General features: G+C 72.4%; 112 protein-coding genes, 2 tRNA genes, 1 other RNA gene and 1 pseudogene (1 of these 116 only partly in view). 59 read left to right on the forward strand and 57 right to left on the reverse strand.

All coding sequences use genetic code 11. The features are described 5' to 3' along the window. Window positions 1-44: 44 nt before the first annotated feature. Window positions 45-458, reverse strand: coding sequence for a VOC family protein (locus CTE05_RS12490; protein WP_146846617.1), 414 nt, complete (start codon window positions 456-458; stop codon window positions 45-47). 84 nt (window positions 459-542) lie between these two features. Between CTE05_RS12490 and CTE05_RS12495 the strand changes: the two genes are divergently transcribed. Beyond that, window positions 543-1,496: a helix-turn-helix transcriptional regulator gene (locus tag CTE05_RS12495; RefSeq protein ID WP_146846619.1), complete on the forward strand. Its 954-nt coding sequence runs from the start codon at window positions 543-545 to the stop codon at window positions 1,494-1,496. Here CTE05_RS12495 and CTE05_RS12500 read toward each other — a convergent pair. After that, window positions 1,493-1,834: a DUF6223 family protein gene (locus CTE05_RS12500; protein ID WP_146846621.1), complete on the reverse strand. Its 342-nt coding sequence runs from the start codon at window positions 1,832-1,834 to the stop codon at window positions 1,493-1,495. The two genes, CTE05_RS12495 and CTE05_RS12500, sit on opposite strands and share 4 nt — an antisense overlap. 193 nt (window positions 1,835-2,027) lie before the next feature. Here CTE05_RS12500 and CTE05_RS12505 point away from each other — a divergent pair, with 193 nt between their 5' ends. Together CTE05_RS12505 and CTE05_RS12510 are read left to right on the forward strand one after the other, a co-directional pair. Then, window positions 2,028-3,143: a sensor histidine kinase gene (locus tag CTE05_RS12505; RefSeq protein ID WP_146846623.1), complete on the forward strand. Its 1,116-nt coding sequence runs from the start codon at window positions 2,028-2,030 to the stop codon at window positions 3,141-3,143. Continuing rightward, a complete protein-coding gene (locus CTE05_RS12510; protein ID WP_146846625.1) occupies window positions 3,140-3,805 on the forward strand; it encodes a response regulator in 666 nt (221 codons plus the stop codon). Before CTE05_RS12505 ends, CTE05_RS12510 begins: the two co-directional genes overlap by 4 nt. Here CTE05_RS12510 and CTE05_RS12515 read toward each other — a convergent pair. After that, window positions 3,802-4,443 (reverse strand): NADPH-dependent F420 reductase, encoded by a 642-nt coding sequence (locus CTE05_RS12515; protein WP_146846627.1) that lies wholly within the window; start codon window positions 4,441-4,443, stop codon window positions 3,802-3,804. The genes CTE05_RS12510 and CTE05_RS12515 overlap by 4 nt on opposite strands. After that, window positions 4,440-5,474, reverse strand: coding sequence for an LLM class flavin-dependent oxidoreductase (locus CTE05_RS12520; RefSeq protein WP_146846629.1), 1,035 nt, complete (start codon window positions 5,472-5,474; stop codon window positions 4,440-4,442). The genes CTE05_RS12515 and CTE05_RS12520 overlap by 4 nt, the downstream gene beginning before the upstream one ends. A 76-nt stretch (window positions 5,475-5,550) precedes the next feature. Here CTE05_RS12520 and CTE05_RS12525 point away from each other — a divergent pair, with 76 nt between their 5' ends. Beyond that, window positions 5,551-6,045 carry a putative immunity protein gene (locus CTE05_RS12525; protein ID WP_146846631.1) on the forward strand — a complete coding sequence of 165 codons (495 nt, stop codon included), beginning with the start codon at window positions 5,551-5,553 and terminating at the stop codon, window positions 6,043-6,045. A gap of 2 nt (window positions 6,046-6,047) precedes the next feature. Here the strand turns inward: CTE05_RS12525 and CTE05_RS20310 are convergent, their stop codons facing one another. After that, a complete protein-coding gene (locus tag CTE05_RS20310; RefSeq protein ID WP_186814855.1) occupies window positions 6,048-6,200 on the reverse strand; it encodes a hypothetical protein in 153 nt (50 codons plus the stop codon). 190 nt (window positions 6,201-6,390) lie between these two features. Between CTE05_RS20310 and yiaA the strand changes: the two genes are divergently transcribed. Then, window positions 6,391-6,855: an inner membrane protein YiaA gene (gene yiaA / locus CTE05_RS12535; protein WP_146846633.1), complete on the forward strand. Its 465-nt coding sequence runs from the start codon at window positions 6,391-6,393 to the stop codon at window positions 6,853-6,855. Window positions 6,856-6,878: 23 nt separating this feature from the next. On the opposite strand, the gene CTE05_RS12540 is transcribed toward yiaA, so the two are convergent. Continuing rightward, window positions 6,879-7,868 (reverse strand): helix-turn-helix transcriptional regulator, encoded by a 990-nt coding sequence (locus tag CTE05_RS12540; RefSeq protein ID WP_146846635.1) that lies wholly within the window; start codon window positions 7,866-7,868, stop codon window positions 6,879-6,881. Window positions 7,869-7,964: 96 nt separating this feature from the next. On the opposite strand from CTE05_RS12540, the gene CTE05_RS12545 reads away from it, so the two are divergent. The 3 genes from CTE05_RS12545 (at window position 7,965) to CTE05_RS12555 (ending at window position 11,979) form a co-directional block, all read left to right on the forward strand. After that, the gene (locus CTE05_RS12545; protein ID WP_222595481.1) at window positions 7,965-8,360 is read left to right on the forward strand and encodes a RidA family protein; all 396 of its coding nucleotides are present in this window, start codon (window positions 7,965-7,967) and stop codon (window positions 8,358-8,360) included. 127 nt (window positions 8,361-8,487) lie between these two features. Further along, window positions 8,488-9,390 carry a CPBP family glutamic-type intramembrane protease gene (locus CTE05_RS12550; RefSeq protein ID WP_146846639.1) on the forward strand — a complete coding sequence of 301 codons (903 nt, stop codon included), beginning with the start codon at window positions 8,488-8,490 and terminating at the stop codon, window positions 9,388-9,390. Between the two features lie 108 nt (window positions 9,391-9,498). Then, window positions 9,499-11,979, forward strand: a complete 2,481-nt coding sequence (locus CTE05_RS12555; RefSeq protein ID WP_146846641.1) for an NHL repeat-containing protein — start codon at window positions 9,499-9,501, stop codon at window positions 11,977-11,979. Window positions 11,980-11,986: 7 nt separating this feature from the next. Here the strand turns inward: CTE05_RS12555 and CTE05_RS12560 are convergent, their stop codons facing one another. Beyond that, window positions 11,987-12,412 (reverse strand): hypothetical protein, encoded by a 426-nt coding sequence (locus CTE05_RS12560; RefSeq protein ID WP_146846643.1) that lies wholly within the window; start codon window positions 12,410-12,412, stop codon window positions 11,987-11,989. A 221-nt stretch (window positions 12,413-12,633) separates the two neighbouring features. Here CTE05_RS12560 and CTE05_RS12565 point away from each other — a divergent pair, with 221 nt between their 5' ends. Beyond that, a complete protein-coding gene (locus CTE05_RS12565) occupies window positions 12,634-13,503 on the forward strand; it encodes an AraC family transcriptional regulator (RefSeq protein WP_146846645.1) in 870 nt (289 codons plus the stop codon). An 86-nt stretch (window positions 13,504-13,589) separates the two neighbouring features. Further along, window positions 13,590-14,825 (forward strand): glycosyltransferase, encoded by a 1,236-nt coding sequence (locus tag CTE05_RS12570; protein WP_146846647.1) that lies wholly within the window; start codon window positions 13,590-13,592, stop codon window positions 14,823-14,825. Window positions 14,826-14,884: 59 nt separating this feature from the next. On the opposite strand, the gene CTE05_RS12575 is transcribed toward CTE05_RS12570, so the two are convergent. After that, window positions 14,885-17,338, reverse strand: a complete 2,454-nt coding sequence (locus tag CTE05_RS12575) for a hemopexin repeat-containing protein (RefSeq protein WP_146846649.1) — start codon at window positions 17,336-17,338, stop codon at window positions 14,885-14,887. 135 nt (window positions 17,339-17,473) lie between these two features. Continuing rightward, window positions 17,474-18,754 carry a CE1 family esterase gene (locus CTE05_RS12580; RefSeq protein ID WP_146846651.1) on the reverse strand — a complete coding sequence of 427 codons (1,281 nt, stop codon included), beginning with the start codon at window positions 18,752-18,754 and terminating at the stop codon, window positions 17,474-17,476. A gap of 254 nt (window positions 18,755-19,008) precedes the next feature. Between CTE05_RS12580 and CTE05_RS12585 the strand changes: the two genes are divergently transcribed. Together CTE05_RS12585 and CTE05_RS12590 are read left to right on the forward strand one after the other, a co-directional pair. Continuing rightward, entirely contained in the window at window positions 19,009-19,698 is a 690-nt protein-coding gene (locus CTE05_RS12585) for an LmeA family phospholipid-binding protein (protein ID WP_146846653.1), read from the forward strand. 195 nt (window positions 19,699-19,893) lie between these two features. Continuing rightward, on the forward strand, window positions 19,894-20,820 hold the full coding sequence (locus CTE05_RS12590) for a cold-shock protein (RefSeq protein ID WP_146846655.1): 927 nt from the start codon (window positions 19,894-19,896) through the stop codon (window positions 20,818-20,820). A gap of 117 nt (window positions 20,821-20,937) precedes the next feature. On the opposite strand, the gene CTE05_RS12595 is transcribed toward CTE05_RS12590, so the two are convergent. The 5 genes from CTE05_RS12595 to CTE05_RS12615 all read right to left on the reverse strand — a co-directional run bounded on the left by CTE05_RS12595 (window position 20,938) and on the right by CTE05_RS12615 (window position 27,932). After that, a complete protein-coding gene (locus tag CTE05_RS12595) occupies window positions 20,938-22,533 on the reverse strand; it encodes a cellulase family glycosylhydrolase (protein ID WP_222595478.1) in 1,596 nt (531 codons plus the stop codon). Window positions 22,534-22,656: 123 nt separating this feature from the next. Beyond that, window positions 22,657-23,532, reverse strand: a complete 876-nt coding sequence (locus tag CTE05_RS12600) for a hypothetical protein (protein WP_146846657.1) — start codon at window positions 23,530-23,532, stop codon at window positions 22,657-22,659. 283 nt (window positions 23,533-23,815) lie between these two features. Further along, complete coding sequence (locus tag CTE05_RS12605) at window positions 23,816-26,566, reverse strand: glycoside hydrolase family 9 protein (RefSeq protein ID WP_146846659.1); 2,751 nt, start codon at window positions 26,564-26,566, stop codon at window positions 23,816-23,818. 168 nt (window positions 26,567-26,734) lie between these two features. Further along, window positions 26,735-27,301, reverse strand: a complete 567-nt coding sequence (locus CTE05_RS12610; RefSeq protein WP_146846661.1) for a dihydrofolate reductase family protein — start codon at window positions 27,299-27,301, stop codon at window positions 26,735-26,737. Between the two features lie 106 nt (window positions 27,302-27,407). Beyond that, the gene (locus CTE05_RS12615) at window positions 27,408-27,932 is read right to left on the reverse strand and encodes an allene oxide cyclase barrel-like domain-containing protein (RefSeq protein ID WP_146846663.1); all 525 of its coding nucleotides are present in this window, start codon (window positions 27,930-27,932) and stop codon (window positions 27,408-27,410) included. A 184-nt stretch (window positions 27,933-28,116) separates the two neighbouring features. On the opposite strand from CTE05_RS12615, the gene CTE05_RS12620 reads away from it, so the two are divergent. After that, a complete protein-coding gene (locus CTE05_RS12620) occupies window positions 28,117-28,458 on the forward strand; it encodes a YciI family protein (protein WP_146846665.1) in 342 nt (113 codons plus the stop codon). Window positions 28,459-28,546: 88 nt separating this feature from the next. Here the strand turns inward: CTE05_RS12620 and CTE05_RS12625 are convergent, their stop codons facing one another. Then, window positions 28,547-28,939 carry a DUF6578 domain-containing protein gene (locus CTE05_RS12625; RefSeq protein ID WP_146846667.1) on the reverse strand — a complete coding sequence of 131 codons (393 nt, stop codon included), beginning with the start codon at window positions 28,937-28,939 and terminating at the stop codon, window positions 28,547-28,549. Between the two features lie 203 nt (window positions 28,940-29,142). Between CTE05_RS12625 and CTE05_RS12630 the strand changes: the two genes are divergently transcribed. Continuing rightward, on the forward strand, window positions 29,143-30,456 hold the full coding sequence (locus CTE05_RS12630; protein ID WP_146846669.1) for an eCIS core domain-containing protein: 1,314 nt from the start codon (window positions 29,143-29,145) through the stop codon (window positions 30,454-30,456). A gap of 69 nt (window positions 30,457-30,525) precedes the next feature. Here the strand turns inward: CTE05_RS12630 and CTE05_RS12635 are convergent, their stop codons facing one another. Continuing rightward, complete coding sequence (locus CTE05_RS12635) at window positions 30,526-31,920, reverse strand: hypothetical protein (RefSeq protein ID WP_146846671.1); 1,395 nt, start codon at window positions 31,918-31,920, stop codon at window positions 30,526-30,528. Window positions 31,921-32,227: 307 nt separating this feature from the next. Between CTE05_RS12635 and CTE05_RS12640 the strand changes: the two genes are divergently transcribed. Next, window positions 32,228-32,731: a hypothetical protein gene (locus CTE05_RS12640; RefSeq protein WP_146846673.1), complete on the forward strand. Its 504-nt coding sequence runs from the start codon at window positions 32,228-32,230 to the stop codon at window positions 32,729-32,731. A 172-nt stretch (window positions 32,732-32,903) separates the two neighbouring features. On the opposite strand, the gene CTE05_RS12645 is transcribed toward CTE05_RS12640, so the two are convergent. The 3 genes from CTE05_RS12645 to CTE05_RS12655 all read right to left on the reverse strand — a co-directional run bounded on the left by CTE05_RS12645 (window position 32,904) and on the right by CTE05_RS12655 (window position 35,376). After that, window positions 32,904-33,290: a hypothetical protein gene (locus CTE05_RS12645; protein ID WP_146846675.1), complete on the reverse strand. Its 387-nt coding sequence runs from the start codon at window positions 33,288-33,290 to the stop codon at window positions 32,904-32,906. 612 nt (window positions 33,291-33,902) lie between these two features. Then, a complete protein-coding gene (locus CTE05_RS12650; protein WP_146846676.1) occupies window positions 33,903-34,301 on the reverse strand; it encodes an MmcQ/YjbR family DNA-binding protein in 399 nt (132 codons plus the stop codon). Between the two features lie 334 nt (window positions 34,302-34,635). Further along, window positions 34,636-35,376 (reverse strand): hypothetical protein, encoded by a 741-nt coding sequence (locus CTE05_RS12655; RefSeq protein ID WP_146846678.1) that lies wholly within the window; start codon window positions 35,374-35,376, stop codon window positions 34,636-34,638. A 653-nt stretch (window positions 35,377-36,029) separates the two neighbouring features. On the opposite strand from CTE05_RS12655, the gene CTE05_RS12660 reads away from it, so the two are divergent. After that, entirely contained in the window at window positions 36,030-36,668 is a 639-nt protein-coding gene (locus CTE05_RS12660) for a hypothetical protein (protein WP_146846680.1), read from the forward strand. Between the two features lie 319 nt (window positions 36,669-36,987). Here CTE05_RS12660 and CTE05_RS12665 read toward each other — a convergent pair whose 3' ends face one another. The 3 genes from CTE05_RS12665 to CTE05_RS12675 all read right to left on the reverse strand — a co-directional run bounded on the left by CTE05_RS12665 (window position 36,988) and on the right by CTE05_RS12675 (window position 38,543). Next, the gene (locus tag CTE05_RS12665) at window positions 36,988-37,464 is read right to left on the reverse strand and encodes a DUF7674 family protein (protein ID WP_146846682.1); all 477 of its coding nucleotides are present in this window, start codon (window positions 37,462-37,464) and stop codon (window positions 36,988-36,990) included. A 266-nt stretch (window positions 37,465-37,730) separates the two neighbouring features. After that, entirely contained in the window at window positions 37,731-38,150 is a 420-nt protein-coding gene (locus CTE05_RS12670; protein WP_246123570.1) for a barstar family protein, read from the reverse strand. Window positions 38,151-38,201: 51 nt separating this feature from the next. After that, window positions 38,202-38,543: a hypothetical protein gene (locus CTE05_RS12675; RefSeq protein WP_146846684.1), complete on the reverse strand. Its 342-nt coding sequence runs from the start codon at window positions 38,541-38,543 to the stop codon at window positions 38,202-38,204. A gap of 259 nt (window positions 38,544-38,802) precedes the next feature. On the opposite strand from CTE05_RS12675, the gene CTE05_RS12680 reads away from it, so the two are divergent. Together CTE05_RS12680 and CTE05_RS12685 are read left to right on the forward strand one after the other, a co-directional pair. After that, window positions 38,803-39,687, forward strand: a complete 885-nt coding sequence (locus CTE05_RS12680; protein ID WP_146846686.1) for a hypothetical protein — start codon at window positions 38,803-38,805, stop codon at window positions 39,685-39,687. Next, on the forward strand, window positions 39,620-40,774 hold the full coding sequence (locus CTE05_RS12685) for an RNA-binding protein (RefSeq protein ID WP_186814857.1): 1,155 nt from the start codon (window positions 39,620-39,622) through the stop codon (window positions 40,772-40,774). Before CTE05_RS12680 ends, CTE05_RS12685 begins: the two co-directional genes overlap by 68 nt. A 387-nt stretch (window positions 40,775-41,161) precedes the next feature. Here the strand turns inward: CTE05_RS12685 and CTE05_RS12690 are convergent, their stop codons facing one another. Beyond that, complete coding sequence (locus CTE05_RS12690; protein WP_146846690.1) at window positions 41,162-41,590, reverse strand: hypothetical protein; 429 nt, start codon at window positions 41,588-41,590, stop codon at window positions 41,162-41,164. Between the two features lie 266 nt (window positions 41,591-41,856). Then, window positions 41,857-42,204 carry a hypothetical protein gene (locus CTE05_RS12695; RefSeq protein WP_146846691.1) on the reverse strand — a complete coding sequence of 116 codons (348 nt, stop codon included), beginning with the start codon at window positions 42,202-42,204 and terminating at the stop codon, window positions 41,857-41,859. A gap of 287 nt (window positions 42,205-42,491) precedes the next feature. Between CTE05_RS12695 and dnaK the strand changes: the two genes are divergently transcribed. The 7 genes and pseudogenes from dnaK to CTE05_RS12730 all read left to right on the forward strand — a co-directional run bounded on the left by dnaK (window position 42,492) and on the right by CTE05_RS12730 (window position 49,583). Next, window positions 42,492-44,354 carry a molecular chaperone DnaK gene (dnaK, locus tag CTE05_RS12700; RefSeq protein WP_146846692.1) on the forward strand — a complete coding sequence of 621 codons (1,863 nt, stop codon included), beginning with the start codon at window positions 42,492-42,494 and terminating at the stop codon, window positions 44,352-44,354. After that, entirely contained in the window at window positions 44,351-44,911 is a 561-nt protein-coding gene (grpE, locus tag CTE05_RS12705) for a nucleotide exchange factor GrpE (protein ID WP_146846693.1), read from the forward strand. Before dnaK ends, grpE begins: the two co-directional genes overlap by 4 nt. A gap of 71 nt (window positions 44,912-44,982) precedes the next feature. Next, entirely contained in the window at window positions 44,983-45,945 is a 963-nt protein-coding gene (locus CTE05_RS12710; protein WP_146846694.1) for a DnaJ C-terminal domain-containing protein, read from the forward strand. Between the two features lie 2 nt (window positions 45,946-45,947). Further along, entirely contained in the window at window positions 45,948-46,370 is a 423-nt protein-coding gene (locus CTE05_RS12715) for a heat shock protein transcriptional repressor HspR (RefSeq protein ID WP_146846695.1), read from the forward strand. Between the two features lie 223 nt (window positions 46,371-46,593). After that, window positions 46,594-47,663: pseudogene (locus tag CTE05_RS12720) on the forward strand (aminotransferase class V-fold PLP-dependent enzyme). A 115-nt stretch (window positions 47,664-47,778) separates the two neighbouring features. After that, window positions 47,779-48,756: an ATP-binding cassette domain-containing protein gene (locus CTE05_RS12725; protein ID WP_146846696.1), complete on the forward strand. Its 978-nt coding sequence runs from the start codon at window positions 47,779-47,781 to the stop codon at window positions 48,754-48,756. After that, window positions 48,756-49,583 carry an ABC transporter permease gene (locus tag CTE05_RS12730; RefSeq protein WP_146846697.1) on the forward strand — a complete coding sequence of 276 codons (828 nt, stop codon included), beginning with the start codon at window positions 48,756-48,758 and terminating at the stop codon, window positions 49,581-49,583. The genes CTE05_RS12725 and CTE05_RS12730 overlap by 1 nt, the downstream gene beginning before the upstream one ends. Before the next feature lie 25 nt (window positions 49,584-49,608). Here the strand turns inward: CTE05_RS12730 and CTE05_RS12735 are convergent, their stop codons facing one another. After that, window positions 49,609-52,788, reverse strand: a complete 3,180-nt coding sequence (locus CTE05_RS12735) for an ATP-binding protein (protein WP_146846698.1) — start codon at window positions 52,786-52,788, stop codon at window positions 49,609-49,611. 468 nt (window positions 52,789-53,256) lie between these two features. Between CTE05_RS12735 and nrdH the strand changes: the two genes are divergently transcribed. The 4 genes from nrdH (at window position 53,257) to nrdF (ending at window position 57,150) form a co-directional block, all read left to right on the forward strand. Next, window positions 53,257-53,502 (forward strand): glutaredoxin-like protein NrdH, encoded by a 246-nt coding sequence (gene nrdH / locus CTE05_RS12740; protein WP_146846699.1) that lies wholly within the window; start codon window positions 53,257-53,259, stop codon window positions 53,500-53,502. A 105-nt stretch (window positions 53,503-53,607) separates the two neighbouring features. Continuing rightward, window positions 53,608-54,024: a class Ib ribonucleoside-diphosphate reductase assembly flavoprotein NrdI gene (nrdI, locus tag CTE05_RS12745; protein WP_146846700.1), complete on the forward strand. Its 417-nt coding sequence runs from the start codon at window positions 53,608-53,610 to the stop codon at window positions 54,022-54,024. Continuing rightward, a complete protein-coding gene (nrdE, locus tag CTE05_RS12750; protein ID WP_146846701.1) occupies window positions 53,994-56,141 on the forward strand; it encodes a class 1b ribonucleoside-diphosphate reductase subunit alpha in 2,148 nt (715 codons plus the stop codon). Before nrdI ends, nrdE begins: the two co-directional genes overlap by 31 nt. 34 nt (window positions 56,142-56,175) lie before the next feature. Next, window positions 56,176-57,150, forward strand: a complete 975-nt coding sequence (gene nrdF, locus CTE05_RS12755; protein ID WP_146846702.1) for a class 1b ribonucleoside-diphosphate reductase subunit beta — start codon at window positions 56,176-56,178, stop codon at window positions 57,148-57,150. A gap of 97 nt (window positions 57,151-57,247) precedes the next feature. Here nrdF and CTE05_RS12760 read toward each other — a convergent pair whose 3' ends face one another. Beyond that, window positions 57,248-57,718 (reverse strand): hypothetical protein, encoded by a 471-nt coding sequence (locus CTE05_RS12760; RefSeq protein ID WP_146846703.1) that lies wholly within the window; start codon window positions 57,716-57,718, stop codon window positions 57,248-57,250. A 171-nt stretch (window positions 57,719-57,889) separates the two neighbouring features. Here CTE05_RS12760 and CTE05_RS12765 point away from each other — a divergent pair, with 171 nt between their 5' ends. Together CTE05_RS12765 and CTE05_RS12770 are read left to right on the forward strand one after the other, a co-directional pair. Continuing rightward, on the forward strand, window positions 57,890-58,744 hold the full coding sequence (locus CTE05_RS12765) for a DUF2510 domain-containing protein (protein WP_146846704.1): 855 nt from the start codon (window positions 57,890-57,892) through the stop codon (window positions 58,742-58,744). A gap of 95 nt (window positions 58,745-58,839) precedes the next feature. Continuing rightward, entirely contained in the window at window positions 58,840-59,139 is a 300-nt protein-coding gene (locus CTE05_RS12770) for a DUF1540 domain-containing protein (RefSeq protein ID WP_146846705.1), read from the forward strand. A gap of 58 nt (window positions 59,140-59,197) precedes the next feature. On the opposite strand, the gene CTE05_RS12775 is transcribed toward CTE05_RS12770, so the two are convergent. After that, window positions 59,198-60,076: a phosphotransferase gene (locus CTE05_RS12775; RefSeq protein WP_146846706.1), complete on the reverse strand. Its 879-nt coding sequence runs from the start codon at window positions 60,074-60,076 to the stop codon at window positions 59,198-59,200. A 100-nt stretch (window positions 60,077-60,176) separates the two neighbouring features. Then, complete coding sequence (locus CTE05_RS12780; RefSeq protein WP_246123574.1) at window positions 60,177-60,980, reverse strand: hypothetical protein; 804 nt, start codon at window positions 60,978-60,980, stop codon at window positions 60,177-60,179. Window positions 60,981-61,119: 139 nt separating this feature from the next. On the opposite strand from CTE05_RS12780, the gene CTE05_RS12785 reads away from it, so the two are divergent. Further along, window positions 61,120-64,983 carry a sigma-70 family RNA polymerase sigma factor gene (locus CTE05_RS12785; RefSeq protein WP_146846707.1) on the forward strand — a complete coding sequence of 1,288 codons (3,864 nt, stop codon included), beginning with the start codon at window positions 61,120-61,122 and terminating at the stop codon, window positions 64,981-64,983. Window positions 64,984-64,990: 7 nt separating this feature from the next. On the opposite strand, the gene CTE05_RS12790 is transcribed toward CTE05_RS12785, so the two are convergent. From CTE05_RS12790 to upp, 3 genes are all read right to left on the reverse strand, one after another. Further along, on the reverse strand, window positions 64,991-65,656 hold the full coding sequence (locus tag CTE05_RS12790) for an SDR family oxidoreductase (protein WP_146846708.1): 666 nt from the start codon (window positions 65,654-65,656) through the stop codon (window positions 64,991-64,993). A 48-nt stretch (window positions 65,657-65,704) separates the two neighbouring features. After that, window positions 65,705-65,971 carry a hypothetical protein gene (locus CTE05_RS12795; RefSeq protein WP_146846709.1) on the reverse strand — a complete coding sequence of 89 codons (267 nt, stop codon included), beginning with the start codon at window positions 65,969-65,971 and terminating at the stop codon, window positions 65,705-65,707. A gap of 197 nt (window positions 65,972-66,168) precedes the next feature. Continuing rightward, window positions 66,169-66,804 carry a uracil phosphoribosyltransferase gene (gene upp / locus CTE05_RS12800; RefSeq protein ID WP_146846710.1) on the reverse strand — a complete coding sequence of 212 codons (636 nt, stop codon included), beginning with the start codon at window positions 66,802-66,804 and terminating at the stop codon, window positions 66,169-66,171. Between the two features lie 41 nt (window positions 66,805-66,845). Between upp and CTE05_RS12805 the strand changes: the two genes are divergently transcribed. Then, window positions 66,846-67,331, forward strand: a complete 486-nt coding sequence (locus CTE05_RS12805) for a nucleoside deaminase (RefSeq protein WP_246123576.1) — start codon at window positions 66,846-66,848, stop codon at window positions 67,329-67,331. Here the strand turns inward: CTE05_RS12805 and CTE05_RS12810 are convergent. Genes CTE05_RS12810 through CTE05_RS12820 form a run of 3 tightly spaced genes read right to left on the reverse strand, consistent with a single transcriptional unit; the run spans window position 67,307 to window position 68,811 of the window. Next, window positions 67,307-68,149, reverse strand: a complete 843-nt coding sequence (locus tag CTE05_RS12810) for an NAD-dependent protein deacetylase (RefSeq protein ID WP_222595480.1) — start codon at window positions 68,147-68,149, stop codon at window positions 67,307-67,309. The genes CTE05_RS12805 and CTE05_RS12810 overlap by 25 nt on opposite strands. Before the next feature lie 19 nt (window positions 68,150-68,168). Further along, window positions 68,169-68,552: a type II toxin-antitoxin system VapC family toxin gene (locus CTE05_RS12815; RefSeq protein ID WP_146846711.1), complete on the reverse strand. Its 384-nt coding sequence runs from the start codon at window positions 68,550-68,552 to the stop codon at window positions 68,169-68,171. Between the two features lies 1 nt (window position 68,553). Next, a complete protein-coding gene (locus tag CTE05_RS12820; protein ID WP_146846712.1) occupies window positions 68,554-68,811 on the reverse strand; it encodes a FitA-like ribbon-helix-helix domain-containing protein in 258 nt (85 codons plus the stop codon). A gap of 82 nt (window positions 68,812-68,893) precedes the next feature. Here CTE05_RS12820 and CTE05_RS12825 point away from each other — a divergent pair. Next, window positions 68,894-68,983: transfer RNA gene (locus tag CTE05_RS12825), tRNA-Ser, on the forward strand. 265 nt (window positions 68,984-69,248) lie between these two features. After that, a complete protein-coding gene (locus tag CTE05_RS12830; RefSeq protein ID WP_146846713.1) occupies window positions 69,249-69,776 on the forward strand; it encodes a hypothetical protein in 528 nt (175 codons plus the stop codon). Window positions 69,777-69,876: 100 nt separating this feature from the next. On the opposite strand, the gene CTE05_RS12835 is transcribed toward CTE05_RS12830, so the two are convergent. From CTE05_RS12835 to CTE05_RS12845, 3 genes are read right to left on the reverse strand one after another with little or no spacing between them, the layout of a single operon-like run. Next, window positions 69,877-70,776, reverse strand: a complete 900-nt coding sequence (locus tag CTE05_RS12835) for a hypothetical protein (protein WP_146846714.1) — start codon at window positions 70,774-70,776, stop codon at window positions 69,877-69,879. 5 nt (window positions 70,777-70,781) lie between these two features. Further along, window positions 70,782-71,342, reverse strand: a complete 561-nt coding sequence (locus CTE05_RS12840) for a hypothetical protein (protein ID WP_146846715.1) — start codon at window positions 71,340-71,342, stop codon at window positions 70,782-70,784. A gap of 38 nt (window positions 71,343-71,380) precedes the next feature. Continuing rightward, window positions 71,381-71,917, reverse strand: coding sequence for a P-loop nucleotide/nucleoside kinase family protein (locus CTE05_RS12845; RefSeq protein WP_246123578.1), 537 nt, complete (start codon window positions 71,915-71,917; stop codon window positions 71,381-71,383). 63 nt (window positions 71,918-71,980) lie between these two features. Between CTE05_RS12845 and CTE05_RS12850 the strand changes: the two genes are divergently transcribed. Further along, a complete protein-coding gene (locus tag CTE05_RS12850; RefSeq protein WP_146846716.1) occupies window positions 71,981-72,586 on the forward strand; it encodes a hypothetical protein in 606 nt (201 codons plus the stop codon). On the opposite strand, the gene CTE05_RS12855 is transcribed toward CTE05_RS12850, so the two are convergent. From CTE05_RS12855 to CTE05_RS12865, 3 genes are read right to left on the reverse strand one after another with little or no spacing between them, the layout of a single operon-like run. Then, window positions 72,569-73,312 (reverse strand): phosphatase PAP2 family protein, encoded by a 744-nt coding sequence (locus CTE05_RS12855; protein WP_146846717.1) that lies wholly within the window; start codon window positions 73,310-73,312, stop codon window positions 72,569-72,571. The two genes, CTE05_RS12850 and CTE05_RS12855, sit on opposite strands and share 18 nt — an antisense overlap. Beyond that, window positions 73,312-73,986 (reverse strand): phosphatase PAP2 family protein, encoded by a 675-nt coding sequence (locus CTE05_RS12860; RefSeq protein WP_146846718.1) that lies wholly within the window; start codon window positions 73,984-73,986, stop codon window positions 73,312-73,314. The genes CTE05_RS12855 and CTE05_RS12860 overlap by 1 nt, the downstream gene beginning before the upstream one ends. Before the next feature lie 44 nt (window positions 73,987-74,030). Beyond that, complete coding sequence (locus CTE05_RS12865; RefSeq protein ID WP_146846719.1) at window positions 74,031-74,906, reverse strand: L,D-transpeptidase family protein; 876 nt, start codon at window positions 74,904-74,906, stop codon at window positions 74,031-74,033. Window positions 74,907-75,056: 150 nt separating this feature from the next. Here CTE05_RS12865 and CTE05_RS12870 point away from each other — a divergent pair, with 150 nt between their 5' ends. The 5 genes from CTE05_RS12870 (at window position 75,057) to CTE05_RS12890 (ending at window position 80,404) form a co-directional block, all read left to right on the forward strand. Further along, entirely contained in the window at window positions 75,057-75,443 is a 387-nt protein-coding gene (locus tag CTE05_RS12870; RefSeq protein WP_146846764.1) for a YciI family protein, read from the forward strand. A gap of 19 nt (window positions 75,444-75,462) precedes the next feature. Beyond that, window positions 75,463-76,659 carry an RNA polymerase sigma factor gene (locus CTE05_RS12875; protein WP_281286184.1) on the forward strand — a complete coding sequence of 399 codons (1,197 nt, stop codon included), beginning with the start codon at window positions 75,463-75,465 and terminating at the stop codon, window positions 76,657-76,659. A gap of 5 nt (window positions 76,660-76,664) precedes the next feature. Beyond that, window positions 76,665-77,459 (forward strand): tyrosine-protein phosphatase, encoded by a 795-nt coding sequence (locus CTE05_RS12880; protein WP_146846721.1) that lies wholly within the window; start codon window positions 76,665-76,667, stop codon window positions 77,457-77,459. 130 nt (window positions 77,460-77,589) lie between these two features. Then, on the forward strand, window positions 77,590-79,476 hold the full coding sequence (locus CTE05_RS12885; RefSeq protein ID WP_146846722.1) for an AAA family ATPase: 1,887 nt from the start codon (window positions 77,590-77,592) through the stop codon (window positions 79,474-79,476). 10 nt (window positions 79,477-79,486) lie between these two features. Further along, complete coding sequence (locus CTE05_RS12890) at window positions 79,487-80,404, forward strand: Fpg/Nei family DNA glycosylase (RefSeq protein WP_146846723.1); 918 nt, start codon at window positions 79,487-79,489, stop codon at window positions 80,402-80,404. 87 nt (window positions 80,405-80,491) lie between these two features. Here the strand turns inward: CTE05_RS12890 and CTE05_RS12895 are convergent, their stop codons facing one another. Together CTE05_RS12895 and CTE05_RS12900 are read right to left on the reverse strand one after the other, a co-directional pair. Beyond that, on the reverse strand, window positions 80,492-81,310 hold the full coding sequence (locus CTE05_RS12895) for a hypothetical protein (RefSeq protein WP_146846724.1): 819 nt from the start codon (window positions 81,308-81,310) through the stop codon (window positions 80,492-80,494). After that, entirely contained in the window at window positions 81,307-81,951 is a 645-nt protein-coding gene (locus CTE05_RS12900; protein WP_246123582.1) for a DUF1684 domain-containing protein, read from the reverse strand. The genes CTE05_RS12895 and CTE05_RS12900 overlap by 4 nt, the downstream gene beginning before the upstream one ends. Before the next feature lie 56 nt (window positions 81,952-82,007). On the opposite strand from CTE05_RS12900, the gene CTE05_RS12905 reads away from it, so the two are divergent. From CTE05_RS12905 to CTE05_RS12920, 4 genes are read left to right on the forward strand one after another with little or no spacing between them, the layout of a single operon-like run. Continuing rightward, window positions 82,008-82,931, forward strand: a complete 924-nt coding sequence (locus tag CTE05_RS12905) for an LLM class F420-dependent oxidoreductase (protein ID WP_146846725.1) — start codon at window positions 82,008-82,010, stop codon at window positions 82,929-82,931. A 50-nt stretch (window positions 82,932-82,981) separates the two neighbouring features. Continuing rightward, entirely contained in the window at window positions 82,982-83,566 is a 585-nt protein-coding gene (locus tag CTE05_RS12910; RefSeq protein ID WP_146846726.1) for a CDP-alcohol phosphatidyltransferase family protein, read from the forward strand. Next, window positions 83,563-84,441: a phosphatidate cytidylyltransferase gene (locus tag CTE05_RS12915; RefSeq protein ID WP_146846727.1), complete on the forward strand. Its 879-nt coding sequence runs from the start codon at window positions 83,563-83,565 to the stop codon at window positions 84,439-84,441. The genes CTE05_RS12910 and CTE05_RS12915 overlap by 4 nt, the downstream gene beginning before the upstream one ends. Then, window positions 84,438-85,658 (forward strand): lysophospholipid acyltransferase family protein, encoded by a 1,221-nt coding sequence (locus CTE05_RS12920; RefSeq protein ID WP_146846728.1) that lies wholly within the window; start codon window positions 84,438-84,440, stop codon window positions 85,656-85,658. Before CTE05_RS12915 ends, CTE05_RS12920 begins: the two co-directional genes overlap by 4 nt. Here the strand turns inward: CTE05_RS12920 and CTE05_RS12925 are convergent. The 4 genes from CTE05_RS12925 to CTE05_RS12940 all read right to left on the reverse strand — a co-directional run bounded on the left by CTE05_RS12925 (window position 85,601) and on the right by CTE05_RS12940 (window position 88,189). Next, complete coding sequence (locus tag CTE05_RS12925) at window positions 85,601-86,851, reverse strand: glycosyltransferase 87 family protein (protein ID WP_146846729.1); 1,251 nt, start codon at window positions 86,849-86,851, stop codon at window positions 85,601-85,603. The genes CTE05_RS12920 and CTE05_RS12925 overlap by 58 nt on opposite strands. Before the next feature lie 154 nt (window positions 86,852-87,005). Next, window positions 87,006-87,188 carry a hypothetical protein gene (locus tag CTE05_RS12930; protein WP_146846730.1) on the reverse strand — a complete coding sequence of 61 codons (183 nt, stop codon included), beginning with the start codon at window positions 87,186-87,188 and terminating at the stop codon, window positions 87,006-87,008. Window positions 87,189-87,272: 84 nt separating this feature from the next. Continuing rightward, a complete protein-coding gene (locus CTE05_RS12935; protein ID WP_146846731.1) occupies window positions 87,273-87,896 on the reverse strand; it encodes a LytR C-terminal domain-containing protein in 624 nt (207 codons plus the stop codon). Beyond that, window positions 87,893-88,189, reverse strand: coding sequence for a type II toxin-antitoxin system VapB family antitoxin (locus tag CTE05_RS12940; protein WP_146846732.1), 297 nt, complete (start codon window positions 88,187-88,189; stop codon window positions 87,893-87,895). The genes CTE05_RS12935 and CTE05_RS12940 overlap by 4 nt, the downstream gene beginning before the upstream one ends. Window positions 88,190-88,482: 293 nt before the next feature. On the opposite strand from CTE05_RS12940, the gene CTE05_RS12945 reads away from it, so the two are divergent. Continuing rightward, complete coding sequence (locus CTE05_RS12945; RefSeq protein ID WP_146846733.1) at window positions 88,483-91,074, forward strand: rhamnogalacturonan lyase; 2,592 nt, start codon at window positions 88,483-88,485, stop codon at window positions 91,072-91,074. A gap of 294 nt (window positions 91,075-91,368) precedes the next feature. On the opposite strand, the gene CTE05_RS12950 is transcribed toward CTE05_RS12945, so the two are convergent. Next, window positions 91,369-92,448 carry a fatty acid desaturase family protein gene (locus CTE05_RS12950; protein WP_146846734.1) on the reverse strand — a complete coding sequence of 360 codons (1,080 nt, stop codon included), beginning with the start codon at window positions 92,446-92,448 and terminating at the stop codon, window positions 91,369-91,371. A gap of 148 nt (window positions 92,449-92,596) precedes the next feature. Beyond that, window positions 92,597-92,800: a cold-shock protein gene (locus tag CTE05_RS12955; protein WP_028049733.1), complete on the reverse strand. Its 204-nt coding sequence runs from the start codon at window positions 92,798-92,800 to the stop codon at window positions 92,597-92,599. Between the two features lie 264 nt (window positions 92,801-93,064). On the opposite strand from CTE05_RS12955, the gene CTE05_RS12960 reads away from it, so the two are divergent. The 4 genes from CTE05_RS12960 (at window position 93,065) to CTE05_RS12975 (ending at window position 96,668) form a co-directional block, all read left to right on the forward strand. Continuing rightward, entirely contained in the window at window positions 93,065-93,460 is a 396-nt protein-coding gene (locus CTE05_RS12960) for a YchJ family protein (RefSeq protein ID WP_146846735.1), read from the forward strand. A 57-nt stretch (window positions 93,461-93,517) separates the two neighbouring features. After that, complete coding sequence (locus tag CTE05_RS12965; RefSeq protein ID WP_146846736.1) at window positions 93,518-95,041, forward strand: ATP-dependent DNA ligase; 1,524 nt, start codon at window positions 93,518-93,520, stop codon at window positions 95,039-95,041. Then, a complete protein-coding gene (locus CTE05_RS12970) occupies window positions 95,038-95,346 on the forward strand; it encodes a DUF2314 domain-containing protein (RefSeq protein ID WP_146846737.1) in 309 nt (102 codons plus the stop codon). Before CTE05_RS12965 ends, CTE05_RS12970 begins: the two co-directional genes overlap by 4 nt. Before the next feature lie 110 nt (window positions 95,347-95,456). Continuing rightward, window positions 95,457-96,668, forward strand: coding sequence for a BaiN/RdsA family NAD(P)/FAD-dependent oxidoreductase (locus CTE05_RS12975; protein WP_146846738.1), 1,212 nt, complete (start codon window positions 95,457-95,459; stop codon window positions 96,666-96,668). Window positions 96,669-96,671: 3 nt separating this feature from the next. Here CTE05_RS12975 and CTE05_RS12980 read toward each other — a convergent pair whose 3' ends face one another. The 5 genes from CTE05_RS12980 to sthA form a co-directional block, all read right to left on the reverse strand. Next, complete coding sequence (locus tag CTE05_RS12980; protein ID WP_146846739.1) at window positions 96,672-97,109, reverse strand: ScoMcrA-related endonuclease; 438 nt, start codon at window positions 97,107-97,109, stop codon at window positions 96,672-96,674. Between the two features lie 40 nt (window positions 97,110-97,149). After that, window positions 97,150-98,595, reverse strand: coding sequence for a hypothetical protein (locus CTE05_RS12985; RefSeq protein WP_146846740.1), 1,446 nt, complete (start codon window positions 98,593-98,595; stop codon window positions 97,150-97,152). 209 nt (window positions 98,596-98,804) lie between these two features. Beyond that, a tRNA-Ser gene (locus CTE05_RS12990) sits at window positions 98,805-98,889 on the reverse strand. Window positions 98,890-98,937: 48 nt separating this feature from the next. Continuing rightward, a complete protein-coding gene (gene tsaA / locus CTE05_RS12995) occupies window positions 98,938-99,348 on the reverse strand; it encodes a tRNA (N6-threonylcarbamoyladenosine(37)-N6)-methyltransferase TrmO (RefSeq protein WP_146846741.1) in 411 nt (136 codons plus the stop codon). Beyond that, entirely contained in the window at window positions 99,345-100,772 is a 1,428-nt protein-coding gene (gene sthA / locus CTE05_RS13000) for a Si-specific NAD(P)(+) transhydrogenase (RefSeq protein ID WP_146846742.1), read from the reverse strand. Before sthA ends, tsaA begins: the two co-directional genes overlap by 4 nt. A gap of 88 nt (window positions 100,773-100,860) precedes the next feature. On the opposite strand from sthA, the gene ffs reads away from it, so the two are divergent. Then, an RNA gene (ffs, locus tag CTE05_RS13005) (signal recognition particle sRNA small type) lies at window positions 100,861-100,957 on the forward strand. Here the strand turns inward: ffs and CTE05_RS13010 are convergent. After that, entirely contained in the window at window positions 100,957-101,385 is a 429-nt protein-coding gene (locus tag CTE05_RS13010) for an Lrp/AsnC family transcriptional regulator (protein WP_146846743.1), read from the reverse strand. The genes ffs and CTE05_RS13010 overlap by 1 nt on opposite strands. A 78-nt stretch (window positions 101,386-101,463) precedes the next feature. On the opposite strand from CTE05_RS13010, the gene CTE05_RS13015 reads away from it, so the two are divergent. Next, window positions 101,464-102,078, forward strand: coding sequence for a LysE family transporter (locus tag CTE05_RS13015; RefSeq protein WP_186814858.1), 615 nt, complete (start codon window positions 101,464-101,466; stop codon window positions 102,076-102,078). Between the two features lie 5 nt (window positions 102,079-102,083). Here the strand turns inward: CTE05_RS13015 and CTE05_RS13020 are convergent, their stop codons facing one another. Continuing rightward, entirely contained in the window at window positions 102,084-102,458 is a 375-nt protein-coding gene (locus CTE05_RS13020; RefSeq protein WP_186814859.1) for a roadblock/LC7 domain-containing protein, read from the reverse strand. Between the two features lie 77 nt (window positions 102,459-102,535). Further along, the gene (locus tag CTE05_RS13025; protein WP_146846745.1) at window positions 102,536-102,904 is read right to left on the reverse strand and encodes a hypothetical protein; all 369 of its coding nucleotides are present in this window, start codon (window positions 102,902-102,904) and stop codon (window positions 102,536-102,538) included. A 268-nt stretch (window positions 102,905-103,172) separates the two neighbouring features. On the opposite strand from CTE05_RS13025, the gene CTE05_RS13030 reads away from it, so the two are divergent. From CTE05_RS13030 to CTE05_RS13055, 6 genes are all read left to right on the forward strand, one after another. Further along, window positions 103,173-103,859, forward strand: coding sequence for an ABC transporter ATP-binding protein (locus tag CTE05_RS13030; RefSeq protein ID WP_146846746.1), 687 nt, complete (start codon window positions 103,173-103,175; stop codon window positions 103,857-103,859). Then, window positions 103,856-105,214, forward strand: coding sequence for an FtsX-like permease family protein (locus tag CTE05_RS13035; protein WP_146846747.1), 1,359 nt, complete (start codon window positions 103,856-103,858; stop codon window positions 105,212-105,214). The genes CTE05_RS13030 and CTE05_RS13035 overlap by 4 nt, the downstream gene beginning before the upstream one ends. Before the next feature lie 103 nt (window positions 105,215-105,317). After that, window positions 105,318-106,670 (forward strand): FAD-binding oxidoreductase, encoded by a 1,353-nt coding sequence (locus CTE05_RS13040; RefSeq protein ID WP_146846748.1) that lies wholly within the window; start codon window positions 105,318-105,320, stop codon window positions 106,668-106,670. Window positions 106,671-106,709: 39 nt separating this feature from the next. Beyond that, window positions 106,710-108,899 (forward strand): DNA polymerase III subunit gamma and tau, encoded by a 2,190-nt coding sequence (locus CTE05_RS13045; protein ID WP_146846749.1) that lies wholly within the window; start codon window positions 106,710-106,712, stop codon window positions 108,897-108,899. A gap of 65 nt (window positions 108,900-108,964) precedes the next feature. After that, the gene (gene recR / locus CTE05_RS13050) at window positions 108,965-109,564 is read left to right on the forward strand and encodes a recombination mediator RecR (RefSeq protein WP_146846750.1); all 600 of its coding nucleotides are present in this window, start codon (window positions 108,965-108,967) and stop codon (window positions 109,562-109,564) included. Between the two features lie 10 nt (window positions 109,565-109,574). Further along, window positions 109,575-110,138, forward strand: coding sequence for a DUF5063 domain-containing protein (locus tag CTE05_RS13055; protein WP_146846751.1), 564 nt, complete (start codon window positions 109,575-109,577; stop codon window positions 110,136-110,138). Between the two features lie 25 nt (window positions 110,139-110,163). Here the strand turns inward: CTE05_RS13055 and CTE05_RS13060 are convergent, their stop codons facing one another. Continuing rightward, complete coding sequence (locus tag CTE05_RS13060) at window positions 110,164-111,333, reverse strand: cellulose-binding domain-containing protein (RefSeq protein WP_146846752.1); 1,170 nt, start codon at window positions 111,331-111,333, stop codon at window positions 110,164-110,166. Between the two features lie 205 nt (window positions 111,334-111,538). Here CTE05_RS13060 and CTE05_RS13065 point away from each other — a divergent pair, with 205 nt between their 5' ends. Beyond that, window positions 111,539-112,143, forward strand: partial view of an aspartate kinase gene (locus CTE05_RS13065; RefSeq protein ID WP_146846753.1) — the 5' portion only. 667 nt of this gene lie beyond the right edge of the window; the window shows 605 of its 1,272 coding nt (coding positions 1-605); the start codon lies at window positions 111,539-111,541; the stop codon falls past the right edge of the window.

Consider the following 112,143-nt stretch of genomic DNA (forward strand, 5'->3'; position numbering starts at 1 on the left):
CCGTCGACCGGGGTTCGACCCGGTCGACGGGCCAGCAGAGCCGGCTAGGACGCGGCCACGTCGAGCACCCAGACCACCCCGAACCGGTCCCGGAGCATGCCGTACAGGGGCGACCAGCCGGCCGGAGCGAGGTCCTGGACGACCGTGGCGCCCTCGGACAGTCCCGTCCAGTACGCGGTGAGCTCGTCGGCGTCGGTACCCCGGACGGAGACGAACACCGGATTGACGCCGGGCTCGTGCGGGAGTCGGCCGGGGACGTCGTAGGCCATGACGTGGAAGCCGTTGTCGCCCTGGACCTGGCCCCACATGATCTGGGCGGCCTCGGCGGGGTCCTGGGCGGCGTGCGCGTCCTCGTACGTGACGAGCGCGAGCTCGCCCCCGAAGACGGACCGGTAGAGCTCCAGGGCGGCGCGCGCGTCGCCACGGAAGTTCAGGTGCGTGGTCGTCGTGATGGTCAAGGGAAGGTCCTCTCGGTAGGTGACAGGACGACGCTACGAACCATTGCGGCCACTTCCTGACCGCGTTGCTGCCATCCTGGAGGCATGGCGAACACCAGCTCCCGCACGTTGCGGCTGCTCTCCCTGCTGCAGGCCCGCCGGTACTGGCCCGGTCCACGGCTGGCCGAGGAGCTGGGCGTCTCCGCACGGACCCTGCGCCGGGACGTCGACCGGCTGCGCGAGCTCGGCTACCCCGTGGACGCGCAGCCGGGCGTGGACGGCGGGTACGCGCTCGCGGCGGGCGCGGCGTTGCCGCCGCTCGTGGTGGACGACGACGAGGCGATGGCGCTGGCGGTCGCGATCCAGTCGCACCTGGCGACGGGCGACGGCGGCGACTCGGCCCTGCGCGCCCTGACGAAGGTGGTCCAGGTGATGCCCCGGCGGCTGCGCGCACGCCTCGACGCGGTCCGCTCGTCGACGACGTCGGCCATCTGGGCCGCCGAAGTCGGCGCGCCGCTGGACCACGCCGTCCTCTCGACCGTCGCGCTCGGCTGCCGCGACCGGGAACGGATCCGGTTCGACTACGTCGCAGCCGCCGGGTCGCCGTCCTCCCGGCTGGTCGAGCCGGCCCAGCTCGTGGCGCTCGGCCCACGGTGGTACCTCGTCGGCTACGACCTCGACCGGCACGACTGGCGGACGTTCCGCATCGACCGGATCGTCACGGCCGACAGCACGGGCACCTCGTTCGCGCCGCGCACCCCGCCGTTCGACGACGTCGCGACCTACGTCCGGAGCCGCGTCCTCGGCGACTCGCACGCCGGTCGGCACCGCGTCGAGGTGGTGGTCGAGGCCTCGGCCGACGCCGTGCGCGCTCGCGTCGGTCGCTGGGCCGCGGTCCGCTCGGACTCGCCGACGCGCTGCACGATGACGATGGAGACGGACTCGCTCGAGGGGCCGCTGTTCGCGCTGGGCTCCGTCGGCGCGCAGTTCTCGGTCGTCTCGCCGCCGGAGCTGGCCGCGCTGGCGCACGACTGGGGCGCGCGCTTCGGGCGTGCCTAGACCGGTGGGCGTGCCGCCGACCGGGACCGGGCGAGGGCCAGCCCACCGAGAGCGGCCGCGAGCGCCCCGAGGACCACGGCCACGATCGCTCCGCCGAGCCCGTTGCCCGTGCCCAGGCCGCCGTCGGCGGTCACCGCGAACGCCGCGCCGGCGACGGCGCCGAGCAGGCCGAGCACGAGAGCCGCGACGGCGCCGGCGCGCCCCGTCCGGCGGGTGAGGGCGAGCCAGCCGATGACCACGGCGACGAGCGCCACGACGGCGACGACGGTGGGCCCGATCCGGCCGGGGGTGAGGCCGGTGACTGCTGCGGCTGCGTACGTGACGGGTGCCTCGTGCATGATCTGTCTCCTCGTCGGTCGGGTGCGTGTCCTGGGAAGCCTGTCTCTCCCCAGGTCGGCGGTCGTCCCGCAGGCGCGGGCTCTTCGTGCTGCCGCGTCGGCAGTCGACGGTGCCCCCCTACCGCAGCCGCGGTAGCCGAGGGTCCTTCCCGGGCGGGATCCGTCCCGGGTGGTGTCCGGCTACGGTGCCGGGATGGGCTCGCGACGGTTCGACGTCCCGGCTCCCGTCAGGGACGCGGCGGTCGCCGTCGGCGTGGCCGGTGCGCAGGTGGCCGCCGGGCTGTCGGGCGAGCCCCCGGCCGGCGCCCTCGGTCTCGCGCTGCTCGCGGGTGGCGGCCTGGCGCTCGGCGTCGCACGTCGGGCACAGGTCCTCGTGCTGGCCGTCACGGGCCTGTGTGCCGTGGGCGTCCAGGTCGCCGGGGTCGACGTGCCGGCCGTGGCCTTCCTGGTCGCGGTGTACGCGGCGATGCGTGCCGGACGCCGTGCGGCCACCGTGATCGCGAGCGTGGCCGTGCTCGCCGCGCTCCCGGTGGTGGCCCTGCTCTCCGGTCAGGACGCAGGAACGGCGTTCGAGCAGGCGCGCGACGTGCTCGAGCTGGCGTGGCTCGTCGCGGCGGCCGCGGCCGGGGAGGCGCTCCGGCAGGCCGAGCGGCGGGCCGACGAGGCGGAGCGCACGCGGGAGGAGGTCGCGCGGCGCCGTGCTGACGCCGAACGGCTGCACATCGCCCGCGAGCTGCACGACTCGCTCACCCACCAGATCGCGATCATCAAGGTGCAGTCCGAGGTCGCGGTCCACGTCGCCCGGCGCCGAGGCGAGCAGGTGCCGGAGGCTCTGCTGGCCATCCAGGCGGCCGGCCGGGAAGCGACGCGCGAGCTGCGCGCGACGCTGACGGCGCTGCGCGAGGACGACACGACCGTGCCCCGCGGCCTGGACGACGTCCACGAGCTCGTGCGGGACGCCCGGTCCATCGGTCTGGACGCGACGCTGACGATGGCGGGGGAGCGTCCCGACGTCCCGGCCGCCGTGAGCAGGACCGTGTACCGGATCGTCCAGGAGGCCCTCACCAACGTCGCCCGGCACGCCGAGGCGAGGACGGCGGCGGTCACGATCGACTGCCGTCGGGACGTGCTCACGGTGCAGGTCGACGACGACGGACGCGCCGCGCCCGACACGGTCCCGGTGCTGGGGGTGGGGCTGCTCGGGATGCAGGAGCGCGTCGCTGCCCTCGGCGGGCTCCTGCGGGCGCGGCCACGCGACGAGGGTGGTTTCACCGTGCGGGCCGAGCTGCCGGTGGGTGGCACGCCGTGATCCGCGTCCTGCTCGTCGACGACCAGCCGCTGCTGCGGAGCGGGTTCCGGGCGCTCCTGGACCTCGAGGACGACATCGAGGTGGTCGGCGAGGCGGGCGACGGGGAGCACGCCGTCGCGCTCGCGCGCGAGCTGCTGCCGGACGTCGCGCTGGTCGACGTCCAGATGCCGGTCGTCGACGGCATCGAGGCCACCCGGCGCATCGCCCGGGACCCGGGGCTCGCCGGGGTGCACGTCGTCATCCTGACCAGCTACGGGTTCGACGAGTACGTCCTCGACGCCCTCCGCGCGGGGGCGGCGGGGTTCCTGGTCAAGGACATCGAGCCGGAGGACCTGCTGCACGCCGTCCGGGTCGCGGCCCGTGGCGACGCGCTGCTCTCGCCGTCGATCACCCGCCGGCTGATCGACCGGTACGTCTCGCGACCGCCACGCCGGGACGTCGGCACGGCGTTGCACGCGCTCACCAACCGCGAGCGGGAGGCGGTCGCGCTCGTCGCCGAGGGGCTGTCCAACGACGAGGTGGCCGCCAGCATGGTGATCACGCCGATGACCGCGAAGACCCACATCAACCGCGCCATGACCAAGCTGCACGCCCGTGACCGCGGCCAGCTCGTCGTCCTCGCCTACGAGTCAGGGCTGGTGACCCCCGGCGGCCGCGCCTAGACCGGGTCGAGGCTCGGGTCGTCGACGAGGGCGGTGAGCGCCGGCGCGGTGACGTTGGCGCCGAACGCCGGGGTGCCCGGCTGCAGGCGGGCGCCGGCGCGGAGCGGTCCGACGACGACGGGGTCGAACCCGAGGCGGTCGACCAGCTCGGAGATCGCCGCGGTGTCGTCGGGGTCGTCGCCGGCGACGGCGATCGCCTTGCGCTCGGGGGTCCCGGCCGGCCGGGCCTCGCCGTCGAGGTCGTGGTAGCCCATGTGGTTGAAGGCCTTCACGACGCGCGACCCGGTCAGGTGCTCCTGGACGAGCTCGCTGGTGGTGGTCCGGGGGTCGGTGAGGTCGTCGCGGAGGCCGTCGATCTCCCACCAGTAGTTCATGGCGTCGACGACGAGCTTTCCTGCGAGCGGCTCGACGGGCAGGTCGCGGTACTTGCCCAGCGGCAGCGCGAGGATCACGACGTCCGCGGACGCCGCGTCGGCGGCGGTGACCGCGGACGCGCCGGGGGCGAGGACCTCGACGGTCAGGGCGATCTTCGCCGGGTCTCCCGAGCCCGCCACGAGGACGCGGTACCCGGCGGCGACGGCCAGCCGCGCGAGGACGGTGCCGACCTTGCCGGCGCCGAGGATGCCGAGCGTGGTCACGCGTCCGCCACGAGGTCGCGGACCATCGGGACGACCTTGGTGCCGTACAGCTCGACGTTGCGAAGACGCGCGTCGGCGGGCTGGGCGCCGGTGGTGTAGATGAGGTCGAACCGGCCGACCCCGAGGGCGGTGACGGCTCGGGCGATCTTCTGGGCGACGGTCTGCGGCGACCCGACGTACAGGGAGCCGTGCGCGACCTCGGCGTCGAACTCCTCGCGCCGCACCGGTGGCCAGCCGCGCAGCGCGCCGATCCGGTCCCGCTGGAGGCGGTAGTGCGGCCAGAAGATCTCGACGGCCTCCTCGTCGGTGTCCGCGACGAACCCGGGGGAGTGCATGCCGACGGGGTGGGCGGTGGTGCCGAACTGCTCGGCGGCCCGCCGGTACAGGTCGAGGTAGGGGGCGAAGCGCCGCGGGTCGCCGCCGATGATCGCGAGCATGAGCGGCATCCCGTACTGGGCGGTGCGGACGACGGACTGCGGCGAGCCGCCGACCCCGACCCAGGTGGTCAGGTGGCCGGACTCGGTCTTGGGGAAGACGTCGGCGTCCTGCAGGGCCGGGCGCGTGGTGCCGGACCAGGTGACCGGCTGCTCGGTGAGGAGCCGGGAGAACAGCTCGATCTTCTCCTCGAAGAGGACGTCGTAGTCGGCCAGGTCGTAGCCGAAGAGCGGGAACGACTCCGTGAAGGAGCCGCGGCCGAGGATGACCTCCGCGCGTCCCTCGGAGATCGCGTCGAGCGTGGCGAAGCGCTGGAAGACGCGCACCGGGTCGTCGGAGCTGAGCACCGTGACCCCGGAGCCGAGCCGGAGGCGGGAGGTGCGGGCGGCGATGGCGGCCAGCACGGTCTCGGGGGAGGAGACGGAGTACTCGGGGCGGTGGTGCTCGCCGAGCGCGACGACGTCGACGCCGACCTGGTCGGCGAGGACGGCCTCCTCGACGACCTGGCGGATTGCGGCGGCGTGCGAGACGAGCTCGCCGTCGGGTCCCTGGGGGCGGTCGCCGAACGAGTCCAGGCCGAGCTGGAGGGTGGTCATCACGTTCTCCTCGTGCGTCAGTAGTTGACTCTTCAACCATACCTGACCGTCATCGATTCCTGAGGTAGGAACGGGTGTGCCCATCCTCCCGACCGTCCGCGACCCCCGCCTGATCACCGTCCGACGCGGAGGCGCGCTCACCGACGAGCACCACCGCCTCCTCGCCGAGTGGGCGGTGCTGTGCGCCGAGCACGTGCTCCACCTGTTCGAGGACGACCACGCGGACGACCACCGGCCCCGCGACGCCCTCGCCGTCGCGCACGCCTGGATCCGCGGCGAGGTGCCCATGAAGACGGCTCATGCCGCGGCGTTCCAGGCGAACGCCGCAGCGCGCGGGCTGCCCGACCCCGCGAGGTTCGCCGCCCTGTCCGCGGGGCAGGCGGTCGCGGTGGCGCACGTCGCCGCACACGACCTGGGCGCCGCCGCCTACGCGATCAGAGCCGTCGGTCCGGCAGCACGGCTCTCCGAGCGGGACTGGCAGCGCGAGCAGCTGCCCGCCGCGGTCCGCGAGCTCGTCCTCGACGACCAACGTCGACGGAGCGCGATCTGCTGGCACGTGTTCGACGACTGACGTCAGGCGCCGTCGAGTCGCAGGAGGCCGGCCTCGGTGTGCCGCAGCCCGCACGCGCCCTCGTAGAAGTCGACGAGGCCCGGCTCGTAGTCGGCGTGCAGCGCACCGAGCTCCGCGTCGTGCAGGTCACCTCGGACGTGCAGCGCGATGTCCACAGGCGCACATCCTGCCGGACGAACCCACGAGCGCGTGGCCGGGGCGTGACCCGAGCGTTGCGCAGTCGTTGTGGAGAACTAGCCCGACCGGGGGGTGTCGGACGAGATGCTTGCGCACGACCGTCCCGGACCCGCACCATCGGGGCCGCGGCCGGCACGGTTGCCGTCACCTCGACCCTCGGAGCCCGCCATGTCGCAGATCCCCGTCCCCGCCCGACCGACCGCCGCGTTCGTCGGGGCGTCCTGGGTGGCGCTCCTGATCGCCCTGCTGGCCTACGGCGTCGGCTTGTGGAACGCGGAGCTGGACCCGTCGGAGAAGGGCTTCCTGGGCACCCTGATCCTGCTCGGCCTGTTCTCCGCGATCGCCGTGCAGAAGTCGGTCCGCGACCGCGCCGAGGGGGTCCCGGTGACGTCGATCTTCCTGGGCCTGTCCTGGGCGATGGTCCTGACGTCGCTGGTGCTCGTGACGACCGCGCTGGTCAACGCGCCCATCGAGCTCTCGGAGAAGGGCTTCTTCGGGCTGAGCTTCACGATGGCGCTGTTCTCGGTGGTCGCCGTCCAGAAGAACGTCCGCGACCTGGCCGCTGCCGGTCCTGCGCCCGTCGTCCCGAAGCCGCAGAACGAGCCGGAGGTCAAGACGACCGTCTGGCAGTGATCGACGGGCGACGACGTCGCCCTTCAGCCTGTCGTCCTCTCTCGAGGCTCGGCGTACCAGGTAGCCAGTGCGCTGGCCCGCTCGTGCAGGTCCGTGCGCAACCACGGCGGGTCCAGCACCTCGGCACCGGTCGCGAGCTGCCACAGCGCCCACCGGGCGTGCCGCCGGTCCTGGAACGTGACCTCCAGCCGCGACCAGCCGTCGGGCTCGGACTCGTCGGACAGCACGGCCACCGCGGTGCGCACGAGCTCGTCGCGCCGGGCGGCGTCCACCCGCACCCGCACCGCGACGAGCTCGCCGCCGGCCCGGAACTGCGCGCTGCGGTCCTGCCACACCTGGTCCAGGTCGACCCGGTCGGGCCGCTGCGCCGGCTCGGCGAGGACCTCGGCCGCCAGGATCCGGGACAGCCGGTACGTGCGGTCCGCGCCGGACCTCGTCGCCAGCAGGTAGCCCTGGTCCCGGACGGTGACCAGGCCGATCGGGTCCACGGTGCGCCATCGCGGGTCGTGGCCGACCGCCTCGTAGTGGATCCGCAGCCGGTGCCCGGTCACGACGGCGCGCCGGACCTCGGAGGCGACGGCGTCGGGGGCCTCGTCGACCGCGACCCCGCGGGCCAGGAGGTCGGTCCCCGGGTCGATCAGGAGCCGCCGGGTGGCGCCCGCCGCGGTGGCCCGGTGGCCCTCGGGCAGGGCGTCGACCACCTTGAGCATGGCCGACGCGAGCGCGGAGCCCAGGCCGAACGACTGCCCACCGCGGCGGGACCCCGCGACCAGCAGGGCGAGCGCCTCGTCGTGACTCAGGCCGGTGAGCTCGGTGCGGAACCTGGGCAGCAGCGCGAACCCGCCGTGGCGGCCGCGCTCGGCGTACACCGGGACGCCCGCCGACGACAGCGCCTCGATGTCGCGCAGCACCGTGCGGGTCGAGACCTCGAGCTCGCCGGCCAGCGCGGACGCGGACATCCGGCCGTGCTGACGCAGGAGCAGGACGAGCGAGACCAGCCTGTCGGCGCGCACCTCACCAGCCTACGGCGATACACGACACAGGGTGTCATGTATTTCCGGAAGGCTGACCAGCACGACGTCCCACGACGAACGGAGCGGAAGATGGCGATCGAGCGCACGGCAGTCAACCCGGTGGAGTGGTCGCTGGAGCTGGGGTTCTCCCAGGGGGAGATCGTCTCCGGGCACACCCGGACCCTTCACTGCTCGGGGCAGACGGCGGTGGGCGCCGACGGGGCCCCGCGGCACGACGGCGACATGGCGGCGCAGCTGGCGCTGAGCGTGGACAACCTGGAGGCAGTGCTCGACGCGGCCGGCATGTCCCTGAAGGACCTCGTCCGGCTCGCCGTCTACACCACCGACGTCGACCAGCTCCTGGCCCACTACGGCGTCCTGGCGGGGCGGCTGGGCGCCGCCGGGGTCGTCCCGACGATGACGATGCTCGGGGTGAGCCGGCTGGCGATCCCGGGCCAGCTGGTCGAGCTCGAGGGCACCGCCGTCGCCTGACGGCACCCGTGCCGCCCCCGTCAGACCTTCGATGGACGCGGCCGCCGTCGGGCGCCCGGAGCATGGGGCGCACGGCGCAGGTCCGGCGGAGGAAGTGGTGGCGATGGGCGATGGTCGTGGGCGGTCCGTGACGCGAGGAGTGCTCGGCTGGCTCGTGCTCGGCGTGGGCATCGGCGTCGCGATCGGCGTGGCCGAGGCCGTGGGCCGGTGGGCCTCGCTCGGGACGGCCGGCGTGATGGTGCTGCAGGCGCTGCTCGCGTCCGCGCTCGTCGTGCCCGCCGTCGTGCTCCTGCGCACGCGCGCCGACCGCCGCTCGCTCCCGGGCCTCGGGCTCGACCGGTCGGTGGCGCTGCCGGTCGGGCTCGGGCTCGGGGTGGGTCTGGGGACCGGGGCGATCGTCTGGGTCCCCGCGTGGCTGGTCGGCTGGGTCGAGGTCGGGGACGTCGAGCCGGGTGCGCTCGTCCGGTTCCTGCTGCTGAACACCCTCGTGCTCCTGCTGTTCGAGGCGTTCCCGGAGGAGCTGGCGCTGCGCGGCTACACGTGGTCGACGATCCGCGACGGCTGGCGCGTCGCCGCCGCGACGCTGGTCACGACAGCGCTGTTCCCGTGCACGAGCCTGGTCATCAACGCGGCGAGCTGGGCGTCGGCGACCGTGCTCGGGTCGGCACCGGACGCACCGACCGTGTTCCCGGCCGGGGCGGACCCCGTCGCGTACGTCGTGCAGCTCGTCGTGTTCGGGCTCGTGCTCGTCGCGGCACGTCGCGTCCCCGTGCGAGGCGCGCTGCTGGTCGCGGTCGCGTTCCACCTCGCGCAGCTGACCGTGAACCGGCTCGTGCTCGGCGGCACGAGCTGGCTGCCGACCGGGGTCGACGTGGAGCTCGCGCACCCCGACGTGATCGCCCTCGTGCTGGTGCACCTCGCCCTCAGCGGACTCGTGCTCGTCCTCCTGCGTCGACGGGTCCACCCACCCGCCGGTGGAGCGCCGGACACCACGCACCTCGTCCTGCAGGGCGACGGCCAGCACGTTTAGCACCGGCAGGCCACACGTCCGGCGCCCGGCGGTATCAGCCGACCCCGGCGGGCGCTCCTGCTGTCGCGCGGGCCGCCCGGTCCGGCGCCGAGCGCATCGGGAGGGGTCGTGGGCTCCAGCAGGGGTGTCCTGTCGAGGGGCGGCTCGATCCTGTCCGGGCGGCGCACCGCGGCCTGGCTCTCGGCGTTCGCCGTCGCCGCGACCGCGCTCGTCTCGCCCACGCTGCTCGGACGCGGGACGCCGGTCGAGCGGTTCGCGCACCGGGCGGGCTCCGTCTGGGTCGTCTCACCGGCGGCCGGCCTGCTGACGCTGCTCGACGGCGCGTCGGAGCAGGTCGTCGCGAGCGTGCGGGTCGGCGGTGCCGGGCACGACCTCGGTGTGGTGCAGGCAGGGACCGACGCGTACCTGACCGACTCCACCGCCGGTGCGGTGTCGCGCATCGACGGCGCGACGCTCGACGTGTCGGAACCGGTGACGTTCGCGTCGGGCGACGGCGGTGACGTGCGCGTGCTGAGCGGCGGCGGCGAGCTGTACGTGCTCGACCCGGCGGGCGCCCGCGCGCGGCTGGTCGACCCGCGCGAGCTCCGGGTGCGTTCCGACCTCTCGCTCGCCGCGACACCGGGTCCGGGGCAGGCGGTCGTGGACGACGCCGGACGGCTGTGGCTGGTCGACGAGGCGCGCGGCGGTCTGACGTGGTTCGACTCGGACAAGCACGTCCTGCGCGACGTCGCCGGCCCCGACGACCGGCTCGTGCTCGTGCAGGGCAGGCCCGTGCTCGTCGACACGGCGCGGGCGCTCGTGCAGACGCTCGACGCGCAGGGCCGGCCCGCGGTGCAGTCCTGCCTCGACGTGCGCGACGACGACGTGCGGCTGCTCGGCTCGTCGACCGGCGCGGAGCTGTACGCGGCACAGTCGGCGACGGGCTCCTTGGTGACGGCCGCCGTCGGGCGCGACGACTGCGAGCGCGTCGTCGAGCTGGCGGCGCCCGGCGAGGCGGACTTCGGGGAGCTCGTGCAGTCCGGTCCGTTCGTCTTCGTCCCGGACCGGGCATCGGGCCGCGCGAACGTGGTGGACACGCGTGACGGGCAGGTCACGAGGCTCGACCTCGTCGACCCCGGGCACGACGTCGAGCTCGTCGCCGCCGGCGGCTTCGTGTTCTACAACGACCGGGACGGTGAGGAGGCCGGCGTCCTGCGGCACGCCGACGGGCGGTGGAGCGTCTCCGACGCGGTGCAGAAGTTCGACCCGGGCACGGGCGAGCCGCCACCGGCACCGACCCCGTCGCCGCAGCCGGCACCGGCCCCGCCGGCCGACGCCGCCCCGTCGCCCGAGCCGCTGGTGAACGAGGCGGACCCGACGTCACCACCGACTGCTCAGCGACCGCTCACGCCTCCCCCCACGGGTGGTACGCCGAGAGGCGGTGCCGGAGCCCAGCCGTCCGCCCCACCACCGCCACCGGTGCCGGTGCCGCCGACCGTCGGACCGATCACGGTGTCGCCCGCCGTCCCGATGCTCGGCGAGGCGGCGACCTTCACCGCGACGGCGAGCGGTGCCGACGGTGCGACGTGGGCGTGGTCGGTCGCCGCGGGGTCCGGGGCGCCCGTCGCCACCGGTGCGGACGCCGGTTCGTTCACCGTGACCCTGCCGACCGACCAGGGCCTCGCGTTCGTCGTGACGCTCACGGTCACGACCGCGGCAGGCGCTCAGGCGGCACCGCCGCTGACGGTCACCGCGACACCGTCGACGGCACCCACGATCTCGTCGGTGACGTCGAACGAGAGCGTCTACTACCCGTACACCAGCGCCAGCCTCACGGCCGTGCACTCCGCAGTCCCTCCGGGCGGCACCGTCGAGTGGTCGATCACCCGGGACGGCGTGCCGTTCGCGGGGCCGGTGCCCACCGCTCCCGGCGAGCCGTTCGGGACGTCCGTCGGGGAGCCGGGGCTCTACCGCGCGACGGTCACGGTCACGGTCGACGGCCGGAGCGCGAGGGGGTCGGTGGACTTCAAGGTCGAGTACGTGTGCGGCCCCACCCTGTCGACCGACGTCATCGACCTGCGGGCCGAGACGTCGAGGGTCGTGACGGTCACGTCCGACTGCATCGGCACGAACGTGTTCGAGGTCGCCGTCGCCCCGTGGCTGTCCGCACCGGGGAGCGTCACGGTGCCGCAGGGCGGATCGGGCACGTTCACCGTCGTCCGCTCGACCGGTCAGCCTCCGAGCGACGGTGACCACCCGGAGTCCGTCGTCGTCACCTACGCGTCGGGCAGCATCGGCTCCATGCAGGACCGGGCGACCGTCCAGGCGTACCGGTCCCCGGACCTGTCCTTCCCGTTCGCGCCCGACGGGTGCCGCAACATGGACACGTTCGGCATCGCGTTCTTCGCGACGGTGGCGGACGACAACATCGCGAGCGTCACGCTCTCCGTCAACGGGGCCAGCTACCCGATGCTCGACATCGCACCGCCGGGCGGCTACCGCGCGGTCGTCGACCCGGCACTGCTGGGGTCGGCGACGACGTGGCAGATCATCGCGGTCGACGCGTTCGGCCTCCCGAGCACCCTCAGCGGCGCGAGCCCCTGCTGGTGAGCGGGTCTCAGGCCGTCGCGAGCCCGTCGGCCAGGTGGCGCAGGACCAGGCGGCCGGTCCGCGCGGCAGGCGGGGTGGTCGCCGGGGCGTAGGCCACCCGTCGGATCACCCGTCGGCCTGTCGTCTCGCGTCGGGTCAGCCACCGCACGACCAGGAGGTGCCCGACCCCGGCGACGGCCTCGTCGGGCCGCGGTCCCGTGACGACCTCGCGTGCACGGCCCGCGACGCGCAGCCGTCGGGCCTGCTCGGCCACGACGTGCTCGATGAGCGAGGCGACGTTCCGGGGGGTGTCGGGGACCTCGTCGAGCAGTGCGGTGACCTCGCCGTGGCCCGCGACCGTGAGCCGCTCCTGGAACGTCGCGAGGCGGTCCTCGGACCAGTCGTCCGCGTGGTCCGGGAGCGGGTCGACGAGGGCGGTGCGGCTGCCGAACACGGGACGGTCCTCCAGGCTTGACGACGGCGCGCTCCGCGCCAGGGTCGAGTGTGCGGGTGCGCCGGCCGGCGCGTGCCCGATTCGCACCCTTTTCGCCCGATTGATCGACTCGGTCCCGTCGCCGCACCCGTTGGGGTGACGCGCCGCTGATCGCATCGGACCGCGATGATCGGGCCGCGCCGCTCGCGCGTGCCCGAGAGTGGAGCGCGGAAGGGAGCACCGTGATCGCCTCGCTCAACCGGCTCGTGGACCTCGTGGAGGACGACCTCACCGAGGAGCTCGACGTCGTCTCCGTCGCCGCGTCGCTCGGGACGACCGAGTACCACCTGCGCCGCCTGTTCTCGTCGCTGGCCGGGATGCCGCTGTCGGAGTACGTGCGCCGCCGGCGGATGACGGTCGCCGCGGCGGAGGTCGTGAGCGGCTCCGGGGACCTGCTGGGCATCGCCGTACGTCACGGCTACGGCTCGACCGAGGCCTTCGGCCGGGCGTTCCGGTCCGTGCACGGCATCGGTCCCGGCCAGGCCCGGCGTGACGGTGGGCCCCTCCGCACCCAGCCACGCCTCAGGTTCCGCCTGACCGTCGAAGGAGCAGACCCCATGGACGTCCGGATCGTCACCCGACCCGCCTTCCGCCTCGCCGGGCACGCCGCCCGTGTCCCGCTCGTGCACCACGGCGTCAACCCCGCCATCGCACAGCACGTCGGCTCCCTCCCGCCGCAGGAGCACCTGCGGCTGAAGGCGCTCGGGGACACCGAGCCGCGCGGCCTGCTCGCCGTGAGCACCGACCTCGACCCGGACCGTCGGGAGGGCACGGAGCTCACGTACCTGCACGGCGTCGCCGTGACCGACGCGGCGGAGGTGCCCGACGACCTCGACCTCGTGCCGGTGGAGGCCGGTTCGTGGGCGGTCTTCCGCGCCGCCGGTCCGTACCCGGACACCCTGCAGGCGGTGTGGGCGGCCACCGCGACGGAGTGGTTCCCGTCGAACCCGTGGCGGCTCCGCCCCGGCCCCGAGGTGGTCGCCGTCGTCGACCGTGCGGACGACTTCAGCACCGCCACCGTCGAGCTCTGGCTGCCCGTCGAGGCGGGCTGAGGCCGACCAGGCGTCGTCGCGCCCTCGCCGCGCTACCTTGCAGACAGGATGCACCGCCCGTCCGCCGCACCGAGAGGCGACCCCGAGTGGCCACCGTCCTGTTCTGCCCGGTGACCTTCAACCTCGCCGAGACCACCCGGATGATCCAGGTGGCGCGAGCGCTCGACCCCGCACACCGCGTGCTGTTCCTGGGCTACGAGGACGACTACGTCCCCCTCGTCCGGGACGCCGGCTTCGAGTACGTCCCGGGCCGGCCGGCATGGACCCGTGCGCAGCGTGAGCAGGCGCTGGCGTTCGACCAGGGCCGCTCGGTCCGCAGCCCGTTCACCCGTGAGCTGGTCGGTGCGCGGGTCGACCTCGAGCGGCGGCTCATCCGGGAGTCTGCCGCACGCGCCGTGGTGACCGGGTCGAACCTGACGTCCTTCCTCTCGGCACGGGCCGAGAGGGTTCCACTGTTCTTCCCCGTCCCGTTCGCGCTCACCGGACCGCACGTCGCGCAGACGCGCACCCTGTACCTGGTACCGGGGAAGGGTCGTCCCGCCCGGTGGGCCGACCGGGCCGTCACCTCGGCGTTCCGCTGGGTCTACACCTCCGCACCGCTCGCGCCCCACGCCTTCACGCAGGTCGCGCGCGCCCACGGGGTCCCTCCGCTCAGGACGATCGCGTCGCTGCTGACGGCCGACCGCAACCTGGTCACCGAGATGCCGTGGGAGCTCGACGGGTTCGACCTGCCGGAGACGTTCGAGCGGGTCGGGCCGATCTTCGCGCACATCGACAGCCCTCTGCCTCCCGTCGTCGGCGAGCTCGCAGCCCAGCCGGAGCCGCTCGTCTACCTGGGTCTCGGCTCCTCGGCCGACCGGTCCCTCGCTCTCGATGCGGCTCACGTCCTGGGCTCGCTGCCCGTCAACGTGGTCGCGCCGATCCGGCACTACCTCGCCGACGGGGACGTCGTCCCGCCGAACGTCCACGTCACGGACCTGCTCCCGGCGCACCTGCTCGGCGGGCTCGTCGACGCCGCCGTCCTCCACGGCGGGCAGGGCACCGTGCAGACCGCCTGCGCGACGGGCGTGCCGTTCGTCGGCATGGGTCTGCAACCGGAGCAGACCTGGCACGTGCAGATGTGCGCCGCCCGGGGCAACGCCGTCGCCGTCCGGCCGAGACGGGTCCGCGCCGACCTCGCAGGCGCCCTGCGGCGGGTCCTGACCGATCCCGCGGTCCGACGGGCCGCCGACGAGGTCCGGGACGCCTACACCCACGAGGACGGCGCCGCGGCGACGGCCCGGATCATCGAGGCCACCCTGCGGGACGACGCGACGACGTAGCGTCCGCGGACGCGGGACCGTCGGGCGTCCCTCGGCAGTGCCCGACGGCCCCGCGGACGTCACCGCGGGAACGGCATCCAGTTCTTGTCGATCCAGTTCGGGTAGCCGGCGTCCATCGCCGACGTCTCCCCGTCGATCCGCACATAGCGCGTGCCACGGAAGAAGTAGATCTTGTGGTTGTCGCGACGCATGAGTGCGGCGTCGATGCCGCCGGTGAACGAGGCGGGCAGCCCGGTCCAGTTCCCGGCGATCGGCTTCGGGTACCCGGCGTCCATGGTGGCGGTCGCCGTGGTGAGCCGCGCGTACTGGTTGCCCTTGAAGAAGTAGATCTTGTCGTTGGACTCGCGCCAGAACGCGGCGTCGATCCCGCTCGTGAACGACGCCGGCAGGCCGTTCCAGTTCCCGGCGATCGGCTTCGGGTACCCGGCGTCCATCGTCGCGTTCGAGCCTTCCAGCCGCACGTACTGGTCGCCCTTGAACAGGTAGATCTTCCCGTTCGACTCACGCCACAGGGCCGCGTCGATGTTCGACTGGAAGGCCGTCGGGATGCCGACCCACGCGCCCTTGATGCGTCGCGGGTAGCCGTCGTCCCGACCGTCGCCGACGTCGGTGTACCGGATGTACTCGTCGCCGCTGAACAGGTAGACGGCATCGTTCGACCCGCGCCACAGGGCCGCGTCGACGGACGTCTGGAACGGCCCCCACCCGAGGTGCTTCGGGGTGAACGAGCAGACGGCGAGCGAGTTCGACTTCATGATGCACGCGACGGTCGCGCCGTCGCAGTTGGCGCAGTTGCCGTTCGCGAGCGTGTAGAACCGACCGGCCGTCGAGTCGCACCTGCAGTTGCTGCTCGCGTACTCGTCGGGGGCGCCGAAGATGTGCCCCGTCTCGTGCGCGAAGACGCTGTCGATGTTGGACCGGCCCCAGCCGTCGTTGTCGAGGTGCATGACCAGGCGCGGGTACCCGGCGTACCCGAACCACCCGACCGGCCAGCGTGTGAAGAACGCGGCATAGGCGGCGTCCACGCCGTACGACGACTCCAGGTTCGCGACGAAGGCGTCGAGACCGGTTGCACCCGCCTCGTGGCCCAGCGCCGCCATCGCGGGGTCGCGCCACAGCAGCTCCGCCTCGCCGCGGGAGAGCCCGAGCGGCGCGGGATACCCCTCGTCCACCCCCTCCGGCACGTCGCTGAAGCGGACGTAGCTCCCTCCCTTGAACAGGTAGACGGCCCCGTTGCTGTCGCGCCAGAGCGCGGCGTCGATGCCCTCCTGGAAGTCGTCCGGCATCCCGCCCCAGTTCGGGTCGAGCGGCTTCGGGTACCCGGCGTCGACCCCGTCGGCGACCGCGCTGAACCGCACGTACTGGTCACCCTTGAAGAAGTAGATCTTGTCGTTGTCCTTGCGCTGCAGCGCGGCGTCGATGCCGCTGGTGAACGACGCGGGGAGTCCGGGCCAGTTGCCCGCGATGGGCTTCGGGTACCCCGCGTCCATCGTCGAGGTCGTCGTGTCGATGCGCGCGTACTGGTCGCCCTTGAAGAAGTAGATCTTCTGGTTCGACTCGCGCATGAACGCGGCGTCGATGCCGCTGGTGAACGACGCCGGCAGACCCTTCCAGTTCCCGGCGATGGGCTTGGGGTACCCGGCGTCGATCCCGTTGGCGACGGCCGAGTACCGCACGTACTCGCTGCCCCGGAACAGGTAGATCCTGCCGTTGGAGGACCGCATGAGCGCCGCGTCGATCCCGGCGTTGCCGGTGCCGTCCGTGCCGCCGTACCACTCGTCGGGGAGCCCGGGCCAGCGGGCGCCCGTCCACGGCTCGACGTCGACGGTCACGATGCGGATGTCGTACGTCCAGGTGATGTTCGCCGTCGGCTGCTGGTCCGCCAGCCACTCGGTGCCGTCCTGCACCTCGGCGATCGCGTCGACGATCTCGTCGAGGTCCATCCCGTACCCGCTGCCCTCGGGCGCGTCGACGAAGACCAGCCCGACGGCGACCTCGTTGATGAGCCGCTCCGGCTTGGTGGGCGTGGCGGACGCGGACGCGCCGGCGCTGCGGGTCGTGAGCGTGGCGGTCTCGGGGGGCGCGCTGCGTCCGGTCGTGGTCACCGCGCCGGGTCGAGCCGCCGTCCCGGCCGGGAGCGTCCCGGCTCCGGGCGTGCCCGCCGCGAGGTCGCCGTCGGCGGGGTCGGGTCGGGCGCCGCCCGTCGGGGAGTCCCACTCCGCGCCGGCGTGCGGCCGGTTCTGCTTGCGGCGCAGGTGCTCGGGAGAGCTGCGGCGCAGCCGCGCGGCGAGCGCGAGACGGTCGCCGTCCCGGGACGTCCCGCTCGCGCGGCGCGTCACCTCGTCCGCGGTGAGCAGCCGGAGGCCGCGTGGTGCGCGCTCCGTCCCCGACGGCACCTCGGCCACGAGCAGCCGCGCCCCCAGCCGCTGCTTGACGACGACGCCCGCCCGCGCGAGGTCGTCCGCCAGGTCTGCGAGGTGGACCCCTTCGTCCAGCTCGATGATGCGTTCCATGACAGCCCCCTGTCGACACCGGGCAGCGCCGTGCGCGCGCCCGTGATGAAGGAGGAGCCGCCCGTGCGGCGGGAGATACGTGCCCGCGCCGCTGGCGCCTGGTCCGGCCGGAGAGACCAGGCGCCAGCGGCCTTCTCAGGAGCTCGTGCAGGTCAGCGACGGTGCCGGTGAGGTGCCGCTGCCGAGGAGGCCGAACGTCGTGGTGCCACCGGCCGGCAGGCTGCCGTTCCAGGCCACGTTCCGGACGACGACCTGGTCACCCTGCGTCGTCGCGGTGCCGTTCCACACCTGCTCCACGCGCTCGCCGGAGAGGCGCCAGCCGACGCTCCACGACGATGCCGCCGAGCCGGCCCGGACCGTGACCTCGCCCTGGAACCCGCCGGGCCAGGAGTTCACGGTGCGGTACGTCGCCGAGCAGGCGCCCGCGGGGGGCGGGGTCGTGGTCGGTGTGGGCGTCGGTGTCGGGGTGGTCGTGGGGGTGGGCGTGGTCGTCGGGGTGGGCGTCGGAGTCGGTGTCGGTGTCGGTGTCGTCGTCGAGGTCAGCGAGCTGAAGAACCGCCAGATCTCACCGGGTACCCAGGACTGCTGCTGCCCCCGGTCCCGCGCGTCCCACTGGTGGTCGCTGTCGGACGCGAGCCACACCACCGGGAAGCCGTCGCGGCAGGTGTAGGCCGTCCGCGTGTGGGTGCCGCTGCCCGCGGCCGGCTCGGGGGCCTGCTGTGCCTGGCACCCGTTGTTCCGCAGGGCGCGGTCCCGCAGCGCGCGGCCCTGGGAGATGTTCAGGACGCTGTCCGAGACGCCGTGCGAGCCGAGGTACGCGATCGGCTGGGTCCCACCGGAGCACCCGGACAGCTGGGCACCGTTGAGGACCGCGACCGCACGGAACACGTCGGCACGCGCGCACGCCAGGGCGTTGCTCATGCCGCCGCCGTAGCTGAAGCCCGTCGCGAACCGCTGGGTCGTGTCGATGCACAGCGCGGACTCGACCGTGCGCAGCAGGTCGTCGATGAAGGTGACGTCCCGGCCGTTGGTGTTGGGCCACGCGTTGTCGATGCCCTGCGGCGCCACGAACACCGTGCTCGAACCGGCGAGCGGCTTCAAGCCGTAGAAGCTCTGGTTCACGACGTCCGCGGCCGTGCCGTGCCACCAGTGCAGCCCGACGACGAGGCGGTAGGGACGGTTCGGGTCGTACCCGCTCGGCACGTCCAGACGGTACGACCGGGACTGACCGCCGCTGCTGAGGGTGTGGGTGCCGGTCGCCAGGCCTGCGGGCCGGCCGCAGCCGACCGTGGCGGCCGCCGGGAGGGCGCCGCCCGGTGCGGCCGACGCCGGTGCGGTCAGCCCGCCGAGGGCGAGCACCGCGGCGACGGCTCCCAGCAGGACCAGCCGAGCTCGGGACGGGGTGGGGTGTCGCATGGTGTCGCTCCCTCCAGCAGGTCCCCGGCGGCGCTGCCAGGGACGAGGCCGGCGGGACGACGCCCGCCGATTCCCGCGAATGTATCGATAAAAGCGCGCCGCGGAACGGGTGCGAATCGGTTCACCTCGACGTCCCGGCCGGTCCGACCGCGTGTGCAGGGGACCGCCCAGGAGGCGGACCGGCTCCCCGCCGAGCCGTCCGCTCGTCGCGGTCCAGCCAGCGGTGTCGACCTGACCCGTGCACGCTGTCCCTCATGAACCCGCGCCTGCGTGACGGACTGCTCGGAGCGGCGGTCGCCGTCCTCGTGCTGGCCCTCGCGGGGTGGACCGTCCTGTGGTCGATCAGCGACCCGGCGGGGGGCGGTGCCGCCGCGCCGACGACGCCGGGCTCGACCCCGGGCTCCGCCGAGCCGCCGACCGACCTCGCTCCCGCGGAGATGTGGCTCGACGACCTCGTGCTCGACGCCGGCACCGTCACCCTGCCCGACACGACCCTGCACGACGTCACCGCATCCGCGCAGGGGGTCCGGACGGGCCCCGACGGACTCGTCGCCACGGCGATGGTCGTCGACGCGACCGTGCCGTTCGACGTCGTGGCCGAGCAGATCGGCGAGGACGCCGTGGTGCGTCCCGGCGACGGGTCGGAGGCGGTGGTGGAGCGGGACGTCGAGGTCGGCGGGCGCAGCTTCCACGTCGTCGCGTCGGGCTCCGTCGAGGTCGTCGACGGGCGGCTGGTCGTCGAACCGTCGACCGTCGACGTCGGCGGCCCGTCGTTCCTCGCCGGGCTCATCGGGTCGGTCGTGCGCGGCCTCGTCACGATCGAGCACGAGGTCGAGGGTCTGCCCGAGGGGCTGGTGCTGCAGGAGGTCGTCGTCCAGGACGACGGCTTCCGGGCGAGCCTGAGCGGCGACGACGTCCGCATCGTGTTCCCGGCCGTTCCATGACGGGTCGAGGAGCTGGGCGCGGTCAGTGGTCGGGCAGGACCGCGGCGGGGGAAGCCGTGCGACGGTCCCGGTGAGGTAGCACCCGGCGGACGCGCGACGACGAGGGCGCTACCGCGTCGAGGGCCTGGCGGGTGGTCGCCGACAAGTCAGGGAGACTGGGTCTCAGCAACGTCCTGCATCGACGAGGAGTCCACCGTGCCCCAGGGAACAGTCCGCTGGTTCGACGCCGACAAGGGGTTCGGCTTTCTCGACCTCGGGGAGGGGTCCGAGGACCTGTTCGTGCATGCGTCAGAGATCCTCAGCGACGGCGGGATCCGAGTGCTCCGCGAGGGGCAGGAGGTCGAGTTCGAGGTGGGCGAGGGTGACCGCGGCCCGCAGGCTCGCCGCGTCCGGGTCACCGGCGACCACGCCGCGGACGCACCCCTGGGCGTGCTCGGCACCGTCGCCTGGTACGAGCCGGCCAAGGGGTACGGCTTCGTCTCGCCGGACGGCGGTCGGCCGCAGATCTTCGTGCACAGCTCGGCCATCGTCGGCGGTGGCGTGATCTCGGACGGCCAGCGGGTCGCGTTCCTCGTCGTCGACGGGGAGAAGGGGCCGCAGGCCGAGCACCTGCTGCCGCTCGGTCCCGAGGCCGCCCAGCCCGCGGCCGACGGAGCCGACGGCACCGTGTCCTGGTACGACACGGGCAAGGGCTTCGGGTTCGTCAGGCCCGACAACGGCGGTGAGGACGTCTTCGTGCACGTCCGCGAGCTGGCCCGGGGGCTGACCGAGCTGGTCGAGGGCGACCGCGTGACCTACCGGCTCTCCGCCGGCGAGAAGGGCCCGCAGGGCAGCGACGTGCGGCTCGTGGGCGGATCGGGCGCTCCGGCGGTGCCGGCTCGTGGACGGTCCGGCCGACCGGCCGCGTCCGAGGCGCCGGTGAGCGGCGGCGAGGGCGAGGTCGCCCGCTACGACGCGGAGCGCGGGTTCGGCTTCATCACCCCGGACGCGGGCGGCGCGGACCTGTTCGTGCACGTGTCCGTCGTGCGGAGCGCCGAGCCCCTGCAGGAGGGCGACCGCGTCCGGTTCAAGGTGCGGCAGAGCGACCGGGGACCGCAGGCCGACAGTGTCGAGCGGATCTGACCGCCGGACGGGTCCGGCCGGACGTCGAGCAAGCCCTGAGTGACGCGACGAGCGAACGCCGCGCCACTCAGGACGTGTGGGCCTGACTGGTGACCTGCCCCGATCAGGGGGCGGTGGTCACCGACCCATGATCGCGTCGATGATGCCCTGCTGGGTCACGGTCGCGGAGCTCCGGTCGAACAGCCCGAACCCGTACTGGCCGTTGTAGCCGTTGTCCCAGTAGGCGGTGGCCGCGCCGTACTTCTTGGCGGTCGCGACGAGGGTGCGCGCGTAGTCGGCGCGGTACCGGTTGTTCGACGAGTCGAATGCCGTCTTGTCGATCGAGCCGTACTCGCCGATGAAGACCGGGTAGCCGTGGACGACGAACGTGTCGTGCATCTTCTTCAGCTGCGCGTCCATGAAGTCCTGCTGACCCCACGTGGACTTCTTCGACGCGTTCGTCGCGTTGGGGCCCCACTGGGTGATGGTGCCGTTCTCCGTCCCGGTGAAGTCCCACGGGTCGTAGTAGTGCGCGGAGATCATGAGCCGCTTCTCGTTGCCGGGGATGGCCGACGAGCGGTACTGGTCGCTCGGCACGACGAACCCGTAGCTGCCGGCGGTGTAGTCGATGTTGGTGTTCCAGCCCGGCACGAGCAGCCAGCGGGACGTGTTGTTGCCGCCGGTCCGGCGCACCGTGTCCACGAAGATCTGGTTGTACGCGTTGATGTTGGAGTAGCACGGCTGCGTCGGCGCGCCGTACTGCCCGTCGAAGTTCTCGTTCATGGACTCGAGGATCAGGCGCCCCCCGTAGCCCTGGAACGTCGACGCCACCTGCTGCCAGACCTTCTGGTACTTGGCCTTGATCGCGTCCTGCCCGGACGCGTCGCAGATGAGCCACGCCCCGCTGACGCTCTTGTAGCCGTCGCCGTGCATGTTGATGATCACGTGCAGCCCGCGGTCGTAGGCCAGGTTCACGACCGCCTGGATCCGGCTGAGCCAGGCGGGGTCGACGGTGTAGCTGGGCGCGGAGCCGATCTTGCCGAGGTAGGAGACCGGGATCCGGACCGTCGAGAAGCCGGACGCCTTGACGCGGTCGAGGAGGGCGCCCGTCACGACGGGGTTGCCCCACGCCGTCTCGCTCGGCACGCCGTTGACGGTGGCCTCCAGCTGGTTGCCCAGGTTCCAGCCCTTGCCCAGGTCGGCGACGAGCTGGGCGGCGCTGCCGGTGATCGGTCCCGTGGTGGGCGTGGGCGTGGGCGTCGGCCTCGGGGTCTGGGTCGGCGTGGTCGACGGCGACGTCGTGGGGGAGCTGGTCGGGGTGACCGGGCTGCCGGTGCACGCGACGCCGTTGAGCGTGAACGCGGTCGGCGCGGGGTTGCTGCCGGCCCACGAGCCGTTGAAGCCGAACGACGCGGTGCCGTTGGTGCCGATGGTCCCGTTCCACCCTGCGTTGCGCACCGAGACCGCCGCTCCGGTCTGGGTGACGGAGCCGTTCCACAGCTGGGCGACGGTCTGGCCGGCGCCGAAGGAGAAGCGGAGGTCCCACCCGGTGATCGGGTCGCCCAGGTTGGTGACCTTCACGTCGGCGCCGAAGCCGCTCTGCCACTGGTTGGTCACGGTGTAGTCGACGCGGCAGCCGGCAGCGGCGTTCGCCTGGCTGGTGACGACGATCGAGCCGGCGACGGCGACCACGGCCGCCGTGGCGAGGGTCAGGACCTTGCGAAGTGGGTGCACGGGAAGGATCCCTCTCAGGAAACGGGACCGCGCACGGATCGCGGCGACTCTGGAGACGAGGGGCAACTGCACCAGACGAACGTCGGTCACGCAGCCTTGTGAAGCGATTCACGCCGACGCGTGCTACTGCTTCACCACGGGGTGCAGGGTCTCGCCGTACACGGCCGCGATCTCCGCGACGAAGTGCTGGCAGCTGTACCGCGGCGCCGGGAGGTCCTCGTCGCGGGTGTCCGGGTTGAAGTACGTGGTGTGCCGGGACGCCACGGTCCGGGCCGTGTCCAGGACGTCGCCGACGGTCGTCCGCAGGGGGAGCTCGCGGATCAAGGACCGGGGGCCGGCGCTCCAGATGACCCGGTACCCGTCCGCGCTGGTCAGGTCGATCTTCACCCACAGGGGCGGATCCTCGTCGCCGTACTGGAGCAGCAGCTCCCAGTGCGAGGTGATCGTCCCTTGGGCTCCGGAGAGCCACGCCGCCGTGATCTTCTGGGAGCGGGCGTTCGCCTCGTACGGCGCCGGGTCCTTCGCGTGCTTGGCAGCGGCGAGCTGCCGGGCAGCGTCGACCCGCGACTTGAGCTGAGGGCCGCTCAGGCCCTGCTGGGTCCCCTCGTGGGTCGCCAGCCCGTCCGCGTCCTCCACCTCCTGGTCCCTGGCGCTCCGCTCCTGTGTGCTGAGGGCGACGGAGACCTTCCATCCCGTGGGCAGCGGGGTCGGCTTCGCGACCGCGGCGTCGGCGGTGGCAGCCCGCATGCGCCGGACCGTCCCGGCGCGCACCGCCTGCCTGCGCAGCGGCGCGAGCGGTGCGGCGCGGGAGGCCTGAGCGGCGCGGCGCACCGTCGCGCGATCCAGCGGGTCGACGACCTCCGCCCCGCGCCGCAGGCCGGTCGCGACTCCTGCGACGGCGACGGGCGCCGTCCGGACGCGGGCGGGGATGACGGGCGCCGGCTCCGGGGGCGCCTCGAGCGACGACCGGGCAGCGGCCGAGGTCAGTGCAGCGGGCATGGCGTGGGTCCTTCCGTCACGAACCACGACGGCTCACGACGCAGAGCAGCACGGCGCACGTGCGTGGCGTGGCCCCCTCCGTCGGAGCAGGCGGCTCGAAGGCGCGACTGCCGACCCTCGAACTCTCACACGACCGGCGACCTCGTGACCAGAGGCGTGGAGCACCCGGTGGCGGACGCGCGGACGGGCGTTCTCCCCGTGCGTCGCGTGCGCGGTCTCGTGGTCGACGAGGGCCGCAGGTCAGGTGACCGGCGGCCCTCGTCGCACTGGAGCATCGAGCTGGTCAGGCGCAGGGGGCCCCGTTCACCGTGAAGCCCGTCGGTGCGGTGTTGGTGCCGCTGTACGAGCCGTTGAAGCCGATGCTCGTCGAGCCGCCGGCCGGCACGTTCCCGTTCCACGCGGCATTCGTCACGGTCACGGCCGTGCCCGTCTGGATGTACGTGGCGCTCCACCCCTGGGTCACCTGCTGGTTGCCCGGGAAGGTGAACGCCAGCCGCCACGACGTCCACGCCGTCGCCCCCGTGTTCGTGAGGGTGACGTTCGCCGTGAACCCGTTGCCCCAGGAGTTCGCCGAGTACGTCACCTTGCACCCGGCGGGCGGCGTGGTGACGACGGGGAGGGTCCGGAACGCGACGCTGGTGGAGACCGCGGAGAGCTGTCCCGCGGTGTCCTTCGCCCGGACCGCCAGCACGTGGTCCGTGTCGGCGGTCAGCCCGGTGAGCGAGGCCGATGTCATGGTCGTCGTCGCCACCACCGTGGCCGTGCCGTTCTGGAGGCGGACGACGTCGTACCCCGCGACGCCCCTGTCATCGGTCGAGGCCGACCACGACAGCGCGGCGCCCGTCTGGGTGATGCCCGACACGACCGGGGTGCCGGGTGCGGTCGGCGGCTGGTCGGTGGTGCCACCGGTGGTCGTCACGCTCGTCGACGGGGACGTCGCGCTCAGCTGCGCGCCGTTGTGCGCCATGACGACGAACATGTACGTCGTGCCGGCACGCAGGCCCGTGACCGTGGCCGACGTCGTGGTCGTCGTCGCGACGACCTCGAGGGAGTCCCCGGCGACGCGCACGACGTCGTACCGCGCGATCCCGCTCTCCGCATCCGTGGACGGCGCCCACGTCAACGTCACCGAGGTGTCGCCGACCGCGCTCGCCGTGGGCGTGCCCGGCGTGCTCGGCCGCGTCGTGTCGACCGGGGGCGTCCCGCCCGCGTGCTCGGCCGCCCAGCTCGCGAGCCACGCCAGCGCCGAGTTCCAGTTGATCGCGACCTCGTTGACCGAGTAGGCCTCGATGTGGTCGACGAAGCACTTCTGGGGCGCGCACCCCCCGAGCTGCGCGGCCGCGATCGGGTCCTGCAGCTCGCTGTTCGGGCCGCCGGAGAACGAGCCCGGAGGGGCGACGGGCAGCGACGCGTTCGCCTGGTGGGCCCAGAACCGGTGGTGCACGTTCTGGACGGCCTTCTCGCCGTAGCCCGCGATGTACGACTGGTTCAGCGGGTTGCGGCCCTGGAAGTAGTCGAGCGCCGCGTACACGCCGGTGCGGTACCTCGCCTGCCCGGTGAAGTCGAACGCGAGGGCGAGGGCGTTCGCGTTGTTGGCGACCTGGCCGTTCGACCCCCAGTAGTAGACGGTGCCGGCGTTGTTGGGTGCCGGGTACGCCTGGCTGGTCGCGCGGGTCAGCGCCGCGTCGGCGAACGTCACGATCGCCGCGCGGGTCGCGGCCACGTCCGACGCCGGCAGCCCGGTGGGCACCAGCGCGAGCGTCGTGTCGCCGAGCCCGCCGGTCCAGCCCCAGTCGTAGCCGCGCTGCGCGAAGCTGCGGCCCTTGTACAGGGACGACCCGGTGACGTCGGCGCGGTACGCCTCCGAGCCGGTCGTCGCGTAGAGCTCGGCGGCCGCCCAGTAGAACTCGTCCGTCACCGAGGTGTCGCCGTACGCGCCGCCGCCCGTCCCGTCGCTCGCGGACGCGATCCGGTTCGGGTTCGCCTTGGCGGCGGCGTACGCGGTCTGCGCCGCCGCGAGGGCCTTGGCGGAGAACGTCGGGTCGAGCGTCTTCCACAACCGCGACGCCTGCGCCGCCACTGCCGCCATGTTGAGCGTCGCCGCGGTGCTCACCGGCGACAGCAGCCGGCGCTGGCTGTCCTGCGCCGGGATCGTCGGCAGCGCGGTCCAGTTCTCGTCGTGGATCTTGTGGTGCACCATCCCGGCGTCCGTGCGGCCGGCCGGCACCTGCATCCGGAGCAGGAACTCGACCTCCCACCGCGCCTCGTCGAGGATGTCGGGCGCACCGTTGGCGCGCTCCGGGATGGCCATCGTGCCGTCGCCCAGCGCGGCCTTGTCAGCGCCCGCGACGTGCAGCGTCCGCTCGTAGGCGTTCTGCAGCTGCCACGTCGCGATGCCGCCGTTGACGACGTACTTGCCGTGGTCGCCCGCGTCGTACCAGCCGCCGCGCACGTCGAGGTTGTAGCCGCACGACTGACGGCACGGGACGCTCGTGTCGCCCTGGTTCGGGGCGACCCCCAGGTGGCCGGCGGCGCGCGCGTAGGTGCTGCCGACGTACTGCGCCTCGATCGCGATCCCGGTGCGCTGGTGGTAGAAGAACGCGAGCGAGTCGTACCGCAGCCGCTTCACCGGGTCCGCGGAGATGTCGAAGGGGTAGCTGCTGGCGTTCGCCGCGGACACCACGTACCCGGTGCCCGGAGTGTCGAACGTCGAGAAGTCGATGAGGTGGGTCGAGTCGCCGGACAGCGCGTCGGCGCCCTTGACCGTCGACAGGCCAGACGCGACGACCGTGCCGCCCGCGTTCCGCAGCGTCCAGGCCACCGGTGCGGTGGAGGTGCTGACGAGCGTCGCCAGCTTGGCGACGCCGGGGACGTACGCGACCTGGTTGACCTTGACCGGCGAACCCGGGTCGGGGGCGGCGGCGGCGACCTGCGGTGCGGCGACGAGACCGGACAGGGCCAGTGCGGCGGCGACCGCCACACCGGCGGTGCGACGCCGGGGCAGCCCGCGGCGACGGTGAGTGGTCGGTGACATGGCAGTCCTCTGGTGAGCGGCGACTGGTGGGCGGCGATCACCCCGCTCGGGCCTGCCCCGGCGCTGGGACGTGGCCGACGTGGGTGCGCTCGGGCCACGGTAGGGCCGCGCACGTGCCCGTCCGGCGGGTGCCGGCACGCGGAATCGATTAGGTGCGGGCCCGTGGTGTCAGGGAGCGCTGCGGACTGCGTAGCGGACGCAGACCACGCCGTTGGCGAACCGTCGGGTGTCCAGCAGCTCCAGGTCCACCCGGACGCCCCGAGGCAGCGCCGGCTTGCCGCCGCCGACGACCACCGGGCACAGCAGCAGCACGCACTCGTCGACGAGCCCGTGCCGGAACGCCTCCGCCCCGATCGTCGCGCCGCCGATGCTCAGGTCCGAGCCGGACGACTCCTTCAGCCGTCGGACCGCGTCCGGGTCGAGCTGCCGCTCGATCCTCGTCCGCGCCGTCGACACCGTCTCGAGCGTCGTGGAGTAGACGACCTTCTCGGCGTCGCGCCAGATCCCCCCGTACTCACGGACGACCGCCGGCTCGTCCGCCAACCAGTCGTCGTCCTCCCAGACGCGCATCGTCTCGTACATGCGGCGCCCGTACAGCGACGTGCCGATGTTCCGCTCGTGCTCGTTCCAGAACGCGTGCACCTCCTCGTCGGGGACCGACCAGTCGAAGGAGCCGCTCTCGTCCTCCAGGTACCCGTCGAGCGACGTGTTGGCTGCGTAGATCAGCTTGCCCATGGGTATGCCTCCAGGCGGACGGGACCTCAGGTTGGCAGCGACAGGGTCGGGCCAGCAACCGACCCCGGGTCAACGGGTCCGGCGGACGAGGTCATCGAACCGCCTGCTACCGACGCTCCAGCGTGATCCGGAGCGTCCCGGTGTTCTCGGCGTTGCCCAGCTCCGTGAGCACCAGCTCACCGTGCGCCCCGACGTACGCGCCCGTGCCGCCGACGACAGCCAGCGTCTTGACCGCCGCGTTCGAGGCGCGCCCCTGGGCGACGATCTGCCCGCCGGCCAGCTGGTACGACACCTGACAGCTGAGCGCGATGGGCGGGTCGGCAGGGACGACCGCCGTGACCGTGCAGGCCCCACCTCCCGCGCCCACCTGCACGCCGTCGCGGAGCAGGGTGTCCTCGAACACGATCTGGTCCCCGCGGCTCGGGGACAGCTGGGGGTCGGTGATCGACGTGACCTCCCGGACCCCGTCCGGGCCGAAGTCGAGCAGGAAGAACCCGGTGAACTGCACGTCGAACGCCAGGACGCGGCTCCGACCGTGCGACCTGTCGACCGCATCACCGGCGGGGGACGCGGCGGACAGGGTGAGGATCCCGAGTGCGGCGACGACGGCTGCGACGATCGGCTTGCGCATGACGACTCCTGACTCGCGGCGGAACGAGCCGCGGGACACGGCCCACGTCCGACGGTCCGCGCGTGCCCGGTGGCCGTCAAGGGCGGGTCGCGGTTCAGGTGAGAGGTGCGGCCTGTCGATTCCGGCGAGGCTCGTCCGTCAGAGTGGGGACAGGCCACACCGGGCGACGCACCGAAGGAGTGACATGACGCAGTACGCCATCTACTTCCACCAGCAGTGGGTCGGAGACCACCCGGCCGAGTGGTTCCAGACCCGCGTGGAACCCAGCACGGCAGTCGTCCGTGACATGGAGGCGGCCGGGGTCCTGGTCTTCGCCGGCGGGCTCCAGGAGGACCGCTCCCAGGCGTTCACCGCCGACGCGACCAGCGGGACCACCGTGATCACCGACGGTCCCTACACCGAGACCACCGAGTACCTGGGTGGGATCACCATCATCGACGTGCCCGACCTGGAGACCGCCAAGGTGTGGGCGGGGAAGGTCGCCGAGGGGTGCGGCTGGCCCCAGGAGGTCCGGGTCATCACGTAGGTCCGCCCGTCCACCTCCCCGTGCGGGTGCCGAGCCGGGGCCGGTCGCGGTGGACGTTCGCGGAGGCCGGACGATGAAGGTGAGGGTGTCAGTCGTGCTCCGGCTGCACGGCGACCTCGACGACATAGCCCAGGAAGCGGGCGCCCGACGGGTCGTGCTCGGTCCCGTCGGCATGTGTCACCTGGCGGAGGACCGTCGTCCCTGGCACCGGGTACGAGACCCTCTGGTCGGCGCCGAGCGCGAACCGGCAGAAGGCGGCCTGGATCTCGACCACGGTTCCGCGCGCCACGGGGTGGCCGTCCGGCAGCACGTCGTGATGCTCCTCCGCCCAGGAGATGCGACCGGCGACCTCGGGCCCCAGAGCCGACTCGAGCCAGTCGAGGTCCGTCTCGCGGCAGTCCCAGGCGACCCAGTCGCCCACACCGAAGACATCGCCGCAGCACTGCAGCTGCCAGCTGCTGTACCACACCAGGAGATCCACGGCGCGAGTCTTCCACTGGTGCGGGTGCACCCACATGCGATGCGAGCGGAGCCCGATCCCGCAGGCGGGATCCCGCAGTGCGGCGCCAGCAGCACCGCCGACCGGCGCGGCGTGGATTCCTGCGTAGCGTCTACCGATGCCAGAGACCGCGCTGCGGTAGGACCGTCGAGGTGGCACATCGGCGACCCGCCCCGGAGACCCCCATGATCGCGACCTCCTCCCACGCCTCACGGGCCGTGCCGCCGGGCGCTGCCCCGGCGACCGAGGCATCGACGGCCCCGGCGACCGGGGAACCGTCCGCCGCACCGCACGTCCCGGTCGCCGGGCTCGCCGTCGGCCACGTGCACGACCCCGCCGAGGCGGCTGCGGACGCGCGAGCCGAGGGTGCCCTCGCGCGCCTGATCCGGGCCGGGCAGCGGCGGAACCCCACGACGCCGGGCCTCGGTCCGAGACCGGGTCCCGTGCGACGAGCGCCCGCACCGGTCGCCGGACCCAGGATCGGACCGGCCGGTGGCGTGCTCGACGCCCCGACGACGGCGCGGATCGAGGCCCTGCGACGTCGGGGCAGGCCGATGCCGGGCCTGGTCCGAGAGCGCATGGAGCACGCGTTCGGTGCCCGGTTGGATCAGGTGCGCGTGCACGACGGGCCAGAGGTCGCCCGTCTGAACGCAGACATCTCCGCACACGCGTTCACGACCGGCAACGACATCTTCTTCGGGGGATCGGGGTTCGCCCCGGCAGAGCCCGCCGGAGAGCGGGTGCTGGCCCACGAGATCGCGCACGTCCTCGACGACGGTCCGTCGACCGTGCGGCGCGCGCCGGTGAAGCGCGAAGGTGCCGACGACGACGAGTTCACCGACACCGACTACCCCGCACTGCGTCTCAAGCGCGCCGTGAAGGACGAAGACATCTTCGAGATCCGGAACGCGGGTGCATTCCTCGGCCACTGGGTCGTCTGGCTGGAGGACTGCGACTACTTCCCGTACGACCCGGCGTGCTCGTGGCGTCTGGAGGGCGCCCCGAAGATCGACCTCGCAGCGGTGATCGGGGCGGCGGTCGGACCGGTGGTCCACACGGACTATCTGGCAGTCGGCGCGACGGGCACGGGCCTCGCGAACGTCGCTCAGCGGTCGCGGCTGCGCACGAGCGGCCTGATCTCGTGCGTGGCCTGGGTCCTGTACAACACGCACGCGGCGTACATGACGCACATCTACGTCAGCGATCCCCTGAAGGTCAGGCAGGCCGGGATCGCGGACCAGGTGCGAGCACTGGTGCAGCTGTTCACCAAGAAGGCGGGCAGTGCTCCGACACACGTGAAGATCCACGTGGACAAGGAACAGCACGCCTACACCGCGAGCGAGCCGCCCGCGTGGCTCTATCTGCTCGTCCCGCCTGGCACGGACTACACGATGAGCCGAGGGACGGGCGTTCTCGAGCACCTGGTCCAGCCCGGCGTCGGGCCGGGGGTACCGACCCACTGGGAGGGCGATCCCATCAAGCTGACCTACGACACGTAGAGGACCCCTCATCGCGTCAGAGGAGCCGCCGCCCAGTGCGGAGGCTCGAGGTGCGTCTCAGCCCCACCGTCAGCGGTTCGCCCACGCGTACCGCATCATCAGGGCGTTCAGTGCCTGCTCGGACAGCTCGGGGTGCCGCGGTGCGAACACGTCGTGCACGAGCCGGCACTCCTCCCAGATCGTGATCCCCCGTGCCTCGACCGGGACACGCCACAGCTCGGAGCGCAGGGCGTGGATCGTCGCCTGCAGCTCCGAGGGTGATCGGCGGACGGCGTGGTCGGCGAGAACCTCGGGGCGATCAGAGATCATTCCGACGTACGCGACGATCGCGTCGCTCAGCTCGGCGTCGACCTGGACGGCGCGACTCCAGGGCTCCCCGCGTCCAGCTCGGTCGATGAAGCGCGCCATGGCGTTCGCCACCTGCTGGAGGAGGTCGCCGCGCTCGACGTACGCAGCCGCCCACGTCCACACGAGCGCGTCGGACCGGTCCGGCGCGGGCTGCCCGCTGGGGGCGTCGAGGACGGTCCCGTCCGCGAGCTGCACGCGACAGGTCGATCCGTGTGCGCCTCGGCCGACCTCGACACGTCCGAAGACGACGGCGTCGACCAGCTGCCGCACGACAGCGACACCCCGGTCGTCACGCGCCGCGACCCAGCGCGCGGAGTCGCCGACGCCGAGGCTGATCTCGTCGGCGGTCTGCGACCACCAGAAGGGCACGGCGCCGATCGCCGTCGGGGTGACCAGGACGCCGTCACGGTCGGCCCCGAGGGGATCCCCGCCGACGAGCCCGCTGCCGCCCACGGTCGGGGGCTCGCTGAAGGTCGCCACTCCCCACAGGCGTGTGCGCACCTCTCGCTCCAGGCCTCGGAGCGTCCCCGTCAGCTCGTCCTGAGGGAGCCGCCGCCGGGTACCGGTGGAAGCCTCGAGGGCGTGGACCTGCGCGTCGAAGCTCGCCTGGTGCCGCCGCCGCCACAGTGCCCAGTAGAGGCGCTGCTGGTCCTGCGCCGCGTTCCGGGCGACACCGAGACGATGGTCGATCTCCGGCCAGGGCACCCCTTGCCGCCGCAGCGAGTCGAGCACAATCTCTGGGATGCGGAGTGCGGACGCGAAGCTCTTCGTGAACTCGTCGCCCACGCCGTCCGACGCCAGGGGCGTTCCCGGCCTGGTCAGATGCCCGATCGCGCGGATGAGGAGGGCTGACCGCACGGACGGGTGGAGCGACGCGGCGAGCACCACCCGTGCGCCGTGCTCGTCGCGGACGGCAGCCACCGCGGCGTCGCCCTCTGGTCGGCCGAGGACGACCTCGATCCCCATCCGTGCCGCCAGCAGGTCGAGGTCCAGCGGCGCCGTGCCCTCTGGCCAGTACTGGGCGAGCACCTCGGACGCAGCCTCGACCGCGCGCGCGTGCAGGTCGAGCAGTGCGCCGTCCGCGTGCACCTGCGCCTGCCGCTGGTCGTGTTCCATCGGCGCGATCATGGCAGTCCGCGGGCGTCCGTGACGTCGGCTCGTCCGCCGTCCCTCCCCTCGCGCCCGGATCCTCCCGAGGTGTCCCACCGTCGCGGACGGGCGACCGGTGTGCTTCCGCGAGCCTCGCCGGTGGCCCTCACGCCGGTGGCGCACCGTGGCGGGTGGTGCGAGACGTCCCGCAGTCGTCCGGTGGCGGCGGGTCCGTCAGGCTCCTAGGACGAGCAGCACGTCGACGCCCGTGAACTCGCATTGGTCCAGCCCCGTGCGGCCACCCGCACAGGGCCTCCCTCCCTACACTCGCGGGATGCCATCACTCGCGCCCGGTCGTAGCCGCCGACTTTGGCTGGCGACGGTGACTATCGGCGCCACGATCACAGTGGTCGCGGGGTGCGCGAACGCCGCAACGGACCGAGCCAAGGACGAAGCACGCAGCAATGCCGCCAACGTCGGGAGGCTCATCGCGTCGAACGCTGTCGAGTACGCGGCGTTCGATCCGCGAGCCGTGATCAACTTCGTGGAGGCCGAGCTCGAGGAGGACGTCGGTTGGTGGGAACAGTCGTCGGCGGATGAGGCGACCGCAGTGTGGCGGTTCCGAGTGGGCGGGAGCGCGGACTACACCGGGGCCCTCGGGGAGGCCCAGAGCGTCCTCGCGCAGGTGTGCGGGGAGGCGACGCTGACCTTCGCCACGAGTGAGGTGACACTGACGGACATCGACTGTCCGGAGGAATTCTCCTGGGCCGATGTCGACGAAGACCTCGGGCCGTGGCGGTCCGGCTCCGACCCGCACGTGCCGCAGCGGACCCCCTGACGGCCGTCTTGCTGCTCGTGGTGTAGGAAATCATCGGAACTGTCCGTTGACAGGGGTGCTGACCCGTGAGTGGACACGTAGGTGAGACGCCGGCTGTCTCATCTTCCTGTTCGAATCCTCCGGTCCAGGCTCACACGCGGTCGGAGCCCCGGTTGTCGTCACGGCATTCGGTCTACTGGCGGAGCCACGCCACGACGGCGTCTGTCGGCCCGTCTTCGACGAGCTTGGCTGCGGCGGCCTGCTGCCACGCGAGCTCCGCCTGGACCACCGGAGTAGCTGCATCGTCGGCCAGCGGATGGAATGTCGTCTCGCCGGGGGCGTAGGGGACGAGCGCGAAGGCGGCGTCCATCGCGCGAGATGCGGCTGCTCGACAGTCCGTCGCGGAACCGGCCGCCGCGCCGAGTGCGAAGTACGTGGCGGCGAGGTCGTCGGCGTCGAGGTCGTCCCGGCCGTCGAGCTCCGATCGCAGGGGTGAGAGGTCCACTGGCCGGCCGCTGGCGACCGCCCAGCCCGCATCAACAGTCGCCCGCAGCTCGTCAGTCCTTCCCGCGGCGCGCACGAGGCGCTCCGCGCAGGCAAGTGCAAACATCGCTCGCGCTTCAGGCGAGAGCCTCAGCACCTGGTCCCACACTGCCTCGAACGGTGCGAGAGGGCTATCTGTAGAGGGGGTCACAGCAGAGATCTTGTCAGCGCATCCACGTTCTCGACTCCAGGCCGACCTGACGCGACCCGCGGCGGGATCCGGTCGCAGTCAGCGCTTCGTCGGGCCGTGACGGTCGCGCGGCCACCACGCCCGCGACATGCACACCGCGGCACCCAGAGGGAGGGCGCCGAGTCCGACCCGTCCGTAGCCGGATGACCGCGAACCGGTGGCGGTCACGAGGCGGGACGGCCGGGAGGGCTGGGCGGCTGCTGGCGGTCGTGCAGCACGAGCGTCGCGAATCCGAGTTTGTCGGCGGTAGCCGCACAGCCACGCCTCCCTTTGCGTTCACGCGGCCTCGAGTGCCTGCTCGCGGTCGGCCGGATCCTGACCCAGCCCGTCGAGCTGATCTGCCCAGCCACCAAAGTGACGTCGAGCGCCAGGTCCAGCTGTTCTCCTGACGCGACTGCGAGTCGCAGCACGTGGCTGACCGATCACGCCGGTGAGTTCACACGGGGACGGGCCCGCGGTTCATCCACCTGCCTTCAGCCGGAACGCGAGGCGGCGGGGCGCCTGCACGAGATAGCTGTCCGTCACCAGCTCGGCAACCTCGACCCAGTCCGTCTCGTCGTCCAGCACCATTCCCACGACATTCGCACCCCAGTCGGCCCGGAAGAACGGAGGGCCGGCATGCGCCAGCGCTTCCAACTCCCCGGGTAGCGCCCGGAAGGTCATCAGGGTGGCCGGATGGTCCTGGTCGATATCCGCCGACCGCCTCTCGTCGGTGGTGTAGACGTGCAGGAACGTCCGCCGGCGAGTCCGCCACCGCAGGCCGATCCACGCCGGCTCCTCGTACGCCTCAGGTAGTTCCCCGCAGATCACCCGGAGCCGGCCGACAACGGCGGGTGGAACGTCCGCGATGTCGCTCATCTGTTCCTCCCGCGCCCATCCTCCCCGCCGGGTAGGACATCAGCACATCAGAGTCTCCGGGGTTGGCGGGAGCAAGCGCCGCCCTTCTGGCGTTGGTGTAGGAAATCATCCGGGTTGTCCGAAGAGCAGCGCTCTCATCTGCGATGGGACACGTAGGTGAGACGGCATTCGTCTCAGGAAGCTGTCCGCATCCTCAGGCAAGTGCTCCACGGTTCTTCCATCAGCCTCGCCAACCCGTGACGTTCGTGGAGCTGAGCCCGAGTGTTACCGCTCGTTGTTCTAGAACTCCCAGTTGCCCAAGCGGCCTATCCGTTTCCGATCTCGGACCAGGGAATCAGAAGCGCGGCCCGTCGAGGAGCTCGTCGAGACTCACCCTGTACCGATTCCCACCGCCGTCGACGGCGGCCATCTCGGCGCCGCGCGACGTGAGACGAAGCCTCGCGCAGTCGCGCCCGTCGGGCAGCACCAGACGACCGACCGGCGCGCCGACGTCGACCCCTCCGCCCGGCCGCAGCGCGAAGGGCGTGACGAGGTCGTACTCGACGCCCCAGCCGCCGACGAACGCGCCTCGAGCACCGTCAACCACGACGGCACTGGCACCCCGGACGCCCGTCGGTCCAAGGTCGGTCACCGAGTCGGACTGCACCCGCACGAGGTGGAAGCCCTTGTAGGCATAACAGAGCGCGGTCTCTTCGTGGACGTTGAGCGCCATGACGTCGAAGACGTTCGGAAGGTCGGCACGCTCCGAGGGGAACGGGTACCACCACTCGGGGCGCAGGGTGCCGTCGAACCGGACGAGTTGGCGCATGCCGATCTCGTCGCGCGCCTCGTCGAAGTACCCGATCCAGATCGACCCTGCTGGCGTTGCCAGCACCTGCGCGATCGCGTCTCCGACGAACGCGGAAGCCACCAGTTGCCCAGCGCTGTCCCACACCTGCGCGTTGTCCGTCCCCGGCTCGCCGCGGGCGGCCACGAGCAGGACCCGGCCACCCGGCAGCGGTTGCGCGAAGCTCGCTGGCACGGCGCCCTCGAGCACGACGGCAGGGGCTACGCCACCGACGCGGTGCACCAGCACCCGATCCTCACGGTCACGACTTCTTACCAGCACGAGGACTTCGTCGCCCGGGCCGGTTCCGATCGCGAGCGGTCTGTAGTCCCCACGTCCCCTGGTCCGGCCACGTGGCGGACTCGGCGAGCCAGCCTGGGGTCTCACGCAACGGGATCATCGGGAGCGGGAGCATCGCACGTCGACGCACCAGCGACTTTCGGTCGCGCTCGTCTCTCGTCACGGCGTCATCATGCCGGAGGCAGGAACTCAGCCGACTCGTCCGACGGACGGCGCGTTGGCTGCAACGGGACATCCGCCGGTGTGGGTCTGCTGCACGACTGTGCTCGGCGCTCTCGCCTGGGCTTGGCGCGAAGCCGAGAGACCCGGCGTCTGGGCACGCCTTGGCCAAGCTGGTGGGATCTGGCCAGCTCGAACGGGATCCCACACCACTGCTGCGCAGCAAGTGTAGGAACTCACGGAAGTTGTCCACCGACCTCTCCTCTGACCTGGGTGATGACACGAAGGTGAGACGACTGCCGTCTCACCTTCCTGTCCGAATCCTCAGCGGAAACGTGGAGGCACGCGTGACCGATGTCCCGCGGAACGTCCGACGCCACGACGCGCGTTCTCCACTCGGGTGGTCCTCACGGGGCTGGCGACGCGCGGGCAGACTCACTCTCATGGAGATCCTCAAGACCCGAACGGCGCGAGGTCGCGGACGATGGGGCCACGACACCTACGACGTCGAGCTGATCTCGTGCACGCAGTCGTGGTGGGACGCAGCCGGTTCCGCGCGGACGTCGATCACGGGGTTTCAGCTGGTCTGCTCGGCGCCCGCCAATGCCCGGTACTTCTCGACGGAGGCCGACAGGGACGCGTTCATCGCAGCGTCCTTCTCTGATCTCTCTCTCGACCGGGTCGAGCCGCCTGAGGTCTGGAGCGAAGCGCAGTCCCTGCACGACGTCCTCGGTGTGCCGTTGACGGGGATCGAGACGGTCGAGGACTACCTCTGGCTCACGTGGCCCGATGACCGCCTCGCGATCTACTCCGAGGTCGACGTCATCGAGGCTGGTCAGAGGTGGCGTGGAGGGGATGCGGGCTTCATGGTGAAGCTGCAGTCGCTGGTCGGTCAGCGAGTGACTGCTGTAGACGAGATCCTCGACCGCGGTCTTGTCCTCAGGTTTGAGAGCTCGATGGAGCTCGAGGTCAACCTGCGTGAGGCGGCTGACGGCGTCGCCGAGGCGGCTGATCACTCGAGTATGGACGGGTGGAGTCGGGGGTCGCTCTGGATGGTCGGAGAGCCGCCCTTCGATACCTAGTGACGGGCGGCCTCGTAGGCTCAACGCTTCGCACGCCGTTCTCATCGCTCAGGTCGAGGACGGTAGTCGGAGCGGTGATCGGTGAATGTCCTCGGTGACGAATAAGGGACTCCACCAGGTTCCCGTCCCGAGTTGCCTCCGAGAAGGTTTTGCTGCCTGACTTCCTCACTTAGCCCCGCAGCCTGATTCAGTTCAGTGGTCGATTGGGCACGAGCCTGGCCAGAAAACGGCGTCGTCGGTCACCGGAGACGACGCGCCAAGGCGTAGGTGAGCCCGGAACCTGTGGCCGCTGATCGGCCACGGACGGCTCGCGGGGTATTCACCGGGCTCGCCAGCGATCGAAGAACGAGCGGTTCTGGGCCCGGGTAGGTGGCGGCGGCATGTGAAGCGGGTGTGCTGATGCGCGGTCGATCGAGGGGCTCGGCGGCCTCCATCGGCCCTGGCTGTCCGCGACCACTTGAAGGGCCGCCGGCCACGCAGCGATGAAGTCGGCGTAGGCGGGATCCCACACCAGGGTGTTCTCCACGAAGGAGACCTCCACCGCGTTGACGAGGTACTCGTCGCCGGTGCGGAAGCCAGCGTCGACGACCGCGAGCAGCAGGTGCAAGGTGTCGGTGTCGCCGCGGCGGTGCAAATCTTCGGCGAAGCGCTGCATGTCGGCCATGAGGAGGTGGCCGAGGAGCTCGCCCTCCATGTCCTTGTAGTGCTCGTCAATGATCGGGCCGGCCCCAGGGACTTCCGCGAGAGCTCGGACGAAGTCCTCCTTCGTCATCGGCGGCTCGTGGTGATCGCTCATGTTGCCATCGTCCCATCGACGCCGGGCCAGGTTGATTGAAGGGAGAACGAAAGCAGTCGTTCAGGGACAGGTGAAGGACGCGACGCGTGTCGGGCCGGCCGGCTTTGCCGACGCGATCCAAGTGTAGGAACTCAGCTGAGTTGTCCGCTGGGCAGCGCTCTGAACTGGGATCGGACAAGTAGCTGAGACAGCTGGCGTCTCACGAAGCTGTCCGAATCCTCGACGAGCAGCCCTTGGACCCCGAACGACCCGGCATCGAGCGCTCGCTACGCCAGGTCGAGCGTGACTCTGTCGCCGGACTCTCCGCCATGGACGTCATGGTCTCGAATGATCTCAACGACTTCGTCGAAAAGCGTCGGACCCTCATGCCGTCTTGCCTGATCAAGCCGTTCCTGCCAGTGGGCGCGTCCTGTGGAGTGCACCCGGGGGAGCAGCTCGTGGAGGCGTCGTGCCGTCTCCTCATAGCCAAGTGCGGCCCGGGAGCGTTCTGAATGGGTCCATCGCAATGTCCAACTGCCCTGCGGTGTGCCGAACCCGCCCCACATGATGTCGTTGAGAGCGTTCAGGTCTCCGTGCCACGCGTAGTTGTCGAGGAACTGCGTGAACTCCCGGGCGAACCCGGCGTAGTCGTCGAAGCGGCTGCCGTCCATCACCAGGACGGGTCGCCCATCAGGGGGTTCGCTCAACCCGCCATCATCGCCGACAGCGTCAGCTGGGGGGCGGGATCCGATCGCTCGTCAGCGGGCGTCGTCGGGACGCGACGGTCGCGCGGTCACCTGACGCACTGCAAGGTCCGGCGTGCGGATGTGCAAGGTTCGGCCTTCGACCCAGAACGTCTCTCCGGGGCGCAGGAAGACCGGTGGTTCGAAGTGCAGGTGGTGGATCTCGCTCACCAGTGTGAGTCGTTCAACTCTCGTCTCTTCCAGCACCGTCTCAGGATGACAGGCGGCGGCTCGGCTGCCGCCGCGCGGGCCGCTGAACTGCAAGAGAACAGATAGGTCGGGATGCGCGGACACGCGGCGGACAGGTAGGTGGGATTCGGACAAGTAATAGCAGAGATGCAGATTGTCGGAACTCATCGGACTACTCCGGAGCCCGAGGCCGGGACCCGCGGTGGGACAAGTAGGGGCGGAGGCAGGGCCGGCGCCCGACACGCCTCGTCAGTAGTCGCCGGCGAGCATCGACGCCGACTGGGCGTCACGTTCCACGGCAGGGTGCGAGACCTGCACCTGCAACTCACCCTCAAGGCTCCTGCTGCCGATGTGTGTGCGAGAGCCGCCATAGGCGGGTGCGACGACTGGGCAGGTGGCGATGAGTTCGGATCCGTTCAAGGACTTCATGGACGCGTACGAGCCAGCGCGGTCCGCTCAGGACTGGAACGCCGTGGTGGACGCGGCCGCCGAGCTGGCCCGTCGGACGGCGCTCGAGGTGCTGCGGACGATCGGCGTCGATGCCCCGACAGGTGCCAGCCCGGTGGCCCTCGTCCTCCTAGCGAAGGAAGAGGCGCCGTCTCGCAACGATCGGTTCATCAACCCCGAGGTGCTGCCGACGGATCGCCTTCGTGACCTCTACCGAGCCATCTGGTGGCTCCGAAAGTCGCTCCCGGAGGTCAGAGTGTCCGGTGCGCTAGCGCCGGACGCTCCGTACAACGGCGTGCGCCACCTGGTGACGTCCTTGCTCAACGACTCTCAGAAGCTCCTTGTGGCCTGCCCCCAGCCGGCCAGGCCGGTGCCCTCGTACTTCCAGGTGTCGCCGCGTGGAGACGTCACCGAGGCCACGTTCCCCGAGATCGACGAGGACATCTTCGAGGAGTGGTACACCGCCGCACACTCCTTGGTGCAGTTCGACCCGGACGCTTGGGACCCGCAGGACGCGGTGATCGAGGATGACGCCGAGTGGGACGACGTCATTCTGCTGCCGGACATCGAGACGGACGTGTACAGCGACCGCTTCTGCGAGGCGATCGAGAGCGTCCGACGTGAGGGCGACACGCACGTGTGGCTCCCGATCGGTGTGATCCGCGGCGAGGAGCGCCGACAGTATTGGCTGCCGAACATCTTTGGCCCGGCTGCGGCGGACACGTGGGGCCTGCAGAACGAGCTCGCCCAGGACCGCACGGTGGTCTTGCCGTACGCGGGCGACGGAGACCCGTTGTTTGCCGGGCGCGCTCGGCAGGCCGTTGAGGACGCTGGCGTCGTCCTCAACTGGCACGCACCGATCTGACGAATCGCAGGCCTGCAGTGAACGATGTCAACCGCCGCATCGCGGCGTCGACCCGGATGCGGCCGCCACTGGGCCCGCAGCGGTTCTGATGGCGGACGATGTCCTGGTGACACTGTCATCCACGTACCGGATCACCCAGTACGACCCGGCGGATCGCGACGACGCCGGCGCCTACACCGGTGACGTCGATGCCGTCAGCGACCGGGGGTCTCGGGAGGCCGCCTACCTGGACGCGGTCGAGGCCTTCGCGCGTGAGCTCGGCGTCACGCGCTTGGAGGTCCGCGACCCGTCCGTCCCTGGTGGTCCCGACGTCCCGGACGCGGCGATCGCCCAGGTCTTCGGCCAAGGTGTGGAGCGATTCGTCGACGGGGCGGTCGTGGACATCGCCTCAGCCCGCCTGCTGGTGCGGGGAATGCTGCGCGAGGAGTACGCGCCGGGTTGGTGCCGTCTCGAGTCCCCGGACATGACTGTCCATGTCGGGTGGGACGTCTACATGTACATCACCACCAGCCGCCCGTGCCCGCAGGCGCAGGCGGCGACCGCCGCGGCCGGACTCTTCCCTGAGTTCTGGCCCGGGAACGAGTCCCCGTACGCGCCGGACGTGGTGGAGGAGGAACTCTGGCGGTCGCGGCACCTCCCGATCGACGGTGCGTTCTGGGCACGCATCGACTCCCTGGCCCGCGAGCAAGGGGCGGTTCTTTTGGAAGAGGAAGCCGCATGGACCCGTTGGCATCGAGTCACTCCCGACACACCGCGTCCCACGCTGCGCCCACGCTGCCGGGTCTGGGTCTGGCCCGACCTCACGACCGACATCTCCGCCGTGCTGGCACAGCTGAACAAGGACGACCCCGACGAGGTCCCGGGCACTGTCATCTGGCAGGCACCGGACGGTCAGCTGCACGAGAGCCCACCCTTGGGTGACGACCGGGAGGACGTGCGAGCCGCCCTCGCCGGAGCGGTCCGCGCGCAGTGGCGCACCATCTACGTCGACGACTTCCACCCGTTGCTCGAGGCCGTCATGCCCGACGCCGACGGCGCGATCCGGGCACGCTGGGAGCCCCTCGCGATGATGAAGGGCGGCAGCTGACGGCGCGCAAGCCCGGTCCCGGAACCCGTGGACGAAATATCCGCTCCTCAGGGGTGAAAGGATGTTTGGCGAGTCGACTGAGCCTCCCGCGGGCAAGCTCGGAGAAGTTCGGGCTGGAGTACCGGGAACTGGTAATCGACGGTTGTCGAGATGCAAGATAGGTTGACTAAACGGCTCGGATAGTCTGACTACCCGATTTGTCCCGTGTCGGCTCCGTGCAGCAGCAGCCATCGCTGCGGCGCCGTTGTCGTCGAGCGGACTCCATGAGTCATGCCCAGGTCACCGGGCGATGCACTGCTGGCTCGGATGCGTGATCACGACAAGCGACCTACCAGCTGCGCTGCTGCTCCGTGGCCTGGTCTGGCGCGCTCTACTACTACCGGTCCGTCAGGTGTCGTCGATGCGCGCAGCGAGCAACGCGGTGTCGACGTCCTCCGGTCGCAGGCCATAGTGCCGGACGAGCTTGGCGCCGAAGACCCGTGCCCGGTCGTCGCCGTGAGACCGGGCGAAGGAGGTGATCATCCTGCGGAGATGCTGGCGATCCCACCCGTCCGGATCGTCGTCGTAGCGCTGCAGCTCTCGCCGCCATGCCGTGAGCTCGTCGGACATCAGGCGGCTCAGGTCGGCGGCAGGGAGGTCGCTGTGCCTGAGTCTCTGGAGCGCCAAGAGCCCTTGCAGCACCAGCTCCTCGACGTCAGGCGCGGCGTCGAGCCGCAACTCGGCCCACCTGGACACCTGCTCCACGGTGCGCGAACCGGCGAGGGCGCTGAGCCACTGCTCCTCGATGTCCGCGCGCGTCGGCGGGTCCGGCTCCACCGGGACAACGTAGAGGACACCAGACGGAGACGCGGAGTGCTGCGCGCCGGTACCGCTGACTCTGCGCCGTCCGGGAGCACCGCGACGGGCGTGCTCCCCGCGTGGCGTCCGGCGCCCGCCAGAGGCGGGACGGCGCGCGATGGGTTCGCCTTGGCCGCACGTCATGGCTGCGACCAGCAATGATCAGCGGCCCAGGGAATGCGGACGGCGCCTTGGCCGGGTGAGTCGGCGGGGCGTCGAGCAGTCGAGCACCGGCAGCCTTTCGGCTACGGCGTCAAAGCCCGCTCCCAGAAGCGGGCGGTCTTCACGTCGAGCGCGACCAGCAGACAGCGCTGCACCTGCGTCGCGGCGGACCGCAGTGCCTGGACGCTGACGAGAGCAGTCTTGACGTCCACCACGAGGAGTGACCCGTCGGTGCGTCGAAGCAGGATGTCGGGGATGCGCTTCAGGAGGCGCTCGTCGGTGGGGATGAGCAGCGCCATGGGTTGGGCGCTGATCCACTCGACGTCCGGATCGAAGTCCACCCAGAGGAAGCGATCGCGCTCCATCAGGCTCTCGTATGCCAGGTGGCAGCGGGTTGTGCTGCTCCAGTAGAGCCCGTCGTAGTGCCGCATCCCTGCGAGGACGGGATCGAGCGGATCGGACGCGAGCGTGACAAGCGGTCCTGGTCGACGTCGCGCACCGTCGTGGAACGGAGAAACCACAACAACCGTGCCAGCAGTAGTGCCGCCACGAGGTCGGGCAGGTCAGGGAATGCATCCCGCCCGCCCAAGGTTGAGCCCAACAGACTCAAGTTCGACCGCCCCGAGTTTGCGCACGGCACGCAGCCGACGCAGACTTGAGCCAGTCGGACTCAAGAGCGAGACCTGTACCCACGGACGACACGAAAGAAGGCACGCACATGGCACGAGCAGTCGGCATCGACCTCGGCACCACCAACTCGGTGGTGGCAGTCCTCGAGGGCGGCGAGCCCACGGTCATCGCCAACGCCGAGGGGTCGCGCACGACGCCGTCGGTGGTCGCGTTCTCCAAGACGGGCGAGGTGCTGGTCGGCGAGATCGCCAAGCGCCAGGCCGTCACCAACGTCGACCGCACCATCACGTCGGTCAAGCGCCACATGGGCACGGACTGGTCGCAGACGGTCGACGACAAGAAGTACACCGCGCAGGAGATCAGCGCGCGGGTGCTCTCCAAGCTCAAGCGTGACGCGGAGGCCTACCTGGGCGAGCCCGTCACCGAGGCCGTCATCACGGTCCCGGCGTACTTCAACGACGCCGAGCGCCAGGCCACGAAGGACGCGGGCGCCATCGCGGGCCTGAACGTCCTGCGCATCATCAACGAGCCCACCGCCGCCGCCCTCGCCTACGGCCTGGAGCGCGGCAAGGAGGACGAGCTCATCCTCGTCTTCGACCTGGGTGGCGGCACGTTCGACGTGTCCCTCCTCGAGGTGGGCAAGGACGACGACGGCTTCTCGACGATCGAGGTCCGCGCGACGTCCGGTGACAACCGGCTCGGCGGCGACGACTGGGACAACCGGATCGTCGACTTCCTCGTCTCCGAGGTGAAGAACTCCACGGGCGTCGACCTGGCCAAGGACAAGATCGCCGTGCAGCGTCTGCGCGAGGCGGCGGAGCAGGCCAAGAAGGAGCTCTCGTCCGCGACGAGCACCAACATCTCGCTTCAGTACCTGTCGATGAGCGAGAACGGCCCGGTCCACCTGGACACCAAGCTCACGCGCGCGCAGTTCCAGCAGATGACGCAGGACCTGCTCGACCGCACCAAGGCGCCGTTCCAGTCGGTCATCCGCGACGCGGGCATCAAGCTGTCGGAGATCGACCACGTGGTCCTCGTCGGCGGCTCGACCCGCATGCCTGCGGTCACCGAGGTCGTCAAGGAGCTCACGGGCGGCAAGGAGCCCAACAAGGGCGTCAACCCGGACGAGGTCGTCGCCGTCGGTGCCGCGCTGCAGGCCGGCGTCATGAAGGGCGACCGCAAGGACGTCCTGCTCATCGACGTCACCCCGCTGAGCCTCGGCATCGAGACCAAGGGCGGCGTGATGACCAAGCTCATCGAGCGCAACACGGCCATCCCCACCAAGCGGTCCGAGATCTTCTCGACGGCGGAGGACAACCAGCCGTCGGTGCTGATCCAGGTGTTCCAGGGCGAGCGCGAGTTCGCGCGGGACAACAAGCCGCTCGGCACGTTCGAGCTCACCGGCATCGCGCCGGCGCCGCGTGGTGTGCCGCAGATCGAGGTCACGTTCGACATCGACGCGAACGGCATCGTGCACGTGTCCGCCAAGGACCGCGGCACGAACAAGGAGCAGTCGATGACGATCACCGGCGGCTCGGCCCTCCCCAAGGAGGACATCGAGCGCATGGTGCGCGAGGCCGAGGAGCACGCCGCCGAGGACAAGGCGCGTCGCGAGGAGGCCGAGACCCGCAACACGGCCGAGCAGCTCGCCTACTCGACCGACAAGCTGCTGGCCGACAACGCCGACAAGCTCCCCGAGGACGTCACGACCGAGGTCAAGACGGCCGTCACCGAGCTGAAGACGGCGCTCGCGGGCACCGACCTCGACGAGGTCAAGGCCAAGCACGCGGCCCTGCTCGCGGTGAGCCAGAAGATCGGCGAGGCGATCTACTCGGCGGACAACATGGCGGCGAACGCGCCGGCCGACGAGCAGCCCGCGGCTGACACGACGGCCGACGAGGACGTCGTGGACGCCGAGATCGTGGACGACGAGGACGAGGCGCGCAAGTGACGACGACTCCCGACGAGCCCGGTGACGAGCTGACGCCCGAGGAGCAGATCCTCGCCGACGCCGAGTCCATCGCGGCCTCGGCCGAGGAGGAGGTCGTGCTCGAGGGTCTCGTCGCCGTCGAGAAGCTCGCGGCCGAGCGGCTCGAGGAGCTGCAGCGGTCGCAGGCGGCCTACTACAACCTCGAGCAGCAGTACTCCGGGTTCGTGAAGCGGTCGAAGGCCGACGCCCTCGCCGCCCACGAGCGCGGGGTGCAGACCATCGTGGAGGCGCTCATCCCGGTGCTGGACGACATCGAGCTGGCCCGCCAGCACGGTGACCTCACCGGGCCGTTCGTCTCCATCGCCGAGAAGCTCGAGGCCACCCTCGGCCGGTTCGGCGTGGTCCGCTACGGCGAGGTCGGGGAGGCGTTCGATCCCGCGGTGCACGAGGCGCTCATGCACTCGCACTCCGCGGACGTCACCGAGTCGACCGTGCAGATGGTGCTCCAGCCGGGGTACCGCACGCCCGACCGGGTCATCCGGGCGGCCCGCGTCGCGGTCGTGGACCCCGAGGCGTAAGAACCGCAGTAGCGTCCGAGGTCCCGCGGGTCATCCGCGGGACCTCGGACGAAGACCAAGGAAGGAGCGGCGTGACCGGTCAGGACTGGCTCGAGAAGGACTTCTACTCGGTCCTCGGCGTGCCCAAGGACGCCGACGCCGCCACCATCAAGAAGGCGTACCGCAAGCTCGCGCGCCAGGAGCACCCGGACCACAACCCGGGGGACGCCAAGGCGGAGGCGCGGTTCAAGGACGTCGGCGAGGCCTACGCGGTCCTGTCCGACCCGGAGCAGCGCGGCCAGTACGACCAGCTGCGGGCCATGGCGGGCGGTCCGCGCTTCACGGCGGGCGGCCGCGGCGGCGCCGGGTTCGAGGACGTCTTCGGCGGCATGTTCGGCGGCGGGCAGCCGGGCGGTCGCGTCCGGTACACCAACGCGCCGGGCGGCGCGGCCGGCTTCGAGGACCTGCTGGGCGGGCTGTTCGGCAACGCGGGAGCAGGCGGGTTCGGCCCGCAGCAGGGCGCCGACCTGGCCACCAGCGCGACGCTGCCCTTCCGGCAGGCGGTCGAGGGGTCGACGGTCTCGCTCAACGTCGAGGGCCGCACGGTCAACGCACGCATCCCCGCCGGTGTCCGCGACGGCCAGAAGATCCGGCTGCGCGGCAAGGGCCGCCCCGGCGCCGGTGGCGGGCCTGCGGGCGACCTCGTCATCACCGTCCGCGTCACCCCGCACCCCGTGTTCTCGATCGACGGCGAGAACCTGCGGATCACCGTCCCGGTCGCGTTCGACGAGGCCGCGCTGGGCGCCACGATCGAGGTGCCGACGCTCGACGGCTCCACCGTCCGCGTCAAGGTGCCCGAGGGCACCCCGTCGGGCCGCGTCCTGCGCGTCAAGGGCAAGGGCGTCCCCGGCAGCAAGGGCGACCTGCTGATCACCGTCCAGGTCGTCGTCCCGCAGCGGCTCAGCTCCGCCGCCCGGGAGGCCGTCCAGGCGTTCGGCATCGCGACGTCCGGACAGGACGTGCGCGCAGACCTGCTCGACGCGGCGAAGAAGTAGCCATGCCCACCGAGGACGCGAAGGTCTACGTCATCTCGGTCGCCGCCGAGCTGGCGGGCATGCACCCGCAGACCCTGCGCCAGTACGACCGCCTCGGCCTGGTCACCCCCAGCCGCGCGAGCGGCCGAGGCCGGCGGTACTCCCTGCGGGACATCGCGACCCTGCGCGAGGTCCAGCGGCTGTCGCAGGACGAGGGCGTCAACCTGGCCGGCATCAAGCGGATCCTCGAGCTCGAGGCCGAGCTGGAGCAGCTGAAGCGGCAGGTCGAGTACCTGCGCGCGTTCGTCGACCCGGGTCGCCGCATCTTCACCGCCGACCCCCGCGGCGACGTCGTCGCGGTCAACCGCACGGCATCCCGCAGCCGCCGCCCGACGACGACGGCCGACCGTGCCGCCGTCGTCCTCTGGCGCCCCACCAACCGCTGACCCCTCCGCGACGTCCGCACTCGCGCGCGCTGGACCCCGCCGGAGTGCGGACGTCCGAGGGAGGGGGGGTCCCGGCGCGCACTTTCTCGGACGTTCGCAGAGCGGTTGCTGCCTAGACTTCCTGAGCGTGACGATCGATCTCGAACGCGCCCGCCGTGACACGCCCGGCATCGAGCATGTCGCCCACCTGAACAACGCCGGCGGCGCCCTGCGGCCGAGCGTCGTGACGGACACGGTCGTCGCGCACCTGCGGCGCGAGGCGGAGATCGGGCCGTACGAGGCGGAGGCCGAGTCCGAGGCGCGAGTGGCCGACGTGTACGGCTCGGTCGCTCGGCTGATCGGTGCGCAGCCGGACGAGATCGCGCTGGTGCAGAGCGCCACGACCGCCTGGAACGTGGCGTTCTCGTCGATCCCGCTCAAGGCGGGCCAGCGCATCCTCACGGCGCGCACCGAGTACATCAGCAACGCGATCGCCCTCCTCCAGGCGTGCGAGCGGACGGGTGCGACCCTCGAGGTCGTCGAGGACGACGACCACGGCCAGGTCGACCTGGACCAGCTGGAGCGGCGGCTCGACAGCGACGTCGCGCTCGTCGCGCTGACGCACGTCCCGACCGGTGGCGGCGTCGTCAACCCGGCTGCGGAGGTCGGCGCGCTGACGCGCAGGGCGGCGTCCCGTTCCTGCTCGACGCGTGCCAGTCGGTCGGTCAGCTCGACGTCGACGTCGCGGACCTCGGCTGCGACCTGCTCGCCGCGACGGGCCGCAAGTTCCTGCGCGGACCCCGAGGCACCGGCTTCCTCTACGCGTCCCGCGCGATCACGGACAGCCTGGTGCCGCCCGTGCTCGGACTCGGTGCGGCCACGTGGACGTCACCGACCACGTTCGAGGTCGTGCCGGGTGCGCTGCGGTTCGAGACGTGGGAGCGGTCGATCGCCGACAACCTCGGGCTCGGTGCGGCCGTCGACTACGCGCTGTCGTTCGGTCTGCCCGCGATCGAGGAGCGCGTCACCGGGCTCGCCGCGCGGCTGCGCGAGGACCTGGCGCGGACCCTCGGCGTCACGGTGCGCGACAAGGGGGTCCGGAAGTCCGGGATCGTCACCTTCACGGTCGACGGGCTGCGTGCCGACGAGGTCCGCGCCCGGGTCGCCGCTGCGGGCGTCAACGTGAGCGTCACGCGCATCTCGTCGGCCCAGCTCGACTTCGGCGCCCGCGGCCTGACGGAGGTCGTCCGCGCGAGCCCGCACTACTACACGTCCGACGAGGAGCTCGACCGCCTGCTCTCGGCGCTGCGCTGACGACGTCCGAGGAGGTGGCTGCTCCGGCGCTCACCTCCTCGGACGTCCCGGCGCCGACACGGCCGTGTCAGGCACGTGTCGGTGGCCTGTCAGCGCGGTCCACCAGCCTGGAGCCATGACACACGACCTGGTGATCGAGGCAGAAGGCCTCGTCAAGCACTTCGGCGAGACGAAGGCCCTCCAGGGCGTCGACCTCGCCGTCGCCCGCGGCACCGTCCTCGGCGTGCTCGGCCCCAACGGGGCGGGCAAGACGACGGCGGTCCGCATCCTGTCCACCCTCCTGCAGCCCGACTCGGGGCACGCCCGGATCGCGGGCTTCGACGTCGTGAAGGACGCCGAGCGCGTCCGCCAGTCGATCGGCCTCACCGGCCAGTACGCCTCCGTCGACGAGGACCTGTCGGGCCGGCAGAACCTCGTGCTGTTCGGCACGCTGCTGGACCTCGGCCGCGTCGGCGCCCGTGCCCGTGCCGCCGAGCTGCTCGAGTGGTTCGACCTGACGGCGGCGGCCGACCGCCCCGCCAAGACCTACTCCGGGGGCATGCGCCGCCGGCTCGACCTGGCCGCGAGCCTCGTCGGGCGGCCGGACGTGATCTTCCTCGACGAGCCGACGACCGGCCTGGACCCGTCGAAGCGCGAGGACATGTGGGACGTGGTCCGCTCGCTCGTCACGGACGGATCGACCGTGCTGCTGACGACGCAGTACCTGGAGGAGGCGGACGCGCTGGCCGACGAGATCACGGTCATCGACCACGGTCGCGTCATCGCGCACGACACCCCCGAGGGCCTCAAGCGCGTGGTCGGTGGTCAGACGCTCGAGGTCCGTCCGTCGGACCTGACGCGCATGGCGGAGGCCGCGACGATCCTCGGCCAGGTGTCCACGGGCACCGGCGGGCCGGAGGAGATCCGCAAGGGCGTCCTCGCGGTCCCGGTCGCCGACGACTCCGCGCTCACCGCCACGGTGTCCCGCCTGGCGAGTGCCGGCATCGGCGTCACCGAGCTCTCCCTGCACCTGCCCAGCCTGGACGAGGTGTTCTTCTCGCTCACGGGCCGTACGGCCTCCGAGGACGACACGACCACGAAGGAGGTGGCCTGATGACCACGCTGACCCAGCCCCGTGCCCCGCGCCTCACCACGACGTCGGCCGCCACGGTCCAGCGCAAGCCGTTCCCGCTGCTCCGGCACTCGCTGTCGCTGGCCAAGCGCAGCCTCATCAAGACGTGGCGGACGCCCGAGGCGCTCATCGACGTGACGCTGCAGCCGGCGATCTTCCTGGTGATCTTCGTCTACATCTTCGGCGGCGCCGTGGCGGGTGACACCCAGACCTACCTGCAGTTCCTGCTGCCCGGCATCCTCGCGCAGACCATCGCGACGGGGGCCATCGCGATCGGCGTGAACCTCAACACCGACCTGGAGAAGGGCATGTTCGACCGGTTCAAGTCGCTGCCCATCCCGCGGTCGTCGCCCCTGATCGGTGCGGTGCTCGGCGACGTGGTCCGCTACGTCATCGTCACCGTCATGACGCTGTCCATCGGCTACCTGATGGGGTTCCGGATCCTCACCGACCCGCTCAGCGCGGTCGCGGGCTGCCTGCTCGCCGTGGTGTTCGCCCTGTCGCTGTCCTGGGTGTCCGTGTTCGTCGGGATGAAGGTCCGGACGTCCGGTGCGGTGCAGGGGATCATGTTCCTGATCATCATGCCGCTGAGCTTCGCGTCGAACGTGTTCGTGCCGGCGGGCACGCTGCCGGACTGGATGCAGACGTTCGTCGCGTGGAACCCGCTGACCCACCTGGTCGAGTCGATGCGCGGGCTCTTCCTGGGCACGCCGATGGGCGACAGCGTGTACTGGACGCTGGCCTGGTGCGTCGGGCTCGTCGCGGTGTTCCTGCCGCTGGCGATGCGGGCCTACCGCCGCAAGGTCTGACCCGGCGACGCCGGCTGAGGTCGCCTCAGCCGGCGTCGGCCGTCAGCGTGCGGACCCGCGCGGCGGCCTGCCCGGGGGGAAGCGCGCGCCACCGGGCGAGCAGCGCCTCGCGGGTGGCCTCGTCGCCGATGAGCTCGGCGGTCGTGCCTCCGATCCCCAGCTGGAAGAACATCACGAGGTTGGCCCCGAGCCGCGTCCCGAGCGCCCACAGCTCGCGGGCGCGGTCGACGTCTCCCCGGTGGGCGGCCAGCTCCGCGAACCCGAGCGCCCACGTGCCGAGCACCGGCATGTCGGTCGTGCCGACGGCGTCGGTCGTCGCCGCGCCGAGCAGCTCGACCGCACGGTCGGCCGACGCGGTCGTGTCCACGCCGGGCATCGGGGCGAGGCGCAGGTGCGTGACCGCGATCGCCACCAGGAAGACCACGCGGGCCTGCGGGATGGGGACGCGCTCGGCGGTGATCAGTGCGGCGGTCGCCTCGGCGTGGTCGATCGCCTCCTGCACCCGCCCGGCCTGCGCCGCCAGCTGGGCGAGCCCGAGGTGGGCCTGCGCGACGTCGACGTCGTCCGACTGCGTCGACGTCGCGACCTCCCGCAGCTGGGCGGCCGCCTCCTCGCTGCCCTGCAGCGCACGCTGCAGGTCCAGCTGGACCCGGATGCTGCGCACGTCCTGCATCGCCCCGACCAGCTCGAGGTGCTCCATGCTCTCCCGGAGCCACGCCTCCGTGTCCGTACCCCCCCGGGCGCTCTCCCACTGGCCGATGCCCTGCGCGGCCATCCCCATGCCCCAGTGGTCGCCGATCGCCTGGAACCGGCGGTAGGCCTCGCGGGCGTCGGCGCTGGACATCGACGGGTCCCCGGAGTTCTCCCGCACGGCGGCCCGCATGAACAGCCCGAGGGCCTGCAGGAAGTCGTCGTCCGCCTCGACCATCCGCTCGGCGGCCGCGAGGCTCTCGTCGACGTCGGGGGAGCCGAGCGACGGCATGGCGGCGGCGAGCGCGCGCATCCGCGGGGACACCTGCTCCGGCCGCTCGGCGAGCACCCGCCGGATCGCCCGCCACGCGAGCGCGACGTGCCGCAGGGAGGTGGTGACCCCGGCGTTGACGGCCGCGTACAGGCACGCGGCGGTCGTCCGGTCCGCGTCGGGCAGCGGCCGGCCGGACGCGGCGCCCCGGAACAGCGTCGACGTGCGGCGCGCGGCAGGGTCGTCGACGAGCAGCAGCCGCACCGCCCACTGGACGCACTCGACATGCAGCCCCCGCACGCTCCACAGGTGGAACAGGGCGCTCGCGATGTCGACGGCACCCGCCTCGTCGCCGTGGTCGACGGCCCACCGCAGCGCCGCGACCAGCGTCTCCTGCTCGGTGGCGCACCGGTCGAACGCCACCAGCTGGCCGGCGCCGACGAAGTCCCGTCCCAGCCGGACCGCCGTCGCCGCCGCCCAGCCGACGAGCCCGTCCATCGCCGCACCGCGCCCGCCCGCGGCGTCCAGCCGGACCTCGCCGTACTCCCGGACGGTCTCGAGCATCCGGTAGCGCGCCGGTCCGCCGTCGCCCTCGTCGAGGCTCAGCAGCGACTGCTCGACGAGCGTCGCGAGCCCGCGTCGGACCGTCGCCGGGTCCGCCCCCGACACCGCGGCCGCCGTGTCGGCGGTGAACGGCGCCGGCACCACCGCCAGCCGCTGGACCAGCGCACGGTCGGCCGGGTCCAGGAGCTCACGGCTCCAGTCGACCATCGCCCACAGGCTCGCGTGCCGGTCGGGCAGCCCGCGCAGGGCGTCGTCGAGCAGCGCGAACCGGTCGGTCAGGCCGGCGAGCACGTCGTCGACGGTCATGGACCGCAGGCGTGCGGCGGCGAGCTCGAGGGCGAGCGGCAGGTTGTCGAGACGGTGGCACAGCTCGAGCGCGCGCACCTGGTCCCACGCGAGGTCGGCGCGTCCGGCGCGGGCCCGCGACTCCAGCAGCCCGAGCGCGTCGGCGTCGGGCAGCATCCGCAGCCGGTGCACGGACTCGCCCACCAGGCCCAACGGCGCCCGGCTGGTCGCCAGCACGACCACGTCCGGCGAGGCGACGGCGAGCAGGTCACCGACGACGACCGCAGCGGCGTCGAGGACGTGCTCGCAGTTGTCCAGCACCAGCATCCCGTCGAGGTCCTGCGCCGCGAGCCGCAGCCGGTCCTCGGGGCTGAGCAGCCGGCGGTCGGCGGAGATGTCCGCGCGCGCCGCGGTCGCGTCCGACCCCCCGATCGCCGCCAGCACCGCGGGCAGCACCTCGGTGGGGGAGCGCAGCCCGGCGAGCTCGACGACCCGCACCGACCGCCCCGCGGCGGCCGCCCGGCGCGCGACCTCCCCGGCCAGGCGCGTCTTGCCCGCCCCGCCGGTCGCGACGACCGTGACCAGCGCCGACGCCCGCAGCGACGCCTCGACCTGTGCCACGTCGTCGTCGCGGCCGACCAGCACCGTCGCGGGCCGTCGCCACGGACCGGGCAGCGCCACGACCGCCCGGGACTGTGTGGACGTCGCGACGCCCAGCTCACCGCGCAGCAGCGCGAGGTGCGCCTGCGCGACGACGGGCGACGGGTCGGTGCCGTACCGGTCGGCGAGCTCGGTGCGCACCCGCTCGACCACCGCGAGCGCCTCGGCGTCCCGGCCCTGCGCGGCGAGCACCCGGACGAGGAGCGCGACCAGGGGCTCGTCGGGCGGCGTCCGCAGCGCGCAGCGGCGCAGGTCCTCGACCAGGTCCTCGACGTGCCCGAGCGCGAGACCCGCCTCCGCCTGGAGGGTCACCACGTCGGCGAGCAGGCGGGCGGTGGCGGGATCGTCCAGGTCGGGGACGGCCGGGACCAGCCCGCGGGCGTCCCGGCCGAGGTCGCTCGCGCGGGCGGGGTCGCCCGTCCGGAGGGCGTCGCGCCCCGCGGCGAGCAGCGCCTCCGCGTCGACGACGTCGATCCGCAGGCCGTCCGTCGGCAGCCGGTACCCGCCCGGGGCGGCCTCGACCGCGAACCCGAGCCGTCGTGCGCGCGAGACGAGCGCCTGCACGGCCCCGGAGGCGTCGTCGGGCGGAAGGCCGTCCCACACCTCCTCGACGAGGGCCGTCGACGACACGCCGCGTCCGCGGGCGTCGAGGAGCGCGCCGACGAGTGCCGCCAGGCGGTCACCGCGCACCGGGCGACCGTCGACGGCCAGCGCCCCGAGCGTCGTGATGTGCACCGGGACAGCATCGCGCACGGGGCCGACGCGCTGCCCCGTCAGCCGTTCGGGTGCATGTCCGTCGCGGTGTCCTGGGCGTGTCGTGCCGGGCATTCCCGACGAACCGGACGGCCCGGGTGTGGACTGCCGTGTGGAGCAGGTTGTGGGCGCCGAGGGGGTGCCTGTGGACGCCTGTGCACGGCCCCGCATCGGTGCTGGTCGGGGCTGTGTCAGTGGTGGCCGGTAGCCTGGAACTTCTCCACAGGGTGAAGAATGACACGCTTGTCACTACAACCCCTAGTGGTCCGTTGCGTGTGGGACCCCTAGGTGTAGTGTCTAGTCACGACGCAGTGCAGAGAGCTCCTGGCAGGTCCGCAGGCTCCCAGCACCACGCCAGGCCCGCAGGACGGGCCCTTCAGCTTCAGAGGATCACAGCTTCGCGAACGCTCCGGGGGGAGCGTGCCGCAGACAGGAACACGGGGAGCCACCATGACGATCACGGTCTACAGCAAGCCGGCGTGCGTGCAGTGCAACGCGACCTACCGCGCGCTCGACAAGCTCGACACCGACTACACGGTGGTGGACATCAGCGAGGACGCCGACGCGCGTGACTACGTGATGTCGCTCGGTCACCTCCAGGCCCCCGTCGTGATCGTCGACGGCGAGCACTGGTCGGGCTACCGCCCCGACCGCATCAAGGCGCTGGCCGACCGACTGGCCACGGCAGTCGCCTGACGAAACTCCCCGGATCGGCGCCGGTCTCGACACCGCGCCGATCCGGCGGGCTTCTCCGCGCTCGAACGCACCACCGCACGACCCGAGGGTGAGGGGATCCAGCCGATGAGCTCCCTGGTCTACTTCTCCTCCGCCTCGGACAACACCCACCGGTTCGTGCAGAAGCTCGGTCTGCCGGCGGAGCGCATCCCGCTGCGCCCGACGGACCCGTTCCTGCACGCCTCCGAGCCGTACGTGCTGATCCTGCCGACGTACGGCGGGGGCAACGAGGGTGGCGCAGTACCGAAGCAGGTCATCAAGTTCCTCAACGACGAGGACAACCGTGCTCTGATCCGCGGAGTCATCGCGGCCGGCAACACGAACTTCGGCGAGAAGTACTGCATCGCAGGGGACATCATCGCGGCCAAGTGCCACGTCCCCTACCTGTACGGCTTCGAGCTCATGGGTACGACCGAGGACGTGCACAACGTCCGTGAGGGATTGGGAAGATTTTGGCAACGACAGTCGCAGATACCCGCGTAGAGACGTCGGGACTGGATTACCACGCCCTCAACGCCATGCTGAACCTGTATGGCGCGAACGGGGAGATCCAGTTCGACAAGGACCGTGAGGCGGCGCGCGCGTACTTCCTGCAGCACGTCAACCAGAACACGGTCTTCTTCCACGACCTCAACGAGAAGCTCGACTACCTCGTCGAGAACAAGTACTACGACCCCGAGGTGCTCGGGCAGTACGACCGCGCGTTCATCAAGACGCTCTTCGAGTACGCGTACTCCAAGAAGTTCCGCTTCCAGACGTTCCTCGGCGCGTTCAAGTACTACACGTCGTACACGCTGAAGACATTCGACGGGAAGCGGTACCTGGAGCGCTTCGAGGACCGCGTCTGCATGGTCGCCCTCGCGCTCGCGGAGGGGAACCAGGACTTCGCGATCTCCCTGGTCGACGAGATCGTGTCCGGCCGCTTCCAGCCCGCGACGCCCACGTTTCTCAACCTCGGCAAGGCGCAGCGCGGTGAGCCCGTCTCCTGCTTCCTGCTGCGCATCGAGGACAACATGGAGTCGATCGCGCGCGGCATCAACTCCGCCCTGCAGCTGTCCAAGCGCGGCGGCGGCGTCGCCCTCCTGCTCAGCAACATCCGCGAGCACGGCGCACCCATCAAGCACATCGAGAACCAGAGCTCGGGCGTCATCCCCGTGATGAAGCTCCTCGAGGACTCGTTCTCGTACGCCAACCAGCTCGGCGCCCGCCAGGGTGCCGGCGCGGTGTACCTGCACGCGCACCACCCGGACATCTACCGGTTCCTCGACACCAAGCGCGAGAACGCCGACGAGAAGATCCGCATCAAGACCCTCTCGCTGGGCGTCGTCATCCCGGACATCACGTTCGAGCTGGCGAAGAAGAACGAGCCGATGTACCTGTTCTCGCCGTACGACGTCGAGCGCGTGTACGGGATGCCGTTCGCGGACATCAACGTCACCGAGAAGTACTACGAGATGGTCGACGACGCGCGGATCAAGAAGACCAAGATCAGCGCCCGCGAGTTCTTCCAGACGCTGGCGGAGCTGCAGTTCGAGTCCGGCTACCCGTACGTCATGTTCGAGGACACGGTGAACCGGGCCAACCCGATCGCCGGCAAGATCACGCACTCGAACCTGTGCTCGGAGATCCTGCAGGTCTCGACGCCGTCGGAGTACAACGAGGACCTCTCGTACAAGACGGTCGGCCGCGACATCTCCTGCAACCTCGGCTCGATGAACATCGCGCTGTCGATGGACTCGCCCGACTTCGGCAAGTCCGTCGAGGTGGCCATCCGCGCCCTGACGGGCGTCTCCGACCAGACGGACATCGAGTCGGTCCCGTCGATCAAGAAGGCGAACGCCGGCGGCCACGCCATCGGCCTCGGCCAGATGAACCTGCACGGCTACCTGGCCCGCGAGCGCATCTTCTACGGGTCCGACGAGGGCCTCGACTTCACCAACATGTACTTCTACACGGTGGCGTACCACGCGATCCGTGCGTCGAACCTGCTGGCGCAGGAGCGCAAGCAGAAGTTCTTCGGCTTCGAGGACTCCAAGTACGCGACCGGCGAGTACTTCGAGAAGTACATCTCGAAGGAGTGGAAGCCGCGGACGGCGCGGATCGAGGCTCTCTTCGCCGAGGCCGGCGTGCACATCCCGACGCAGCAGGACTGGGCCGACCTGGCGGAGCTCGTCAAGGAGCACGGCATCTACAACCAGAACCTGCAGGCCGTCCCGCCGACCGGCTCGATCTCGTACATCAACCACTCGACGAGCTCGATCCACCCGATCGCGTCGAAGATCGAGATCCGCAAGGAAGGCAAGATCGGCCGCGTCTACTACCCGGCGCCGTTCATGACGAACGACAACCTGGAGTACTACCAGGACGCGTACGAGATCGGCTACGAGAAGGTCATCGACACCTACGCCGAGGCCACGCAGCACGTCGACCAGGGCCTGTCGCTGACCCTGTTCTTCAAGGACACGGCCACCACCCGTGACCTGAACAAGGCGCAGATCTACGCCTGGCGCAAGGGCATCAAGACGATCTACTACATCCGCCTGCGCCAGCTCGCGCTGGAGGGCACGGAAGTCGAGGGTTGCGTCTCGTGCATGCTCTGACCTCTGTTCTGAACGACACGAAGGAAGCACTCCGATGAGCGAGAAGCTCAAGCTCGTCAGCCGCGTCTCGGCGATCAACTGGAACCGCCTCGACGACGACAAGGACGCGGACGTCTGGGACCGCCTCGTCGGGAACTTCTGGCTGCCCGAGAAGGTGCCGGTCTCCAACGACGTGCAGTCGTGGGCGACGCTGACCGAGCAGGAGAAGACGCTCACGATGCGCGTCTTCACCGGTCTGACGCTGCTGGACACGATCCAGGGCACGGTCGGCGCCGTCTCGCTCATCCCCGACGCGATCACGCCGCACGAGGAGGCCGTCTACACGAACATCGCGTTCATGGAGTCGGTGCACGCCAAGTCGTACAGCTCGATCTTCTCGACGCTGTGCTCCACCAAGGAGATCGACGAGGCGTTCCGCTGGTCGGAGGAGAACCCGAACCTGCAGCGCAAGGCCGAGATCGTCATGGACTACTACCGCGGCGACTCGCCCCTGAAGCGGAAGGTCGCCAGCACCCTGCTGGAGTCGTTCCTCTTCTACTCGGGCTTCTACCTGCCGATGTACTGGTCGAGCCGCGCCAAGCTCACCAACACGGCCGACCTCATCCGCCTGATCATCCGCGACGAGGCCGTGCACGGGTACTACATCGGCTACAAGTACCAGAAGGGCCTCGAGAAGCTGTCGGCCGCCGAGAAGGCCGAGCTCAAGGACTACACCTTCGAGCTCCTCTTCGAGCTGTACGACAACGAGGTCGAGTACACGCAGGACCTCTACGACGGCGTCGGCCTGACCGAGGACGTCAAGAAGTTCCTGCGCTACAACGCCAACAAGGCGCTGATGAACCTCGGCTACGAGTCGCTCTTCCCGCGCGACGAGACCGACGTCAACCCGGCGATCCTGTCGGCCCTGTCCCCGAACGCCGACGAGAACCACGACTTCTTCTCCGGCTCGGGCTCCTCGTACGTGATCGGCAAGGCCGTGAACACCGAGGACGACGACTGGGACTTCTGACCCCGTCGCTCGACGCGCACGAACGGCCGGCCCTCTCGGGGTCCGGCCGTTCGGTCGTTCCCGGCTGCCCGGCCTGCTCGACGCGTCGGCGATCGGACTAGAGCAGCGGCCCGCCGCGCTCCACCATCACCGGACCACCGATCGGCTCGGCCGCGCCGGGCACGTCGCGGTACCGGTGGGCGACGACGATGCTGGCCCGGCCCCGGTCGGACGCCTCCACGAACACGGCGTCCTGCCGCTGCCCGTCCAGGGTCAGGTACCCGTCCCACGCGACGGCGGCGCGGACGGCGGTGCTCGCGACCCTGACCTGGTCACGGGCGTGCTGCTGCGCGGCCGTCAGCTCGTCCATGAAGCGGTTGAGGGCCCGATGGCCGTCGGCGTTCTCGATGATCGCGAACGGGATGAGCGGGCCGCCCTCGGGCACGACCGAGGTGACCGCGTGTCCGAGCGCGAGCTCGGCGAGCGCCATGAGCTCCTCGGACGGTTCGCCCTCGACGCTCGGCGGCACCGACGCGGGCGCCGCGGTTGCGGGGGCAGGAGAACGACGACGGAAGAGTCCCATGGCCATGAGTCGGCCGCGTGCCCGTCCGGCTTGAGGCGAGCCGACGGAACGCATCCGAGGGAACCGAGCGCGACCGGTGTCGCTCGTCCTGGCTCGGCGCTCAACCTCGCGCGACGAACGGCCGATTCCCCTGCGGAGACGGCCGTTCGCCGTCGACCCCTGAGTCCTGGAGCCGTCGTGGATGCCGTCGCACCGAGCTGGTACCCGGACCCGCAGCGGGACGGGATGCTCCGGTGGTGGGACGGCACGCGCTGGACGGAGCACGTGCAGCCGGCGCGGGCAGCGGGCAAGCCGGTGTTCGGTCAGGAGGTCACCGGCGGGATCGGACCGGTCACGTGGTACGGCCCGAACGAGCAGATGACCCATGCCTACCCCCCGGTGACTGACGAGCGGTACGCGGGCTCGCCCCTCGCCGCGCTGCTGGCCGAGCACTCCCGCTCCGAGGGGGGAGACGTGCAGGTGGCGGGGGAGCACCAGGCGGCTCTCGAAGCCGTCTACCAGCTCCGCGCGAAGGGCGGAGTGCTGGGCGCGCTCGCGGGAATCGGCGAGCAGCTGCTCGTGGACGCGGTCAGCGACGCGCTGCCCGCCGGGGCGCGACCTGCAGTGGCAACCCCCGGGCCTGACGGGATCGCGCCCTACGGCGCGTCGAACACGGTCGTGTGGTCGCCGAGCGGTCCAGCGCCGGCGCAGGACTCCGGGCTCGGCCACCCGCGACCGGCGGTGGAGAGCCCGTCGACGCAGGCGGAGAGCCCGTGGACCCGGTCCGATGCGGCCCAGGCCGGGTATCAGGCTGCCAGCGTGGCGGTCCGTGGTGCGGCGACGGTCGTCGGGATGCTCGGCCTGATCAGCAGCCTCGGTGCGGCGGTGCTCGTCATGCTCATCGGGGTGGTCATCGCCTTCGGGGGTTCGACGGGTGACGGACCCGACTGGCTCATCTGGATGTTCCCCCTGATCGGTGCCGTCGGCGTCGTGCTCACTGCCACGAGGCTCGCCAGCGGGGTGAGAGCGTCCCGCACCTCGAGGGGATCCTGACCTGCGGGTTAGCCAGGCCTTCCTTTCTAGGCAGGGTGCGCGGACGGGTCTACGGTCGGGAGAAGCACGCACGTCCCGCCCCCACGGAGGTAGACATGAGCACCCTGATGGACATGCCCGCAGTCGCCGAGTGCTCGGTCGCCGGCTGCTCGTACAACGACCACTCCCACTGCCACGCCGCCGCCGTGAACATCGGCGGCACCACGGGCGACGCGCAGTGCACCACGTTCTTCCCGCTCGGCACCAAGGGCGGCCTCGACAAGGTGATCACTCACGTCGGCGCCTGCCAGCGCGCCGAGTGCGTCCACAACTCGTCGCTCGAGTGCACCGCGGACTCGATCCGCGTGGGCGCGGGCCACGAGGAGGCGGACTGCCTGACCTTCAGCCCGCGCTGACCCGGACGTGACGACGGCCGCCCCGCTGACCGGGGCGGCCGTCGTCGTGTCCGGAACCTCAGGGGTGCGCGGCGACCTCGACGAGGTCCCGCACGAGGACCGCCGCCGCGGGGACGAGCTCGCGTTCGCCGGGGACCAGTGAGGGGTCCTGGGCGCGCAGGGCAGCCGCCGCGTCCAGCTCGGCGAGCGGGTCCACGTCGGTGGCCGCCAGGAACGCGGCCAGGAGCGCCCGCGCAGCCTGCGAGTACACGCCGCCGGCGTCGACGGCGACCTCGGCGATGATCAGGGCGGTCAGCGAGACGTCGAGCTCTGGGGTGCCGGAGCGGGCGTTCGCCCAGTCGACCAGCGCCGGCCCGTGGGTCTCGGTGAGGAACACGTTGCCGGGGTGCAGGTCGAGGTGGACGACCACCGACCCGGGCGTGACCTGGGGCCATGCCCCGGCGTGGTCCGGTCCCCACCCGGCCGGTGCGGGGATCGCGTGCAGGCGCGTGTGCAGGTCGTGCAGGATGCCGGCCGCGTCGGACAGCGAGACCTCACCGGCGGCGAGCGCCTGCAGGAGGGTCGGTCCGTGCAGGCGTTCCATGACCAGGTCGGGACCGCTGGCTGCGAGGACGGCGGGTGCGGGGAAGCCGTGCGCGACGACGTGCCGCAGCAGGTGGACCTCGGAACAGGCGTCGGTGCCGGAGCGGTAGCGGCGCAGGACGTGCGAGTCGTCGAGGGCGAACACGTCGGCGGTCGCACCGGAGGCGAGGATCGGGCCGGGTTCGGCGGAGGCGTTGAGGGCCTCGTCGACGGGAGGGAGCGGCTGGTCGACGGGGATCGTCGAGCGGCGGTCGGGCTGGGTGGGGAGGTCGGGCGGGTACGACTCAGCGACCTCTGCGGCCCTTCGTTCTGAAGGCGTCGTGGGGTCGCTCGGAGCAAGTCCAGCGGAGTTCATGGATCGACGGTAGACGCATTCGCCCGAGATGTCCCCCGCCACCTACCAAGAAGTCCCTGACCTGCGCTTTACCTCCTGGACACCTGTCGAGAAGGCGAGGTCAGGGTCGGGCGACCCTGTCGAGCATCCGCAGAGCATCTTCGTGGGTGGCCGGGAGGGACTCGATCCAGACCCGGACCGGCTGCCGCGTGGACGCGCGGACCTGGAGGAGCTCGCACCGGCGCGCGATCTCGGCGTGCAGGGCCTCGAGCGGAGGGTGCGGGTCCTCGTCGGCGCGCGCGAGGACGGCGAAGACGCCGCCGCCGAGCGTGGCCATCGGGTGGCCGTCGCCGTAGGTCACGGTCATCGCGGCGCCCACCGCGGCGGACCGGGCGGCCCGGGTGAACGGGTCGACGTCCCCGGTGGCCACGTCGATGAGCACGAGGTGGTGCCCGAGCTCGGCCGCGGTGCGGGCGCGCTGGGTGGGCAGGGCCGCGTCGCGGTAGGTCTCCGCGAGCCTCAGCGCCAGGTACTGCCGGCTCGGCAGCCCCGACTCGGGGTCCAGCGCGGCACCCACGACGACGGCGCCGGCCTGCGCGTCGGCCCAGCCCTCGCACAGGGCGCGCAGGACGGGCATCGGCGGCTCGTCGGCGCCGAGCGTCCGGTAGAGGCAGGCGAGGTCGTCCAGCGTCTCGCCGATCCCGACGCCGTCGTAGCCGCGGGCATGGCCCAGCTCGGTCGCGGCGCCCACGGCGTCGCCCGAGGAGAGCAGGGCGGTCGCGAGCGCGTCGACGGCCGGGTGGTACCAGTCGGACGGGCGCAGCCACACGGAACCGACGCTCTCGTCGCGCCACCGTTCCCGGAGCGCAGAGGGCATCGCGTCCGTCGGCAGCGCGGCGTTGTTGAACCCTGAGTTGATCGTCACGCTGGATGAGAGGCCAACACCTGTCGGGTGTGACGCCACTCCGGAGGCTTTTCACCCGGCGAGCTTCACCCTGCTTATGTAGAAAGGTCGCATATGGCAGGCTGTGCGCTCGACGAAGGAAAGCCGACGGGAGCCGTTCGTGTCTGCAAGCACGCAGCTGGAGGGCGGTGTCACCGGGGACGCGGAGCTGATCGCCTCTGCGCGCTCCGGAGACACGGCTGCCATCGGCGCGCTCTACGAGCGGCACGCGGGCGCTGCCTGGGTCGTCGCGCGGCAGTACTCGGACTCCCCGGAGGACGCCGACGACGTCGTGGCGGACTCGTTCACGGCCGTCTTCGGCGCCATCGAGCGCGGCAACGGACCTGAGGCTGCTTTCCGCGCGTACCTCTTCACCGTCGTCCGGCGCGTGGCAGGCCTGCGCCGCGAGAAGAACCGTCGCGTCCAGCCGACCGACGACATCGCCGTGCTCGAGGCGGGCACCGCCCTGGCCGGCACCGCGGAGGAGCCTGCGCTCGCCGGCTTCGAGCGCGGGGTCGTCGCCCGGGCGTTCCACTCGTTGCCGGAGCGGTGGCAGGCCGTGCTGTGGCACACCGAGGTCGAGGGGCTGACGCCGGCGGAGATCGCGCCCATCCTCGGGCTCACCGCCAACGGCACAGCCGCGCTCGCGTATCGCGCGCGCGAGGGTCTGCGGCAGGCCTACCTCCAGCAGCACCTGCAGGACCCGCTCGACGACGGGTGCCGGGCGGTCGCCGGCAAGCTCGGCGCCTACGTCCGCGGCGGCCTGGGCACGCGCGAGACCGGTCAGGTCGAGGCGCACCTCGAGGACTGCGGGACCTGTCGGGGCCTCCTGCTCGAGCTGGGCGACGTCAACCACGGGATGCGCGCGGTCATCGCCCCCCTCGTGCTCGGGCTGGCCGGGCTCGGCGCTCTCGGGTTCGCCCTGCCGGTCGGCGGCGGTCCCGCGGCGGGTGCCGCTGCCGCCGCGGCGGGCGGTGCCGGAGCGGGTGCGGGAGCCGGTGGGGTGGCGGCCGGCGGCTCCACGGCGGCCGGCGCCACGGCAGCGACCGGAGCGGTCGCCGCGGTCGGCGCCGGGGCGGGCGGTGCGGCTGCGACCGGCGGGGTGGCCGCGTTCCTCGCGGCGATCCCCCTCGGTGTCGCCGCGGCGGTCGTGGGGAGCGTCGCGCTCGCCGCAGTGGCCGCGGTCGCCATCGCCAACCTGCTGAGCTCCCCCGAGGAGCCGGTCGTCGCCGCCCCGGAACCGACCTCCAGCGAGTCCGCCAGCAGCACCCCCGAACCCACACCGAGCGCCAGTGCGGCCGCGACGCCCCAGCCGACGGACATCCCGACGCCCGAGCCCACCGACGTGCCGACCGACGACACCGACGTCGTCGTCGACGACGAGGAGGAGGCGCCCGACGACGGCGACGTGACGGCCGACGGCCCCGTCACCGCGGTGCCACCCACGGTCCCGGTCGTCCCCGTGGTCCCGCCGGCGCCCTCTCCGGCGTCCGTGTCGATCGACGTACCGTCCGGCGGGCTCACCCTCGAAGCCGGGCTCGGCGGTCAGGAGCTCGTGGTCGGGCTCCTCAACAGCGGGGGCACCGTGGCGACGAACCTGGTCGCGGAGGTGACCCTCCCCGACGGTGTCGCGCTCGACGGCGTCGCGGCGGCGGCCCTCGACGGGCTCGCCGGAGGTCGCTTCGCGGTGATGGGTGCGGCCGGCTGGGTCTGCGTCGTCGGCGAGGGCGCCAACGTGGCCCGCTGCACGCTCGACCGCCTGCCGCCCCTGTCGACGTCGACCCTCGCGCTGCGCGTCTCGATCGACGAGTCCTTCGACCGGGCGGACGGCGAGATCGGTCTGCACGTCCGCGGTGCCGGCATCGACTATGTCGCGCCGCCCATCCGGGTCGCCATCGCGCCGTCGCCGGCTCGCCTCGCGCTGCGCAGCGTGCCCTCCACCGTCGCGCTGGTGAACGGGCGGACCCGTCAGCTGGACCTGCCCGTCGCGAACATGGGCGGCACCGGGATCCCGACCGGGGCCGGCACCGTCGTCGCACACCTGCCGGCGGGCGTCACCGGGACCGTCGCGCCGGGGTCGGCCGCGTGGGTCTGCACCGGGGCGAGCCCGCTGACCTGCCACCCGGGTGCAGTCGGCGCTCGCGCGGACGCCCCGCTCTCCCTGCTGCTCTCGTCGGCCCCGACGGGTGTCCCGACCAGCGGGCTGCTCGCCGTCGAGCTGTCGCCGAGCGGGCGGCTGACCTCCGAGACCGTCACGGTGCCGTTCACCACCCAGCGTCCCGCCGCGCTCGCGATCTCGGGACCTGCCGCCGCGACCGTCGCCGTCGGGTCGCCCGCGACCGTCCCGCTGCGCGTCTCCAACACGGGTGACCTCCCGGCCCGGGGCGTCGCCGTCACGCTCAGCAGGCCCGAGGGTGTCGCGTTCGGCACGACGGCCGTCGTGCCCGGTGCCTGGACCTGCTCCGCGGGCGTGGCGCCGACCGTCGAGTGCACGACCGGGGTCATCGACGCGGGTGCCACGCTGGACCTGCCCGTCACCCTCGAGGCCGTCTCCGGATCGTTCGGCACGGTCGGTCCGGTGATCGCCTCCGCGCAGGCACCCGACGCCGATCCCGCCGCCGCGTTCGGCATCGCCGTCGACGCCGTCGCACCCGTGCTCACGCTGGACGAGGGCGACCCGCAGGTCTGGATCGGCAGCGGCGCGACAGGCACCGCGTCGTTCACGGTCCGCGCGAGCGGCGCCGACGCGGAGAGCACGCGCGCGACCCTGCGGCTGCCCCTCAACCTGCGCGCCGACCTCGAGGTCGTCGCGTCGCCCCCGCAGGCGTGCACGGAGTCCCCGGACGAGCGCACCGTGACCTGCGACCTGCAGACGGTGACCGCCGGCTCGACCGTGCAGGTCCTGGTCGGCGTCCGGTCGGTCGGCAGCGCGCGAGGGACCGTGGCGGTCGGCGTGGAGGCCCTGGGCGCGTCGGCGCAGAGCCAGAGCTCGGTGCAGACGTCGTCGGCCGGCCTGGACGTGCGCGACAGCTTCACGCACGCGGACGTCACCGAGGTCGGCGCCCCGCTCCTGTCCTGCTCCCCGACCGTCACCACGTGCGCCCCGGCCGTCGAGAAGGGCGACCGGGACAACAACTCGTTCGCGATGGTGCCGCTCGACGAGGCGCAGACCGTGCCCAAGGCCCCGCGCACCTCCGTCCCCGTGTCGTCGACCTCGCGGCTCGTCGTCCCCGTCGGCCGCGAGATTCTGTTCGCCGGCCTGTACTGGTCGGCGAACGCGGGCCCCAAGGACGCCTGGAGCGCGCCCCTCACGTCGGCGCACCTGCGCGGGCCCGGGGGCTCGTACACCCAGGTCACCGGCACGACGCTCGCGCAGCCGACCGACAACGCCAACCGGCGCTACTACCAGTCGTTCGCGGACGTCACCGCCCTCGTGGCGGCCGGCGGTGCGGGGGACTGGTCGGTCGCCGACATCGCGGTGAGCGCCACGTCCACCGACACCGAGCGGACGTACTACGCGGGCTGGTCCCTCGTCGTCGTGTTCGCGGACCCCACGTCGGACGCGTCGGTGACCGTGTACGACGGCGGCCAGTGGATCGGCCACGCCCAGCAGCCGGTCGCGTTCGAGTTCGCCGCCGACGCCGGCACCCTCGCCCGGATCGGCGTGGTGGCCTGGGAGGGCGACCGGACCGGCACCGGAGACAGCCTCGTGCTGGGCGACACGTGCCTCGGGACCCCGACCGCTCCCGCGCAGCGCGCCCTCGTGCCGACGCGCTGGGGCGGGTCGGACGGCGCCGCGTCGAACGCCTTCGACTCCACCGCCACAGGCTGGCGGGCCACGAACTCGCTCGGCACCGACGCGAAGGGCTTCCGGCCGGTCAGGCTCGCGTGCGACGTGAGCTCGCTGACGGCCCTGACCGCCGGGGACCAGTTCCTCATCGGGGCCATCACGCTGCGGTCCGAGCCGGTCCCGCCGGTCGGCTGAGGTCGGCTCAGTCCGCCCGTTCCGTCACGGCGGCGACGGCCGCGTCGGTGGGCACGACCCCGCTGATCAGCTCGAGGGCCAGGCCCGCCGTGCGGGGCTCGTGCAGCAGGGCGACGAGCACCGCGGCGACGTCGGCGCGGGGCACCGAGCCGCGCGGCACCGAGTCGTCGAGCCGGACCGTCCCGGTCGCCGCGTCGTCGGTGAGCCCGCCGGGGCGCAGGATCGTCCAGTCGAGGTCGCGGGTCCGCAGGTCGAGCTCCGCGGCGCGCTTGGCGACGAGGTAGGCGGCGAACACCTCGTCGGTCCCCGGCGGCGGGGGAGCGCCCGCTCCCATCGACGAGACGAGCACGTACCGGCGCACGCCGGCCTGCTCGGCGCCGTCGGCCAGCAGCCCGGCCGCCGCACGGTCCACCGTGTCCTTGCGCTCGATTCCGCTGCCCGGTCCGGCGCCCGCGGCGAACACGACGGCGTCGGCGCCCGCGATCGCCTCGGCCACGTCCCGCGCGTTCGCGCGCTCCAGGTCGAGGACCACCGCCTCGGCACCGTCGGCGACAACGTCGTCGACGTGCTGGAGCTGACGGACGAGTGCGACGGGGACGTCACCTCGTGCGGACAGGGCGCGGGACAGGTGTCGTGCGACCTGACCGTGGCCTCCGGCGATCGCTATGCGCATGACCCCCACGGTAGGCACGGCGACCCGGACCTGCGAGCGGGGCGCTCCTCAGCCGTCGTCGCCGGTGTCCGCCGCGACGGGGAGAAGTCGCAGGTGGCTCATGCGGTCGCCCAGCCGGTGGACGTCGTCAGACCCGGCCGGCGCGAGGGACAGAGCCGTGTACGTGTCGGCGCCGGGGAGCATCTCCGTCGCGAACTCCCGCAGCACCTCGGCGACCTCCGCCAGGTCGCCGGGCGCCCGGGCGGTCCCCTCGGGCAGGCTCACGTACAGGAGCAGCCCAGGCTGCGGGGCGGGAAGCGGTGCGGGAAGTGCCATGACGTCTCCGGGTGCGCGGTCCGCGCGCCCGGTGGACGGGCGGCGGGGGTGGTCGGGGCCTGGTGGGTCAGGACCGATGACACGCGCACGGATACGCGGCGACGAGGCGCAGCGCAGACGTGGACATGGGGCGACTGTCGCACGCACCTGCGTCGTCACCAAGCGGGATCCGCCCGTATCCCAGAGGGTGGGACGGGTCAGACGACCCCGTACAGCCGGTCGCCCGCGTCGCCGAGGCCCGGCACGATGTACGCCTTGTCGTTGAGGCGCTCGTCCACGGCGGCCACCACGACCGACACCTCGGCCCGGTCGCCCACGGCTTTCTCGACGACCGCGAGGCCCTCCGGGGCGGCCAGCAGGCAGACGGCGGTGACGTCGCGGGCGCCGCGGGCCAGCAGGAAGTCGATCGCAGCGACCAGGGTGCCGCCGGTCGCGAGCATCGGGTCCAGCAGGAAGCACTGGCGGCCCGACAGGTCGTCGGGGAGGCGCTCCGCGTACGTGATGGCCTCGAGGGTCTCCTCGTCGCGCTGCATCCCGAGGAAGCCGACCTCCGCCGTGGGCAGCAGGCGCGTCATCCCGTCGAGCATGCCGAGGCCCGCGCGCAGGATCGGCACGACGAGCGGGCGCGGGTCGGCCAGCTTGACGCCGGTCGTCGCGGTCACGGGAGTGACGATGTCGACGGACTTGACGTGGACGTGCCGGGTCGCCTCGTAGGCGAGCAGCGTGACCAGCTCGTCGACCAGGAGGCGGAACGTGGGCGACGCGGTGGTCTCGTCGCGCAGGACGGTGAGCTTGTGTGCGACCAGGGGGTGGTCCGCGACGTGCAGGCGCATGGGGCCAACCTACCGGCCGGGGAGTGCGCCATGATGGCCCCATGACTCTCCGTCCGTGGCAGGAGGCTGACGCCTGGGCGATGGGGCTCGCGCTCGACGAGGCCCGCCGGGCGGCGCTCACCGGGGACGTCCCGGTGGGTGCGGTGGTCATCGGGCCGGCGGGCGACGTCGTGGGCCGCGGACGCAACCGTCGCGAGGCCGACGCCGACCCCACGGGCCACGCGGAGATCCTGGCGCTCCGGTCCGCCGCGGACACCCTCGGGCGGTGGCGGCTCGACGACTGCACGCTCGTCGTGACCCTGGAGCCGTGCCTCATGTGCGCCGGCGCCACCGTGCTCGCCCGCGTCCCGCGCCTGGTGCTCGGTGCGTGGGACCCGAAGGCGGGCGCGTGCGGGTCGCAGTGGGACGTCGTGCGGGACCGGCGGCTGAACCACCGCGTCGAGGTGGTCGGGGGCGTCCGCGCGGAGGAGGGCGGGCTGCTGCTGCAGCGGTTCTTCGAGGCTCAACGCGGCGTCGGCAGCTCCTGAGCCAGCTCCGCGAGCGTCTCCGACGTCCCCGCATCCAGCGTCACCGCCGCGTACTTGTCCCCACGCGTGGCACCCCGGTTGACGACGACCACCGGCTTGCCCGTCTGCGCCGCGTGCCGCACGAACCGCAGCCCCGACTGCACCGTCAGCGACGACCCCGCGACCAGCAGCGCGTCGGCGGCGTCGACCATCGCGAACGCCCGGTCCACCCGCTCCCGCGGCACGTTCTCGCCGAAGTAGACGATGTCCGGCTTGAGCATCCCGCCGCACGCGCTGCACGCCGCGACGACGAAGTGGCTGGTCTGCTCGATCACCGCATCCGCGTCCGGCGCGATCTCGATGTCCGCCACCGCACCGGTGAACCCCGGGTTGAGTGCGTCGAGCCGTTCCGCCAGCTCCGCGCGCGAGATCACGATGCCGCACGACAGGCACCGCACCCGGTCGTAGCGACCGTGCAGGTCGATCACGTGCCGCGACCCCGCCGCCTCGTGGAGCAGGTCGACGTTCTGCGTGATCAGGCCGGTCACCACCCCGCGGTGCTCCAACGCCGCCAGCGCGCGATGCCCCGCGTTCGGCATCGTCCGGTGCACGTGCCGCCAGCCCACGTGGTTGCGGGCCCAGTAGTGGCGACGGAACCCCTCGTCGGTCGTGAACTGCTGGAACGTCATCGGCGTGCGCGGCGGGGAGTCCGGGCCGCGGTAGTCGGGGATCCCCGAGTCCGTCGAGACACCCGCACCCGTCAGGGCCGCCAGCCGGTGGCCGGCGAGCACGTCGACGACGTCCGCCAGCGAGCCTGCGGTCATCGGGCGCGCGTCCATCGGTCCACGGTACGACGGGTCAGACGGCTTCGATCCGGGCGGTGTGACCGGAGGTCCGCGCGAGGCGCTCGTCGCGCGTGATCAGCGTGACGTCCAGCGCCTCCGCGAGCGCCACGTACGGGGCGTCGTACGCGCTGACCCGGTCCCGCAGCTCCCACGACCTGCGGAGGAATGGCGTCACGTCGTACCGCGACAAGGGCAGGTCGACGAGGTCGTCGACCGCGCCACGCGCCCGCCCTGCCGTCAACGTGCCCCGCTGCGCGAGCCCCCGGAGAGCGCTCAGCACCTCGACGTCGAGGTGCGCAGGGGCGTGCAGGTCGTCGCCGCCTTCCCGAAAGCGCTCACGGAGCCGATCCGGTTCGAGGAGGAAGTCGACGACCACCGACGCGTCGACCACGAGCACGTCAGCGCTCCGTCGTCAGGTGCGCGTCGCGAGCGTTCCGCTCTTCCTCGATGAGCTCCACGACCGGCTCGTGCGCGCGAGGGGGTGCGACGTCCCGCGCGCGGATGCGGTCCGCGAGCTGGTCGAGGGTCGGACGCGACCCGATCCGCACCAGCTCCGCGAGGAGGAACTCCGACAGCGACCGCCCCTCGCGAGCGGCCCGCGCCCGCAGCTCACGGTGCAGGTCGTCGGGGACGTGTCGGATCTGCACCATGACCATGCGATGACGGTAGGTTGCATGTGGTGCACATGCAACCGCCGATTCGTGGGACGGGCTCCTGACCAGGTACCCTTCTCGCCGAGGTAGCGTGTCCGAGCGGCCTAAGGAGCACGCCTCGAAAGCGTGTGTGGGTGAAAGTCCACCGTGGGTTCAAATCCCACCGCTACCGCCAGTCGAAGGGCCCCACCCGCATGAACACGCGGTTGTGGGGTCCTTCGTCGTTTCCGCTGCTCCCTTTTCACTCCTCCTTGCCCTCCGGGAGGGCCTCTACCGCGACCGCCCGCCAGGTCAACGCCTCGGAGGGACGACCGACGAGGCCGAGTTGCGCAACTACCGCCTGGGCTTCGACGAGTACGGCACCCTCGATGTGATCTGCTCCCGGCTGCGCGTCGAGCGTCTTCGCGCCCGGTCCTTCCGCGACGCCTGATTGCGGTGCGATGCTCGCCCTCGTCGACGCCTGTCGAGGAGCGGATCGCGGCGTCACCGGTCGCGTCGTGTTCTACGGTGACCCGGTGCCTGAACAGGTCGAGTCGTTGGACATCGGTGTCACCTGGGAGCCGAATGCGCCCGACGCGGTTCTGCTGTCTGCCGACGTCGGCCCGTCGACGCTTGCGTTGAATGCCCACCCCGACGACCCCGACGACCGCTGCGTCGTCCTGACGTGGACCGGTTGTCGCTACGCATCCATGGCACCGCCGAACGACGAGGCGATCAGCGGGCATCGGCTGTGGGTCAAGGGCCTGCAGGGTCTGCTGTGGTTGGGCGTCGTCCACGACAGCGAGCTCATCGCACGACTGGAGCTGCAGAACAGGATCCATCCCATGCATCGCGCCTCGCTCTTCGAGAGCCTCACGCACTACGTCCTTCCACTGAAGGAGTGCGTCGTCGAGGTGGCCGCCCGCGATCTAGCGGTGCACCGGATCGGCGGCACGACGGTCGAGGCAGCGGTCCGAGCTCGGGACTGACGGATCGACAGCGGCAGACACCCAGGGGGCAGGTGCTGACAGTTCAGGCCGTCGTCGGGGGCAAGGGGCAGCGACACCTACGACGACGCGAAGGTAGGTGTCAGGGCCGCGGACCGACGAGCGTCTGGATCTCCGCGACCGGCACCGCAGCGTCCTGCCAGGGGCTTGCGAGCGTGTCGGGTGCGGAGGCGATCGTCATCGGGGCGCCGTTGAAGGCGTAGGTGACGGCGTAGACCAGTCGGGCGCGGGCCGTGTACACGGGCAGGTCGTCGACGATCCGCGACTGCCCCGCGGAGGACCGCTCGTAGGTGGACGCGCAGGCGTCGCTCTGCACGGTCGAGAACGGGCACGTCTGGGTGCCGCTCCCGTCGCCAGGGTCGATCTCGAGGTGCAGGGGTCTGCCGCTGGCGACCATGCCCGCGGCGGAGCTCCCGGTGATGGTCCCCGCGGTCGCGCCTTCCGCCCAGAACCACGTCGGGAAGTCGACGACGGCGAGACGTGGCGGGTTGAAGCCGAGGGAGAACGCCGGGGTGGCGAGGTTCCCGTAGGCGACGGTGGCCTCGACCTCGAGGTCGATCACGTCGCCGGGCTCCACCCAGAGGTACTCGTTGCTGACCAGGGCCTCGGCGGGCGGCTGCGAGAAGCAGGCCTGGTTCGACCAGATCGCGGCCGGGGAGACGGCGGGGTCCTTGGCGGGCCAGGTGCTCGGGTCGGACGCCGAGGGCGCCGGAACGTACTGGTAGCAGGACAGGGCGCCGTCGCAGAAGCCCCGCTGGTAGTTCATCGCTTCCTTGCGCCCCAGGTAGCACGTCGGGCCTTCGCCGCCCCCGTCTCCTCCGCCCGGGTTGGTGGTCCCGCCGTCGGAACCGCACTCGACCGTCTCGTACCGGATCGCGCCGTTCCCGAGCTCGACGGCCACCGTGCAGGTCTCCGCGGCGGCGGGCGTCGCGACGAGGAGCGGCGCGACGGCGACGGCCAGGAGCAGCAGCGCCGACCGCACGCGCCTCAGCATGTGATGCCCGCTGGGAGGTCGACTGCGTAGGTGAGGAGCCAGGCGTCGTCGGTGCGCTGGAGGCCGAACGACTGCGCGTGGACGGGGTTGTCCCGCGGAGGGAGCGCCACGCCGTTCTGGGTCCCTGTCCATCCTGACTCGTCGACGCAGCCCACCAGGACCGGTGTGCCCCCGTCGGAGATGACGCGGACGTCCCACGTGCGCACGTCGCCGGTGAAGACGATGCCGTTGTCGAGGTAGTCCTGCGCGGACGCCGTCTCGCTCCCGATGATCTCGTCGCCGGCGAAGCCGGCCCAGAGCGCGGGGTCCGGGTTCGGGCCGTTGAAGGCCGCGACACGGGCGTCCCAGTACTTCTCCCACGCCTCGGCGACCTCGGCCTCGTCGGCCGCGGTCAGTCCGGTCGACGACGTGGGGGAGGGCGACGGAGCCTCGGCCGACGTCGCAGGGGCTGACGGGGTTGCGGGCGTGGAGTCCGTGGGTCCGCTGCAGGATGCGACCACCCCCGCGACCAGGAGCATGCAGGCCGGCGTGAGGGCGCGTCGGGAGGCAGGCACGCAGCGACTCTAGTTGACCGCGCCGGGCGTCCGTCTGGTCAGCCGACCGAAGGCGGCCAGCGCTGCGCTCGCCACGCGTCCCACGTCGCGTACCCCGGTGGCGGTCCGTCGACGGGTTCACTCCCGTCGAGCTCGCCGGGCGTCGGCACGCTGATCGCGGCCGCCCACTCGGCGAGCTCCGCGTCGGACATGCGCCACGTCGTGTGCGGCTCCTCGGCGTGGCGACGGTCGAGTCGTCGTCGTTGCTCGGCGGGCGGGAGCGAGAGGTAGCGCAGCTCCACCGCGGCGCCGAGGTCGCCGGCTGCGTACCGGAGCGCGGATCGTTCGTCGCGAGACCAGAGGCCGAAGTCGATGACGACGTTGACGCCGAGCTGGAGGGCGCGCAGGCCGATGTCGATGAGGCGTCCTTCGATCACGTCGGTCGCCGACGGCGGGTTCGCGTGGCCGTAGAGAGCCTTGACCCACTCGTCCTTGGTGAGGCGGAGGGCCCCCTCCTCGACCTCGATGCGTCGCGCCTCGGTGGTCTTCCCGGTCCCGGGCAGCCCGACGGTCAGGAACAGGGTGGGTCGCGTCACCGTCACTCGGGTCATCATGGCCGACGTCCCGCGTCCTGCGCCCGCGCACGCCAGGATGTCCGCGTGATCCTCTATGCGCAGACTCCGTGGCGACGTGCCCGCCAGATCGTCGCCGACCTCCTCGTCGTCTGCTGGGTGGTCCTGTGGGTCCGTGCCGGTCGGGAGGTGTACGACGTCGTCGGCCAGCTGGCCGCGCCCGGACGGACGCTGGAGGCGGCGGGGTCGTCGCTGTCGGAGAGCCTGACCTCGGCCGGCGACACCGTCGCGCGGGTCCCGCTGGTCGGCGACGACGCGCGGGCCCCGTTCACCGCGGCCGGCGGTGCGGCGGACTCGATCGCGGACGCGGGTGTGGAGGTGCAGGAGGGGGCGCACCAGGTCGCGCTGGTGCTCGGGCTGACGGTCGCCGCGGTCCCGATCCTGCTGGTGGTCGGCGTCTGGCTGCTGGTCCGGCTGCGGTTCGTCGGACGCGCTCGTGCGGCCGGACGGATCCTGGACTCCGCGGCCGACCTGGATCTGTTCGCCCTGCGGGCGCTCGCGACGCAGCCGGTCCGCGCCCTGGCCAGGGTGAGCGACGACCCGGCGAACGCGTGGCGCAACCGGGATCCGGAGGTCGTGCGGGCGCTCGCGTCGCTCGAGCTGGGTTCGCTCGGCCTACGAGCGCCCGACTGACCTCAGGCTCCGCTTCGCCGACGAGACCTTGGACGACGCAGACGATGTGTCCCGGCGCAGGTAGTTCCACGCCAGGAACGCGCACACGAGCCCGTTGAGCAGGCCCATGAGCACGTCGGACAGGCTGTGCATGCCGCGGTAGAGCCGGGCGGTGCCGACGGCGAGGGGCACGAGCAGGCACACGACGGTGACGACGATCCGCAGGGCGCGGTGCTGGATGCGCTGGGCGAGCATCGCGAGGACGACGTAGAACGCGGTCGACGCACCGGTGTGGCCGCTCGGGTAGCTGGACGTGGGCGGCGACTCGTCGAGCTTCTCCACGTCGGGACGCTCGCGGCCGACGACGAGCGCGGCGGTCATGAACACGATGGCCTGCACCGCGATGGCCTGCGGGGGCACGATCGCGAGCCACCACTGCTTCGTGCGCCACCAGAAGAGCGCGACGAACAGCACGCACGCGCCGATGATGAACTCGGTGGTCCCGATCGCGGACATGACGGCGGTGACCGCGTCCAGGGTCTCGGTGCGCTGCGCGACGAACCACTCGTTGACGACGGCCTCGCCGGGCAGGTTGCCGAGGGGCCCGGTGATGAGGAAGCCGACGCCGACGATGACCGCCCAGAGGGCGAGCGCGGGCAGGAGCACACGGACGGCGAAGTCGCGCCACGCCTCCTTGCGGGTGGGGGCCGAGGTGTCCAGCTCGTAGCGGTGCAGGAACGTGTGCATCACTTCTCCTGGTCGGGGGCCGTCGCGGACCAGCCGCTGTAGCCGAGGTAGGACGCGCCCGCGAGGGCGGTTCCGAGGGCGATCCCTGCGACGACGTCGGAGGGGTAGTGCACGCCGAGCATCACGCGGTCGACGGCGGTGAGGATCGTGCAGGTGGCGGCGACGAGCGGGACGACGACGCGACCACGGGGTCCGAGCAGGGGCCAGACGAGCAGGGTCAGGGTCAGGGCGACGGCTGCGGTGTTCGTCGCGTGACCGGACGGGAAGCTGGAGCCGGGGGCGTGCGCGACGGCGTCCTCGACGACCGGGCGGGCCCGCTGGACGAGACCCTTCGCGCCGAGCTGGAGCGCCCACGCGGCCATGATCGTGAGGAACGCCCACAGCGCCCGCGTCGTCAGGCCGTGCCGCCGCCACACCCATACGCACACCAGGGTCGCGGCAAGGTTGACCCAGCGTGCCTGGAACAGCTCCTGCCAGACGAGCAGTGCCTGGTGCAGACCGGGGTGGTCGCGGGTGTACTCCGTCGCCGCCTGGATGGTCCGCTGGTCGAACGAGACGACAGCCTGCACCTCCGCGCGCACGAGGTACGCGAGCACCGCCACGGGCACGGTGAACGCGATCCCGAACGCGGCGGCGCGCAGGAGCGCGCGGCGGCGGAGCGGCAGGGGTCGCATCCCCGGAGGTTATGGGCGGGACCGGCCGCGCGCGCGTCGAGAGGCTAGACGGTCGTCACGACCGTCCCCGCGGGTGCCTGCCAGACGAGGTCGAGCACGTCGTCCGTCACCCGCACGCAGCCGTTGGACACGGCGCCCACCCCGCGCAGGGTGGTGGTGTGGATGGCCGTCACGGCGGTGCCGGTCGGCTTGTCGTAGTGGTCGATCGTCTCGCTCTGCGTCGAGAGCAGGAGCACCCGCGGGGTCGTCGTGCCGGGTTGCAGCCAGCGGGTGCCCAGCAGGAACGCGGGGACGTGCGGGGTGGGTGTGCCGGGGGCACCGGTCGCCTTGACGGGCAGGACGTGCGTCGTGGTGCCGTCGTCGACGGTGATCGTCTGCGCGGCGGTGTCCACCTGGATCGACCAGTCGGTACCGGCCGGCTCGGTGTCCGCCGAGTCGATCCACGCGCTGCGGCCGTTGGTCTGCGCGACGTCCTGGCTGGGCAGGGCGCCGCGCGTGGCGACCATCACGCGCAGCCACCGGCCGCGCTGGTCGATGACGGGCAGGGTCGTGCGGACCTCGAGCGTCAGCGGCGGGACCACGCCGACGGCCGCACCCGCGGGGGCGACGCGGGCGGCCGTGTCGCGCACCACCACGACGGTCTGCCAGCGCCCGAGCGCGGGGTCGGGGTTCTCCCGCTGCGTGAGGCCGTCGAGGCCCGGCAGGCCGGGGACGACGTGCAGCAGGTCGACGACCGGCAGCGCGCTCAGGTCCGCGGCAGGAGGCGGGGGGACGGCCGGTGCGGCGGCCTTCGCGACGGTCACCGGCGCTGCGACGACGACCGGGTCCGCCGGGGTCGCGGGCCCCTGGGCACAGGCGCCCGCCAGGGCAGCCACCATCAGGGCGGTCGCCGTCGCACGTCTCACCGGTGTCGTGGTCATCCCCGCCATGGTGCGCCCGCATGGCCACCGCGGCCAAACGTCACCTGTCGTCGTCGGCGGATTGCCGACAGGATGCATGTCGAGAACGTGCGCGCGGCTCCGACCATCGGACGAGAGCAGCCCCGAGAGACGGAGTGCACCGTGAAGTACATGCTGATGATGAGCTACTACGTCGAGGGCGTCCCGCCGATCGACGAGTGGGCGCCCGAGGACATCCAGCGCCACATCCGGTTCCAGCAGGACCTCGGCGCGGAGCTGGTCGCCACCGGCGAGCTCGTCGACGGGCAAGGGCTCGCGTGGCCGGCCACCGCGAAGTTCGTCACGAGCGACGGGGTGTCCGCGCCGGTGGTCACCGACGGGCCGTTCGCGGAGTCGAAGGAGTTCCTGGCGGGCTACTGGATGGTCGACGTCGAGGACGAGGCCCGGGCGATCGCGATCGCCGCCCGGGCGTCCGCGGCGCCGGGGCCGGGCGGCGCCCCGATGAAGCAGGTGTTCGAGGTCCGCGCGCTGATGGAGGCACCCGCTCCTGCTGAGTGACGACGGCGTCGAGGACCTGCTGCGCGAGCTCGCGCCGCAGGTCCTCGGCGTGCTGGTCCGTCGCTGCGGTGACCTCGCCGACGCGCAGGACGCCCTGCAGGACGCGCTGCTGGCTGCCACGACGCAGTGGCCCGACGAGGGGGTGCCGGACAACCCGCGCGGCTGGCTGATCGTCGTCGGCCAGCACAAGCTGGTGGACCGCTACCGCAGCGAGGACGCGCGGCGGCGCCGCGAGGAGCTCGTCGTCACCATGGAGGCGGTCGAGCGCGCCGACGCGTCGCAGACCGACGACTCGCTGCTCCTGCTGTTCGGCTGCTGCCACCCCGCGCTCAGCCCGGCGTCGGCGATCGCGCTCACGCTGCGGTCCGTCGGCGGGCTGACGACGGCGGAGATCGCCCGGGCGTTCCTGGTGCCGGAGCCGACGATGGCGCAGCGCCTCAGCCGGGCGCGCCGGACGCTGCGCGACCTGGACGGGCCGTTCCGGATGCCGACTGCGGCCGAGTACGCCGAGCGGCTCCGCGCGGTCCTGCGCGTCCTGTACCTGATGTTCAACGAGGGCTACGCGAGCACCACCGGTCCGACCGTCGCGCGCGCCGACCTCGCCACCGAGGCGCTGCGCCTGACCCGGACGCTGCACGCGAGCCTGCCCGACGACCCCGAGGTCACCGGTCTGCTCGCCCTGATCCTGCTGACCGACGCCCGCCGACCCGCCCGCACCGGCCCGCACGGCGAGCTGGTCTCGCTGGCCGACCAGGACCGCGGGCGGTGGGACCGTGCGATGGTCGACGAGGGCACCGCGCTGGTCGAGGACGCGCTCGTGCGTGGCGCCGTGGGGGAGTACCAGCTCCAGGCCGCGATCGCCGCCGTGCACGACGAGGCGCCGAGCACCGACGCGACGGACTGGCCGCAGCTGCTCGCGCTGTACGGCCTGCTGGAACGGATCACGGGCAACCCGATGGTCACCCTCAACCGCGCGGTCGCGCTGGCCATGGTCGAGGGCCCCGACGCCGGCCTCGCCCTGCTGTCGACGCTCGAAGACCGGCTCCCCGGCCACCACCGCCTCGCCGCCGTGCGCGGCCACCTGCTGGAGCGGGCCGGGCGGCCGGCCGAGGCTGCCGAGCACCTGCTGCTCGCGTCGCACGGGACCACGAGCACCGCCGAGCGCGACTACCTCGTCGTGCAGGTGGCGCGGCTGCGGCGTGGGCTGACACCCTGAGCCGCGTGACCGCCGACCCGCACATCCTGCTGTCGCCAGCCGTCACGAACCTGCGGGACCTCGGGGGCCGGCCCACGGCCGACGGCGGCGCGGTCGCGCGGGGTGTCGCGTTCCGGTCGGCCGAGCTCTCGGCCGACGACGTCGCCACGGACGCCGCGCTCGCGGACCTGCGCATCCGGACCGTCGTCGACCTGCGCACCGACGCCGAGCGGGACCCGCGCCCGGACCATCTGCCCGCAGGAGCGCAGCTGCTGGTGCTCGACGCGCTCGCGGACCTGCCGGGCGGGGCCGCCGCGCAGCTGCCGACGCTCCTCGCGGGCGGGGACGTCCACGTGCTGGCGGACCTCGACCTGGCGGGGGAGATGCTCGCCGTCTACCGCCGGCTCGTCGTCGGCGAGGCCGCCCGGACGGCCTATGCGGCGTTCGCACGGACGGTGCTCGACCCGGAGCGGACGCCGGTGCTCTTCCACTGCACGGCCGGCAAGGACCGCACCGGGTGGGCGGCGACGATCCTGCTGCTGGCCGCCGGGGTCGACGAGGCGGGCGCCCTCGACGAGTTCCTCGCGGTGAACCCCGCGGTCCGGACGACGTTCGCGCCGCTCCTGCAGCAGCTCGCCGCGATGGGCGGGGACCCGGAGCTCCTGCGGCCGCTGCTGGAGGTCCGCGCGGAGTACCTGCAGGCCGCGCTGAGCACCCTGCACGAGGAGTTCGACTCGTTCCCGGGCTACCTGGCGGACGGCCTGGGGCTGAGCGCGGTCGAGGTCGAGGGCCTCCGGAGGACCCTGCGCGCCGACGGGTGAGCGTTGGACCGTTCGGGTGGTCCGGTATGTCCGATATTGCCGACTCACCCGGCCGCACCCACGATGGGTTGATCGCACCTCCCGCGACGCAGCGTCGTCTGAACCCAGGCGCCGAGGGAAAGGCACGCCTGTGGCCGACGAGATCACCTCCCCCATCCGACGGGGCGCGCACGACATCGCCGTCGAGCGCGACCGGGTCCGCCGCAAGCGGGTGTACCGCGCGGCAGCGTTCGTGATCGCGATCGAGACCTGGGTCATCGTCAACGCGCTGCTGGACCGCCCGATCCTGCCGGCGATGCCGACGATCGACCCGCTGATCCTCGTGCCGGTGCTGTTCTTCGGCGCGCTGCTGCTCCTCATGGTCGGGATGCAGGTGGGCACCGCCCGCTCCCCGCACGTGGTCTACCGGCCGGAGCAGGTGGACGTGCGCCTGGACGACGTCATCGGCATCGACCCCGTCAAGGAGGACGTGCGGCGCTCGATCGACCTGTTCCAGACGCACAAGCAGTTCGCCGAGCAGATGGGTGGCACCCCCCGCCGCGGGCTGCTGTTCGAGGGGCTGCCCGGCACCGGCAAGACGATGACCGCCAAGGCCATGGCGGCCGAGGCCGGGGTGCCGTTCCTCTTCGTCTCCGCGACGTCGTTCCAGTCGATGTACTACGGCGCCACCGCCAAGAAGATCCGCGCGTACTTCAAGGCGCTGCGCAAGGCGGCCCGGACCGAGGGCGGTGCGATCGGCTTCATCGAGGAGATCGACGCCATCGCCATCCGGCGCGGTGGCATGGCGTCCGCCGCGGTCGCGTCCGGCCCGTTCGACGCGTTCCGGGTCCCGCACGTGGTCACCAACGCCGTGATCAGCGAGGGCACGGGCGGCGTCGTGAACGAGCTGCTGGTGCAGATGCAGTCGTTCGACCAGCCGACCAGCTCCGACAAGCTCGTCAACTGGTTCCTCGCGCGGATCAACCTGCTGCTGCCGGCCTCCCGCCAGATGCAGCTGCGCAAGCCGGTCAAGGCGCCGATCCTGCTGATCGCTGCCACCAACCGCGCGGACTCGCTCGACCCCGCGCTGCTGCGGCCCGGACGCTTCGACCGTCGGCTGACGTTCGCGACGCCGGACGCGGTGGGCCGCCGGGCGCTCGTCGACCACTTCCTGGCGCGCCGCTCCTCGGACTCCGAGCTGAACGACCCGGCGCTGCGCGACCGTCTCGCCGCGGCGACCAACGGCTGGACGCCGGTGATGATCGAGCACCTGCTGGACGAGGCGCTGGTCAACGCGCTGCGCCGGGGCTCGATGGCGATGACCTATGCGGACGTCGAGCACGCCCGGATCACGGAGATGGTCGGGATCGGCCAGCCGGTCCGGTACACCGAGGCCGAGCAGCGCCTCATCGCGACCCACGAGGCCGGGCACGCCGTCACCGCGTGGCTCGCTGCGCCGAACCGGACCCTCGAGGTGCTGACGATCATCCGCCGCGGCGACGCGCTCGGGCTGCTCGCGCACGGCGACTGCGAGGAGGTCTGGACCCACTCGCACTACGACCTGCGCGCGCTCGTGCAGATCGCGATGGGCGGCTGGGTGGCCGAGGAGCTGTTCTTCGGCCAGACGAGCACCGGCCCCGCGGGCGACCTCGCGTCCGCGACGCGGACCGCCGCGCAGATGGTCGGCGCAGCGGGCATGACCGGGTCGCTCATCTCGTTCGCCGCCACGCCGCACGACCTGGTGTCCGCGGTGCTCAGCGACGCACAGGCCCGGGCCCAGCTGGAGGGCGTCCTCGACGAGGCCCGGACCACGGTGCGGCGCCTGCTGTCCCGGCACCGCCACCTCGTCGAGGCGCTGCGCGACGCGCTGCTCGAACGGCACGAGCTCATCGGCGAGGAGATCACCGACGTGCTGGAGGCCGCGACGCTCGCCCAGGAGCAGCTGCTGGCGCGCGAGGAGAGCGACCGGAGCGCGGCGACGGCGGCCGGAGCCGCGGCTGCCGCGGGCGCGGCGGCGGAGCGGCTGCGCGTGGCCTAGCCTTCGGGACGTGCCCGAGGGTCATACCGTCCACCGCATCGCCCGCCAGCTCCGCCTGGACCTCGTCGGTCGACGGCTCGCCGTCAGCTCACCGCAGGGTCGGTTCGCCGCCGGCGCGGCGCGGGTCGACGGTCAGGTCCTCGTGGCGGCGGACGCCGTCGGCAAGCAGCTGTTCTGCACGTTCGAGTCGGGTGACGTCCTGCGGGTGCACCTCGGTCTGTACGGGGCGTGGGACTTCTTCGGCTCGCTGACGCCGCTGGTGCCTGGTGGGTTCGCGGCCGGGTCGATGGGAGCGCCCCGCCTGCGCCGGTCCGTTCGGATGGGCGAGGGCGAGCGGGAGACCCCTGCCGGCGACGCGTTCCCGCCCGAGCCCGTCGGGCAGGTGCGGGTCCGGCTGGCGTCGGCGGAGACCGTCGCGGACCTGCGCGGGCCGACCGCGTGCGAGGTGCTGGACCCTGCGGAGGCGGCCGTGGCGGTCGCTCGGCTGGGGCCCGACCCCGCGTCGACCGACGACCCGGACGCGGCCGGTGAGGTGATGGCGGACCGGCTGACCTCCCGGAACGTGGCGGTCGGGCAGCTGCTCATGGACCAGTCGGTGGTCGCGGGGATCGGCAACATCTACCGCGCGGAGCTGCTGTTCCGCGCGCGGCTCGACCCGCACACCCCGGGGCGCCGCGTCCCCCGGGACGTCGCGCGGGCGCTCTGGGACGACTGGGCGGTCCTGCTGGCCGACGGCATCGAGCGGGGCTTCATCCTCACGCGCGAGGACCTGTCGGAGGCGCAGCGCGTCGAGGCGGTCACCGACGCGACCCTGCGGAACTGGGTCTACCACCGCGCCGGCGAACCGTGCCTGGTCAGCGGCACGCCGGTGGTGGTCGAGGAGATGGCCACCCGCAAGCTCTACTGGTGCCCGACCTGCCAGGTCTGACGCGCGACCAAGCCCTGGCTGCCGGCAGCGACCGTCGGCACGCGATCCAGGGCATGGTCGCCCTATCGGACTACCCAGCGTCAGTTATCAGTCGAGGCCCAGCAGCGCGCGCCACGTGCGGTGGTGCTCGACCGTGACGCCCTCGTAGCCGGGCAGCGTGCCGAACGCGTCCTCGACGAGCGCGGTCTCCTGCTCGAGGACCAGCGGGCCCTCGTCGATGAACGTGTACTGGGCCCCGCCCGCGACCTCGGCGGTGTCCGTCTCGACGCCGACGGTGAACGGCAGTCCGGCCGACGACGCGGCGACCACCGCCGGTCCGGCGAGCGCGACGATCCCGTCGGGACCCTGCGCATGGTCGCTGAACGCGACGACGCCGACCCGCCCGACCCGGTCGAGGATCGCGTCGAGCAGGGTGCCGCCCTCCCACGCCTCGTGCGCGAGCCACCACGGGGTGTCGACGCCCAGCGAGACGCCGGCCGGCAGCGCCGCGAGGACACCGTCCAGGAGGGTGAGCCACTGCGCGCAGAGCTGGTCGCGGTCCGCCGGCCAGCCCGGGGTCGCCCACGGCTCGACGTCGAGCTGGATGCTGTCGCTCGGGCCCGAGCGCAGCGCGGTCAGCGCCCAGGTGACGGCCAGCGAGGGCTCACCGAGCCACCCAGGGTCGCCGCCCAGCGGACCGACCGCGACGCCGGCAGTCTGCAGGGCGGTGGTCGCGGCGCCGAACCAGTCGCCGACCGGTCCCTCGTCGGCGGCCCAGGGAGCCGACAGGAAGACCCGCTGGATCGCGCGGTCCTGGCAGAACGCGACGAGGTCGGCGGGCTCGGCGGGTGCATAGTCCCGGCCGCGCGCGTCGAGGGTGCGGGCGACCGGGTTGTCCCAGGCCCACATCGACGTCAGGGCGCTCACGGCCGCATCCGTTCGCCGACGGGGACGTCCACGCCGAGCGTGTTGGCGCGGGTGGCCAACGGGCAGGTCCACGCCGGGTCGTAGGCGCACGACGGGTTGTACGCGAAGTTCAGGTCGATGACGAGCTTGTCCTGTGCCATGCCGAGATCTGCCCCCTTGATGGTGTCCAGCAGGTAGCGCCCGCCGCCGTACGTGCCGCCGGGCGTCCCGGCCAGCGCGTCCTTCAGCGGGACGAACAGGCCGCCCCCGTAGCCGCGGATCACCCACACGGCGAGCGTGCCCAGGTCGCCCAGCACGACGGTCCCGATGCGCTCGAACGGCACGACGCCGTCGGCGCCCGTGCTCACGTCGAGCCGCTGGGCGGTCGCAGGCAGGACCTCGCACTCGAACCGGTAGGCCGGGTCGTGGTGCGGGATGTCCAGGCCCTCGAACGCCGCCTTCGCCGCCGCGTCGAGCGGGGACGCAGGGTGCTCGGCGAGCAGCTCGTCGCGACGCTGGACCCAGACGGCGTGCGCGGACGCCGGGTCGTCGGCCCCGATCCGGCGCACGTCGGCGTAGATCTCGGCGACCCGACGCCGCCAGTCCGCGACCGCGAACGGCTCGTCGGCAGGATGGCGGCCGGTCACGATGGCAGGGATCACGGCCCCACCGTCGCACGGTGCGCGGTCCCGGGTCGACCTGTGTGAGGGTGGTCGCCATGGATCTGCGCATCTTCACCGAGCCCCAGCAGGGGGCCACGTACGACGACCTGCTCGCCGTCGCCAAGGCCACCGAGGACCTCGGCTTCGACGCCTTCTTCCGGTCCGACCACTACCTGAGCATGGGCTCCGGCGACGGTCTGCCGGGTCCCACCGACGCGTGGACGACGCTGGCGGGCCTGGCGCGCGAGACCAGCCGCATCCGGCTGGGCACCCTGGTCTCGTCGGCCACGTTCCGGCACCCGGGCGTGCTCGCGATCCAGGTGGCGCAGGTGGACCAGATGTCGGGCGGCCGCGTCGAGCTGGGCCTCGGTGCCGGGTGGTTCGCGCAGGAGCACGCGGCGTACGGGATCCCGTTCCCCGAGAAGCGGTTCGGCCTGCTCACGGAGCAGCTCGAGCTGATCACCGGGTTGTGGGGGACGCCGGTGGGGGAGCACTACGACTTCGCGGGCGAGCACTACCAGCTCAAGCACTCGCCGGCGCTGCCGAAGCCCGTGCAGTCCCGCGTGCCGATCATCGTCGGCGGCAGCGGCCCGAAGCGCACGCCCGCCCTCGCCGCCCGGTACGCCACCGAGTACAACCAGTCGTTCCCCGCGCCGGCAGACGTGCAGGACCGCGTCGCCGTCGTCCGTGCGGCGTGCGAGGAGGCCGGTCGGGACCCGTCGACGCTCACGTTCTCCGTGGCACAGGTGCTGTGCGCGGGGCGCGACGACGCCGAGGTGGCCCGTCGGGCCGACGCCATCGGGCGCGACGTCGGCGAGGTGCGGGCCGTCGGGTTCGCCGGGACGCCGAGCGCCGTCGTCGACCGGATCGGCTCCTACCGGGAGCTCGGCATCACCCGCGTCTACCTGCAGGTGCTGGACCTGCACGACCTCGACCACCTGGAGCTGGTGGCGTCGGAGGTCGCGACCCAGCTCGGATGACCCTGGGGACGCACGGCGCACGGGTACCGCGGACTCGCTAGGGTCCCGGCATGCGCGGCCTGTATGCACTCAAGCCCTGGTACACCCGTCGTCTCGACGGCGTCGTCCGGTGGGCCGTCGACCGGGACGTGTCGCCCGACGTGTTCACGTGGCTGGGCGTGGTCAGCGCTGCGCTCGCCGCCGTCGCGATCGCGATCGGGGCGTGGCCGCTCGCGCTGGTGCTGCTGGCCGGCCGGCTGGCCGGCGCCAACCTCGACGGTGCCGTCGCCCGTGCCCGCGGGGTGTCCCGGCCCTGGGGGTTCGTGGTCAACGAGCTCGGCGACCGCGCCGGCGACCTCCTGATGTTCGGCGGCCTCGCCGTGCTGCTCGGGCGGCTGCAGGGCAGCGCAGGGCTCGTGCTGGTGCTCGTCGCTGCGGTCGTCGCCACGCTGCCGACGTTCGTGTCGCTGGCGGGTGCCGGGGCCGGTGCCGCCCGGATCAACGGGGGACCCTTCGGCAAGACCGAGCGGTGCCTCGTGGTGGTCGTCCTCGCTGCGGCCCCCGGGCTGTCGCCGATCCTGCTGCCGGTGATGATCGGGCTGTCGCTGGTGACGGTGGCGACGCGGCTGCGTGAGCTGCGCCGAGTCCTCGCGTGAACCTCGTCCCCGACCTCGAGATCCACCTCCGGCTCCTCGGCTGGCACCTCGACCTCGACGGCCGCGCCGTCTGGCTGCTGGCCGTCAGCGTGACGATCCTGGCGCTCGCGGCCGTGCCGGTGTTCCTCTCGGGCAAGCCGGAGCTCCGCCGCCGCTGGACCACCTGGGCGCTGATCCTGCCCGTCATCGGCATCCCCATGTGGCTCGGCCCGGGGCCGACGGCTGCGCTCGCGGCGCTCCTCGCGCTCCAGGCGGTGCGTGAGTTCGCCGCGATGGTGCGGCTGCCCCGCGCCGAGACGACGCTGCTGCTCGTGCTCGCGGTGGCCTACCCGCTGGCGGCCTGGCTGGCACCGGACCTGCTCGCCCTGGTGCCTCTGATGGCACTGCTCTGCGCGGTCCCCGCCCTGCTCGCGGGCGACTCCGAGCGCGGCCTCGAACGGGCGACCCTGACGGCCTTCGGGTCGATCTGGCTGTGCTGGTCGCTGGCCAACCTGGTCCTCGTCGGCAGCGACGCGTACCTGCTGTGCTTCGCGGCGGCCGCCACGGACATCGCGGCCTGGTGCGGCGGGACGGGTCTGCGCCGGTTCGCGTGGGCCCGACGACCACTCTCCCGGCTCAGTCCGAACAAGACCGTCGGCGGTATGGTCGGAGCCGCGGTCGGGGCCGCGATCGTGCTGGTCGTGCTGGACTCCGCCTCGCCGGGGCTGTACGTCGCCGTGCTGCTCGGAAGCGTCGGAGGAGACCTGTTGGAGTCGATGGTGAAGCGCCGGGCGGGGGTCAAGGACGCCGGCGCGTGGTTGCCCGGCTTCGGTGGTCTGCTGGACCGTGTGGACTCGCTCCTGCTCGTCCTCCCGCTCGCGGCGGTGCTCGCATGACGTCGCGGCGCCGCGTGGGGCTGCCACCCGGGTTCAACCTGGCCGGTGCCGTGCGGCACACGTTCTGGCGCAACGTCTTCCACCTCGTCGGCGGGTACAAGGTGCGCGGCTCGGCGCCCTACGAGGCGATGGTCATCGTCGCCAACCACAGCTCGCACGCCGACACCCCGGCGCTCATCGCCGCCTTCCCGGCGCCGTACAAGCCGGTGGTCGTGGCGGCCGAGGACTACTGGTTCGAGAAGGCGTGGATGCGGCTGGGCCTCAAGCTCGCCATCGGCGCGGTCCCCGTGCACCGCAAGGGTGGCGGCTACACCGGGCTGGTGGACGGCGCCCAGACCGTGCTGGGTGCCGGGTCCAGCCTGCTCGTGTTCCCGGAGGGCACCCGCAGCACCGACGGCCGGCTGGGGGAGCTGCGCAGCGGGGCGGTCCGGATCGCCCGCGAGTTCGACGTCCCGCTGCTGCCCGTCGCCATCGTCGGCACCCGCGACCTGCTGCCGAAGGGCGGCGGCCTGCACCCGGGGGCCGTCGAGGTCCGGCTCGGCCACCCCATCCAGCCGGAGGACCTCGTCGACGACGACATGTCCCCCGTCGCCCACCAGCTGGAGGCGCTGCTCGCCGAGGGGCCCGCGACCGCGTCGGAGTCCCGCACCTGGCGCACCCTGCACCGCGCGATGGACGGGAGGGCCGGGATGGCGGGTGCCGCGGCCTGGGGCTTCGCGGAGGCCGTGAGCTGGCCGGTGACGATGGAGATGTACCTCGCGGTCGTCGGCGTCGCGAACCCGCGCCGGATCCTGCCGGCGGCGGCGTGGCTGACTGCCGGGTCGGTCGCGGGGGTGCTGGTCACGTCCGAGCTGACCCGCCGCGGCCTGAGGCCACCGGCACCGCTGACCACCGCCACCATGCGCGGCGCGGCAGCCCAGCACATGGCGGCCGGAGCGCGCGGTGTCTGGAAGCAGGCGGCGAACGGGGTCCCGGTCAAGCTCTACGCCGCCGCGGCCGGGGACGCGCGCATCCCGCGGCTCCCGCTCGCGGTGCACACGGCCGGGGCACGCGGTGCGCGCGCGGCGGCGATGGGCGCGGCGATCGGAGGTGCGGCCGTCGTCGGGCACCCCGTGCTCCGGCGGTTCTACGTGCCGTACCTGGGGGTCCTCGGCGTGACCTACGCCGCGGGGCTCGCGCTCGTGATCCGGTCCTGGCGGCGCAGGGCGTCGGCCTGATCCTCCGGGGGCAGGGGTCTGACCAGCGCGACCACGGTGTGCACCAGCAGGACCACCAGCGCGACGTTGCGGGCGGCCAGCGTCAGGGTGACCGCAGGGCCCCCGTAGAGGACCTCCGAGTAGAACCACGGGAACACCACCTGCGTCGCCGCCGCGGTGCCCAGCACGAGCCACGCGGTGGTCCGCCAGCCGGGCAGCGCCAGCGCCAGGGCGACCGCCACGGGCGGCGCAAGCCAGCCGATGTACTGCGGCGACCCCACCTTGTTGAACACCAGCATCGCCAGCGTCAGGAGCATCGCGCCGCGGACCAGCAGCTCCGTGCGCGCGATCCCGCCGGACCACATCCGGGCGCCGAGCTGCTCACGCCGCCACCACAGCAGCAGCGCCGCGGCACCGAGCGCCACGAAGAAGAGCGCCCCCAGCACGTCCGCGGCGCCCTGCGTGCCCGGCCCCGTGATCTCCCAGGTGACGATGGGCTCGTTCAGGTACCGGGTGATGGACGTCGAGAACAGCCCGGCGACCAGCCACGGGGTCGCCCCGGGCGACTCGATCTGGAGCCCGCGCTCCTCCTGCTCGGTCAGGAACGACGCGACGTGCGGCAGCCCGCCGAGCGCCGCGACGGTGCCGACGACGACGACGCTGACGATCGCCGCGGGCACCACCACGCTGCGCCACGGCCGCCGGACGGCCACGAAGAGCGCGACGAGCAGCGCGCCGGGCGCGACCTTGACCCAGGCGGCGGCCGTCAGGAGCGCGGACGTGATGCGCGGGTGGTTCAGGGCGATCGACAGCGCGACGACGACCACCGGCGCGATGACGGCGTCGAGACGGCCCATCGCGACCGGTCCGAGGAGCAGCAGGAACGCGAGCCACCACCAGGCGCCGGCCGGGGTCGGAGCCTCCTGCGGGCGGTCGGGACGACGGGTGTGCAGCAGGAACGCCACCGCGACCGCGTCGAGCACCGTGATCATCAGCGCCCACACCGCGGGGTACGCGGAGCCACCGCCCGCGCCGCCGACCGCGGCGGCGAGCATGGGGACGATCGCGCCCGCGGGGTACACCCAGGAGCCCGACAGCACGGGCCACTCGCCCTCGTTGATCCCCAGCCACATCCAGTAGCGGTAGAGGTCGAGGTCCCAGAACGCCTCCTGGGGGATCAGGACCAGGCCGACGAGGGCGAGCCAGCCGTGCACGACGAGGAACGCGACCCAGACGGCCGTGGCGGAGTGCAGCAGGCGGCGGAGCAGTGCGACCTCCGAGGCAGTGGCCGGACCAGGCCGACGAGCGGGCAGGTGCTCAGGCTAGCCCGCCCGTCGGCCTCGCCGGGGTCGCTGCTCGCTGTGCGGATCAGGCGGGGCGCCCCGGGACCGCAGGTGGCGGGACCGTCCCCGCGGCCGGTCCGGCGACGGGGAACACCGCACCGCGCTCGCTGTCGACGTACTCGTCGTCACGCGGCGGGTCGTCGGGTGCGGGTGGTGCCTCCGGAGCCGTCTCGCGGACGGGGTCGGGGGTGCTGTCTGACTCGGTCATCGTCGACCTCCCTCGTCGTCCGTGGTCGGTCACCACGGCGGACGTCCACGGTCGCACGGCCGGCACGGCCGCGCACGACGGCGATCAGCCGGCGGCGGGGGCCTGCGTCGGGACGGGTGCGGCGACCTCGTCGTACGGGGTGCAGCCCTCCGGGGCCACGAGGGGGACCGCCGGGTCGAGCGTGACGGTGTCGGGAGCCTTGAGCTCGGCGAACTTCGCGCCGAGCGCCAGGTCCAGGGTGGCGTCCGTACGGGGGTCGAGGACGAGGACCGCACCGTCGACGTGGGCGGCGAGCGTGTACGCCTGGGCGACACCGGCGACGCCGAAGATGATGCGTGCCGTGCCGTCGTAGGTGGCGGCGGCGTTCTCCGTGGAGACCACGACGAAGCCGCGCTCCGTCAGGCTCGCACCCGTGACGCCGGCGAGGCCGACGCGGCTGGTCGCGTTGAACACCTTCACGCTGATCTGGTTGGCGGCGACCGGCAGCGCCCCGGCCGGCGGGCACGGGTACGGGTCCTGCAGCGTGGTGGGGGTGACCGGCGTCGAGAAGTCGCGGGCGAACACGGGAAGGTTCAGGCTCCCGGTGAACATGGCCGCGGCACCGAGGCCGGCGAGCGCGAGAGCCGCGAGGAGCACGCCGAAGATGACGGCCTGCCGCTCGTGCATGTGCCGTCGGCGGAGCTGACGAGCGCGGTCCTGCTCGGTCACTTGACCACCAGCACCCGGGCATGGAGCAGCGCGCGCTGGTGCAGCGCCGCACGGACGGCCCGGTGCAGACCGTCCTCCAGGTACATCACGCCGCGGTACTGCACGACGTGCGCGAACAGGTCGCCGTAGAACGTGGAGTCCTCCGCGAGCAGCGCGTCGAGGTCGAGGGTGCGCTTGGTCGTCACCAGCTCGTCGAGCCTCACCTGGCGCGGGGGGACCTCGGCCCACTGCTTGGCAGTCTCGAGGCCGTGCTCAGGGTAGGGCCTGCCCTCGCCCACCGCCTTGAAGATCACGGAGGGAGTCTAGGTGACGCCCTGCCGGTCCGTGACGTTCAGCCGGGTGACGTCGGCACCGGGGCATGAGGGAGTGCTCATCCGGGGCCGCGGGAGGCACATTTGGATAGCGGTTTCCGTCGGCGGGAGCGCTCCCGGCGACGGTTTCCGGCGAATGTCGCAGGAAGGGTTGACTCGGGTGATCCAGGCGATACGGTCGTGGGCGGTCGGGGTCAAAGGCGCCCCCGACTTTCCTCATCGGGAGCAACCCCATCCCCCATGGGGGACGCCTAGCCGATTGAAAGGATTCAAGGATGAGTCTGACGCAACGCCGAGGTCGAACGCTCACAGCGATCGCCGGATCCGTGGTGCTCGTCGGCACCCTCGCCGCCACCCCGGCGACGGCTGCACCGGCCCCGGCGCACCTCGCCGCGCACGGGCCCAGCAGGGGTCCCGACGGGCTCGTCCTCGAGCGCCTCGACCGGGGGCTCGTCGCCGCGGTCACGCCGCAGGGCGTGTTCCTGACCTGGCGGCTGCTGGCCAGCGAGGTCACGGGCGCCACGGCGACCGGGCTGACCGGTCCCGACTTCGCCGTCTACCGTGACGGCGCCCTGCTCGGCACGGTCACGGACTCGACGAACTTCGTCGACCCGGCCGGTACGTCGGCCTCCCGCTACCGCGTCGCCGCGGTCGTCGGCGGCGTCGAGGTCGACGGTGCGGAGGCGACGCCGTGGACGCAGGCGTCGCTCGACATCCCGATGAACAAGCCGGTCGACGGCGTCACCCCCGTCGGCGAGGCGTACACGTACTCCGCTAACGACATGTCCGTGGCCGACGTCGACGGCGACGGCCAGTACGAGTACGTCGTCAAGTGGGACCCGTCGAACTCCAAGGACGTCAGCCAGGTCGGCTACACCGGCAACGTGTTCGTCGACGCCTACGAGCAGGACGGCACGCAGCTGTGGCGCATCGACCTGGGTGTGAACATCCGCGCCGGCGCGCACTACACGCAGTTCCCCGTCTACGACTACGACGGTGACGGCAAGGCCGAGCTCATGATGAAGACGGCCCCCGGCAGCAGGATCACGACCTACAGGGCCGACGGCTCCGTAGCGAGCGAGAAGTACGTCTCCCTGCCGAAGCGCGACCGTGCCGCGGGTGTCACCGACACCACCGACTACCGGCTGAGCAAGCAGGGCTACTTCGACCACCTGGTCACCATGCTCCAGGGTTGGAGCAGCCACCCCGAGGTCGTCGCGGGCCGCTGGCCGTCGACGGTCGAGGCGGCGCTCGGCATCGCGCCGCAGTACAGCTACCCGCTGTCCGTCGAGGACGCCACGGCGCTCGCGACCTACTTCGTCGACGTCTACGCACCCGCCCGCAGCGCGCGCAACGTGCTGCGCAACTTCGAGGGCTTCATCGTCGACGGTCCCGAGTACCTCACGGTGTTCGCCGGAGCCACCGGCAAGGAGCTCCAGACGATCGACTACAAGCCGGGTCGCGGCGACGACGGCCTGCTCTGGGGCGACTACGCGATGTCCCGCATCGAGCCGGGCAACCGCGTCGACCGGTTCCTGGCCGGGGTCGCGTACCTCGACGGGCAGACACCGTCGGCGATCTTCGCCCGCGGCTACTACACGCGCACCACGCTCGTGGCGTACGACTGGGACGGCAAGAAGCTCACGGAGCGCTGGTACGTCGACTCGGGCCACGTCCCGCTGACCAACCCGTTCAACGACGGCCCGCACGGCCGCGACGGCACCGACCCGGTGTACGGGAAGATCACGACGCAGGGCTTCCACTCGCTGGCGGCGTCCGACGTGGACGGCGACGGCAAGCAGGAGATCGTCTACGGCGCCGCGACGATCGACGACGACGGCTCCGTCCTGTACTCCTCGTTCGACACCCTGCCGCCGGGCAGCGCCGCACCCGGCGAGGTCGTCCGCCTCGGCCACGGCGACGCGATGCACGTGACCGACATCGACCCGGACCGTCCGGGCCTGGAGATCTTCACGGCGCACGAGGGCGGCACGTTCGCCCCCTACGGCATGGCGATGCGCGACGCGAAGACCGGCGAGGTCCTCTTCGGGGTGTACTCCGGGCGGGACACCGGCCGTGCGATGGTCGGCGACGTGCTCCCGTCGGTGCGCGGCCGCGAGGCCTGGGCCAGCCTGCCCGGGGGAACCGACTCGCTCGGGCTGTACTCGGCGGCCGGTGTCGTCACCCCGGGCGCCATCCCCGGCACCAACATGAGCATCAAGTGGCTGCCGGACGGCACGACGCAGATCGTCAACGGCTCCGCCGCGCAGGACGTGACGATCGACGACTGGACCCGCGGGCGTCAGCTGACGGCCACGGGGACGCGCTCGAACAACGGCACCAAGGGCAACCCGTCGCTGGTCGCGGACGTCCTGGGCGACTCGCGCGAGGAGCTGCTGGTCCGCACGGAGGACTCCTCCGCGATCCGCCTGTTCGTCAACACGGACCTGAGCCACACGAAGATGTACACGCTCATGCACGACCCGCAGTACCGCGTCGAGGTCGCCCGCCAGCAGACGACGTACAACCAGCCGTCGGACGTCGGGTTCTACCTGGCCTCGGACACCGACTACACGCAGGTGCCGGTGCCGTCGTACTTCGCGCCGGGCAGCATCGACGCCCTGCGTGACGCGACCAGGGCGCAGATCAGCGCCGGCGCCATCAAGGGTGTCGCGGCGGCGGGGCTGCTGGCCGCGGTCGAGGTGGCCGACAGGGCCGCCGACGCCGGGAACGAGAAGATCGCGGTGAGGTCGCTGACGGCGTACGTGGCGCTCCTCACGCCGCGGTCGAAGCTGTCCACCGTCACGCCGGCGGCCCGGGCGATCCTCGGGTACCAGGCGCAGCAGGTGATCTCGATGCTCGACTGACCGCGAGCATCGAGGGGTCGCGAGGGCAAGCGCGACCCCCGGGCGCCGGTCGGGGTCACTACCGACCGGCGCCCTTCTGCGTGCCCGTCGCGACAGAACCCGACCGCAGCCGTCAGGGCGTCGCGCTCTCCCACCGCGAACGAGCCACGAGTGACGCGAGAGCGCGCCGGTGCGGCACCGATGGCTTGCTCGTCGGCTGAGCGTCGTGTGCGGGGTCGCCGCGGCGTGCACCGACCGCTGACGACGAAGCCCCCGCCGCCCAGCGGGGCGACGGGGGCTTCGGTGAGCCGAGGGTCAGACGCGGTACAGCGCCGTCATCGGGCAGTTGAACGGGTCGCGGTCGGGCTTCCCGACCGTGTTCAGGTACTTCACGATGATCGAGTACGACCGCGGCAGGGAGACCTGCACGTACGGGATGTTGTGCTCGCGGCAGTAGGCCTCGACGATCGGCTTCGCGCGACGCAGCGAGGGGCGCGGCATCGACGGGAACAGGTGGTGCTCGACCTGGTGGTTGAGCCCGCCCATGAGCACGTCGACCCACTTGCCGCCGCCGATGTTCCGGCTGGTCAGCACCTGGCGACGCAGGAAGTCGAGACGCGAGTCCTTGGGGATCAGCGGCATGCCCTTGTGGTTCGGGGCGAACGAGGCGCCCATGTAGAACCCGAAGACGCCCATCTGGACGGCCAGGAAGACCAGCGCGATCGGCCAGGACATGGTGAGGAAGACCAGTGCGGTGCCACCGACGAGCCGGATGGTCATCATGACGATCTCGGCGGCGCGGTGCTCCAGCTTGTCCCGCGACGAGAGCCGCTTGATGGCGGCGACGTGCAGCGCCAGACCTTCGAGCAGCAGGAGCGGGAAGAAGAACCAGCCCTGGTGGTTCAGGTACCAGACAGACAGCTTCGACGTCCGCTTCGCGGCCTGGGCGGGCGTGAACGCCAGCGCCTCGATCTCGATGTCGGGGTCGGTGTCGATCTTGTTCGGGTTGGCGTGGTGGCGCGTGTGCTTGCGCTGCCACCAGCCGTGGCTCAGGCCGACGAACAGGTCGGCGAGCACGAGGGAGGTCCAGTTGTTGGCGCGTCCGTCGGCGAAGATCTGGCGGTGCGCGGCGTCGTGGCCCAGGAACGCGACCTGCGTGAGGATCACGGCGGCGGCGAAGGCGACGGCGATCTGCCACCAGGAGTCGCCCACGAGGACGATCGTGGCGACCAGCCCGAGGACGGCGACGACGGCGGCGGACAGCCGCACGGCGTAGTGCGCGGGGCGACGCTTCATCAGGCCCGCGGCCTGGATGGTGCGCGTCAGCTCGGTGAAGTCGCTGACCGCGCGGTCGCGCGGTCGGGTGGGGGCGTCGGTAAGCGTGGTGGAGCTCATGCGGGTCCGTCCTGTCGGTCGTGCAGTGCGCGGCGCGAGTTCGGTCGGGCGATGAGCTTTACGGGGGGCGCCTCGGTCATGATGCGACGAGACCCCGGCCACAAGAGGCCGGGGTCCCGTGCGATGGAGCTATGAGCTCAGCTCAGGCTCAGAGAGGCGTGATGTTCGACGCCTGCGGGCCCTTGGGGCCCTGCGTGACCTCGAACTGGACCTTCTGGTTCTCCTCGAGCGTGCGGTAGCCGCTCGTCGTGATGGCGCTGTAGTGCGCGAAGACGTCGGGTCCGCCGTCCTCGGGGGCGATGAAGCCGAAGCCCTTCTCAGCGTTGAACCACTTCACGGTGCCAACAGGCATGATGTTCTCTTCTCTCACGTGCGGTATGGACAACTCCCGGGTGACCGGGACCGGTATTCACGGTGTTCGTCGTCCGTCTCCGAGGTGGTCCTCGAGAACGTCCTGCCAAGTTTCCTCGGCCGTCATGACAAGCGATTCACTGCGACTACAGGGACAACCGTACGGCACGACAGGCCCGACGGGAACGGGAGTGACGCATTCGGCGTGCCGAACCGCCCGAGAGTTCTTGCTACGTTCGCCCCGACGACCGCGTCCGGAGGACCGATGAGCGAGCACGACGACCGCTGCCCGTGCGGCACGGGGGAGACGTACGACGAGTGCTGCGGCCGCTACCTGGCCGACGGTCGCCGGGCGCCCACCGCCGAAGCCCTGATGCGCTCCCGGTACACCGGGTTCGCGACCGGAGCCACCCACTACCTGCTGGTCACGTGGCACCCGAGCACCCGGCCCGACCTTCTCGAGCTCGACGAGACGATGGCCTGGCACCGGCTGGACGTCGTCCGCACCGACGCCGGCGGACCGTGGGACGACGCGGGCACGGTGGAGTTCGTGGCGCACTACCGGGCCGAGGGCGGGGAGCGCGGCCGGCTGCACGAGACCAGCCACTTCGTGCGCGAGGACGGCCGCTGGCTCTACGTCGACGGCGGGATCGGCTCGTAGGCCCGACGAAGCGGCCCTGGCGCGCGCGATGTCGGTGCCGGGCGGCAGGATGCAGGGATGCTGCTGGTCGACCTGGCGACGACGTCGTCCGCCCTCGCGACGACCCGGTCGCGGCTGGCCAAGCGGGCGCTGCTGGTCGACCTGCTGCGCCGGACGCCGCCCGAGGACGTCGGGATCGTGTCGCGGTACCTCGGCGGCCAGCTGCGGCAGCGGCGGACCGGGCTGGGCTGGAGGTCCCTGAAGGCGCTGCCGGAGCCCGCGAGCGAACCGTCCCTGACCGTGGCAGGGGTCGACGCCGTCTTCGAGCAGATGTCACGGCTGGAGGGCCCCGGTTCCGTGCTCAGCCGCAACGCGCTCGCGGCGGAGCTCTTCGGGGCAGCCACCGCCGACGAGCAGAGGCTGCTCGCCGGGCTGGTGACCGGAGAGCTGCGGCAGGGGTCCCTCGACGCGCTGCTGCTGGACGCCGTCGCGGAGGCCGCGGGCGTCCCGCCGGAGACGGTGCGCCGCGCCGCGATGCTCGCCGGTGACACCGAGCCCGTCGCCGTCGCAGCGCTGACGTCGACCGACCCGGCGGCCGCGCTGGCCGCCTTCACGCTGGTCGTCGGGCGACCGGTGCGCCCGATGCTCGCGCAGTCCGCGCCCGACGTCGACGCGGCGTGGGCGAGCCTCGGTGCCGGACCGGTCGTCGTCGACTCCAAGCTCGACGGGATCCGGATCCAGGTGCACCGTCGGGGTGACGACGTGCAGGTGTTCACCCGGAGCCTCGACGACATCACCACCCGGGTGCCCGAGATCGTCGAGGTCGTCCGGGCGATGCCCGCGGCGGACCTCGTGCTCGACGGCGAGGCGCTCGCGGTCGGCCCGGACGGACGCCCGCGGCCCTTCCAGGAGACGGCGGCGCGCTCGGCCACCAAGGACGCCGAGGTGGCCGCCGTGACGACCCTGACGCCGTTCTTCTTCGACGCCCTGCACGTCGACGGGACGGACCTGCTCGACGCGCCGCTCCTGCGCCGCCTCGACGCGCTGGACGCCGTGGCCGGGCCGTCCGTGGTGCACCGCCTGGTGACCGCGGACGTGGACGAGGCGCGGTCCTACTTCGCCGACGTGGTGCGTGCCGGACAGGAGGGCGTCGTCATCAAGGCGGCCGACGCCCCGTACGAGGCCGGACGCCGCGGCGCCGCGTGGGTCAAGGTCAAGCCGCGGAACACCCTCGACCTCGTCGTGCTGGCCGTCGAGCGCGGATCCGGGCGGCGGCAGGGGACGCTGTCGAACATCCACCTCGGGGCGCGCGACGGCGACGGCTTCGTCATGCTCGGCAAGACGTTCAAGGGGATGACCGACGAGATGCTGCGCTGGCAGACGGAGCGGTTCACCGAGCTGTCGACGAGTGACGACGGGTGGGTCGTGACCGTGCGGCCCGAGCAGGTGGTGGAGATCGCGTTCGACGGGCTGCAGCGGTCGACCCGCTACCCCGGCGGGCTCGCGCTGCGGTTCGCGCGCGTGCTGCGGTACCGCGACGACAAGTCGTCCGCCGAGGCGGACACGATCGAGACGGTCCGGGCGCTGGCGGGTCAGCCGTGAGCCTGTTCCGGCGCCGCACCACGTGGACGCTCGCCGACGGGGTGGCGATGCACGCGGCCGCGCCGGACCGGGTCCGGATCCCGTCCGACGAGGCGAAGGCGGCCGTGCAGGTGGGCGACCGGGTCAAGCTCGTCGTCGAGCCGGACACCGGCCTGGCCGAGCGGGTGTGGGTCCGGGTGACGGAGGTGGGTGACGGGGAGCTCGAGGGGAGCCTGCACAGCGACCCGGCGGAGCTGCGCGGCCTGCACGCCGGTGACACCGTGCGGTTCGAGCGGCGGCACATCGTCGCGATCACGCCGGGCTGACCCGTCCGACTCCGCTGTGGGGACCGTGCTCGTGCTTGACTGCCCGCCATGCGGTGCAGCCGGTCGATCTCCCTGCGCGGTCGGTCGTCGACCGCCGTCCGGTGCACCCGATGAGCACCGCGACCGTCGTCGGGGGCGGCCCGGCAGGGCTGGTCGCCGCCGAGGTGCTGGCGCGGGCCGGGGTCACGGTCACCGTGCACGACCGGATGCCGTCGCCCGCCCGCAAGCTCCTGCTGGCCGGTCACGGTGGGCTGAACCTCACCCACAGCGAGGACCGCGACGCGTTCCTGGCCCGGTACGGCAGCTCCGCCGAGCGGCTCGCGCCGATGCTCGAGGCGTTCGGCCCGCAGGACCTGCGCGACTGGTGCGCCGGCCTGGGGGAGGAGGCGTTCGTCGGGTCGAGCGGGCGCGTGTTCCCGCGGTCGTTCCGCGCGACGCCGCTGGTCCGGGCGTGGTTGGCCCGGTTGGCCGACCTCGGGGTGCGGACCGAGCGGAGGTCCCGCTGGACGGGATGGGCCGGCGACGGGCTCCGGTTCACCGACGTCGACGGCCGGGAGAGCGTCGTCTCCGGCGACGTGACGGTCTTCGCGCTCGGCGGTGCGTCGTGGCCGAGGCTCGGCTCGGACGGCGGATGGGTCGGGCCGTTCACCGAGCGGGGCGTCGCCGTGACGGCCCTGCGGCCGGCGAACGTCGGGCTGCGCGTGGGCTGGACCGACACGTTCGCCGACCGGTTCGAGGGGACGCCGCTCAAGCACGTCGCGCTGTCGGTGCGCGGCCGCCCGGGTCCCGGTGCACGGGGTGACGCGATGGTCACGCGGGCGGGGATCGAGGGTGGGCCGGTCTACGCGATCGGGGCCACGATCCGCGACGCCCTCGACGCCGAGGAGTGCGTCCTGGAGGTCGACCTGCGGCCCGCGCTGACGGTCGACCAGCTCACCGAGCGCCTGCAGCGACGCCGCCCGAAGGACTCCGCGTCGAACTGGCTCCGTCGGACCCTCGCGCTGGACCCGGTCGGCATCGCGCTGCTGCGGGAGTCGCGGGCCGGTGCCCTGCCGGCGGCCCCCGGGGCCGTGGCCGCGCTGGTCAAGGCGGTGCCGGTCACCGTGTCCGCCACGATGCCGATCGAGAAGGCGATCTCCACGGCCGGGGGCATCGCGTGGTCGGAGGTCGACGACGCGCTGATGCTCCACCGGCTGCCCGGCACGTTCGTCGCCGGGGAGATGCTCGACTGGGAGGCGCCGACAGGCGGCTACCTGCTGCAGGCGTCGTTCAGCACCGGGGTGATCGCCGCGCGGGGCGCGCTCACGTGGCTGGAGCGCTGAGGCTCAGCCGCACTCGTCGCAGATGCCCGTCGCCGGGAGCGTCATGAAGCAGGTGGGGCAGGTCGCCGACGGGGCCTCGCGCGCGGCGGTCGCCCGTACGACCGGGGTGCGCGGAGCTCTCGGCGCGCGGGCGGCGCGCACCGGCGCCGCCCGGACCGCGACCGCGGGTTCGGTGATGTCGAAGCCTCGCTTGCGCAGGATCGCGACCGCGCCGTCCGTGCTGCTGCCGAACTCCTCGGAGGTGGCGAGGCGGCCCGTCGCGAACCGGTGGGCCACGCCGACGACCGCCCTCAGGTCGTAGCTGCGGCCCTCGTGGACGACCGCGTAGCCCGGGAGCGGCTCGAAGCCGTAGACGTCGAGGAAGCCGGTGCCGCCCCGGGAGTCGTACTCGGCGATCGCCTGCAGGACGTGCTGTCTCGACACGGAGGAGAAGGTGGCCACGACGACGAGCCTACGTCGGACGGTCGGCGCGCTCCCGCCGTCACTGGTCGAGGGAATCCATCAGCTTCTTGTACATCAGCGTGATCCCCTCGGTGTCCGTCGGATAGGTGGTCGGATCGAGCATGCCGACGACGACGTCGGCGGATACGCCACGGTCGGCCGCCTTCAGGTCCAGGGCCGGAAGCAGATCCACCTCCGTCCCGAACCCCGCGTCGTCGAGCGTGCTACGTCTCGCGGCCAGCGCCGCGATGTCGTCGGCCTGGAGGCCGGCGATCGTGACGAGGAAGTGCCGCATGACCACGGGGCGGACGCTGTAGCCCTTCGCGAGGGTGGCGACGTCCTTGTCCAGGTCGTCGGCGACGTCCGTCTTCGACTTCCAGGTCTTCTTCTCCGGGACGACCTTCTTCTTCTGGGACGTCGTCCCCTTCGACTCGACCTCGACCTCGCTCGCGCCGGCGCGTCTCAGCAGCCCGCACAGGAGAGTCATCTCCTCGACCTGGGCGGGCTCCGTCTTCTCGAGGGCGGGCTTCTGCAGCGTCTTCTTGTCGACGGCGACGCCGTCCGGGTCGAGGACCAGGTGCTTCTTGTGGCTCGTGGTCATGAGGTACCCGGTGATCGTGAACGGGTGGTCCCACTCGCTGACGTCGCCCTTCTTCGCCTTCGTCGCGAGGAACAGGTGCAGGTGCGGTCCCTCCTCCTTGGACCCGTTCGGTCCCATGAGGAACGCCTCCGCGTTGCCGGTCCCCTTCTCCAGCGCGTCGGTCCAGTAGGAGCCGGGTGCGAAGCGCACCTTCCCTAGACCACGGAGCTTGTTGGCGGTGGTCGTGATCGGCAGGTCCACCCGCACCGGGACGCTGCGCTGCTGCCGCACGGACTTGAAGCCTTCGATGACCTTGCTCTCGACGGTCACCTTGGACGAGAGACCCTTGAAGATCGCCTTCTTGACGTCGGCCCCCTCCTTGGCCGCCGAGATCAGCTCCTCGATCTGCGCGGTCGACAGCCGGATGCAGGTCTTGCCGTTCTCGATCGGGAAGATCTCTCCCGGACCGTTCCACCCCCAGCGCACGCCGCCGAAGTCGAACTCCTCGCCCGCGTGCGCGTTGGCCTGGACGGCGAGGCCGTCGAAGTCGGTGAACTCGGTGACGATGACGTCGTGCTGGCCCGACCTCGGGGCGCTCCCCAGCGTCAGGCGGTCGATGAAGTGGTAGTCGTTGATGTGCAGGGCGCCCCGCGGCCCGAGGATCTTCACGCGCCGGAGGGTGGCGCTCCCGAGGTGCTGCCGGCGCAGTGCCTCCACCGACGCCCGGCCGTCCCGCGGGCCGGCGTCACGACGGGTGCCGGGCTCCCCGGCGGGCGCGCGGGACAGCCCCGGCACGGGCAGCCCCCGGCCGCCCGGCACCCGGACCTGCGACGGGGCGGCCTGCGGTGCGTCCGGTCCGGACCGCGCCGGCTCGGCGTGCGTGCGTGCGGCAGCTGAGGACGTCATGGTCCACCCCCCGTGGAGTCCAGGTTCCCGACAGGGGGCACGCTACTCCCGGGTCGGCGACGGTCGGTCGTCGCGCAGGTCGCTCGCCCGGAGCCACCGACGGCGTGAGCGGGATCGTCCTGCGAGCAGGCGGCGGAGCGCGCCACGACCGTCGGGCACGACGAAGGGCCCGTCACCCACATCGCTGCGGTGACGGGCCCTTCGGTGCGCGGAGGATGGGGGATTCGAACCCCCGAGGGCTTTCACCCAACACGCTTTCCAAGCGTGCGCCATAGGCCACTAGGCGAATCCTCCCGGCCGACAGAGGATACCCGACCTCAGCGGCCGGACCGAACCGGGCGTTCAGCGCTCGTCGACGGCACCGAGCACCGGCTTCACGTCGACGACCGGCGTCCCGTCGACCGCCTCGCAGCCGGACACGTGCAGGCGCAGGCCGTCGACGCCCAGGAGCCGGACCCGGTGCAGGCCGATCGGGTTCGGCCGGTCGGGGGAGCGCGTCGCGAACACGCCGGTCACGGGCCGGGCGGTGTCGCCGCGCGGGTGGACGGCGAGCGTCGCGCGGTCGGCGAGGTGGAACCACGTGAGCAGGAGGAGGTCGTCGCCGGGGTGGAGGTCGGCGGCTGCGGCGGCGACCGACGGGTCGAGCTCGACGACGACGTCGGGGGCGCCCTCGTCGCCCTGCCGGGCCGCGTCGGACGGGTCGGCGACCGGGCTGCGCACCCAGCCGACCGGACGGAGCTCGGCGGCGTTCACAGGCTGAACCTCGCCACCTGGCGGATCTTGTTCGTCGCGTCCAGCGCGGCGACCTTGTAGGCCTCGGACAGGGTCGGGTAGTTCAGGACGGTGTCGACGAGGTAGTCGACGGTCCCGCCGCACGCCATGATCGCCTGCCCGATGTGCACGAGGTCGGTGGCCGAGGTCCCGAAGATGTGGACGCCGAGCAGCTCGCGCGTCTCGGTGTGGACGAGGAGCTTGAGCATCCCGTAGGAGTCGCCGACGATCTGCCCGCGGGCGAGCTCGCGGTACCGCGCGACCCCGACCTCGTACGGGACGGCGTCGGTGGTGAGCTCCGCCTCGGTGCGGCCGCAGTAGGAGATCTCGGGGATCGTGTAGATGCCGATGGGCTGGACCGACTGGAGCTCGCGGGCGGGCTCGTCGAACGCGTGGTACGCCGCCAGCCGGCCCTGGTCCATGCTCGTCGCCGCGAGCGCGGGGAACCCGATGACGTCGCCGACCGCGAAGACGTTCGGGACCTCGGTGCGGTACTGGTCGTCGACGGCGATGCGCCCGCGGGAGTCGGCGGACAGCCCGGCCGCCGCCAGGTTGAGCGCGTCCGTCTGGCCCTGCCGGCCCGCGGAGTACATGACGGCGTCGGCGGCGATCCGCTTGCCGGACACGAGCCGCGTCACGGTGCCGTGCGCGTTGCTGTCGACACCCGCCACCTCCTCGCCGAACCGGAACGACACCGACAGGTCCCGCAGGTGGAACTTCAGGGACTCGGCGACCTCGGGGTCGCACATCTCGAGCATCGCGGGCCGCTTGTCGATGACCGTGACGCGGGTGCCCAGCGCCGCGAACATCGACGCGTACTCGATCCCGATGATCCCCGCGCCGACGACGACCATGGAGTTCGGCACCCTCTCCAGCGCGAGGACGCCGTCGGAGTCGAGGACCGCGCTCTCGTCGAACTGCACCGTCGCCGGCCGGTGGGGCTTGGAGCCGGTGGCGATGACGACGAAGCGCGCCGTGACCTGGGTGCGTCGGATGCCGTCGTCGTCGAGGACGCCGAGGGTGTGCGCGTCCAGGAACGAGCCCGTGCCGCTGAGGATGTCGATGTGGTTGCGCAGGAGCTGGGCGCGGATGACCTCGTGCTCGCGGCCGATGACGTGCTGCGTGCGCGCGAACAGGTCCTCCATTGTGATGTCGGACTTCACGCGGTAGCTCGCGCCGTACACCTCCCGCTGCGCCATGCCCGTCAGGTACATGACCGCCTCGCGCAGGGTCTTGCTCGGGATGGTCCCGGTGTTCGTCGAGACGCCGCCCATCATGTGCCGGCGCTCGATGATGGCGACCTTGTGGCCGAGCTTCGCGGCGGCGATCGCGGCCTTCTGCCCGCCCGGGCCGGTCCCGACCACCACGAGGTCGTAGTCGTACCGTTCGGGCTCGTCGCTGGCCATCCTCGAAGTCTGCCCGGGAACGTCGCGTCGCGAGAGTCGAGCGGGTGACCGGCGTGTGAACGAGGGCGCGCGCTGGGTTAGGCTTTTCCCCGACCCCTCGTGCGGCGTCATCTCGCTGAACTCCCCCAGGGCCGGAAGGCAGCAAGGGCAGGTGAGCTCTGGCGGGTGTGCGGGGGGTCCTTTTCTATGCCCGCAGGGCGAGGCGTGTGAACGTCTGGGCCGCGCCCGCCTCGCGCTTGAGCCGGCGCACGAGCTGGTCCAGCGCCGCGGGGTCGGCCACCACCGCGTGCAGCAGGTAGTCGTACGAGCCGGTCACGTGCACGGCGTCGAGCACCTGCGCGAACCCGCGCGTGAGCGCCGCCGTGAAGCTCTCGTTGGTCGTGTCGTCCGCGAGGCGCACCTCGATGAAGACCTCCAGGCCCGACGGCAGCCCGTCCGGTCCCGAGGCGGCCGTGACGACGGTGAACCCTCGGATGGTCCCGCTCTCGACGAGGCGGCGGACCCGCTGGGCCGCCGCGTTGGCGCTCAGGCCGACGCGGGCGCCGAGCTCGCGGTACGGCAACCGCGCATCCGCAGTCAGCTCGCGCAGGATTCCCTCGTCGATGGCGTCCATGCAGCGATCATCGCAGTCGCACGGAGGATCACGCAGAATCCAGATGACCGTCGACGCCGAACCGTCGAGGCTGGTCCGGTGTCGTCGCCTCTGCTGCTCGGGGTGCTGGCCGGGCTCGCGGTGGCTGTGCCCGTCGGGCCGGTCGGCGTCCTGCTGCTGCGCACCGGGATGGTCGACGGGCTCCGCGTGGCGGTCGGCGCCGCGTTCGGCGTCGCGACGGTGGACCTCGCGTACGCGGTCGTCGCGGTCGCCGTCGGGACGCCCGTCAGCCGCGTGCTGAGCGAGCACGCCCCGCTCGTGCGCGGGGTCGGCGCGGTCGTGCTGGTCGCGGTCGGCGGCGTGGGGCTCGTCGCCTCGGTCCGGGCCGCCCGCCGCCCGCCGACGGACGCGCCGCCGGATGCCCGCCTCTCGCCGCTGGGCGCCTACGCGCGCTTCGTCGGCCTCACCGCGGTCAACCCGTCGACGGCGGTCACGTTCACGACCGTGGCGGTCGGGCTGGCCCTGGGCGTCGCCGGGACCGCGTCGGTCGCCGCGTTCGTGGTGGGGGCGGGGGTCGCGTCCCTGGCCTGGCAGCTGCTGCTCGCGGTCGGCAGCGGGGTGCTCGGGCAGCGGCTCCCGGCGCGCGCACGCCTCGGCGCCTCGGTCGTGGGGGCTGCCGCGGTCGTCCTCGCCGGTGTCCTGCTGCTCGTCTGAACGGATCAGGCGGACGTGCCGACGGTCGCGGTGACCCGCGCGAGCACGCGCGCGAGCAGGACGAGGTTCACGTCCGGGGCGCAGGTCACCACCAGCACGTGCAGGTCGTCGAGGGGCTGCGCGACGATCGTCGCTTCCCGCCCGCGGACCGTGATCGCGTCGATCGACCCCGTCGCCAGCGCCGTGCCGGCCCGGCGGGCGTACGACACCGTCCCTGCGACGGCGGCCGCGACGGCCTCGGAGTCCGCGCCCGTCGGGGTGTCGCCGGGGTCGTCGAAGAACGGCCGGCCGTCGGTGCGCACGACGCTCACGCGACGGATGCCGTCCAGGTCCCGACGGACGCTCGCGGCGATCTGCAGGGCGTGCTGCCGGACGATCACAGGGGCCTCTTCGGGGCTCGGGGGCGAGATGCGGGACCACGGGCGGTGCCCGCGCGGAGTGCGCGGGCACCGGTGGGTCAGATGGTGAGGGTGCGCTCGAGGTTCGAGAGCTGGCGGCGGGCCAGGGCGAGGTTGGCGCGGCCCTTGTCGAGGACCAGGTAGAGGAACAGCCCGTTGCCGTCCGCGCCCTGGAGCAGGCGGATCAGGTGGTACTGCGTCCCGAGGGTGATGAGGATGTCCTCGATGGCGTCGTCCAGGCCGAGTGCCGCCATGGTGCGGAGCTTGGCCCGGATCACCTCCGTGTTGCCGGCCGCGGCGACGTCCAGGTCGATCCCGGTCCCGAGGTGCCCGAGGGACATGCCGCTCTCGTAGTCGACGAGGGCGACGGCGGTCGCGCCGTCGATCTCGAGGGCGGCGGCGAGGGTCTGGTCGAGGGTCGTGCTCATGGCTGGCCTGCTTCCGGTCGGTCGGTCGGGTGCGTGCTGGGTGCGCCGGGATCCGTCGATCGGCGGGTCTCGACCGTACGATCTGGTTGAACCTTCATCCATTGGAGATGTGGTCTTCGGGGTGGTTCGCACGATGACTTCCCCCACCCCGTCACCCGTCCGGCGTAGGGCACCGCGCGGGCGTCCACCCGTGGGCCCACCTCCAGGCCCGGCACGGCAGCCCGAGGGTCGATGTCGGCCACGCGACCCGCGCCGCACCCTGGGCAGCATGAACACCGCCACCCCACGCCTGTCCGCCCGCGGCCTGGTCAAGCGCTTCGGCCCGACGACCGCGCTCGCCGGGGTCGACGTCGACCTCGCCGACGGGGAGTCGCTCGCCGTCATGGGCCCGTCGGGCTCCGGCAAGTCCACGCTGCTGCACTGCCTCGCGGGCATCCTGCTGCCCGACAGCGGCACGGTCGCGCTCGACGGTCGGGAGGTCGGGGGGCTGTCCGACCGCGAGCGCTCGCTCCTGCGCCGCAGGCACTACGGCTTCGTGTTCCAGTTCGGCCAGCTGCTCTCGGAGCTCCCCGCGATCGAGAACGTGGCACTGCCGGCGATGCTCCTGGGCACCCCGCGGAGGGAGGCCACCGATCTGGCGGGACGGTGGTTGGGGTCGCTCGGGCTCGCGGGCATGGAGGGCCGACGCCCCGGGGAGCTGTCCGGCGGGCAGGCGCAGCGCGTCGCCGTCGCGCGGGCCCTGATCACCGGTCCCGCGGTCGTCTTCGCCGACGAGCCGACCGGGGCCCTCGACCAGACCACCGGCCACGACGTGATGCGCATCCTCACCGAGACGACGAAGGCCGCCGGGGCGTCGCTCGTCGTCGTGACGCACGACGCGCAGGTGGCCGACTGGTGCGACCGCCGCATCGAGGTGCGCGACGGGCTCGTCCGCCACGCGGAGGCCGCACGATGAACGCCGTCCTCGCGCTCGCTCCGCGGCTCCAGCGGGCGGGCGGTCGGGACGCCCTCGTGACGACGGGTCTCGCGGTCACCGCGTTCGCGGTCACCACCGGGCTCACCCTGAGCGTCGTCGGCGGGCTGCTGGGCTTCATGTCCCGCGCGGAGCAGCCGGTCCCGGCCGGGCAGGCCGACGACGCCAGCGTCTACGTGATCCTCGCGTGGATCGCCGTGGTCCTCCTCGTGGTCCCGCTCCTCACCCTGGCCGGCGCCGCCGCCCGTCTCGGGGTCGCGCGTCGGGACGCCCGCCTCGCGACCCTGCGCCTCCTCGGCGCGACGCCGCGCGAGGTGGTCGGCCTGACCGTCGCCGAGACCGCGTGGCAGGGGCTCGTCGGAGCGGTCCTCGGGATCGTGCTCTACCTGCTGCTGCTGCCCGTCTGCGCGCTCCTGCCGTTCCAGGACACCACGTTCAGCGTCGCGGAGCTGTGGGTCGGGTGGCAGGGGCTCGCGCTCGCGGTCGTCGCGGTGCCGCTCCTGGCCGCCCTGTCCGGGGCCGTCTCGCTGCGTCGCGTGAGCGTGTCCCCGCTGGGCGTGGCCCGGCGGGAGACGCCGAAGAAGATGACGTGGCTGCGCGCCGTGGTGGCGGTCGTCGGGATCGGCGTCTTCATGGTGATCAGCGCCGCCGCAGGCTCGCTCGGTGCCGCGGCCGCCGCCGCGCTCCTCGGGGCGATGGCCCTCGGCTTCGCGACGCTCAACGCGGTGGGGCCGTGGGTGCTCGGGCTCGTCGGCAGGGTGCAGCTGCGCCGTGCGTCGACGCCCGCACGGCTGCTCGCGGCGCGCCGGCTCCTCGACGACCCCAAGGCCGTGTGGCGGGTGGTCGGCGGGCTGGGGCTGGCCGGGTTCGTGGCCGGGGCGCTCGCGGTGCTGCCGTCGATCGTCGCCGTCGACATGTCCGACGACCCGCAGGGGGCGATCCTCGTGGACGACCTGGTTACCGGTGCGATGGTCACGCTGGTGATCGCGTTCCTGCTCGCAGCGGTGTCCGCAGGCATCGCGCAGGCTGCCTCCGTGCTCGACCGCCGCCGCGAGATCGCGCTGCAGAGCCTGGCCGGCACGCCCGCCGAGCTGCACGACTCCGTCCGGCGACGCGTCGTGCTGGTGCCGCTGCTGTTCGTCTCGGTCGGGTCGGCGGTCACGGCCCTCGTCATGTTCTTCCCGCTGCTCGGGGTGGAGTCCATGCTCTCCCCGCAGGGCCCGCTGATGCTGCTCGCGTTCCTGGCGGGCGGCTGCGCGCTCGTGTTCGCCGCGACGGAGACGTCGCGTCCGCTGCTGCGGTCGGTGCTCGCGGACACCGTCGTGCGCGCCGACTGACCGCGGCGAGGTGCCCGTCGGGGCGGGCTGCTCGCCGGTTCCTTGACGTCGCGACGACTCCGCGACGCACACTGGACCGGTCGCACGGCAGGGGGGCCGAGGCATGACGCAGACGACGAGCTCCGAGGTGGGCGCCCGGTTGCGCGCGCAGGTGCGCGGGCAGGTGTGGCAGCAGGACGACGACGGGTTCGACGACGCCCGGCGGGTGTGGAACGGCGCGATCGACCGGCGCCCCGCCGTGGTGGTCCGGGGTGTCGACGCCGACGACGTGCGGACGGCGCTGCTCGTCGCGCGCGAGAGCGGTGCGCCGGTCACGGTGCGGGGCGGCGGGCACGACTGGGCCGGTCGCGCGCTGGGCGACGGCGGTGTCGTGCTCGACCTGTCCGCGCTGCGCGGCGTGCAGATCGACCCGGGTGCGGGCGTGGCCAGCGCGCAGGGCGGCGCGCTCGTCGCGGACGTCGTGGACGCGGCGGCGGCGCACGGCCTGGGCACCGCGACCGCGGTCGTGCGGACGGTCGGGATGGCCGGGATGACGCTCGCCGGTGGGTACGGCGGGCTCGCCGGGCGGTTCGGGCTCGCGCTCGACAACCTGCTCTCGGCCGACGTCCTGCTCGCCGACGGGACGAGCGTCGTCGCCGGTCCCGACGCCGACCGCGAGCTGTTCTGGGCGCTGCGCGGCGGCGGAGGGAACTTCGGGATCGTGACCGCGGCGCGCTACCGGCTGCACCCGCTCGGCCCGGTGCTCGGTGGCATGGTCCTGTTCCCGCACCAGCAGGCCGCCCAGGTGCTGCGCGGGTACCGCGACCTGATCGCCACCGCCCCCGACGAGCTCACCGTGATGGCCGGGTTCGTCGGCGGACCGGCGGGTCCGGCGGTGTTCCTCGCGCCGACGTGGAGCGGGGACCCCGACGCCGGCGAGTCGGCGGTCGCGCCGCTGCTGGGGCTCGGCACGCCGGTCGCCGGGGGTGTCGGGCCGATGCCCTACCCCGAGCTCATCCGGATGTTCGAGGCCGGTGCCCGTCCCGGTCAGCACTACGCGCTGGGCACACAGTGGTTGCCCACCCTGACCGACGAGGCGATCGACGTGCTCGCGGACGCGGCCGCGACGTGGCCGTCGTCGGCGTCCCTGCTCGCCCTGCACCACTTCCACGGCGCGGCCACCCGGGTCGCCCCGGACGCGACGGCGTTCGCGCTGCGTCGGGAGCACGTGCTCGCCGAGGTGATCGCGGCGTGGCAGCCCGCCGAGGACGCCGCCGCGCAGCACGCGTGGGTCTCGCGGGTCACCGACGCCCTCGCTCCCGGAGCGTTGCCCGGCGGGTACCCGAACATCCTCGGACCGCAGGACGCGGAGCGGGTCCGGCTCGGCTTCGGTGCCAACGCCGACCGGCTGCTCGCGGCGAAGCGCCGCTACGACCCGGACGGGGTGCTCACCGCGATCGCGGCGATGCACACCTGAGGACTCCGCCTGTGGGCGCGGGCGTCTAGAGTCCGTGGCGTGACGACAGCCCTGTACCGCCGCTACCGGCCCGAGAACTTCGCCGAGGTGATCGGCCAGGACCACGTCACGGCTCCTCTGCGGCAGGCGCTGCGCAGCGGTCAGGTGAACCACGCGTACCTGTTCTCCGGGCCACGCGGCTGCGGCAAGACGACGTCCGCGCGGATCCTCGCGCGGATCCTCAACTGCGCGCAGAACACCGAGGAGAACCCGACCGACACCCCGTGCGACGTGTGCGAGTCGTGCGTCGAGCTGGCGCGCGGCGGACCCGGCAGCCTGGACGTCGTCGAGATCGACGCCGCCAGCCACGGGGGCGTCGACGACGCCCGTGAGCTGAGGGAACGCGCCACGTTCGCGCCCGCGCGGGACCGCTACAAGGTGTTCATCCTCGACGAGGCGCACATGGTCTCGAACCAGGGCTTCAACGCGCTGCTGAAGATCGTCGAGGAGCCCCCGCCGCACATCAAGTTCATCTTCGCGACGACCGAGCCGGACAAGGTCATCGGCACCATCCGCTCGCGCACCCACCACTATCCGTTCCGGCTGGTCCCGCCGGACGTCCTGGTGCCCTACCTCCAGCAGCTGTGCGACAGCGAGGGCGTGCCCGTGGCGTCCGGGGTGCTGCCGCTCGTCGTGCGCGCGGGCGGTGGGTCCGTCCGCGACACCCTGTCGGTGCTGGACCAGCTCATCGCGGGCTCCGGCGGGGGCGAGCTCGGGTACGAGGGCGCGGCCGCGCTGCTCGGGTACACGCAGGCCTCGCTGCTCGACGACCTGACCGAGGCGATCGCCGCCCGTGACGGGGCGTCCGCGTTCCGGGTGGTCGAGCGCGTCATCTCGACCGGCCACGAGCCGCGGCGCTTCGTCGAGGACCTCCTGGAGCGGCTGCGGGACCTCATCGTCATCGCGGCCTCCGGCGACGCCGCCGACGCCGCCCTGCGCGACGTGCCGACCGACCAGCTCGACCGCATGCGCCTGCAGGCCCGCCACCTGGGCGCCTCGGAGCTGTCCCGCTCCGCCGACCTCTGCAACGCCGCGCTGACCGAGATGACGGGTGCGACGTCGCCCCGCCTGCACCTCGAGCTGCTCATGGCGCGACTGCTGCTCCCCGCGGTCGAGGACTCCCGCTCCGGGTTCGGCGCCCGCCTCGACCGGCTGGAGCGCGGCCTGCCCGCCGACGGCGCCGCGGCGGTCCGGGTCCCGGTCGCCGGCCCCCCTGCGCCTCCCGTGGTGGCCTCCGCCCCGGTCCCGCCTCCCGTCCCGGCCCCGGTCCCGCCCCCTGAGCCGGCACCCGCCGAGCGGGAGCCCGAGCGCGCGCAGCAGCCCGCGCCGGTGGCTGCGCCGGCGGTCGACGACACCGGCGAGTCGGAGCGGTCGTCGCCCGTCGACGACAGCCCGCCGTGGGACGTCCCCCCGGCACCGAGTGGTCCCGGGCTCGTCTCGCACTCCGCGGCGGCGACGCCCACAGCGGCGGTGGAACCGGCCGCGGTCTCGACCCCTGCGGTCCAGCCCGCCGCTGCTCCGCCCGCTGCACGCGCGACCGGCGGCCCCGACACCGAGGTGCTGCGCCGCCGCTGGCCCGAGGTCCTCGAGACCGTCAAGGGCCTGCGCCGCGTCACGTGGGCGCTCATCGACCCGCGCAACGCCCAGGTGGCGGAGCTCGACGCGACGACGCTGAAGGTCGCGTTCGACAACCCGGCGCTCGCGACCACGTTCCGCAACGGCGCCCACGCGGACGTCGTCGCGCGGGCCGTGCGGGAGACGCTCGGGTTCGACGTGCGGGTCGAGGGCATCCTCGCGGAGCAGGCGACGTCGGCCCCGGCACCCGCGCCGGCCGCACCTCGTCCGGCCGCGGACGAGCGCAGCAACCCGCGGGCGGTGACCCCGGCGGAGGCCGCGGCGTCGTGGGACGACGAGCCCCCGATGCCGGAGCCGCCCGACGACGAGCCCGGCGAGCCGGCCATCCCGGACGCGCCGCCGCAGGACCTCGCACCGCCGGCACCGGGTACCGCCCGGGAGCGCGGCATGGCGGCAGCGCGGGAGTCGGCGTCGCGGTCGAACCCGACCGTCCCCGACGACCCGTCCCCGGACGACCCGGACATCACGACGTCGAGCCTGATCGGTGCCCCGCTGGTCGCGCAGATGCTCGGCGGCACGGTCATCGACGAGCAGCTGGACGACGGCACCTCCTGATCACAGGTCGTCGGCCGGGGGTGGCGTCACGCGGTGCCGAGCCGTGCACCCCGTAGGCTGACGGGGTGTACGAAGGCGCGGTCCAGGACCTGATCGACGAGCTCGGGCGACTGCCCGGGGTCGGTCCCAAGAGCGCCCAGCGCATCGCGTTCCACATCCTGTCGGCGGACCCGGCGGACGTCCGCCGGCTGTCCGACGCGCTCACCGAGGTCAAGCTGCGGGTCCGGTTCTGCGAGATCTGCGGGAACGTCGCGCAGGAGCCGCAGTGCCGCATCTGCCGGGACCCGCGCCGCTCGCCGACGTCGATCTGCGTCGTCGAGGAGTCGAAGGACGTCGTCGCCATCGAGCGCACCCGCGAGTTTCGCGGGAAGTACCACGTGCTCGGCGGGGCCATCAACCCGATCGCGGGCGTCGGACCGGACGACCTGCGCATCGCGGGCCTGATGACCCGGCTCGCGGACGGCACGGTCACCGAGGTCATCCTGGCCACCGACCCGAACGTCGAGGGCGAGGCGACCGCCACGTACCTGGCGCGGCTGCTGGTCCCGATGGGACTGACGGTGAGTCGGCTGGCGTCGGGTCTGCCGGTGGGCGGTGACCTGGAGTACGCCGACGAGGTCACGCTCGGCCGGGCGTTCGAGGGCCGCCGACGGATCAGCGCGTAGAGGGAGCACCATGACCACAGCCGACGCCGACCTCCGCGACATCGCCGAGTCCGTCGCGAACGAGGCCCGGAGCTACCTGACGACCGTCACCGAGGTCGCGTCGGGCGCGAACCCGGACGCGTCCCTGCCGCTGCTGCTGCTCGCCGTGAGCGACATGCTCGCGGCAGGCGCGCGGCTCGGTGCGACGACCGACGTGGTGCCGTCCGAGCGGTTCGAGCCGGACGTCGGACCGGACCCGGACGTCGAGCCGCTGCGGGCCAACCTCGCGAACGTGTTCGAGGGCATCGACGAGTACGCCGAGGTCGTCGACCCCCTGCTCGGCGTCGAGGTGCAGTCCGCCAGCGTGTCGGGGGACCTCGTGGCGATCGCCGGGGCGCTGGCCCAGGGCCTGCGGCACTACGAGTCCGGCGGCGTGCTCGAGGCCCTGTGGTGGTGGCAGTTCTCGTACCTGTCCGACTGGGGCGAGCGCGCGTCCAGCGTCCTGCGCACCCTCCAGACGATGCTGGCGCACCTGCGGTTGGACGTGGAGGACGACGTCGCCGCGGAGGCGGAGTACGACGCCCTTCAGCCGTGAGGCGGGGTGCAGGTGCTGTGCAGGCTCAGCAGCCCACCCGGCTGCTCGCGACCACGACGTCGTCGAACCACAGGGTGTCGCTGCCCTCGCCGTAGCTCTCCCAGCCGAGCCGCAGGTCCGTCAGCCGCGGCGACCACGCCTTGGCGTACCACTGACCGTCGAGGTCGTGCGTCGGGGTGCCGTCCGCGACGAGGCCCGGGACGGCCCAGCCGTCGACCCGCGTGATCAACCGTCCCGCGCTCTGCACCTCCAGCTCGACGCAGGACCAGGACGACGTCGGCAGCGACGCGCTCTGAGACACGCCCGCGGGGCTCTGCTCGGGGAGGGTGGCGTCGTCCGACGAGCGGTTCCACTGGAGCCGCCCGTTCTGGCCGCCCATCCGCAGGTCGCGGTTGCCGTCGTTCGCGTCGTTCATCGCGAGGAACGTCGTGTGCGCGGTCGGCAGCTCGGTGGTGTGCCGCACGTAGAAGCGCACGTAGTACGTCTGCGACAGCCGGGACAGGTCGGCCGCGGCCTGGGCGAACACGTGGTTGCAGTAGCCGGCGGCGCCGGTGATCCTGAGCGAGCGGGTGCCTGAGTGCGCGACCGTGCTGTCGACCGAGGCGGTCCCGCTGCCCGAGCAGTCGGGATGCTTCACCGTCCAGGGGCTGCTGGGCGTCGTCCCGGTCTGGGACTCGAGCCCGTCGCAGAAGAGAGCGGTGCCGCAGTCGAGCGTGGGCGGGACCGTGGGCGTGGGCGTGGGCGTGGGCGCGGGGGTGGCGGTGGTGGTTGGCGTGGCCGTCGGCGTGACGGGAGGTGTGCCGCCGTTGCACGCGACGCCGTTGAGCACGAACTCCGTCGGCGCGGTGTTCGTCCCGCTGAGCGTGCCCTGGAACCCGAACGACGTGCTGCCGCCTGCGGGGATCTCGCTGTTCCACGGTGCGTTCGACGCGGTCACGCTCGACCCGGTCTGGACCACGGTCGCGTTCCACCCCTGCGTCACGCGCTGCCCGGACGGGAAGGCCCAGGTGAGCGTCCAGCCGTGCGTGGCCTCGCCGGGGCTCACCCGCACGTCGGCCGTGAAGCCGCCCGGCCAGGAGCTCGCGGTCCAGGTGACCTGACAGCCGGGGGCGGCCTGGGCGGTGAGCCCGACGACCGTGCCGGCACCGGCCAGCGCGGCGACGACGACGGCGGTCAGTGCAGCGCGGACGCGCATGGTGGGTCCTCTCGGTCGCGCGCCCGGTGCCCCCTGCGGTCGGACGCCGCACCTGGCAGCGTGCTGGCCCGGGCCTCGCGCCGGGAGGTCCCCAAACGCTTCACCATGAGCGCCGGCGATCCGGCATCTGAAACTCGATGCCCACCTGGTGGGCACGCACGTACACTCGCCCGGACCTGTCCCGAGCCCGCGAAAGAGCTCTCCCGTGGCCCTGATCGTGCAGAAGTACGGCGGTTCCTCCGTCGCCGACGCCAGCAGCATCAAGCGCGTCGCCAAGCGCGTCGCCGAGGCGAAGCGCGCGGGTCACGACGTCGTCGTCGTGGTCAGCGCGATGGGCGACACGACGGACGAGCTCATCGACCTCGCCAAGCAGGTCACCCCGCTGCCGCCGCAGCGCGAGATGGACATCCTGCTGACGGCCGGCGAGCGCATCTCGATGTCGCTGCTCGCGATGGCGATCCACAACCTCGGGGTCGACGCGAAGTCCTTCACCGGCCAGCAGGCCGGGGTCATCACGGACGAGACCTACGGCAAGGCGCGGATCATCGACGTCACGCCCAGCCGGATCCGGGACACCGTCGCGCGGGGCTCCGTCGCGATCGTGGCCGGGTTCCAGGGCGTCAACCCGTCCACCAACGACGTGACCACGCTCGGTCGCGGCGGGTCGGACACGACGGCCGTCGCGCTCGCCGCGTCGCTCAAGGCCGACGTCTGCGAGATCTACACGGACGTCGACGGCGTGTTCACCGCGGACCCGCGCATCGTGCCCACCGCGCGCAAGCTCGACCGCGTCAGCTACGACGAGATGCT

Origin of the sequence: Cellulomonas terrae (assembly GCF_007990265.1) — a bacterium.
Lineage (GTDB): Bacteria > Actinomycetota > Actinomycetes > Actinomycetales > Cellulomonadaceae > Cellulomonas > Cellulomonas terrae.

Excerpts from the sequence above, each read along its gene's own strand:
- CTE05_RS12495 (WP_146846619.1), top strand. The coding sequence starts at position 543 with ATGGCGAACACCAGCTCCCGCACGTTGCGGCTGCTCTCCCTGCTGCAG.
- CTE05_RS12500 (WP_146846621.1), bottom strand. The coding sequence starts at position 1,834 with ATGCACGAGGCACCCGTCACGTACGCAGCCGCAGCAGTCACCGGCCTC.
- CTE05_RS12505 (WP_146846623.1), top strand. The coding sequence starts at position 2,028 with ATGGGCTCGCGACGGTTCGACGTCCCGGCTCCCGTCAGGGACGCGGCG.
- CTE05_RS12520 (WP_146846629.1), bottom strand. The coding sequence starts at position 5,474 with ATGACCACCCTCCAGCTCGGCCTGGACTCGTTCGGCGACCGCCCCCAG.
- yiaA (WP_146846633.1), top strand. The coding sequence starts at position 6,391 with ATGTCGCAGATCCCCGTCCCCGCCCGACCGACCGCCGCGTTCGTCGGG.
- CTE05_RS12575 (WP_146846649.1), bottom strand. The coding sequence starts at position 17,338 with ATGGAACGCATCATCGAGCTGGACGAAGGGGTCCACCTCGCAGACCTG.
- CTE05_RS12580 (WP_146846651.1), bottom strand. The coding sequence starts at position 18,754 with ATGCGACACCCCACCCCGTCCCGAGCTCGGCTGGTCCTGCTGGGAGCC.
- CTE05_RS12585 (WP_146846653.1), top strand. The coding sequence starts at position 19,009 with ATGAACCCGCGCCTGCGTGACGGACTGCTCGGAGCGGCGGTCGCCGTC.
- CTE05_RS12600 (WP_146846657.1), bottom strand. The coding sequence starts at position 23,532 with ATGCCCGCTGCACTGACCTCGGCCGCTGCCCGGTCGTCGCTCGAGGCG.
- CTE05_RS12605 (WP_146846659.1), bottom strand. The coding sequence starts at position 26,566 with ATGTCACCGACCACTCACCGTCGCCGCGGGCTGCCCCGGCGTCGCACC.
- CTE05_RS12610 (WP_146846661.1), bottom strand. The coding sequence starts at position 27,301 with ATGGGCAAGCTGATCTACGCAGCCAACACGTCGCTCGACGGGTACCTG.
- CTE05_RS12615 (WP_146846663.1), bottom strand. The coding sequence starts at position 27,932 with ATGCGCAAGCCGATCGTCGCAGCCGTCGTCGCCGCACTCGGGATCCTC.
- CTE05_RS12620 (WP_146846665.1), top strand. The coding sequence starts at position 28,117 with ATGACGCAGTACGCCATCTACTTCCACCAGCAGTGGGTCGGAGACCAC.
- CTE05_RS12630 (WP_146846669.1), top strand. The coding sequence starts at position 29,143 with ATGATCGCGACCTCCTCCCACGCCTCACGGGCCGTGCCGCCGGGCGCT.
- CTE05_RS12635 (WP_146846671.1), bottom strand. The coding sequence starts at position 31,920 with ATGGAACACGACCAGCGGCAGGCGCAGGTGCACGCGGACGGCGCACTG.
- CTE05_RS12640 (WP_146846673.1), top strand. The coding sequence starts at position 32,228 with ATGCCATCACTCGCGCCCGGTCGTAGCCGCCGACTTTGGCTGGCGACG.
- CTE05_RS12650 (WP_146846676.1), bottom strand. The coding sequence starts at position 34,301 with ATGAGCGACATCGCGGACGTTCCACCCGCCGTTGTCGGCCGGCTCCGG.
- CTE05_RS12660 (WP_146846680.1), top strand. The coding sequence starts at position 36,030 with ATGGAGATCCTCAAGACCCGAACGGCGCGAGGTCGCGGACGATGGGGC.
- CTE05_RS12665 (WP_146846682.1), bottom strand. The coding sequence starts at position 37,464 with ATGAGCGATCACCACGAGCCGCCGATGACGAAGGAGGACTTCGTCCGA.
- CTE05_RS12675 (WP_146846684.1), bottom strand. The coding sequence starts at position 38,543 with ATGAGTTCCGACAATCTGCATCTCTGCTATTACTTGTCCGAATCCCAC.
- CTE05_RS12680 (WP_146846686.1), top strand. The coding sequence starts at position 38,803 with ATGGACGCGTACGAGCCAGCGCGGTCCGCTCAGGACTGGAACGCCGTG.
- CTE05_RS12695 (WP_146846691.1), bottom strand. The coding sequence starts at position 42,204 with ATGCGGCACTACGACGGGCTCTACTGGAGCAGCACAACCCGCTGCCAC.
- dnaK (WP_146846692.1), top strand. The coding sequence starts at position 42,492 with ATGGCACGAGCAGTCGGCATCGACCTCGGCACCACCAACTCGGTGGTG.
- CTE05_RS12715 (WP_146846695.1), top strand. The coding sequence starts at position 45,948 with ATGCCCACCGAGGACGCGAAGGTCTACGTCATCTCGGTCGCCGCCGAG.
- CTE05_RS12725 (WP_146846696.1), top strand. The coding sequence starts at position 47,779 with ATGACACACGACCTGGTGATCGAGGCAGAAGGCCTCGTCAAGCACTTC.
- CTE05_RS12730 (WP_146846697.1), top strand. The coding sequence starts at position 48,756 with ATGACCACGCTGACCCAGCCCCGTGCCCCGCGCCTCACCACGACGTCG.
- nrdH (WP_146846699.1), top strand. The coding sequence starts at position 53,257 with ATGACGATCACGGTCTACAGCAAGCCGGCGTGCGTGCAGTGCAACGCG.
- nrdI (WP_146846700.1), top strand. The coding sequence starts at position 53,608 with ATGAGCTCCCTGGTCTACTTCTCCTCCGCCTCGGACAACACCCACCGG.
- nrdF (WP_146846702.1), top strand. The coding sequence starts at position 56,176 with ATGAGCGAGAAGCTCAAGCTCGTCAGCCGCGTCTCGGCGATCAACTGG.
- CTE05_RS12760 (WP_146846703.1), bottom strand. The coding sequence starts at position 57,718 with ATGGCCATGGGACTCTTCCGTCGTCGTTCTCCTGCCCCCGCAACCGCG.
- CTE05_RS12770 (WP_146846705.1), top strand. The coding sequence starts at position 58,840 with ATGAGCACCCTGATGGACATGCCCGCAGTCGCCGAGTGCTCGGTCGCC.
- CTE05_RS12775 (WP_146846706.1), bottom strand. The coding sequence starts at position 60,076 with ATGAACTCCGCTGGACTTGCTCCGAGCGACCCCACGACGCCTTCAGAA.
- CTE05_RS12790 (WP_146846708.1), bottom strand. The coding sequence starts at position 65,656 with ATGCGCATAGCGATCGCCGGAGGCCACGGTCAGGTCGCACGACACCTG.
- CTE05_RS12795 (WP_146846709.1), bottom strand. The coding sequence starts at position 65,971 with ATGGCACTTCCCGCACCGCTTCCCGCCCCGCAGCCTGGGCTGCTCCTG.
- upp (WP_146846710.1), bottom strand. The coding sequence starts at position 66,804 with ATGCGCCTGCACGTCGCGGACCACCCCCTGGTCGCACACAAGCTCACC.
- CTE05_RS12805 (WP_246123576.1), top strand. The coding sequence starts at position 66,846 with ATGACTCTCCGTCCGTGGCAGGAGGCTGACGCCTGGGCGATGGGGCTC.
- CTE05_RS12810 (WP_222595480.1), bottom strand. The coding sequence starts at position 68,149 with ATGGACGCGCGCCCGATGACCGCAGGCTCGCTGGCGGACGTCGTCGAC.
- CTE05_RS12820 (WP_146846712.1), bottom strand. The coding sequence starts at position 68,811 with ATGGTCATGGTGCAGATCCGACACGTCCCCGACGACCTGCACCGTGAG.
- CTE05_RS12830 (WP_146846713.1), top strand. The coding sequence starts at position 69,249 with ATGCTCGCCCTCGTCGACGCCTGTCGAGGAGCGGATCGCGGCGTCACC.
- CTE05_RS12855 (WP_146846717.1), bottom strand. The coding sequence starts at position 73,312 with ATGCACACGTTCCTGCACCGCTACGAGCTGGACACCTCGGCCCCCACC.
- CTE05_RS12860 (WP_146846718.1), bottom strand. The coding sequence starts at position 73,986 with ATGCGACCCCTGCCGCTCCGCCGCCGCGCGCTCCTGCGCGCCGCCGCG.
- CTE05_RS12865 (WP_146846719.1), bottom strand. The coding sequence starts at position 74,906 with ATGACCACGACACCGGTGAGACGTGCGACGGCGACCGCCCTGATGGTG.
- CTE05_RS12870 (WP_146846764.1), top strand. The coding sequence starts at position 75,057 with ATGCTGATGATGAGCTACTACGTCGAGGGCGTCCCGCCGATCGACGAG.
- CTE05_RS12905 (WP_146846725.1), top strand. The coding sequence starts at position 82,008 with ATGGATCTGCGCATCTTCACCGAGCCCCAGCAGGGGGCCACGTACGAC.
- CTE05_RS12910 (WP_146846726.1), top strand. The coding sequence starts at position 82,982 with ATGCGCGGCCTGTATGCACTCAAGCCCTGGTACACCCGTCGTCTCGAC.
- CTE05_RS12920 (WP_146846728.1), top strand. The coding sequence starts at position 84,438 with ATGACGTCGCGGCGCCGCGTGGGGCTGCCACCCGGGTTCAACCTGGCC.
- CTE05_RS12930 (WP_146846730.1), bottom strand. The coding sequence starts at position 87,188 with ATGACCGAGTCAGACAGCACCCCCGACCCCGTCCGCGAGACGGCTCCG.
- CTE05_RS12945 (WP_146846733.1), top strand. The coding sequence starts at position 88,483 with ATGAGTCTGACGCAACGCCGAGGTCGAACGCTCACAGCGATCGCCGGA.
- CTE05_RS12950 (WP_146846734.1), bottom strand. The coding sequence starts at position 92,448 with ATGAGCTCCACCACGCTTACCGACGCCCCCACCCGACCGCGCGACCGC.
- CTE05_RS12955 (WP_028049733.1), bottom strand. The coding sequence starts at position 92,800 with ATGCCTGTTGGCACCGTGAAGTGGTTCAACGCTGAGAAGGGCTTCGGC.
- CTE05_RS12960 (WP_146846735.1), top strand. The coding sequence starts at position 93,065 with ATGAGCGAGCACGACGACCGCTGCCCGTGCGGCACGGGGGAGACGTAC.
- CTE05_RS12965 (WP_146846736.1), top strand. The coding sequence starts at position 93,518 with ATGCTGCTGGTCGACCTGGCGACGACGTCGTCCGCCCTCGCGACGACC.
- CTE05_RS12975 (WP_146846738.1), top strand. The coding sequence starts at position 95,457 with ATGAGCACCGCGACCGTCGTCGGGGGCGGCCCGGCAGGGCTGGTCGCC.
- CTE05_RS12985 (WP_146846740.1), bottom strand. The coding sequence starts at position 98,595 with ATGACGTCCTCAGCTGCCGCACGCACGCACGCCGAGCCGGCGCGGTCC.
- sthA (WP_146846742.1), bottom strand. The coding sequence starts at position 100,772 with ATGGCCAGCGACGAGCCCGAACGGTACGACTACGACCTCGTGGTGGTC.
- CTE05_RS13010 (WP_146846743.1), bottom strand. The coding sequence starts at position 101,385 with ATGGACGCCATCGACGAGGGAATCCTGCGCGAGCTGACTGCGGATGCG.
- CTE05_RS13025 (WP_146846745.1), bottom strand. The coding sequence starts at position 102,904 with ATGAGCACGACCCTCGACCAGACCCTCGCCGCCGCCCTCGAGATCGAC.
- CTE05_RS13030 (WP_146846746.1), top strand. The coding sequence starts at position 103,173 with ATGAACACCGCCACCCCACGCCTGTCCGCCCGCGGCCTGGTCAAGCGC.
- CTE05_RS13035 (WP_146846747.1), top strand. The coding sequence starts at position 103,856 with ATGAACGCCGTCCTCGCGCTCGCTCCGCGGCTCCAGCGGGCGGGCGGT.
- CTE05_RS13040 (WP_146846748.1), top strand. The coding sequence starts at position 105,318 with ATGACGCAGACGACGAGCTCCGAGGTGGGCGCCCGGTTGCGCGCGCAG.
- CTE05_RS13055 (WP_146846751.1), top strand. The coding sequence starts at position 109,575 with ATGACCACAGCCGACGCCGACCTCCGCGACATCGCCGAGTCCGTCGCG.
- CTE05_RS13060 (WP_146846752.1), bottom strand. The coding sequence starts at position 111,333 with ATGCGCGTCCGCGCTGCACTGACCGCCGTCGTCGTCGCCGCGCTGGCC.